Annotated in this window: 80 protein-coding genes and 7 pseudogenes (1 of these 87 only partly in view); 43 read left to right on the top strand and 44 right to left on the bottom strand. The window is 69.0% G+C overall.

Annotation, left to right across the window (positions count from 1 at the left end):
• Positions 1–591 (top strand): annotated as a pseudogene (locus ASV56_RS22935) (IS5 family transposase); the annotation flags it as partial.
• Between the two features lie 171 nt (positions 592–762).
• On the opposite strand, the gene ASV56_RS15485 reads toward ASV56_RS22935, so the two are convergent.
• Positions 763–1662, bottom strand: coding sequence for a LysR family transcriptional regulator (locus ASV56_RS15485; protein WP_062562899.1), 900 nt, complete (start codon positions 1660–1662; stop codon positions 763–765).
• Positions 1663–1785: 123 nt separating this feature from the next.
• Between ASV56_RS15485 and dctP the strand changes: the two genes are divergently transcribed.
• Genes dctP through speB form a run of 4 tightly spaced genes read left to right on the top strand, consistent with a single transcriptional unit; the run spans position 1786 to position 5743 of the window.
• Entirely contained in the window at positions 1786–2793 is a 1008-nt protein-coding gene (gene dctP / locus ASV56_RS15480; RefSeq protein ID WP_082724865.1) for a TRAP transporter substrate-binding protein DctP, read from the top strand.
• Between the two features lie 52 nt (positions 2794–2845).
• A complete protein-coding gene (locus tag ASV56_RS15475; protein WP_062562898.1) occupies positions 2846–3463 on the top strand; it encodes a TRAP transporter small permease in 618 nt (205 codons plus the stop codon).
• Entirely contained in the window at positions 3460–4740 is a 1281-nt protein-coding gene (locus ASV56_RS15470) for a TRAP transporter large permease (protein WP_062562897.1), read from the top strand. Before ASV56_RS15475 ends, ASV56_RS15470 begins: the two co-directional genes overlap by 4 nt.
• A 22-nt stretch (positions 4741–4762) precedes the next feature.
• Positions 4763–5743 carry an agmatinase gene (gene speB, locus ASV56_RS15465; protein ID WP_062562896.1) on the top strand — a complete coding sequence of 327 codons (981 nt, stop codon included), beginning with the start codon at positions 4763–4765 and terminating at the stop codon, positions 5741–5743.
• A gap of 139 nt (positions 5744–5882) precedes the next feature.
• Here speB and ASV56_RS15460 read toward each other — a convergent pair.
• Positions 5883–6553: pseudogene (locus ASV56_RS15460) on the bottom strand (IS5 family transposase); the annotation flags it as partial.
• A gap of 308 nt (positions 6554–6861) precedes the next feature.
• A pseudogene (locus ASV56_RS15455) lies at positions 6862–7863 on the bottom strand (IS110 family transposase).
• Between the two features lie 165 nt (positions 7864–8028).
• Here ASV56_RS15455 and ASV56_RS15450 point away from each other — a divergent pair.
• From ASV56_RS15450 to ASV56_RS24940, 5 genes and pseudogenes are all read left to right on the top strand, one after another.
• A complete protein-coding gene (locus tag ASV56_RS15450) occupies positions 8029–9087 on the top strand; it encodes a nucleotidyltransferase family protein (RefSeq protein ID WP_062562895.1) in 1059 nt (352 codons plus the stop codon).
• Positions 9088–9132: 45 nt separating this feature from the next.
• A pseudogene (locus ASV56_RS24820) lies at positions 9133–9252 on the top strand (IS30 family transposase); the annotation flags it as partial.
• An 11-nt stretch (positions 9253–9263) separates the two neighbouring features.
• Positions 9264–9542 (top strand): integrase core domain-containing protein, encoded by a 279-nt coding sequence (locus ASV56_RS24815; RefSeq protein WP_301336101.1) that lies wholly within the window; start codon positions 9264–9266, stop codon positions 9540–9542.
• 150 nt (positions 9543–9692) lie between these two features.
• A protein-coding gene (locus ASV56_RS22930; RefSeq protein ID WP_123130128.1) for an IS5 family transposase occupies positions 9693–10480 on the top strand; the annotation gives its coding sequence in 2 pieces (ribosomal slippage) (positions 9693–10029 and positions 10029–10480; 789 coding nt in all).
• Between the two features lie 24 nt (positions 10481–10504).
• Positions 10505–11377, top strand: a pseudogene (locus ASV56_RS24940) (tetrahydrofolate dehydrogenase/cyclohydrolase catalytic domain-containing protein); the annotation flags it as partial.
• Between the two features lie 132 nt (positions 11378–11509).
• Here ASV56_RS24940 and ASV56_RS15430 read toward each other — a convergent pair.
• The 10 genes from ASV56_RS15430 to ASV56_RS15385 all read right to left on the bottom strand — a co-directional run bounded on the left by ASV56_RS15430 (position 11510) and on the right by ASV56_RS15385 (position 22549).
• Positions 11510–12235, bottom strand: a complete 726-nt coding sequence (locus ASV56_RS15430; RefSeq protein ID WP_062562894.1) for an SDR family oxidoreductase — start codon at positions 12233–12235, stop codon at positions 11510–11512.
• 31 nt (positions 12236–12266) lie between these two features.
• Positions 12267–13889, bottom strand: a complete 1623-nt coding sequence (locus ASV56_RS15425) for an FGGY-family carbohydrate kinase (protein ID WP_062562893.1) — start codon at positions 13887–13889, stop codon at positions 12267–12269.
• 26 nt (positions 13890–13915) lie between these two features.
• A complete protein-coding gene (locus ASV56_RS15420; protein WP_062562892.1) occupies positions 13916–14647 on the bottom strand; it encodes an SDR family oxidoreductase in 732 nt (243 codons plus the stop codon).
• A 36-nt stretch (positions 14648–14683) separates the two neighbouring features.
• Complete coding sequence (locus tag ASV56_RS15415) at positions 14684–15661, bottom strand: ABC transporter permease (RefSeq protein ID WP_062562891.1); 978 nt, start codon at positions 15659–15661, stop codon at positions 14684–14686.
• Complete coding sequence (locus ASV56_RS15410) at positions 15651–17150, bottom strand: sugar ABC transporter ATP-binding protein (RefSeq protein WP_062562890.1); 1500 nt, start codon at positions 17148–17150, stop codon at positions 15651–15653. The genes ASV56_RS15415 and ASV56_RS15410 overlap by 11 nt, the downstream gene beginning before the upstream one ends.
• Positions 17151–17219: 69 nt before the next feature.
• The gene (locus ASV56_RS15405) at positions 17220–18125 is read right to left on the bottom strand and encodes an ABC transporter substrate-binding protein (protein WP_062562889.1); all 906 of its coding nucleotides are present in this window, start codon (positions 18123–18125) and stop codon (positions 17220–17222) included.
• Positions 18126–18223: 98 nt separating this feature from the next.
• Complete coding sequence (locus ASV56_RS15400) at positions 18224–19108, bottom strand: helix-turn-helix domain-containing protein (RefSeq protein ID WP_062562888.1); 885 nt, start codon at positions 19106–19108, stop codon at positions 18224–18226.
• Between the two features lie 265 nt (positions 19109–19373).
• Positions 19374–20831, bottom strand: a complete 1458-nt coding sequence (gene xylB / locus ASV56_RS15395) for a xylulokinase (RefSeq protein WP_062562887.1) — start codon at positions 20829–20831, stop codon at positions 19374–19376.
• A gap of 5 nt (positions 20832–20836) precedes the next feature.
• Positions 20837–21874, bottom strand: coding sequence for an NAD(P)-dependent alcohol dehydrogenase (locus ASV56_RS15390; RefSeq protein WP_062562886.1), 1038 nt, complete (start codon positions 21872–21874; stop codon positions 20837–20839).
• Between the two features lie 210 nt (positions 21875–22084).
• Entirely contained in the window at positions 22085–22549 is a 465-nt protein-coding gene (locus ASV56_RS15385) for a GatB/YqeY domain-containing protein (RefSeq protein WP_062563342.1), read from the bottom strand.
• A 168-nt stretch (positions 22550–22717) separates the two neighbouring features.
• On the opposite strand from ASV56_RS15385, the gene carA reads away from it, so the two are divergent.
• Positions 22718–23866 carry a glutamine-hydrolyzing carbamoyl-phosphate synthase small subunit gene (carA, locus tag ASV56_RS15380; RefSeq protein ID WP_062562885.1) on the top strand — a complete coding sequence of 383 codons (1149 nt, stop codon included), beginning with the start codon at positions 22718–22720 and terminating at the stop codon, positions 23864–23866.
• A 101-nt stretch (positions 23867–23967) separates the two neighbouring features.
• Positions 23968–26070 carry a glycosyltransferase family 2 protein gene (locus tag ASV56_RS15375; protein ID WP_062562884.1) on the top strand — a complete coding sequence of 701 codons (2103 nt, stop codon included), beginning with the start codon at positions 23968–23970 and terminating at the stop codon, positions 26068–26070.
• A gap of 256 nt (positions 26071–26326) precedes the next feature.
• Here the strand turns inward: ASV56_RS15375 and ASV56_RS15370 are convergent, their stop codons facing one another.
• On the bottom strand, positions 26327–29128 hold the full coding sequence (locus ASV56_RS15370; RefSeq protein ID WP_062562883.1) for a bifunctional [glutamine synthetase] adenylyltransferase/[glutamine synthetase]-adenylyl-L-tyrosine phosphorylase: 2802 nt from the start codon (positions 29126–29128) through the stop codon (positions 26327–26329).
• Positions 29129–29345: 217 nt separating this feature from the next.
• On the opposite strand from ASV56_RS15370, the gene ASV56_RS15365 reads away from it, so the two are divergent.
• The 3 genes from ASV56_RS15365 (at position 29346) to ilvN (ending at position 32689) form a co-directional block, all read left to right on the top strand.
• Positions 29346–30185, top strand: coding sequence for an arginyltransferase (locus tag ASV56_RS15365; protein WP_062562882.1), 840 nt, complete (start codon positions 29346–29348; stop codon positions 30183–30185).
• 166 nt (positions 30186–30351) lie between these two features.
• The gene (locus tag ASV56_RS15360; protein WP_062563341.1) at positions 30352–32106 is read left to right on the top strand and encodes an acetolactate synthase 3 large subunit; all 1755 of its coding nucleotides are present in this window, start codon (positions 30352–30354) and stop codon (positions 32104–32106) included.
• A 22-nt stretch (positions 32107–32128) separates the two neighbouring features.
• Positions 32129–32689 carry an acetolactate synthase small subunit gene (gene ilvN / locus ASV56_RS15355; RefSeq protein ID WP_062562881.1) on the top strand — a complete coding sequence of 187 codons (561 nt, stop codon included), beginning with the start codon at positions 32129–32131 and terminating at the stop codon, positions 32687–32689.
• Between the two features lie 6 nt (positions 32690–32695).
• Here ilvN and ASV56_RS15350 read toward each other — a convergent pair whose 3' ends face one another.
• On the bottom strand, positions 32696–32992 hold the full coding sequence (locus ASV56_RS15350) for a hypothetical protein (RefSeq protein ID WP_082724863.1): 297 nt from the start codon (positions 32990–32992) through the stop codon (positions 32696–32698).
• Between the two features lie 285 nt (positions 32993–33277).
• The gene (locus tag ASV56_RS15345) at positions 33278–34030 is read right to left on the bottom strand and encodes a M48 family metalloprotease (protein ID WP_062563340.1); all 753 of its coding nucleotides are present in this window, start codon (positions 34028–34030) and stop codon (positions 33278–33280) included.
• A 130-nt stretch (positions 34031–34160) separates the two neighbouring features.
• Between ASV56_RS15345 and ASV56_RS15340 the strand changes: the two genes are divergently transcribed.
• A complete protein-coding gene (locus ASV56_RS15340; RefSeq protein WP_062562879.1) occupies positions 34161–34412 on the top strand; it encodes a hypothetical protein in 252 nt (83 codons plus the stop codon).
• On the opposite strand, the gene ASV56_RS15335 is transcribed toward ASV56_RS15340, so the two are convergent.
• Positions 34409–34657 (bottom strand): DUF167 domain-containing protein, encoded by a 249-nt coding sequence (locus tag ASV56_RS15335; protein ID WP_062562878.1) that lies wholly within the window; start codon positions 34655–34657, stop codon positions 34409–34411. The two genes, ASV56_RS15340 and ASV56_RS15335, sit on opposite strands and share 4 nt — an antisense overlap.
• A 101-nt stretch (positions 34658–34758) precedes the next feature.
• On the opposite strand from ASV56_RS15335, the gene ASV56_RS15330 reads away from it, so the two are divergent.
• On the top strand, positions 34759–35325 hold the full coding sequence (locus ASV56_RS15330; protein ID WP_062562877.1) for a nitroreductase family protein: 567 nt from the start codon (positions 34759–34761) through the stop codon (positions 35323–35325).
• Complete coding sequence (locus ASV56_RS15325; RefSeq protein WP_062562876.1) at positions 35325–36026, top strand: EI24 domain-containing protein; 702 nt, start codon at positions 35325–35327, stop codon at positions 36024–36026. The genes ASV56_RS15330 and ASV56_RS15325 overlap by 1 nt, the downstream gene beginning before the upstream one ends.
• Here the strand turns inward: ASV56_RS15325 and ASV56_RS15320 are convergent.
• Both ASV56_RS15320 and mce read right to left on the bottom strand, forming a co-directional pair.
• Positions 35992–36252 (bottom strand): DUF1467 family protein, encoded by a 261-nt coding sequence (locus ASV56_RS15320; RefSeq protein ID WP_062562875.1) that lies wholly within the window; start codon positions 36250–36252, stop codon positions 35992–35994. The genes ASV56_RS15325 and ASV56_RS15320 overlap by 35 nt on opposite strands.
• Positions 36252–36656, bottom strand: coding sequence for a methylmalonyl-CoA epimerase (gene mce, locus ASV56_RS15315; protein WP_062562874.1), 405 nt, complete (start codon positions 36654–36656; stop codon positions 36252–36254). Before mce ends, ASV56_RS15320 begins: the two co-directional genes overlap by 1 nt.
• Before the next feature lie 136 nt (positions 36657–36792).
• Between mce and ASV56_RS15310 the strand changes: the two genes are divergently transcribed.
• A complete protein-coding gene (locus tag ASV56_RS15310) occupies positions 36793–37521 on the top strand; it encodes a response regulator (protein WP_172823779.1) in 729 nt (242 codons plus the stop codon).
• Between the two features lie 380 nt (positions 37522–37901).
• Here the strand turns inward: ASV56_RS15310 and ASV56_RS15305 are convergent, their stop codons facing one another.
• Complete coding sequence (locus tag ASV56_RS15305) at positions 37902–38483, bottom strand: GNAT family N-acetyltransferase (RefSeq protein WP_062562873.1); 582 nt, start codon at positions 38481–38483, stop codon at positions 37902–37904.
• Between the two features lie 165 nt (positions 38484–38648).
• On the opposite strand from ASV56_RS15305, the gene ASV56_RS15300 reads away from it, so the two are divergent.
• The gene (locus ASV56_RS15300) at positions 38649–39002 is read left to right on the top strand and encodes a cupin domain-containing protein (protein ID WP_062562872.1); all 354 of its coding nucleotides are present in this window, start codon (positions 38649–38651) and stop codon (positions 39000–39002) included.
• A 38-nt stretch (positions 39003–39040) separates the two neighbouring features.
• Entirely contained in the window at positions 39041–40708 is a 1668-nt protein-coding gene (locus tag ASV56_RS15295) for an amidohydrolase (protein ID WP_062562871.1), read from the top strand.
• A 54-nt stretch (positions 40709–40762) separates the two neighbouring features.
• On the opposite strand, the gene ASV56_RS24935 is transcribed toward ASV56_RS15295, so the two are convergent.
• The 9 genes and pseudogenes from ASV56_RS24935 to ASV56_RS15255 all read right to left on the bottom strand — a co-directional run bounded on the left by ASV56_RS24935 (position 40763) and on the right by ASV56_RS15255 (position 49856).
• A complete protein-coding gene (locus ASV56_RS24935) occupies positions 40763–41077 on the bottom strand; it encodes an ABC transporter permease (protein WP_367577134.1) in 315 nt (104 codons plus the stop codon).
• 103 nt (positions 41078–41180) lie between these two features.
• Positions 41181–41810: pseudogene (locus tag ASV56_RS24930) on the bottom strand (ABC transporter permease); the annotation flags it as partial.
• A gap of 86 nt (positions 41811–41896) precedes the next feature.
• Positions 41897–42823, bottom strand: coding sequence for an ABC transporter ATP-binding protein (locus ASV56_RS15285; RefSeq protein WP_062562870.1), 927 nt, complete (start codon positions 42821–42823; stop codon positions 41897–41899).
• Positions 42820–43776, bottom strand: coding sequence for an HlyD family secretion protein (locus tag ASV56_RS15280; RefSeq protein ID WP_062562869.1), 957 nt, complete (start codon positions 43774–43776; stop codon positions 42820–42822). The genes ASV56_RS15285 and ASV56_RS15280 overlap by 4 nt, the downstream gene beginning before the upstream one ends.
• Positions 43773–44417, bottom strand: coding sequence for a CerR family C-terminal domain-containing protein (locus ASV56_RS15275; RefSeq protein WP_062562868.1), 645 nt, complete (start codon positions 44415–44417; stop codon positions 43773–43775). The genes ASV56_RS15280 and ASV56_RS15275 overlap by 4 nt, the downstream gene beginning before the upstream one ends.
• A 155-nt stretch (positions 44418–44572) precedes the next feature.
• Positions 44573–45706 carry a carboxylate-amine ligase gene (locus tag ASV56_RS15270; protein WP_062562867.1) on the bottom strand — a complete coding sequence of 378 codons (1134 nt, stop codon included), beginning with the start codon at positions 45704–45706 and terminating at the stop codon, positions 44573–44575.
• Between the two features lie 126 nt (positions 45707–45832).
• Positions 45833–47770, bottom strand: coding sequence for an ABC transporter permease (locus tag ASV56_RS15265; RefSeq protein ID WP_062562866.1), 1938 nt, complete (start codon positions 47768–47770; stop codon positions 45833–45835).
• Positions 47767–48795, bottom strand: coding sequence for a quaternary amine ABC transporter ATP-binding protein (locus tag ASV56_RS15260; RefSeq protein WP_062563338.1), 1029 nt, complete (start codon positions 48793–48795; stop codon positions 47767–47769). Before ASV56_RS15260 ends, ASV56_RS15265 begins: the two co-directional genes overlap by 4 nt.
• Positions 48796–48911: 116 nt before the next feature.
• Positions 48912–49856 (bottom strand): ABC transporter substrate-binding protein, encoded by a 945-nt coding sequence (locus tag ASV56_RS15255; protein WP_062562865.1) that lies wholly within the window; start codon positions 49854–49856, stop codon positions 48912–48914.
• Positions 49857–50031: 175 nt separating this feature from the next.
• On the opposite strand from ASV56_RS15255, the gene ASV56_RS15250 reads away from it, so the two are divergent.
• A complete protein-coding gene (locus ASV56_RS15250; protein WP_062562864.1) occupies positions 50032–50736 on the top strand; it encodes a response regulator in 705 nt (234 codons plus the stop codon).
• Here ASV56_RS15250 and ASV56_RS15245 read toward each other — a convergent pair.
• A complete protein-coding gene (locus ASV56_RS15245; protein WP_062562863.1) occupies positions 50733–53555 on the bottom strand; it encodes an ATP-binding protein in 2823 nt (940 codons plus the stop codon). The two genes, ASV56_RS15250 and ASV56_RS15245, sit on opposite strands and share 4 nt — an antisense overlap.
• Before the next feature lie 76 nt (positions 53556–53631).
• On the opposite strand from ASV56_RS15245, the gene torT reads away from it, so the two are divergent.
• Positions 53632–54714, top strand: a complete 1083-nt coding sequence (torT, locus tag ASV56_RS15240; RefSeq protein ID WP_062562862.1) for a TMAO reductase system periplasmic protein TorT — start codon at positions 53632–53634, stop codon at positions 54712–54714.
• A gap of 51 nt (positions 54715–54765) precedes the next feature.
• On the opposite strand, the gene ASV56_RS15235 is transcribed toward torT, so the two are convergent.
• The 14 genes and pseudogenes from ASV56_RS15235 to ASV56_RS15165 all read right to left on the bottom strand — a co-directional run bounded on the left by ASV56_RS15235 (position 54766) and on the right by ASV56_RS15165 (position 70435).
• Entirely contained in the window at positions 54766–55752 is a 987-nt protein-coding gene (locus ASV56_RS15235) for a beta-ketoacyl-ACP synthase 3 (protein ID WP_253880068.1), read from the bottom strand.
• Complete coding sequence (locus ASV56_RS15230; protein ID WP_082724862.1) at positions 55739–56986, bottom strand: adenosylmethionine--8-amino-7-oxononanoate transaminase; 1248 nt, start codon at positions 56984–56986, stop codon at positions 55739–55741. The genes ASV56_RS15235 and ASV56_RS15230 overlap by 14 nt, the downstream gene beginning before the upstream one ends.
• Positions 56983–57594 carry a dethiobiotin synthase gene (bioD, locus tag ASV56_RS15225; RefSeq protein WP_062562860.1) on the bottom strand — a complete coding sequence of 204 codons (612 nt, stop codon included), beginning with the start codon at positions 57592–57594 and terminating at the stop codon, positions 56983–56985. The genes ASV56_RS15230 and bioD overlap by 4 nt, the downstream gene beginning before the upstream one ends.
• On the bottom strand, positions 57591–58715 hold the full coding sequence (locus ASV56_RS15220; RefSeq protein ID WP_062562859.1) for an 8-amino-7-oxononanoate synthase: 1125 nt from the start codon (positions 58713–58715) through the stop codon (positions 57591–57593). Before ASV56_RS15220 ends, bioD begins: the two co-directional genes overlap by 4 nt.
• Positions 58712–59689, bottom strand: a complete 978-nt coding sequence (gene bioB / locus ASV56_RS15215; RefSeq protein ID WP_216635413.1) for a biotin synthase BioB — start codon at positions 59687–59689, stop codon at positions 58712–58714. The genes ASV56_RS15220 and bioB overlap by 4 nt, the downstream gene beginning before the upstream one ends.
• Positions 59690–59808: 119 nt before the next feature.
• Positions 59809–60441 carry a GntR family transcriptional regulator gene (locus ASV56_RS15210; RefSeq protein ID WP_062562857.1) on the bottom strand — a complete coding sequence of 211 codons (633 nt, stop codon included), beginning with the start codon at positions 60439–60441 and terminating at the stop codon, positions 59809–59811.
• A gap of 473 nt (positions 60442–60914) precedes the next feature.
• A complete protein-coding gene (locus ASV56_RS15205; RefSeq protein WP_062562856.1) occupies positions 60915–62189 on the bottom strand; it encodes a glycosyltransferase family 2 protein in 1275 nt (424 codons plus the stop codon).
• Positions 62190–62199: 10 nt separating this feature from the next.
• The gene (locus ASV56_RS15200; protein WP_062562855.1) at positions 62200–63201 is read right to left on the bottom strand and encodes a glycosyltransferase family 2 protein; all 1002 of its coding nucleotides are present in this window, start codon (positions 63199–63201) and stop codon (positions 62200–62202) included.
• Between the two features lie 257 nt (positions 63202–63458).
• Positions 63459–64694, bottom strand: coding sequence for a tetratricopeptide repeat protein (locus tag ASV56_RS15195; protein WP_062562854.1), 1236 nt, complete (start codon positions 64692–64694; stop codon positions 63459–63461).
• Positions 64695–64721: 27 nt separating this feature from the next.
• Positions 64722–65867 (bottom strand): UDP-galactopyranose mutase, encoded by a 1146-nt coding sequence (gene glf, locus ASV56_RS15190; RefSeq protein WP_062562853.1) that lies wholly within the window; start codon positions 65865–65867, stop codon positions 64722–64724.
• Between the two features lie 697 nt (positions 65868–66564).
• Positions 66565–66768: pseudogene (locus ASV56_RS23670) on the bottom strand (aminopeptidase P family N-terminal domain-containing protein); the annotation flags it as partial.
• 186 nt (positions 66769–66954) lie between these two features.
• On the bottom strand, positions 66955–67266 hold the full coding sequence (locus tag ASV56_RS15180; protein ID WP_253880066.1) for a CoA transferase: 312 nt from the start codon (positions 67264–67266) through the stop codon (positions 66955–66957).
• An 816-nt stretch (positions 67267–68082) separates the two neighbouring features.
• Positions 68083–70119: an ATP-binding protein gene (locus ASV56_RS15170; RefSeq protein WP_062562850.1), complete on the bottom strand. Its 2037-nt coding sequence runs from the start codon at positions 70117–70119 to the stop codon at positions 68083–68085.
• 1 nt (position 70120) lies between these two features.
• Entirely contained in the window at positions 70121–70435 is a 315-nt protein-coding gene (locus tag ASV56_RS15165; protein WP_156429197.1) for a hypothetical protein, read from the bottom strand.
• A gap of 480 nt (positions 70436–70915) precedes the next feature.
• On the opposite strand from ASV56_RS15165, the gene ASV56_RS15160 reads away from it, so the two are divergent.
• The 20 genes in view from ASV56_RS15160 to ASV56_RS15065 are tightly spaced (at most 27 nt apart) and all read left to right on the top strand, a layout consistent with a single transcriptional unit that may run on beyond the window.
• Entirely contained in the window at positions 70916–71530 is a 615-nt protein-coding gene (locus ASV56_RS15160; protein ID WP_062562848.1) for a Pvc16 family protein, read from the top strand.
• Positions 71527–72186 (top strand): hypothetical protein, encoded by a 660-nt coding sequence (locus tag ASV56_RS15155; protein ID WP_062562847.1) that lies wholly within the window; start codon positions 71527–71529, stop codon positions 72184–72186. The genes ASV56_RS15160 and ASV56_RS15155 overlap by 4 nt, the downstream gene beginning before the upstream one ends.
• Positions 72187–72213: 27 nt before the next feature.
• Positions 72214–75024, top strand: coding sequence for a phage tail sheath subtilisin-like domain-containing protein (locus ASV56_RS15150; RefSeq protein WP_062562846.1), 2811 nt, complete (start codon positions 72214–72216; stop codon positions 75022–75024).
• 23 nt (positions 75025–75047) lie between these two features.
• Positions 75048–75500, top strand: coding sequence for a phage tail protein (locus ASV56_RS15145; RefSeq protein ID WP_018000956.1), 453 nt, complete (start codon positions 75048–75050; stop codon positions 75498–75500).
• An 11-nt stretch (positions 75501–75511) separates the two neighbouring features.
• Positions 75512–76873 (top strand): phage tail sheath subtilisin-like domain-containing protein, encoded by a 1362-nt coding sequence (locus ASV56_RS15140; RefSeq protein WP_062562845.1) that lies wholly within the window; start codon positions 75512–75514, stop codon positions 76871–76873.
• Complete coding sequence (locus ASV56_RS15135; protein WP_062562844.1) at positions 76873–77568, top strand: phage tail protein; 696 nt, start codon at positions 76873–76875, stop codon at positions 77566–77568. The genes ASV56_RS15140 and ASV56_RS15135 overlap by 1 nt, the downstream gene beginning before the upstream one ends.
• A 22-nt stretch (positions 77569–77590) precedes the next feature.
• A complete protein-coding gene (locus ASV56_RS15130) occupies positions 77591–78205 on the top strand; it encodes a CIS tube protein (protein ID WP_062562843.1) in 615 nt (204 codons plus the stop codon).
• A 10-nt stretch (positions 78206–78215) separates the two neighbouring features.
• Positions 78216–78404, top strand: a complete 189-nt coding sequence (locus ASV56_RS15125; protein ID WP_018000952.1) for a hypothetical protein — start codon at positions 78216–78218, stop codon at positions 78402–78404.
• Positions 78405–78407: 3 nt separating this feature from the next.
• Positions 78408–79679: a hypothetical protein gene (locus ASV56_RS15120; RefSeq protein WP_062562842.1), complete on the top strand. Its 1272-nt coding sequence runs from the start codon at positions 78408–78410 to the stop codon at positions 79677–79679.
• Positions 79676–80230 carry a phage baseplate assembly protein V gene (locus ASV56_RS15115; protein WP_018000950.1) on the top strand — a complete coding sequence of 185 codons (555 nt, stop codon included), beginning with the start codon at positions 79676–79678 and terminating at the stop codon, positions 80228–80230. Before ASV56_RS15120 ends, ASV56_RS15115 begins: the two co-directional genes overlap by 4 nt.
• A 12-nt stretch (positions 80231–80242) precedes the next feature.
• Positions 80243–81139, top strand: coding sequence for a DUF2169 family type VI secretion system accessory protein (locus ASV56_RS15110; protein ID WP_062562841.1), 897 nt, complete (start codon positions 80243–80245; stop codon positions 81137–81139).
• A gap of 1 nt (position 81140) precedes the next feature.
• Entirely contained in the window at positions 81141–81530 is a 390-nt protein-coding gene (locus ASV56_RS15105; protein WP_062562840.1) for a DUF4150 domain-containing protein, read from the top strand.
• Between the two features lie 2 nt (positions 81531–81532).
• Entirely contained in the window at positions 81533–81952 is a 420-nt protein-coding gene (locus tag ASV56_RS15100) for a GPW/gp25 family protein (protein WP_062562839.1), read from the top strand.
• Between the two features lie 3 nt (positions 81953–81955).
• Positions 81956–84232: a putative baseplate assembly protein gene (locus ASV56_RS15095; protein ID WP_062562838.1), complete on the top strand. Its 2277-nt coding sequence runs from the start codon at positions 81956–81958 to the stop codon at positions 84230–84232.
• The gene (locus tag ASV56_RS15090) at positions 84229–86949 is read left to right on the top strand and encodes a phage tail protein (RefSeq protein ID WP_062562837.1); all 2721 of its coding nucleotides are present in this window, start codon (positions 84229–84231) and stop codon (positions 86947–86949) included. Before ASV56_RS15095 ends, ASV56_RS15090 begins: the two co-directional genes overlap by 4 nt.
• Entirely contained in the window at positions 86933–88246 is a 1314-nt protein-coding gene (locus tag ASV56_RS15085; protein ID WP_062562836.1) for a hypothetical protein, read from the top strand. Before ASV56_RS15090 ends, ASV56_RS15085 begins: the two co-directional genes overlap by 17 nt.
• Before the next feature lie 4 nt (positions 88247–88250).
• On the top strand, positions 88251–89426 hold the full coding sequence (locus tag ASV56_RS15080; protein WP_062562835.1) for a hypothetical protein: 1176 nt from the start codon (positions 88251–88253) through the stop codon (positions 89424–89426).
• A 4-nt stretch (positions 89427–89430) separates the two neighbouring features.
• Complete coding sequence (locus tag ASV56_RS15075; RefSeq protein ID WP_062562834.1) at positions 89431–91698, top strand: hypothetical protein; 2268 nt, start codon at positions 89431–89433, stop codon at positions 91696–91698.
• A gap of 3 nt (positions 91699–91701) precedes the next feature.
• Positions 91702–93294: a hypothetical protein gene (locus tag ASV56_RS23665; RefSeq protein WP_062562833.1), complete on the top strand. Its 1593-nt coding sequence runs from the start codon at positions 91702–91704 to the stop codon at positions 93292–93294.
• A protein-coding gene (locus ASV56_RS15065; RefSeq protein WP_062562832.1) for an annexin crosses the window boundary here: on the top strand, positions 93291–98808 show its 5' portion. 1919 nt of this gene lie beyond the right edge of the window; only the first 5518 of its 7437 coding nucleotides appear in the window; its start codon is at positions 93291–93293; the stop codon falls past the right edge of the window. The genes ASV56_RS23665 and ASV56_RS15065 overlap by 4 nt, the downstream gene beginning before the upstream one ends.

Below are 98808 nucleotides of genomic sequence, written 5' to 3'. Positions count from 1 at the left end.
CTACCGCCAGTTCCGGCGCTGGACCCTGGCGGGGTTGTGGGAGCAGATCCTCGAAGCGCTGAACGAAAGTCGGATCGTGCCGGATGCGCTCCAGATGATCGACAGCACCGTGATCCGCGCCCATCATCAGGCAGCGGGCGCAAAAGGGGGACTCCAAGACAGGGTTTTGGCCGTTCAAGAGGTGGTTTCACGACCAAGGTCCACCTGCGCGTCAATGCTGCCGGGCTGCCAATGAGGTCGGACATCACGCCGGGCCAGACATCGGACTACCTGGGCTTTGATCTGGTCATGGACGACAACCTGCCGGAGCCTTGCATCCTGCTGGCCGATCGCGGCTATGACTCCGACAAGGTTCGCAAAACCATGGAGGCGCGTAGCATCCTGCCGGTGGTCCCGATGCGCAAGTCTCGCAGGCTCCGTGTCGCTGTCGATCGCAGGCTCTACCGGCTGCGGAACCTTGTCGAGCGGTGCTTCAACAAGCTCAAGAACGCTCGCCGTGTCGCCACCCGCTACGACAAGACCGCCGAAAGCTTCCTTGGCTTCATCGATATCACGTCGATCCGCCTCTGGCTCCGCCATTTGTCAACATGACCTAGGTTCGTCGCGGGAAACCCCATGACAACTCGGCTAGATTTGGGAATGAGGTCGGGCATCCCCCCGCTCGGGCATTCTCACCCCGCGCTGCTGTTTTCTGCCTTGGTGCCGCCATATGGCTTGGCAGCGGAAGCCAAGCCGCGGCATGCCGGGCTTTCGCAACGGCCATCAGGCGCGCGCGAGTTCCTCTGCCAGATCGGCAGCGAAGAGCCTTGCGATCTCGAGCGGTTCCGGCTGGATGCGCAGCGCGATATGGAATTGGGACAGCCATTCCAGCCCCAGTCCCGTAATCTGACGCATTTCGCCGCGCCGGACCCAGGTATTGGCGAAATGCAGCGGCAGAAAACCCAGGAAGCGGCCGCTTCGGATCAGGATCGCCTGCGCCTCCATGTTCGACACCGAGGCCGCGACATTCGGATCGTGCAAGGCGGCGAGTTCGGCCCGCTGCAGATAGGGACGCGCGGTGATCGGACAAAGGGAAAGCTCTGCCAGCGTCACCGCGCCTTCGGCCCGGGCATAAAGCGGGTGCAGGTGGCCGCAGTAAAGCGCGTGTTCCTCGGTATAGACCGGGGTATATTCCACATTGGGCTGCCGGTTCGGAAAGGGGCCGATGGCGACATGGACCTCGCCGGTCTGCAGCGCCTTGCTCAGCACCTGCGTGGTGCCGATCTCCAGGCTCAGCCGCACCTGATGCTCGCGCCCGAAGAAGCGGCGGATGGCGCCATGGACCGGCAGGTCGGGATTGTCTGCCTCGCTATCCACGAGGCCGATGCGCAGATGGCCGGTCCGCACCTTGCGCAGCGTGCCCAGATTGGCCTCGCATTGCTCGATCCCGCCCAACATCCGCTTGGCCTCGCGATAGACGGCCTCGCCCTTGTCGGTCAGGGCAAAGCCGCCCCGGCCGCGCTGGCAAAGCGTGAAGCCGAGGCTGAGCTCCAGATCCTTCAGATGGGTCGAGATCGCCGAAAGGCTGGCCCCCAACACGGCCTGCGCGCCGCTGGGGCCGCCATGTTCCACCATGGCGCAGAAGGTGCGCAGATTGCGCAGGGTATAGTCGCTGATCCGCATAGCTTGCTTCGCTGAACCGAAAGTAAAGATCGCATAATTTCAGTTTATCGAAAATTCCAGCGCCGCATAGTTCCCTTCAGCCGTGGCGGTCGAGATCGCGGCATCAACACAGGGAAGTCGAACATGACCAGATTTGCCGCGAAGCTGGCGCTTGCCACGGCCCTTGCCGCCATGACGGGTGGCGCCGCCCTGGCCGAGGAATGGAAATTCGCGATCGAGGAAATTCCCGGCTCGATCATGGACAGCTATGCGCAGGATTTCAAAAAGCGCATCGAAGCGGCCACCGGGGGCGAGGTCACCGTCACGATCTATCCGCTGGGTTCGCTTGGCACGCCGACCGAGGTCGCCGAGCAGACCGCCGACGGGGTGATCCAGCTTTCGAACCTTTCGGTCGGGAACCTGGGCACCATCGTGCCCGAAAGCCAGGTGTTCCTTTCGACCTACCTGCTGCCCTCCGACATGGCCGAGGTGAACCGCTTCCTGGCCGAAAGCCCTACCGTCCACGGCGCGCTGGCCGAGGCATTCGCGGCCAAGGGCCTGAAGCTCGGCGCGCTTTACAGCGAGGGCGAGCAGGTCTGGACCACGCGCAAGGAAATCCGCACTCCCGAGGACATGGCGAATTTCAAGATGCGGGTCATGGTCTCGCCCATGCTGCTCAAGGCTTACGAGGATCTTGGCGCCAGCGCGACTCCGATCCCGTTTGGCGAGGTCTATGGCGCACTGCAACTGGGCCAGGTCGATGGCCAGGTGAACCCGGTGTCCACCATCCAGGAGATGAAGTTCTACGAGGTCACCGATTACATGATCTGGGCCGGCGAGCAGCAATTGCTGACGGCGGTCATGGCCAGCGACGACTGGTTCCAGACCCTGCCGCCCGAACGCCAGCAGCTTCTGGACCAGACCTTCGCCGAGATGAACGGCTTCATCACCCCGGTGGTCCAGAAGTTCAACGCCGAGCGGCTGGAGGCGATCAAGGCGGTCAAGCCGGGGATCAGGCTGATCGAGCTTTCCGAGGATGAGCGCGCGGCCTTCCGCGAACGCGCCAAGGCCACCGATGCGGCGGTGGCCGGGATCGTCAGCGCGCAGGGGGCCGAGCTGCTGCAATCGCTCAAGTCCGAACTGGGGCAGTAGATCCCGCTGCGCCCGGCGATCCAGGCCGGGCGATGCCAACGGAGAATGACCGATGAATGCGCAACCACGCGGTCCGGGGTCCGGTCTTCTGCACCGGCTGGACAATGGAATCGCCGGGATCGAGGCGGGGATCACCGGCCTTGCGATCCTGGCCATGGCGCTGAACACCATCGCCAACGTGCTGGGCCGCTATGTGTTTTCGCAGAGCATCTATTTCTCGGAGGAGCTGAACGAGATCCTGATGGTCACGGTGACCTTTGTGGGCCTGGGCTATGTCACGCGCAAGGGCCGGCATATCCGCATGTCGGCCCTCTATGACATGGTGCCCGAGAGGCCGCGGCGCTGGCTGATGGCGGCAATCGCGCTGACCACAGCGCTGGCCATGCTTTTGCTGGCTTGGCAAGCCTGGGAATATGTCGCCAAGGTCGCGGCTCGCGGGCGGCTTACGCCCGCGATGCAGATCCCGCTGTGGTGGACCTATGTCGCCGTGGTCGTCGGGCTGGCGCTGACCGGGCTGCAATACCTGCTGGCCGTCTGGGCCAACCTGACCCGCCGCGAAGGCGTCTGGATATCGTTCTCCGAGACCGACGATTACGAGGACCCCGAGCTTGCCGCCCTGCTGGAGGCCCAGCCGTCCGCATCCCCCGCCGACGGAAGGCCCGCGCCATGACCCTGATGATGATGAGCGTGATGTGCCTGCTTCTGGTCGCGGGCTATCCGATGATGATGCCGCTGCTGGCGGCGACGGTGCTGGCCTTCGTGGTCTATTTCCCGAACCTGGGAATGCAGCAGATCGTCCAGCAGATGATCGGGGGCGTGAAGCCCTCGGCGCTGGTCGCGGTGCCGATGTTCATCCTGGCGGCCGACATCATCACGCGCGGCCATTCGGCGGACCGGCTGGTCGATTTGGTGATGCGCTTCATGGGCCATCTGCGGGGCGGGCTTGCGATCTCGGTCACCTCGGCCTGCGCGCTGTTCGGCGCGGTCTGCGGCTCGACCCAGGCGACGGTGGTGGCGGTCGGCGGCGCGATGCGGCCCCGGATGCTGCGCGCGGGCTATCGCGACGACTTCACCATCGGGCTGATCGTGAACGCGGCGGACCTCGCCTATCTGATCCCGCCCTCGATCGGCATGATCGTCTATGGCGTGCTGTCGGGCACCTCGATCTCCGAACTGTTCATCGCCGGCATCGGGCCGGGCCTGCTGGTCGTGCTGCTGTTCTCGATCTGGTGCTGGATCGTCGCCCGCCGGCAGGCCATCCCGGTCGAGCCGCGCGCGACCTGGGCCGAGCGCTTCACCGCGATGCGCCGCGCGCTGTGGCCGCTGGGCTTTCCGGTGCTGGTGGTCGGCGGCATCTATGGCGGGATATTCAGCCCGACCGAGGCCGCCTCGATCTGCGTGCTTTACGCCGCGATGCTGGAACTGGTCGTCTTCCGCTCGATCGGGCTGCGCGAGTTGTGGGACGTGGCGCTGTCGACGGGGGTGATGACCTCGGTCGTGTTCATCCTGATCGCCACCGGCAGCGCGTTCTCCTGGACCATCTCCTATGCACAGGTGCCGCAGACCCTGCTGACGGCGGTCGGGCTCGAGGGCGCGGGGGCGGTCAAGACCCTGCTGGTCATCAACATCGCCTTCTTCATCGGCTGCATGTTCGTCGACTCGCTGGTGGTCATGCTGATCCTCGTCCCCATTTTCGCGCCGCTTGCGGCGGCGGCGGGGCTGGACCCGGTGCTGGTCGGCGTGCTGATCACGCTTCAGGTCGCCATCGGCGCCGCGACCCCGCCCTTCGGCTGCAACCTGTTTACCGCCGTCGCCGTATTTCGCCGGCCCTTCATCGAGGTCGTGCGCGGCGTGCCGCCCTTTCTCGCCATCCTGCTGCTGGTCGCCGTGCTGCTTTGCGCCTTCCCCTGGATCGCGCTGGGGCTGCGCGACCTCGCTTTCCGCTGATCGTTACCAAGGAACCTGAACCATGCCTGATACTCCCTCCTCGCACGGCTATGACACCGGCCGGTTGAACCTGCCCTTCGTCGGCATCTCGACCTTCGGCAAGCGGCCCTATGTCGCGGACTGGTCGCGGATCGAGGCCGATGTCGCCGTCCTGGGCGCGCCCTTCGACTTCGGCACCCAGTTCCGCGCCGGCGCCCGCTTCGGACCGCGCGCGGTGCGCGAGGCCTCGACGCTGTTCAGCTTCGGCCATGCCGGCGCCTATGACCACGAGGACGACTGCACCTATCTGGGCGGCGATGTGCGCATCGTCGATATAGGCGACGCCGACATCGTCCACACCGACACCGCGAAAAGCCACGCCAATATCCGCACGGGCGTGCAGGCGATCCTGGACGCCGGCGCCTTTCCGGTGGTGATCGGCGGCGACCATTCGGTCAACATCCCCTGCATCGAGGCTTTCGAGGGGCGGGGCGACATCCACATCCTTCAGATCGACGCGCATCTCGACTTCGTGGACGAACGCCACGGCGTCCGCACCGGCCACGGCAGCCCGCTACGCCGGGCAGCGGAAAAGCCCTATGTGACCGGGCTGACGCAGGTCGGCATCCGCAATGTCAGCTCGACGACGAAGGACGGCTATGACGCGGCCCGCGCCATGGGTTCGGACATCCTGTCGGTGCGGCAGATGCGGGCGCTTGGGCCGCAGGGGGTGATCGACCGCATCCCCGAGGGTGCCCGGGTCTATGTGACGCTGGACATCGACGGCTTCTGCCCCTCGATCGCACCCGGGACCGGGACGCCCTCGCATGGCGGTTTCCTCTATTACGAGGTGCTGGAGATGCTACAGGCGCTGGCGAGGCGGCACGAGGTCGTGGGAATCGACCTGGTCGAGGTGGCGCCCGACTATGACCAGACCGGCACGACCGCGATCCTGGCAGCGCAGGTGCTGCTGAACTTCCTCGGCTTCGTCTTCCACGCGAGAGGGAAGACAAAGGTGGCATGATCGGACAACTCGCGGCGGTGAAATGCCCTCGGTCGATCTCGCGCCCTTCCGCACCAACGGTTTCCACTTTCCTGGACGACCTGAGAAACCCGCATATCCTTCGATACGCCAATGATTGGTAGTTTGCGCACAGGCTCAAATCTTCCTTCCATCGTCGCCCGTTCTTGCGGATGGGTATGACTGCGGTGCCGCCGCGCTCAAGGATCGCGGTGGCAGCGGCGCGTGTCGAAAGCACCGTCTCCGGTCACTGTGCCGATCTGCTCGTCGGGCGGGATCTGCGCCAAGAGGTAAGTCAGAACGGGACTGTCACCCTTGTCGCTGGAGGTGAATTCCACCGCGCAGATGTCGCCGGTGTCGGTGTTCATAGCCAAATGCTTGCGGTATTGGCGTCGGCGATGCGTGCCGTGCTTGCGCGCCAACCATTCCCCATCTCCCAGAAACTTGATCCCCGTGCTGTCCACCAACAGGTTCAGCGGCCCGGGCGCACGGCGCTTCGTAATCTGAACCTCGATGGTCTTTTGCCGGCGGCTCGGGGTGGAAAAGTCGGGAACGGGCCAATCGAGGTCCGCCATCGACAGGATACTCGCCACCATCCCTGTCGTTTGTCGAAGCGGCAGCCCGAACAGGACCTTCACCATCAGGCAAAATTAAATCGCGGCATCGCTGAACACGACCGACCTTCGGCGCGAGCCACACCATGTCCCTGTCCAGCCAGATCAGGAGAGACCCTCGTCGCCGCAACGCATCGTTATAGGATTTTCGGTTCGTCGTACGGTAGCGGGATGGATAAGGTCCGGTCAGACAGACCATTAACCCTATGGATTCACCAACTAAACCCTCCGCGCTGAGAACTTCTGCAACATGTATAAGCGCCCCTTGCGCATGAGGTTTTTTGGATCAGTTTCGCGCGCTGTCGGGTGCTGACAGGTATCCGGCCTCTGTTACAGCCATCGTCACGCCGCCGGCCCGTATGGTGGTCGCGGATCAGGTTCCAAATCAACGCCGCGTGCTCGAAGCACTTTGTTGCAGGCTGGTTCCTCTGATCCCGTCTCACGACCGTTGCGCCAAACGTCTCCTTGCCCTCTTCCGCTCCGACGTCCTCGCGACCGGTGGTCGGCTTATGCCGCGACGGTCGGAGCCTTGTAGACGCCGCCCCGGGCCATCAGAGCCCAGACGATGCGCGCCATCTTGTTCGCCAGCGCCACCCGCACCAGCATCGGCGGCTTGCGCCCAACCAGGTGCCTGGTCGGGCCGAGGCATGGACGTGTCGTTTTATCATCACGCTGTTGGCGCCGATGATCAGCAGGCGCCGCAGGGAGCGTTCCCCCATCTTCGTCGTGGCGCCAAGCCGCTGTTTGCCGCCTGTCGAATGCTGCCGGGGGATGAGCCCGAGCCAGGCGGCAAAGCCCCGGCCTTTGCGGAATATCCCTGGCGGGGGTGCCGGCGTGACGATGGCCGTGGCGATCAGGGGGCCGATGCCCGGGATTGTCATCAGGCGCCGTGCGACGTCGTCTCCCTTGGCCCGCCGGCTGATCTCGGCGTCCAGTTTCCCGATCTCCGCCTCAAGGTGCCGGAACGCCGCAACCAACAGCTGCAGCGTGGCGATGGCATCGATGGGCAGACCACTTTCCCGATCCTCGACGATGGCGATCAGCCGCGCGGCATTGGCAGCACCCCGAGGCACGATCTGACCGAACTCGCCCAGATGCCCATGCAGGGGTGTGCGCTGCCGGATCAGGAGTTCGCGGATGCGGAAGACCATCGCAGCCGCCTGGGTCTCTCCACTCTTCGCAGGCACGAAGCGCATCGCTGGACGCTGCGCCGCTTCGCAGATCGCCTCGGCATCGGTGGCGTCATTCTTTTGGCGTTTGACGAACGGCTTCACATAGGCGGGCGAGATCAGTCGCACCTCATGGCCCAACTTGCCAATCTCGCGACCCCAGAAATGCGCGCCGCCGCAGGCTTCCATGGCAACAATGCAGGCCGGCAGCCGCACGAAAAATCCAGCACCTGGTCGCGCCGCAGCTTCTTGCGCAGCACTGCGCGCCCAGATGCATCACCCCATGGGCCTGAAACACATGCTTCGCCAGATCGAGCCCGACAGTGGTAATCTTCGACATGGCCGCTCTCCCTTGTGGATCATCCCAGCCCCACCTTGGCACGTCGAGGCCGTCGGGGGGCGGTCACAGCATCAACGCCGTTCCAACGGAAAAACGATAGGACCGCTCTGGACGCTTATAGACAATTAATAAATTTATGTCTACAAAGGCTTTCAGGAGGTGCGTATGGACCGTCTACCCGTTTCCTTGCAGACACTCTACGCGGACATTGTCGATCGCAGCTGGTCCGGGTCTTACGCGGAGCTGATCGAAGCCGGCGGTGCGCCCTACCGGCAGACGATCAGAGGCCGGGAGTTCTGGTATCTGAAGATGCCCATGGTGAATGGCGTCAGGAAGAAAGACCTCTACTTGGGGCCGGACAGTCCCGAGGTTCAGGCCCGATTGCATCAGCATCACGATCTGAAAGCCGTGCGCGGCGAGCGCCTTGCCATGATCCGATCCCTGCGTGCGGCCCGGCTGCCCGGTCCGGATCCGCTCTCTGGAAAAATCATGTCGACGTTGGCAGAGGCCGGGGCCTTCCGGCTGAGGGCCGTCGTCGTGGGATCGGCGGCATTTCAGACCTATTCGCCTATGCTGGGGGTGCGTTTCGACAACGCGGCAGGCCAGACCGGGGACCTTGACATAGCGCAATTCCACTCGATTTCGCTGGCGGTCGACGATGCCATCGAGCAGGATCTCCTCACCACCCTTCAGACGGCGGATGAGCGGTTCAGGGCGATACCGTCGCCCATGGATGGGAGGCGGACCCTGCGATACGCCATCCGGGTGGGAAGCCAGGAGGAATTCGCAGTCGACCTTCTGTGCCCGCTGCGCGGGCCAGAGCGCGGAAGCATCACTGAGTTGAAAGCAATGAAGGGCGATGCCCAACTTCTGCGATACCTCGACTTCCTGATCTACGGCGAGATCAACGCGGTCGCCCTATACGGGCTGGGCGTGCCGATCAATGTGCCGGCGCCGGAGCGCTACGCGGTCCACAAGCTGATCGTTTCCCGGATGAGGATCGAGACGGCCGAGAGTCAGGCGAAGGCCCGGAAGGACATCCGCCAGGCGGAGGCCCTCCTCGAGGTGTTGCTGGAGGATCGCCCTTATGAGCTGGAGGCGGTCTGGACCGAGGCGATGGAACGGGGACCGAGCTGGAGGAGCAAGCTTCTTGAAGGGGTCATCATGCTGAAAAAACCGGTGATTAAGGCGATGCAAGAGCGGATGAAGCTCCAGCTGAGTTGAGCCGAACTTTGCTTATAGACAAAATGTAGCTGTCCATAAGACCGCGCCGTTGCCCATGCGCTGAACTCGCGCCCCCAGAAAACGCTGGGATGGCAAACACCAGCAGAGGCTTTCGACCGGCTGCTCAAACAGGATATGATCGAAAGTGTTGCGCCGACCGGTTGAATCCGCCCAATATGCCTCCCAGCTCTATTGCGACGCCTTGGACGCTGCTGGTCTGCTCCGCTCTACGAGCAGCGTCGGGAACCCCTTATCACAACGCCCAGGCCGAGAGCTTCATGAAGACCGTGAAGGTCGAGGAGGTCTATATCACAGGTTACGAAACCTTCGCCGATGTCGCCCGCCGGTTGCCGGTCTTCATCGAGCAGGTCTACAATACCAAAAGACTTCATTCAGCCGGTGGCTACCGTCCGCCCGAGGAATTCGAAACGCTAATCGCCCAGAAGGCGGCATAGTTCGATGGAACCCCGTGTCCGGCCCGAGGGGTTCACTCCAATGCCGGCTCAGTTCTGGGTGGAAATGGAACCAGGATTAAATATATCTAGGTGGTGTTGACAAAAGGGATTCACAGGGTGGCCTGATCGTGATTCAAGCTGGTACCTGCAATGGAGACCAGCTTGGCACGAGACCTGATGTCGGACGAGGAATGGGCGTTTCATGAGCGCTTCATTCTGGCCGTGCGCGCCCCGAACGGGCGCAAGCCCGCAAATCACCGCCTTGTTCTTGATGGGATTTTCTGGATCGCGCGGACCGGCTCTCCTTGGCGCGACCTCCCAGAAGAGTTCGGGAAGTGGTCCAGTGTCTACCGCCAGTTCCGGCGCTGGACCCTGGCGGGGTTGTGGGAGCAGATCCTCGAAGCGCTGAACGAAAGTCGGATCGTGCCGGATGCGCTCCAGATGATCGACAGCACCGTGATCCGCGCCCATCATCAGGCAGCGGGCGCAAAAGGGGGACTCCAAGACAGGGTTTTGGCCGTTCAAGAGGTGGTTTCACGACCAAGGTCCACCTGCGCGTCAATGCTGCCGGGCTGCCAATGAGGTCGGACATCACGCCGGGCCAGACATCGGACTACCTGGGCTTTGATCTGGTCATGGACGACAACCTGCCGGAGCCTTGCATCCTGCTGGCCGATCGCGGCTATGACTCCGACAAGGTTCGCAAAACCATGGAGGCGCGTAGCATCCTGCCGGTGGTCCCGATGCGCAAGTCTCGCAGGCTCCGTGTCGCTGTCGATCGCAGGCTCTACCGGCTGCGGAACCTTGTCGAGCGGTGCTTCAACAAGCTCAAGAACGCTCGCCGTGTCGCCACCCGCTACGACAAGACCGCCGAAAGCTTCCTTGGCTTCATCGATATCACGTCGATCCGCCTCTGGCTCCGCCATTTGTCAACATGACCTAAAGGCTGGGGGGTTGTTCCCGGTCTCGCCGTGGTTCTGGTTGGCAACGATCCAGCTTCGGAAAACGATGTGCGCAGCAAGAGCAATCAGGCACGCGAGGTCGGCATCAATTGCTATGAACAGAAGTTGTGGGCCGGGTCGAATCAAAGCGAAATTCTGACTCTGATTGATCGATTGAATGCCGATCCCGCAGTACATGGCATCGCATTGCAACAACCGTTGCCCGTTCATCTGCATGGAAGCGGTTGGCTAGGCCTGAGCGCCGGCGATGCTGGAAAAGCTGCGCGATCCCCGTCTGGCACCGCCGTTGAACATCGGCAACAGCAGCGGCAAGCTCCGCCGACGCCGCCCGAACGTCCCGGCGCTTTACGAACTGGAGGGCAGTATCGCTATGGCCGCGGCTTCAACCCGGCCGGGCTGATCCCGCCTGGGTGCTGGCGGGGGCCATCGCGGCCTGGTGGTCCGGTCTATGACTTCGTGATCGGCTTCCCGCTGGGCTTTCTGGCGCTGATGCGCGGGCTGGTGCTGCTGGAGCTTCTGTCGCCCCGATGGGACGATTATCCGGCCGCCTCGGTCGGGGATGGACCGGGTGCATCTGGGCGGCGGGTGCCTTGCCCGCGCGCTCTGCGGATCGGGCGGCACCGGCAGTCGAGAAGACCTGTCGGCGAGGGTAAAGCCGGAGACCGCAGGTTCACCGGCTTCGCCACCATTGCGGGCGGTATCCTGAACATCCTTGCTGACGAGAGACGCTCCCGCCCCCCGGGCGCCGCGCCGCCTGGCGCCGAGCGCGATGCGCCGCTGGTAAACAGCGCTGCCGGGATCGTCCGGCGGCCCCGTCCGGACGCGGCGCGGTGCGGCTGCGGTTTTGCTGGTCATCGCCGGCCAGCCTTATGAGCTCCTACCCCTTTGGACTGTGACCGAACCCGCCCTGCGACCCCTTTTCCCGGCCGGACGCGATATCCTGAATTAATATGCCATTTATATCATACTACTATATCAAGAACCTCAATCAGTTTCTACCCTGCCTCAGACCGCCAGGAACCCACCGTCCACCGGCAGCACCGCGCCCGAGATCATCCGGCTATCGTCCGACAAGAGCAGTGCGATGCCTTGCGCGACCTCGACCGCCTCGGCAAAGCGGTTCAGCGGGTGGCGCACCATCATCGGCTGGCTTTTCTGCGGGTCCGACCAGGCCTCGGCGGCCAGCTCGGTCAGGGTGATGGTCGGGGCCACGGCGTTGACGCGAATGCCGTGCGGGCCCAGTTCCTTGGCCATGACGCGGGTCGCGCCCTCCAGCCCGGCTTTCGAGGCGGCATAGCACAGGTGGTCCTGGAAGCCGCGATGGCCGGCGATCGAGGTGATGTTGACGATGGCGCCGCCGCCCCCTGCCGCGACGCGGGCGCGGGCGAATTCCTGGCAGCAGATCAGCGCGGCGCGCAGGTTGATGCCCAGCACCGCCTCATAGCCGGCCTCGGTCATGTCGAGCACGCTTTCCAGCACGTTGATGCCGGCGCTGTTGATCAGATAATCGGCCGTCCCCGCCTGCGCCATGGCGGCGCGGGTGGCGGCGGCATCGGCCAGGTCGACCCGGATGCCGCGCGCGCCGATCTCGGCCGCGAGGCTGTCGAGGTCGGATTGCGTGCGCGACAGCGCCACGACCTGCGCGCCGCGCCCAGCCATCAGCTGCGCGCAGGCGCGGCCGATGCCCTTGCCGGCGCCGGTGATGATGACGGTCTTGCCCGAGAAATTCATGATGCCTCGCATGGGGGTTCAGATGGGGGATTCAGGCGGACAGCGCGTCCGCGATCTGGTGTCGGATCTGGCGGCCCGCGTCCTGCAGGCTGCGGAAGGCGGCATAGCGCGCGTCCTGCAAGGGACGCAGCGCCGGATCGGGGGCGCAGCTGCGGGCGACGCGCGACATGGCCGGCATCGCCGTCGCGAGGTCGGGATAGACCCCGCCCGCCACCGCCCCCAGCATGGCCGAGCCCAGCAGCACCGGCTCGGGGCAGGCGGTCACCTCGACCGCCATGCCGGTGGCATCGGCCAGCAGCTGGTGGTTCAGCGGATGCGCGCCCGCGCCGCCGCTGGTGCTGATGCTGCGGACCGGCGCACCATGCGATGCTTGCGTCTCCATGATCTGGCGCAGCCCGTAGCCGAGGCCGCAGATCCCGGCGACATAAAGCGCGACGAGGCTGTCCACGTCGCTCTCCATCCCCTGCCCCATGACGATGGCCCGGGCATGGGGGTCGGCAAAGGGCGCGCGGTTGCCCAGGAATTCGGGCACCACATGCAGCTCGTCGGCCAGGCGCACGGCGCGGCTGGGCTGGCCCGCCAGTTCCAGCGCGCGGTCGGCCAGCCATTGCGGCAGCGGCTTCTCCGCCGCCTTGGCCCGCGCCGCGGCCTCGGCCGTCGCCGGATGCAGGCGGATCAATTGGTCGATGGCCGCGCCGGCGGCGGACTGGCCGCCCTCGTTCAGCCAATGCCCCGGCACCATGGCCGAGAAATAGGGGCCCCAGACGCCCGGCACGAAGGCCGGCTCGCGCGTGGTGGTCATGGTGCAGGAAGAGGTGCCGAAGACATAGCCCAGGCAGGCCGTGGCATCGCCGCCGGCCGCGACCGTGCCGATGCCGCCGGCATGGGCGTCGATCAGCCCCGCCGCGACCGCGATGCCGGGGCGCAGCCCCATGGCCGAGGCCGCATCAGCCGTCAGCCCCTGCCCCAGCGCGGTGCCGGGATCGACGACGCGCGCGCCGATGCGGGCGAAGCCCTGGTCGGCCAGGTCAGCAAGGCCGATCTGGCGGAAATAGCTTTCGTCCCAGCGCCGCTCATGCGCGAGATAGGTCCATTTGCAGGTCACCGTGCAGGCCGAACGCTCCAGCGCGCCGGTCGCCTTCCAGGTCAGGAAGTCGGTCAGGTCGAAGAAATGCGCCGCCGCCGCATAGACCTCGGGCCGGTTCTCGGCCAGCCATAGCAGCTTCGGGGTCTCCATCTCGGGCGAGATGCGGCCGCCGACATAGCGCAGGACCGGGTGGCCCTGCGCATTGATGCGCTCGGCTTGTTCCAGCGCGCGGTGGTCCATCCAGACGATGATGTCGCGTTCCGGATGCGCCGGGTCGCCGACCGGCAGCGTCGCCTCGCCCGCCCCCCGCACGACCAGCGAGCAGGTGGCATCGAAGCCGATGCCCGTGACGCCGGCCGGGTCGATCCCGGCCTGCGTCACGCATTCCCGGACCGAGGCGCAGACCGCGGCCCAGACCTGGGTGCTGGATTGCTCGGCGATGGTGCCGCCCTCGCGGTGCATGTCGATGCCGCGCTTGGCCGAGGCGAGCAGATTGCCCGCCCGGTCGAACACCCCGGCCCGGGCCGATCCCGTGCCCACATCGACGCCGATCAGATAATGCTCCATGGCACCCCTCGCGCTTGGCGGACCGCTTAGACGCGGTCGAAATTGGTCGGCAGGACCAGCATGTCGCGGATGGTCACGGTGCGCTTGCGCGTCAGCATGTAGACCACCGCGTCCGAGACTTCCGAGGCGTCGATCAGGCTGCCCGATTCCTTGGCCTTGCGCAGGTTCTCCTCGGGCCAGTCGGCCAGCAGCGCCGAGACCACCGGCCCGGGCGAGACCTGCATCACCCGCACGCCATGCGGGATCATCTGCCGGCGCATGCCCTGCACGAAGCTGGTGATCGCCCATTTCGAGCCGGAATAGACCGGCTCCCAATAGGTCGGGAAATGGCCGGCGATGGAACAGGTGACGACGATGTCGCCGGTCCCCCGCGCCGACATATGCGGCACCACGGCCCAGACGTTCTTCATCACCGCGTTGACGTTCAGGTTCAGCATGCGGTCGATGGCGTCGGGCGTCGTCTCGGTCAGGTCGCCGCCGATATAGATGCCGGCATTGCAATAGAGGATGTCGATGTGGTCGACCTTTTCCAGGATCTCGGGGACCATGGCGTTGCAGCTGTCCACGTCCAGCAGGTCGGTCACCTGGGCGATGGCCTTGTCGCCCAGCCTGGCGGTCAGCTCGGCCAGCGCCTCGGCATTGCGGTCCACCATGACCACGGTCGCGCCTTGCGCCAGCAGCGCTTCGGTCGTGGCAAGCCCGATCCCCGAGGCCGCGCCGGTGATGACCGCGACCTTGCCTTGCAGCGATTCAGACATGTTATTCTCCTGTGTTCGGAAGGGGTTGGGCGGGGCTCAGCGCCACTCGCGCCCGATGTAGATGGCCAGCAGGATAATGCCGCCCTTGATGACGTCCTGCAGATAGGGGTTGATGCCCATCAGGTTCAGGCCGTTGTTGAGGATGCCCAGCAGCACCGCGCCGATCAGCGTGCCGAGGATCAGCCCGCGCCCGCCGGCGATGGCGGTGCCGCCCAGGACCACGGCGGCGATGGCGTCCAGCTCGAAGCCCACGCCGGCGTTCGGCTGGCCGCTCATCAGCCGGCCGGTCAGGATCACCGCCGCCAGGGCCGAGGTCAGGCCCGAGATGGCATAGACCGCCAGCTTCACCCGCTGGGTCTTGACGCCGGACAGCCGCGCCGCGAGTTCGTTGCCGCCGATGGCATAGACGTGGCGGCCGAAGGCGGTGCGCTGCAAGAGCACCCAGGCGAAGGCATAGATCACCACCATGACGATCACCGGCACCGGCACGAAGCCGATGCGGCCGACGCCGAACCAGGAAATCCAGCTGGGAATGCCGCTGATCGGGTAGCCGCCGGAATAGATCAGGCCCAGGCCCCGCGCCATGCCCATGGTCGCAAGCGTCACGATGATCGCCGGCATCCGGCCCCAGGCGACCAGGAAACCGTTGGCGAGCCCGATGCCAAGGCCGATCAGCAGCCCGGCCAGCAGCGCCGGCACCGCCGGCAGGCCGGTGTTGACCATCAGCCCGGCGCTGAGCGTGCCGACCAGCGCCATGACCGCGCCGACCGACAGGTCGATGCCGCCGGTCAGGATGACGAAGGTCATGCCCACGGCCAGGATGCCAACGACGGAGACCTGGCGCAGCACGTTCATGATATTGCCGAGGCTGAAGAAATTGTCGCTCGCCAGCCCCATCAGCACCGAGACGGCGATGAGCCCGATCAGCGGCAGAGCCAGCGGCGAATGCAGCAGCCGGGCCGGCGAGAAGCCCGCGGTTTTCCCGGCCGCGCCGGTATTGGTGTCATGCGACATTGTCGATCCTCCCGGTCGTGGCATGGGTCATGATGGTTTCCGAATTGATGTCCTCGCCCGAGAGCGTGGCGACGATCCCGCCCGAGCGGAACACGCAGACCCGGTCGGACATGCCGATCACCTCGGGCAGTTCCGAGGAGATCATGATGATCGCCCCGCCGCCCGCGGTGAATGCGCGCATGAGCGCATAGATTTCCGCCTTGGCGCCGACGTCGATGCCGCGCGTCGGCTCGTCGAAGATCAGCACCTGCATGTCGTGGTTCAGCCAGCGGGCGATGACGACCTTTTGCTGGTTGCCGCCCGACAGCGTATCGACGCGCGCCAAGGGCCCCTGCGCCTTGACGCGGACCTGCGCCATGGCGGTTTCCGAACAGGCCAGTTCCTTCTTCAGGTCGATGAAGCCCGGGCCCTTGCGATACTTGCCGTAATTGTTCAGCGAGATGTTCTGCAGAATCGAGAAACTGGTGATAAGCCCCTGTTCCTTGCGACTTTCCGGCAGAAGCCCGATGCCATGGGCCAGGCCTTCGTCCGGGCCGGACAGGCGCTTTTCGATGCCGTCGATCCTGACCTTGCAGCGCGTGGCCGGGCCGGCGCCCAGCATGGCGAGCACGGTTTCGGTGCGGCCCGAGCCGACCAGCCCGGCAAAGCCCAGGATCTCGCCCTTGCGCAGGGCAAAGCGCGACACCGGACCGGATTTGCGCAGCTGCACCTCCTCGGCCTCGATCACCACCGGCGCCGTCGAGGGGGCGGGTTTCGGCGGGAAGCTCTGCTCGATGCGGCGGCCGACCATCATCTCGACCAGCCGGTCGTTGTCGACATCGGCAACCGCGCAGGAGCCGACGAATTCGCCGTCGCGCAGCACGGTGATGCGGTCGCAGATCTCGAAGATCTCCTCGAGGTGATGCGAGATGAAGATGATCGCCACGCCCTGCCGACGCAGCTCGCGCATGACCTTGAACAGGTGCTCGACCTCGGAGGGGGTCAGCGTGGCGGTGGGTTCGTCAAGGACAAGGATGCGCGCGTCCAGCGACAGAGCCTTGGCGATCTCTACGAATTGCTGCTCGGCCACCGACAGGCGGCTGATCGGCACGTCCAGCGCCACCTCGACGCCCAGCTGGCGCATGATCTCGGTGGCGCGGGCGCGCATGGCCTTGCGGTCCAGCAGGCCCAGCCGGCCGCGGATCTCGCGCGCCAGGAACATGTTCTCGACCGCATCCAGATGCGGGATCAGGCTGAATTCCTGGAAGACGATGCCGATGCCGGCGGCGATGGCCTCGTCGTAATTGGCGAAACGCTGTTCGCGGCCCTCGATGCGGATCGTGCCCTCGCTGGGCGGGATGATGCCGCAGAGGATCTTCATCAGCGTCGATTTCCCGGCGCCGTTTTCCCCCAGCAGCGCGTGAACCTCGCCGGCGCGGACGTTGAGGTCGACGCCGTGCAGCACCTCGATCTTGCCGAAGCTCTTTCGGATTGCGTTCAGTTCCAGCATCGTCCCCTCCTCGTGCCTCTCGCCCTTCCCGCCCCGGCGCAAGGCCGGAGCGGGAGCGGGGAGGAAGCGTTACCAGCTGAAGTCAGCCGCGTTTTCCTTGTCCACGACCATGACGTCGATCGGGACTTCCTTCGGCACCACGCGGGCGCCCCATTTCTGCGCCAGCGCCATGGCCAGGCCGACGCGGACCTGGTCGCGCGGGAATTGCGCCGTGGTCTCGATGAAGGGACCGCCCTCGGTGATGGCCTTGACCGCTTCCGGCGCGCCGTCGACCGAGGTCAGCTTGATGTCCTTGCCCGAGCCCTGGATCGCCGCCAGCGCGCCCATGGCGCCGCCGTCGTTAACCGAGAAGATGCCGGCGAGGTTCGGCTTGGACTGGATCATGTTCTCGACCACGCCCAGGGCGACGGAACGGTCCTGGCGGCCGTTCTGGGTGTCGACCAGCTGGATTTCGGGGAATTCTTCCAGCGCGGCCTTGCAGCCTTCGACACGCTGGAGGATCGGCACGACCGGGATGCCGTCGAGGATCGCGACCTCGCCCTTGCCGCCGATGGCCTCGCCCAGGTATTTGCAGGACATGTAGCCGGCATCGCGGTTCTTCGAGCCGACGAAGGTGTCGACCGGGCCGTTCGCGTTCGCATCGACCGCAACCACGGTGACGCCGGCGGCCTTGGCGGCATGCACGGCGGCCTCGATCCCGGCGCTGTCGGTCGGATTGAGCAGCAGGATATCGATGTTCTGCTGCAGCATGTCCTCGACGTCCGAGATCTGCTTGGCGACGTCATGGCCGGCGTCGGTGACGACGACTTCGGCGCCCAGACTGGCGGCGGCCTCGTTCAGCGCTTCCTGCATGGACACGAAATAGGGGTTGTTCAGCTCCTGGAAGGTCATGCCGATCTTGAGCTTGTCCTGCGCGAGCGCCGGGGCGGCCAGCAGCGCGAGCGCGGCCGAGGCGGTGAGAAGTTTCGATGTCATCAGGTTCCTCCCAAACAGGGTTGATGCAGGCAAGGCCCGCGCGTCTCCGGCCGGCGGTGCGCCGTCCGAATTGGTGGATTTCGGTCGTGGTCGTTTCGTCAGTCGGCGATGACCGCCGCTTTCTGGGCCGCGAAGGTGGCCCGGAACTGCGAAGGAGAGATCCCTTTCAGTTTCAGGAAATGCCGGTTGAAGTTCGACAGGTTGGAAAAGCCGACCTCATAGCAGATCTCGGCGACCTTGCTGTCGGGCTCGGCCAGCAGCATCTGGCAGGCCAGGTCGACGCGCAGCTGGTTGCGATAGCGCACCAGGGTCGTCCCGGTATGGCGCTTGAAGGCGCGGGAAAACGCGCTCTGGCTTTGCCCGACCATGGCGGCAAGCTCGGCCTCCTCGATCTGCTCGGTCAGGTGCTCGCGCAGATAGGTCAGGGCGCGGTTGATGCCACTGTCGTTGATCTTGCTGAGGTCGAGCTCGAAGCTGAGGCTGGCCAGCACCTCGTAGTCGCGGGCCTCGGCCAGGATGTCGAGGATTTCCCAGAACAGCACCAGCCGGCGGATGCCCTGCGCCTCGATCAGCCGCTCGACCAGCGGGCGGATGCGGGCGCTGGTGGCGTCGTCGAACAGGATGCCGCGGCGCGAGCGATCCAGCAGCGGGCGCAGCGCCTCCATCTCGGGCATGGCGGCGCAGGCGTCCTCGATGAAGGCCTCGGGGAACTGGATCACCAGCGAGCGCAAGGGCACGATCTCGCCCGGCTGGATGTCGCTGATCCAGTTCTGCGGCAGGTTCGGGCCGGTCATGATCAGCTGGCCGGGCGCGAAGGCGCCGACATGGTCACCGATATAGAAGGTGCCCGAGGTGGCGTTGACCAGGTGGATTTCATATTCGGGGTGGTAGTGCCAGCGCACCGTGCGGAACGGATAGCCATGCATCCACGCGGCGAAGGATTCGCCCTTGCGGATGTGGACCAGTTCCAGATCGGGTTGCATCGGTTTCCTCTCCCCACGGGTGGCGCGCCTCCTTGCCCCGGCGCGTTCCCAGCCTGCACAGAGCTTAGGCCCTTGCCCGGGTCGGGCTCCACATCATGGCGCAGAAATTGCCGATACTTTTTTGACAGGAAATGCGCCGGAATTGAACCGTTCTTCCTGCGCGGGCCGCGGGTGCGTGAGGCAAAGGCGAAACGCCCATGCCGCGATGCAGCGACACGGGCGGGAAGATGCTGCGAAACCCCGGGAAATGCCGGGAAATCCGCGGTCAGGCCGACCAGTCGGGCAGATCGCGCAGGGGGCGGTAGGCGGTGTGATGGGCCTCATACTTTTTCGCATAGGCCTCGGCCAGATTTGCATCGGGCACAACTTCCGCGCGAAGCGCCGGGCGCGAGAAGACGCGCTCGGACAGATCGCCGGTGGCGCAGGCCGCGGCAAGCTTCGCCGCACCGAAAGCGGCGCCGAAATCGCCGTCCTCGGGCTCCAGCAGCGTGAGCCCGGTGGCCGAGGCGATGATGCGCAGCCAGGCCTGCGAGCGGGCGCCGCCGCCGACCGCCCAGGCGGCCTCGATCGGCGTGCCGGCCTTGCGCAGCGCATGGACGCAATCGGCGAAGGCCATGGCGACGCCCTCCATCACCGCCTGCGCCAGGTCCGGCAGCCCGCTGGCGCGGCTGAACCCGATCAGCGCGCCGGTGGCGCCGGGGTCGTTGAGCGGCGTGCGCTCGCCCGACAGATAGGGCAGGAACAGCGCCGGCGAGGGCGCGGTGACCGCGCCCACCAGCGCCGCAAGCTCCGGCACCGACCGGCCGGTGATTTCGGAGAGCCAGGTCATGCTGTCGGTCGCCGACAGGATCACGCCCATCTGGTGCCAGGTGTCCGGCACGGCATGGCAGAAGGTATGCACTGCATCGCCGGTGTTCGGCGCGTAGGAGGCGGTCGCGGCGAAGAGCACGCCCGAGGTGCCCAGCGACAGGAAGCCGGTGCCCGGCGTCATCACCCCCATGCCGCAGGCGGTCGCGGCATTGTCGCCGCCGCCGCCCGCCACCGGCACGCGCGGGATGCCCCAGCGCGCGGCCAGATCGGCGCGCAGATGGCCGGAGACGTCGCTGCCCTCGACCAGCCGCGGCATCTGGTCGCGGCTGAGCCCGGTCGCGGCCAGAAGCGCGTCCGACCAGTCGCGCTTGCCGACGTCCAGCCACAGGGTGCCCGCGGCGTCCGACATCTCGGCCACATGCTCGCCGGTCAGCCACAGCCGCAGATAGTCCTTGGGCAGCAGCACCTTGGCGACACGCTCGAAGATCGCAGGCTCGTTCTGCGCCACCCACAGCAGTTTCGGCGCGGTGAAGCCGGCCATGACCAGATTGCCGGCGATGCCGTGGAAATCGGCGCGGCCTGTCAGTTCGGCGCATTGCGGGCCCGAGCGGCCGTCGTTCCACAGGATGCAGGGCCGCAGCACCTGGTCCGAAGCGTCGAGCAGCGTCGCGCCGTGCATGTGCCCCGACAGGCCGATGGCCTGCAGCCGCGCCATCGCGGCCGGATGTTCGCGCGCGAGCTGGCCGATGGCAGCTTCGCAGCCGGCGATCCAGTCGGCGGGCGCCTGCTCGGACCAGCCGGGATGCGGGCGGCTGACGGTCAGGGCCGCATGGGCGACGCCGATCGTGGCGAAATCCTCGTCCACCAGCATGGCCTTGATGCCCGAGGTGCCAAGGTCGATCCCCAGATACATGGCGCTTACTCCGGCAGGACGATTTGCAGCTTCACGTCGGTCTCGCGCGCGAGGGCGGCGCGGTCGAAGCCGGCGATGCTGTCCTCGAAGGGGATCGAGGCCGAGATCAGCGGCTTCAGGTCCACCTTGCCCGAGGCGATCAGCGCGATGGCGCGGTCATAGACATTGGCATAGCGGAACACGGTCTCGACCCGCAGCTCCTTGGCCTGCAGCCCGACGATGTCGACCGGCACCGGATCGACCGGCATGCCGACCAGCACGATGGTGCCGCCGGGCCGGGCAAGCTGATGCATGGACAGGATCGCCGGCGCGGCGCCCGAGCATTCGAAGACCACGTCGGCGCCCCAGCCGTCGGTGGCCTCGGCCACCGCCTCGGCCAGCGCGCGATTGCGGATGTTGACGGTCTCGATGCCGTCATAGGCGCCGATGATGTCGAGCTTGGGCTGGGCGAGGTCGGCCACGATGACGCGAGCGCAGCCGCCGGCCAGCGCCGCCAGCGCCACCATCATGCCGATGGGGCCCGCGCCGGTCACGACCGCGATGTCGCCGGGCTGGATGCGCGCCCGCAAGGCCGCCTGCATGCCGATGGCAAAGGGCTCGACCATGGCACCTTCGGCGAAGCTGACATTGTCGGGCAGCTTGCAGGTGAAGGCGGCCGGGTGGATCACCTCGGGCGTCAGGCAGCCATGCACCGGCGGCGTCGCCCAGAAGGTGACGGCCGGATCGACGTTGTAGATGCCGAGCTTTGCCGCGCGCGAGGTCGGATCGGGGATGCCCGGCTCCATGCAGACCCGGTCGCCGGGCTGCAGATGCGTGACCTCGGCCCCGGCCTCGATCACCGTGCCGGCGGCTTCGTGGCCCAGCACCATCGGCTCGCGGACCACGAAATGGCCGATCTTGCCATGGGTATAGTAATGCACGTCCGAGCCGCAGATGCCGACCGTGTCGATCTTGATGCGGACGTCGCGGGGGCCCAGCGTGCCGGGAATCTCGAATTCCCGCAGCGTGAGCTTGCCCTTCTCCTCCAGAACCAGCGCCTTCATCTTTTCCCTCGCATGCCATGCCGCGCCCCAACCGGCGCCGTCCCGGCGGTGTTTGAGGCCGCCCTGACGGCGATGTAAACAGAAACCCACCGCTTTGGCGAGCTTTTGCCCAATCAAAGAATAATTGTATCACGCATCGCGCGGAAATCGCCGGTCAGGTGCGCGGCGCGCGTCTGGCAGGGATGATGAGCGCAGCCCGATTCGCGGGCCTCACTTCATCAGCCGTTCCTTGACCATCGGCCCCACGGCGCCGAAATCCATCTGCCCGGCGTGGCGGGCGCGCAGCTCGGCCATCACCCGGCCCATGTCGCGGATCGACTCGGCGCCCAGCTCGGCGATCGCCTTGTCGATGGCGGCGCGGGTCTCGGCCTCGTCCAGCTGCCGCGGCAGATAGGACTGGATGATGCGGATCTCGGCCTGCTCGGCCTCGGCCAGCTCCAGCCTCCCGCCCTCTTCATAGGCCCGGGCGGATTCCTGGCGCTGCTTGACCATCTTCGACAGGATCGCCGTCAGGTCGGCCTCGCTGAGCCCGCTTTCGTCGCCGCCTTCGGTGCGGGCGGCGATCTCGCGATCCTTGATCGCGGCCGCGATTAGCCGCAGCGTCGACAGCCGCGCCGTCTCGCGGGCTTTCATCGCGTCCTTGGTATCGGCCAGAATGCGTTCGCGCAGTCCCATCATGTCCTCGCTGGCTTTCGGTTGCGCGGGGCGGATGCCCGGCTTGGTCACCGGCGTCAACCCTGGGCCCGCAGCCCCGGTTCCGCAAGCCCCTCCTGGCCGCGGTTCCGCCTTGACGCCCGCAGCCCCTTTCCCTAGGTTCCCGGCGATTTAGCCGGAGAGTCGACGATGCCCCAGAAACCGACCGCATGTCTTGCGCTTGCCGACGGCACCGTTTTCTACGGCCAGGGCTTCGGCGCCACCGGGGAAGTGGTGGCCGAACTGGTGTTCAACACCGCCATGACCGGCTATCAGGAGATCATGACCGATCCCTCCTATGCGAGCCAGATCGTCACCTTCACCTTCCCCCATATCGGCAATACCGGCGTCACGGCGCAGGATGACGAGGCGGCCGATCCCGTCGCCTCGGGCATCGTGGTGAAATGGGACCCGACCGAGCCCTCGAACTGGCGCGCCACGGCCGACCTGGTCGCATGGATGGAAAGGCGCGGCCGCATCGGCATCGGCGGCATCGACACCCGCCGGCTGACCCGCGCCATCCGGCAGCAGGGCTCGCCCCATGTCGTGCTGGCGCATGATCCGCAAGGGAATTTCGACATCGCCGCCATGGTGGCGCGCGCCCGCGGCTGGCAGGGGCTGGTCGGGCTCGACCTGGCGAAAGAGGTCACCACCCGGCAGAGCTATCGCTGGGACGAGGGGCTGTGGGAATGGCCGGGCCAGTTCGGCGCGATCCCCGAACAGAAGCCGTTCCGTGTGGTGGCGCTGGACTATGGCGCCAAGCGCAACATCCTGCGCTCGCTGGCGCAAAGCGGCGCCGAGGTGACGGTCCTGCCCGCCACCGCCACCGCCGAGGAGGTGCTGGCGCATGACCCCGAGGGCGTCTTCCTGTCGAACGGCCCGGGCGATCCGGCCGCGACCGGCGCCTATGCCGTGCCGATGATCCGCGACTTGCTGGACCGCGACCTGCCGATCTTCGGCATCTGTCTGGGCCATCAGATGCTGGCGCTGGCACTGGGCGCCAAGACCATCAAGATGAACCACGGCCACCACGGCGCCAACCATCCCGTCAAGGACATGGAGACCGGCAAGGTCGAGATCACCTCGATGAACCACGGCTTCGCCGTCGATGCCCAGACCCTGCCCGAGGGCGTGATCGAAACCCATGTCAGCCTGTTCGACGGCTCGAACTGCGGGCTGCGCATGGCGGAAAAGCCGGTGTTTTCCGTGCAGTATCACCCCGAGGCCAGCCCCGGCCCGCAGGACAGCGCCTATCTCTTCGACCGCTTCGCCGAGGCCATGCGCGCGCGCCGCGCTTGACCTGCGACGGATTGCGGCCTGATCCGGCTGCGCGATTAACCGCTTCTTAACCCTCGGCATGCAACAGAGGGTCAGGAAACGTCCAGACCCTGGAATCGCGCATGGCCGGCATCGCCCTTCTCCGCCCCCTTCGCCCCGTGCCGCGGCCGGAGCCGTCCGTCCCGGTGGCGGCACCGGAAACGGTCGTCGCGCCGCGCGACCTGCGCCCGCTGGGCCAGATCCTGATCGAGGATGGCGCCGTCGACCCGCGCAACCTGCTGAAAGCGGTGGTCATGCGCCGGCGCCAGCAGGCCCGGCTGGGCGAGATCCTGCTCGCGAACGGCTGGGTCCAGGAAGAGGCGCTGACCCGGGCGCTGTCGCGGCAATGGCGCAGCAGCGTGCTGGACCTGGCAACGCTGCCGCCCGATCCGCGGCTGATCGACGCGATGGGTGCGCAATTCTGCCTGGCGCAGGGGCTGGTGCCCTGGCGCCGGGTCGGCGGCGTCACCTTCGTCGCCACCGCCCGCCCCGAGGCATTCGACGCCCTGCGCGAGCGCATGCCGGCGGCCTTCGGCACCGTGCGCATGCTGCTCTGCTCCGAAACCGCCGCGCGCGAGGCCATCCTGGGCCTGCGCCGCACGGCGCTGATTCGCCAGGCCGAGACCCAGGTGCCCGCCGCCGAGAGCTGCCGTACGCGCAACGAGCGCCGCTTTGCCCGGCTGGCGGTGGCGGCGGTAACGCTGGTGTTGCTGGGGCTGCTGCTGGCACCGATCGCGGTGGTCTCGGCGCTGACGGCCTGGGCGGTGCTGACGCTGGTCGCATCGATGGGACTGAAACTGCTGTCCTTTCAGGCGATCCTGCGTCGCACCCACAAGGAAAAAGTCGCGGCGCGCGCCATGGCCGCGGGCCTGGTGGCGCGGCCGCAGATGACCGGCCCGCTGCCGGTGATCTCGGTCATGGTGCCGCTGTTCGCCGAGGCGAATATCGCCGACAAGCTGATCGGCCGGCTCTCACGGCTGGACTACCCGCGCGAGCTGATGGACATCCTGCTGGTGGTCGAGGAAACCGACCGCGTGACCTGCGAAGCGCTGGCGACCGCGCGGCTCCCGCGCTGGCTGCGCGTGGTCAAGGTGCCGGACGGGCCGATCCGCACCAAGCCCCGGGCGCTGAACTATGCGCTGAACTTCTGCCGCGGCTCGATCATCGGGGTCTGGGATGCCGAGGATCGCCCCGAACCCGACCAGTTGCACAAGGTCGCGCGCGGCTTCCATTTCGCGCCCCCCGAGGTGGTCTGCCTGCAAGGCGTGCTGGATTATTACAACCCGCGCACCAACTGGCTCGCACGCGCCTTCACCATTGAATACGCCTCGTGGTTCCGCGGCACCTTGGCGGGCGCGGCGGCGCTGGATCTGGTGGTGCCCTTGGGCGGCACGACGCTGTTCTTTCGCCGCGACAAGCTGGAAGAGGTCGGCGCCTGGGACGCCTGGAACGTGACCGAGGACGCCGACCTGGGCGTGCGCCTGACCCGGCGCGGCTATCGCACCGAGATGCTGGACACCGTCACGCATGAAGAGGCCAATTGCCGCCTGCTGCCTTGGGTCAAGCAGCGCTCGCGCTGGCTCAAGGGTTTCGCCATGACCTGGGGCGTGCATATGCGCGATCCGCTGGGGCTGTGGCGCGACCTCGGCACGCGGCGCTTCCTGGGGCTGCAGGTGCAGCTCTTCGCCTCGCTGTCGCAATATCTGCTGGCACCGGTGCTGTGGAGCTTCTGGCTGCTCAGCCTGGGCCTGCCGCATCCGATGCGCGGCGTGCTGTCCGGCATGCTGGGCGGCAATGCCATCGCCATCCTGTTCACGCTCTTCGTCTGCTCCGAACTGCTGAACATCGCCATCGGGCTCTGGGCGGTGCGCGGGCGCCAGCACCGTCACCTGCTGCCCTGGGTGCCGACGCTGCATCTGTATTTCCCGCTGGGCTGCCTGGCCGCTTGGAAGGCGATCTATGAGGTGGTGGCGAAGCCCTTCTACTGGGACAAGACCCAGCACGGCATCTTCGAGGCCGGGCCCGAGGACAGCCCTGCTGCCAGGCCAGCCGCCACGCTGGGCATGGTGCCGCTGCGCCCGGCCGCCCTGTCCGGGCCGCATTCGCCCCGGCCCGCGACGGCCCATGCCGCGCCCGCGCAAGAATTCACCGGCCTTTCCGTGCTGGGTGAGATCGGAGGATCCTGAAAGGGTCTCTTGGCGGTCGCAGAAGCGGCAGCACCAGTTAGATGACCCAGGTTCCGCCAGGATCACGATCAGGCATGATCCAGTGCGGGGTGATTCGGGGTCGGCCGCAAGCTCGGCCTGCACCCCATCCCGGCTTCAACCCCGGGAACCAGTCTCCGGGAAGGCAGCCTCCGGTTTTCCCGCCCGTTGGTTCCGGCCCCTCGCGCCACGCTCCGCCTGCGGACGTTTCTGCTGCCATTACCAGCGCGGGCAGGCATCAAACAGCGGCAGTCGCGTCCTGGTTCAGCGCCTTGTCGATGATGCTGCCGGCGGTCTCGACGGTTTCGGTCAGCCGGGCGGCCAGTTGCTCCAGCGACTCGCAGCCGGTTTCCCGCAGCAGGAAGGCCTGTCCACCCTTGCCGATGCTCTCCATGTCCAGGGCCTTTTCGGTCAGCAGCCGGCCGGCGCATTGCAGGTTCCACAGGAAACGCCGGGCCGCGCTCAGCTGTCCGGCCAGATCGGCCGCGATCAGACCGGCGCGTGGACCGGCCCGCAACTGCGCCAGCGCCGCGCGGGCCGGCGCGGCGGCGCGCAGGGCAAAGCTCTGCGCCAGCAATTCGATGTCCTGAAGCCCGCCGCGGCCGATCTTGGCTTCCCAGGCACCGTCGGGGGCCTTGGCGGCAAAGATCCGCGCCCGCATCTCGGCCAGGTCGGGCAGGACGCGGGCGTCGGTGCCGCGCGCCGCCAGAACCTCGACCCGCAGCGCCTCGACCTCGGCGGCCAGCGCCTCGGCGTCGGCGCCGCAGGTGCCGATCACCCGGGCCCGGGTCAGCGCCAGGTGCTCCCAGGTCCAGGCCTCGGTCATCTGATAGTCGCGAAAGCTCTGCACCGAGGTCGCGACCGGACCTTGGCGACCCGAGGGGCGCAACCGCATGTCCACCTCGTAGAGCCGGCCGGCCGAGGTCGGCGCCGAGATCGCGGTGATCATCGCCTGGGTCAGCCGCGCGTAATAGGCCCGCGTCGCCAGGGGCTTCGGCCCGTCGGAACTGTCCTGCCCGACCGCGTCGTAGATCACGATCAGGTCCAGGTCCGAACTGGCGTTCAGCTGCCGCGCGCCCAGCGAGCCCATGCCCAGCACCACCGCGCCGCGCCCCGGCGGCGGGCCGTGCCGGCGGGCGAATTCGGCGGCAACCACCGGGAACAGCGCCGCGACCGCGGCATCGGCGATATCGGCATATTGGCCGCCGGCCTCCTCGGCGCCGATCAGTGCGCGCAGGTGATGCACGCCGGTGCGGAACTGCCATTCATGCGCCCAACGCCGCGCCGCGTCCAGCGCGCGTTCATAGCCGCCGTCCGGCGCCGCAAGCACGCCCAGCAGCATCGCGTCGAGCTGGCGGCGCAGCTCGACCGCGCCCGGCCATTCCGAGAAGAAACTGCCGCCCAGCACCGCGTCCAGCACCTCGGGGTGGCGCGCCAGATAGGCCGCCAGCGCCGGCGCGGTGCCGCAGATGTCCACGATCAGGTCGATCAGCTGCGGATTGGCCTCGAACAGCGAAAACAGCTGCACGCCGGCGGGCAGCCCGGCCAGGAAGGCGTCGAAGCGCGCCAGGGCCTCGTCCGAATGGGTGGCGGCGACCAGCCGGTTCAGCAGCTCGGGCTCGATGCGGGCAAAGACCTCGCGACCGCGCGCCGAACGCAGGGCCGGGTAGCTGCGCCAGCGCTCGACCATGGCCTCGGCCTCGGGGGAAAGATCGGGACGCGCGCGGCTTTCCCCGGGGGCGAAGAATTCGCCGGTCAGCGCCTCGACGCGCTGCAGCCGGCCGACCAGGCGCCGGGCCCAGGCGGCGGTATCGGCCTCGCCCATCATGCGGGCGATGGTGTCGAGCCCCTCGGCCGAATTCGGCAGCGAATGGGTCTGGGCGTCGTTGACCATCTGGATGCGGTGCTCGATCTCGCGATGCTCGCGGTAGTGCTCGGTCAGTTCGGCGGCGACATCGGCGGGAACCCAGCCCTTGTCCGCCAGCCGCGCCAAGCCTTCGACCGTGCCGCGCACGCGCAGCGCGGGGTCGCGGCCGCCGGCGATCAGCTGCCGGGTCTGGGTAAAGAACTCGATCTCGCGGATGCCGCCCTGGCCCAGCTTCATGTTGTGGCCGGCGGCCTCGATTCGGCCTGACAGGCCCTTGTGCTCGCGGATGCGCAGCCGCATGTCATGCGCGTCCTGGATGGTGGCGAAATCCAGGTGCCGGCGCCAGACGAAGGGATCGAGTTCGCGCAGGAAGCGGGCGCCGGCGGCCAGATCCCCCGCGCAAGGCCGCGCCTTGATATAGGCGCTGCGTTCCCAGGTCCGACCCTCGGCCTCGTAATAGGCCAGCGCCGCCGAGATCGAGATGCAGACCGGCGTCACCGAGGCGTCGGGCCGCAGCCGCAGGTCGGTGCGGAAGACATAGCCCTGGTCGGTATTGTCCGAAATCGTCGCCGCCGCCTTGCGGGTGGCGCGGATCAGCGCCGCGCGGGCCTCATGCTGGTCGTCGCGGGCATAGGCGCTGTCGTCGTAAAGCACGATCAGGTCGATGTCCGAGGAATAGTTCAGCTCGGCGGCGCCCATCTTGCCCATGGCGAGCGCGACGATGCCGCCGGCATCGGCCTGGGTCGGGGGCAGCTTGCCGCGCGCGCGTTCGGCCGCGACATGCACGCGCAAGGCCAGGTCCGCGGCCCGGTCGGCCAGTTCGGTCAGAGCGCCGGTGACCTGTTCCAGCCGCCAGACCCCGCCCAGGTCGGCCAGCGCCGTCCACAGCGCAACCCGGCGCTTGGCGCGGCGCAGCGCCGGGCCGAGCGCGTCGGCCGGCAGGCTCTCGAACCCCGCCGTTTCGCGCGCGACGATATCCTCATGCGCGAGCGCCTCGGCCAGCCAGTCGGCCTCGCGGCCGATCAGCCCGGCGAGATAGGGGCTGGATCCGGCGGCGCCGCGGATCAACGCGCCCAGGCGCGGATCAAGGATGCCCGTCGCCTGCCAGGCGGACTGGCCGCGGGCGGGATCGACGGGAAGCGGCAGGCGGGTGATGCGGGCGGCGAAATCCATGGCCGCAGCCTAGCCGCAGGCCCCGCCGGGTCAATGCGGGAAAACCGCAAGCGGCGCGGCAAATCTTATGGTTTTCCACGCTTGGCGCGCGGGGGATCTGTTGCTAGGCTCTGGGCTCAGTGCAACCATCGATAGACGATCCGCAGCCCATGCGCGCCGAAACCACAGCGAACCGAAAGCGGGATTCCGGCCGCCCCGACCGCCGGGGGCGGGGCTGATGCGGCACAGCCTGCCCCATGCGCCGCAGTTCTACGTGACGGCACCGCAGCCCTGCCCCTATCTGCACGGCCGGGCCGAGCGCAAGCTGTTCACCGCGCTGGCGGGCGATTCGGCCAATGAGCTGAACAATGCGCTGTCGCGCCAGGGCTTTCGCCGCTCGCAGAACGTGCTTTACCGGCCCAGCTGCGAAAGCTGCGTCGCCTGCATGTCGGCCCGCATCCGGGTGTCCGAGTTCCAGCCCTCGCGCACGCAGCGCCGGGTGGCGCGCCGCAACGCGCATCTGCGCCGGCTGGCCACCAGCGCCTGGGCGACCGAAGAGCAATACGAGCTGTTCCGCGCCTATCTGGACCAGCGCCACGCCGACGGCGGCATGGCCGACATGGACATTTTCGAATTCGCCGCGATGATCGAGGAAACCCCGGTCCGCACCCGCGTCATCGAATATCGCGCGCATGAAGGCGGGCAGATGCCGCCGGCGCCGGGTTCGGACCGGCTGGTCGCGGTCTGCCTGACCGATGTGCTGGATGACGGGCTAAGCCTGGTCTACAGCTTCTACGACCCGGCTTTGGAGGAGCAGAGCCTGGGCACCCACATCATCCTGGACCATATCGAGCTGGCGCGCAGCGCCGGGCTGCCCTTCGTCTATCTGGGCTATTGGGTGCCGGGCAGCCGCAAGATGGACTACAAGGCCCGGTTTTCGGCGCTGGAGATCTACAAGGGCGGCGTCTGGCAGCCAATCGGCGACCCGGCACAGCACAGTTCGGACATCCATCCGCTGTCGATCGACCCCATCGTCGAGCAGGTGGCACGCATCACCCTGCCCCAGACCGGCGGATGATTACCGAGAAGCGGCAGTTTCGGTAATTATATTTCAATATTCTGCGGGCTGGGGTCATTTTCTTGGACAATCGGCATTGACCCTGCCGCGCGGCCCCCATAGTTTTCCGCGACGCGGCAAACCCCTTCGGGCCGGCCGCGCCGTGTCTTACAGATGGAGAATGGGCATGTCCCGACAAATGACCGGTGCAAGGATGGTTATCGAGGCTCTGCGCGATCAGGGCGTCGACACCGTATTCGGCTATCCGGGCGGGGCGGTGCTACCCATCTATGACGAGATCTTCCAGCAGAACGACATCAAGCACATCCTGGTCCGCCACGAACAGGGCGCCGTCCACATGGCCGAAGGCTATGCGCGTTCCACCGGCAAGCCGGGGGTGGTTCTGGTCACCTCGGGGCCGGGCGCGACCAATGCCGTCACCGGACTGACCGATGCGCTGATGGATTCGATCCCGCTGGTCGTGCTGACCGGCCAGGTCCCGACCTTCCTGATCGGCACCGACGGTTTCCAGGAGGCCGATACCATCGGCATCACCCGCCCCTGCACCAAGCACAACTGGCTGGTGAAAGAGACCGATCAGCTGGCGGCGACCATCCACAAGGCGTTTCACATCGCCACCTCGGGCCGGCCGGGGCCGGTGCTGATCGACATTCCCAAGGACGTGCAATTCGCCACCGGCGACTATGTCGGCCCGAAACAGATCGAGACGCCCAGCTACCAGCCGGCGAAGAAGGGCGACCTGGCCACCATCACCCGGCTGGTCGAGCTGATGGAGACGGCCGAGCGGCCGATCCTCTATACCGGCGGCGGCGTCATCAACTCGGGCACCGGCGCCAGCCAGCTCTTGCGCGAACTGGCCGAGGCGACCGGCTTTCCGGTGACCTCGACGCTGATGGGGCTTGGCGCCTATCCGGCCTCGGGCGGGAAATGGATCGGCATGCTGGGCATGCACGGACTTTACGAGGCCAACATGGCCATGCACGACTGCGACCTGATGATCGCGGTCGGGGCCCGCTTCGACGACCGCATCACCGGCCGGGTGGCGGATTTCAGCCCCGGCTCGGTCAAGGCGCAGATCGACATCGACCCGAGCTCGATCAACAAGGTGATCCGGGTGGACCTGCCCATCGTCGGCGACGTCGGCCATGTGCTCGAGGACATGCTGAAGATCTGGAAGGCGCGCGGCCGCAAGACCAATGCCGAGGGCGTGCGGAAATGGTGGGTGCAGATCGAGCAGTGGAAGGCGAAGAACTGCCTTGGCTATCGCGGCTCGGACAAGGTGATCAAGCCGCAATACGCCCTGCAGCGGCTGCAGGCGCTGACCGCGGCCAGGAAGCCCTATATCACCACCGAGGTCGGCCAGCACCAGATGTGGGCGGCGCAGTTCCTGCATTTCGACGACCCGAACCACTGGATGACCTCCGGGGGCTTGGGGACGATGGGCTATGGCCTGCCGGCCTCGATCGGGGCGCAGGTCGCGCATCCCGAGGCGCTGGTGATCAACGTGGCGGGCGAGGCCAGCTGGCTGATGAACATGCAGGAGATGGGGACGGCGGTGCAGTTCCGCGCCCCGGTCAAGCAATTCATCCTGAACAATGAACGGCTTGGCATGGTCCGGCAATGGCAGCAGCTGTTGCATGGCGAGCGCTACAGCCAGAGCTGGTCGGAAAGCCTGCCCGACTTCGTGAAACTGGCCGAGGCCTTTGGCTGCAAGGGGCGCACCGTCTCGGATCCGGCCGATCTGGACGCCGCCATCCAGGAGATGATCGACTATGACGGGCCCTTCATCCTGGACGTGCTGGTCGAGAAGCACGAGAACTGCTTCCCGATGATCCCCTCGGGCAAGCCGCATAACGAGATGCTCCTGGGCGAGGCCGCGACCGAGGGCGCCATCACCGGCGCCGGCGCGGCCCTGGTCTGAGTTTTAGGAAAGCGAGAAGAACATGGCGGCACTGAATATCCAGAAGGGCGCATCCAGCCATTCGGCCTATGACCTGCGCGACCCCAACGCCGAGATCATCGAATCGCACACGCTGGCGGTCCTGGTGGAAAACGAGCCAGGCGTGCTGGCGCGGGTCATCGGCCTGTTCTCGGGCCGGGGCTACAACATCGACAGCCTGACCGTGGCCGAGGTCGATCACCTGGGCCACCGCTCGCGCATCACCATCGTGACGCGCGGCACGCCGGCGGTGATCGAGCAGATCAAGGCGCAGCTTGGCCGCATCGTGCCGGTGCATGACGTGCACGACCTGACCGTCGAGGGCCGCAGCGTCGAGCGGGAACTGGGTCTGTTCAAGGTGGCGGGCAAGGGCGAGAAGCGCGTCGAGGCGCTGCGCATTGCCGAGATCTTTCGCGCCAGCGTGGTCGATTCGACGCTGGAAAGCTTTGTCTTCGAGATCACCGGCACGTCCGAGAAACTGGACGCCTTCGCCGAGCTGATGCGGCCGCTGGGCCTGTCCGACCAGGCCCGCACCGGGGTCGCCGCGCTGGCGCGCGGCGCCTGATTCGCCTTAGCGGGCGGCCGCGATTTTCAGCGGCCGCTCGTGCAATCCCGAATCGGGGTTCGAGATCACCCGCAGCACCGGGCGCGGCATTTCGGGCTTTTCGCCGATCCCCCGCAGCAGGCTTGGCAATTCCGAACGCTTGTTGCCCGAGACGAGGCTCACGCTGCGCGCGTGGCGCAGATCCTTGATCGTCTCGATCTCAAGTTCGACCAGATCGCCCGCTTCGGGCCAATCGCCGGGAAAAACCAGGCTTTCTTGTCCCTGAAGATAAGCCAAGGCGCCATGATCCTCGCACCAGATCACCGCTTTTTCCTTGGCGGGACTGCTCCACAGAATAACCCCGATCATAAAAGCTCCTAAAAACCCGAACCGCTCGTGACCATGAACGGCGCACAACCCAGAACGGAAACTATCGGCAGTTTCTCGCCTATGAAAGCGAATTTTTGCTCGGAACGCGACGTCCCTAGGCAAAATTACCGATCAGACTCCGGGAGCAGCGGCACAACCGCAAGAATGTTGCAGGTTTCGTTAACCTGTCGTTTTCGGCAATCACGGTCCGGTGATGCGGGAATGTCACAAGCGACGGAATTATCGCACCCGCCCGGCGCGATAGTCGCCCACCGCCCGCGCAACCTGCGCCATGCGCGAGACGTTCGAGGGATGCGTGCCCATGATCTTGTCGCCCGGGTCGGGAATGCGGGCGAAGAACTGCGCCCCGTGCTGCGGATCGAAGCCGGCATTCAGCGTGATGATGGCGCCCAGGTAGTCGGCCTCGAGCTCCCAGTCCTTGGAATAGTAGCGGGCGCCGAACTGGGCGCCGAAATCCTGCGCCGACTTCACCGCATCGGCATTGCCGCCATAGGCGCTGGCCAGCCCTCCCAGGATCACCGCGCCCATGGTGGCGGCGCTGCTCTTGCGGTTGATGTGGCCCAGGATGTGGTGGCTGGCCTCATGCCCGACGACGAAGGCCAGCTCGTCGGCATTGCGCGCTTCGCCGATCAGGGCCAGGGTAAAGCCGATCACCGGGCGTCCGGTCGCGTCCACGGTCTGGAATGCGTTCGGCTCCAGCCCCGGGCGGTCGTCGACGACGAATTGGAAATCACAGCTGATCGGCTGCTTGCGGCGCGCCACGCATTCGCGTTCCACCGCCGGCTCCATCCGGTTGATGACCGCGATGAAGGCCCGGGCCGAGGCGCGGGCCCCGGCCGGCGTGTCCGGCGCCGGCGCGGCCAGTTCGGGCAGCGGCCGTGTCGCGCCCGCCCCCGGCTGCGGCACGGGCGCCGCGACGCAGCCCGCCAGGACCAGCAGAATCGCCGCCGCCGCTTGCCAGGTTCTGCCCATCTGCCGCCTCATGCCGTGCTTGTCCTTTTTTGCCACTCTAGCCGCCCGCCCGTGACGGCGCCAAGCCCCGCTCTTGCCCCTGCAGCGTTATCACGCAATTGTTGAGGAAAGCTGAACCGGAAAGGCCCGCATGTTCACCATCGAGCACGATTTCGACGCCACCGTCATCACCCTGATCGACGAATTGCCCGAGGGCGAGGCCGGCGCACGGCCGCTGAACGAGGATGTGGTGATCCAGAGCTTCGACGACCGGGTGGTGATCGAGCAATACGACCCCGACACCGGCGAGCTTTCGCAGATCCTGCTGACCATCGAGCAGCTCGAGGAATTGCGCGCCGCGCTGAACCTGCCCGAGGGCAACTATCGGCTGGAGCGGCGCTAATCCAGCCGGAAGAGCTTGTCGCGCGAGCTGGCGCCGCGCAGCAGCGCCAGCCGCGTCTTGGCGACGCCCAGGGCCTTCGCCAGCAGCTTGACCACGGCGGCATTGGCCTTGCCGTCCTCGGGCACGACGGTCACCAGAACACGGATCGTCTCGCCGTCCAGCAGCACCGCATTGCGCGAGGCGCGCGGCGTGACCCGCACGGCGATTTCGGCCCCGGGCCGGGCAAGATGGCGCAGATCGGTCATGAGCCTTATCAAGCGCCGCGCGGCGAAAAAGGCAATCCCGACTGGCGCCGGCCGGCCTGCGTGGCTATCTGAAGGACAAAAGCGCGCACCGGAGACCCGCCATGCAGCACACCGACCCCGCCACCCTGGCCTTTCTGCGCCAGCGCCGCTCGCACCCGCCGAAGCTGCTGACCGGCCCCGCGCCGGACCGCCACGAGTTGATGACCCTGCTGGAGCTTGCCGCGCGCGTCCCCGACCACGGCAAGCTGGAGCCCTGGCGCTTCGTGGTGCTGGAACGCGCCACGCTGGACCGGCTGGCGCCGCTGCTGGCCCAGCAGGTCGCGACCCAGGGGGGTGACGCGGCGGCGGCGGAAAAGGCGCGCTCGGCCTTTGCGTCGCCGGTGATCGTCGCGGTGGTCTCGGCGCCGGTCGACAGCCCCAAGGTGCCGGAATGGGAGCAGTTCCTTTCGGCCGGGGCGGTCTGCCTGGAGCTGCTGAACGCGGCGCTGGCCGCGGGCTATGGCGCGGCCTGGCTGACCGGACCGGCGGCCGAGCCCGACTTCGCCCGCGCGCATCTGGGGCTCGGCGCGCATGAGCGCATCGTCGGCCTGATCCACATCGGCCAGCGCGGCGCCACGCCCCCCGACCGGCCGCGCCCCGACGTGGCGGCCAAGACGACGTTCCTGTGATGGTGCTCAAGGCGCTGTTCCTGGCCTGGGGCGATCTCGCGCGCCCGCGCATCTTCGGCGTGGTGGCGCTTGGCGTCGGGCTGACGCTGCTCTTGTTCGTGGCGCTGCAGGCGCTGATCTTCTGGGCCGCCGGCCATTTCGCGCCCGAGAGCCTGACCCTGCCCTGGATCGGCGCCGTGCCGCTGGCGCCCGCGCTGTCCTGGAGCTCGCTGCTGCTGTTCCCGCTGCTGAGCATCTTCCTGATGGCGCCGGTCGCGGCCGGCTTCTCGGGGCTGTTCGCCGAGCGGGTCTCGGAGGCGGTCGAAGAGATCCATTATCCCGCCAGCAAGGGCCTGCCGGTGGATTTCTGGGACGGGCTCTGGGAATCGCTGGCGGTGATGGGGGCGGTGATCCTGGTCACGCTGGTCACGCTGCTGCTGACGCCCTTCCTGGGGCCGCTTGCCTCGCTGCTGTTCTATGGCGGCAACGGCTGGCTTCTGGGGCGCGAGTTCTTCCAGATGGCCGCCCGGCGCCACCTGCACGAGCCGCAGGCGACCGAACTGCGCCGCAGCCTGTCGGTGCAGGCCACGGCGCTGGGGGTGCTGATCGCGCTTCTGCTGACGGTGCCGGTGCTGAACGTGGTGGTGCCGGTGCTGGCGGCGGCGGGCTTCACCCACCTTTACCACATCAGCGCGTCCAGGCCTCGAGATCGGCGCGGGTGATGATGCCGCCGATGATGACATAGGCGATCACGCCCCAGATCAGCGCCGCGATCAGCGTGGCCCAGATCAGCTTTTTCTTCAGCTTGGGCTCATGCGGCGCGCCGGCCGGCGTGCCGGGCGTCACCTGCCCCACGTCGGCCTGGCTTTTCTGGCCGATCGGCAGCAGCACGAACAGCACCAGGAACCACAGCACCGAATAAAGGACGATGCCGCCGGTCAGGCTCATCAGACCTGCTCCAGTTCGATCAGGCAGCCGTTGAAATCCTTGGGATGCAGGAACAGCACCGGCTTGCCATGGGCGCCGATCTTGGGCTCGCCATTGCCCAGCACGCGGGCGCCTTCGGATTTCAGCTTGTCGCGCGCGGCCAGGATGTCCTCGACCTCGAAGCACATGTGATGGATGCCACCCGAGGGGTTCTTGTCCAGGAAGCCCTTGATCGGGCTGTCCTCGCCCAAGGGATAGAGCAGTTCGATCTTGGTGTTCGGCAGTTCGATGAAGACCACGGTCACGCCATGGTCGGGCTCGTCCTGCGGCGCGCCGACCCTGGCGCCCAGGCTGTTTTCGTATTGCGCGGCCGCGGCGGCAAGGTCCGGCACGGCAATGGCGACATGGTTCAGGCGTCCGATCATCTGGTCCTCCGTCGTTTCCCGCCCTTCTAGGCCGGACCGGCGACAGGGGAAAGGAAAACACGCGGGCGTTAACGCCTTCTTAGGAGAATCGCGCAATCCTGAAGCTGGAAGATGATTCTCGGTAAGGATTTTAGCGATGACGGAACAGGACAGAATCGGTGAGGAAGAATTCCCCACCTGGCGGGTCACCCTGCCCAACCGCCCGCTGACCGGCCTGACGGTGCTGGTGGTCGAGGATTCGCGTATCGCCTCCGAGGCGGTGCGTCTGCTGTGCCTGCGCTCCGGCGCACGCATCCGTCGGGCCGACAGCATCCGCGCGGCCCTGCGGCATCTCCAGACCTACCGGCCCGGCGCGGTCATCATCGACATGGGCCTGCCCGACGGCAACGGCGCCGACATGATCCGCGCCATCGCCGGCGCGCTGCCGCGCGTCCCGGTGATCCTGGGCATCTCGGGCGATCCCGACAATCGCGAGGCCGCGATGCAGGCCGGGGCCGACGGCTTCCTGGTCAAGCCGATCGAAAGCCTGGCGGTGTTCCAGCAGGCGATCCTGTCGGCCCTGCCGCTCGAGGCGCGGCCGCAGGGGCTGCGGCTTCTGCCCGACGACGTGATCGCCGCCGATCCGGTGGCGTTGCGCGCCGATCTCAGCCATGCCGCCGACGCCCTGTCGCAGGCCGACGATACCGAGGCGATCGAGTATATCGCCCGTTTCCTGGCCGGCGTGGCGCGCTCGGCCCATGACCGCATGCTCGAGGACGCGGCAACGGCACTGGCGCGCGACCATGCCGAGGGCCGGGCGCTGGCGATGGACCTGGCGCGGATCAGCGGGCTGGTGCAGGACCGGCTGGCGGCGGTCCGCATCTGAAGGGCCGGGCGGCCCGTCGTCCGACGCGGCCTTCGCCTGCCGAAGCCGGCAGCTGTCGGCCAAGGCGCGGATCGGAAGGAGCCAGGACCCCAACCGGGCGCATGGATATGTCGCAGTCGGCTACTGACGGTTTGGCGCCAGCTGGAGGCCCTTCGCTTCTGCGGTATCGCCATAGCTCTTGCGCCCTGAACCGGGCGCATCCCGTCAACAGCAGGTCTTGACCGCATGGCGGCCCCGTCCGCGCGGTCGGCGGGAACTGCCCTTGGTGCCGCCGAAGGGGACATGGTAGCGACGCCCGCGGTCGTCAGGTCCGCCATCGCCCCACCCGCGCCTGCGCGCGCAACCCGCACCTGGCGCAGCGATGCGGCTCCGCTGCCGGATCAGCCGGCCGCGACGGGCTTCGTGAACAGGATCCATTCGCTTGCATCCACCTCCCAGTCGTCCTTGACGACCGGACGGCGGGCGATCTCGCGGTAGCCCTTCGCCGTATAAAGACGCAGCGCATCCCGGTGCGTGTCCTCGGCGATCAGGCTGATGCTGGCGTGACCGGCCGCGGCGGCGACGGTTTCGGCATGCACCAGCAAGGCGCTGCCCAATCCCCTGCCGCGAAAACCCTCGTAGGTGGCCAGGACGTTCAGATACCACGACCCCGGCGCCAAGGCCTCGAGTTCCAGCAGCGGCACGAAGAGCGGCGGCGTGTCCGGGTCGATCGGCCCGGGCGTCGCCTCGGCGGCATAGCCCAGCAGGCAGGCGGCCACGGCGCCGTCGATCTCGGCCAGCCAGGCGTTGCGATAGGAAAAGTTCCCCGTCTCGCGCGCCGCGCGCTCTTGCCCCAGCGCCCAGGCGTCGCCCTCGGGGCCGACCGTCTTGCGCCAGAAATGCAGCGGCAGGTCGTCCGCCGCCATGTTGATGAAGCGCACCAGATCGGCGGCATCCGATGCCCTTGCCTTGCGGATCTCCATGCCCCTGTCCTGTCCCTTGCCCGCGCCCTGGGCGCCCGCCCTTCTTTGCCGGTTCGGCGCCCGTTCGCCAAGCCCCTTCGGCCCCATCCGATCATCCCGCTTGCGCGCCGGGCGGGGGCCGCCTACCAAAGGCTTTGACCCAAGGCGCGCCTCAGGAGGAGAGACATGAGCGACACGGTTTTCCGCTTCCCCGAACCCGGCCCCGAGCCCATCACCACCGACCTGGAGGGCTGGACCAAGGTCGAAGGCAACCCGAGCATGCGCTATTGGGTGCAGCACACGGCGGCCGATGGCAGCGTGATCTCGGGCACCTGGGAATCGACGACCGGCACCTGGCACGCAAGCTACCAGTCCTACGAATTCGTCCACCTGATCGAGGGCCGCATCACCATCACCCCCGAAGGCGGCGAGCCCGTCACGCTGACGCCCGGCGACGCCTTCGTGGTCGAGCCGACCTTCAAGGGCACCTGGGTCGTCGAGGAGCCGGTGCGCAAGCATTTCGCGATCAAGCTGAAATAGGCTGCGCCGCCGCGACGGGCCTTTCGGGATAGCCCCAGATGACCACCGCCGACCTGATCCTGACCCATGCCCGCGTCCTGACCATGGACCCGGACCGCCCCCGCGCCGAGGCCGTGGCCCTGGCCGGCGAGCACATCCTCGCGGTGGGCAACGCGGCCGAGATCGCGGCCCTGGCCGGGCCGGGGACGCGGATCATCGACGCCGGCGGGCGGACGCTGCTGCCGGGTTTCTTCGAGGGGCATGTGCATGTCGGGCTTGGCGGTGCCGACCTGACGCATCTGCACATCGGCCATCTGCACGGGGCCGAGGCGGTCGGCGCCGCCTTCCGCGACTTCGCCGCCGCGAACCCCGACGCGGCCCTGCTGATGGCGCAAGAGGCGCATTACGGCATCCTGGGCCAGCCCGCCACGCGTCACGATCTCGACGCGATGATCGCCGACCGGCCTATCGCGATGATGTCGCCCGACCTGCACACGGTCTGGGCCAACACCGCCGCGCTGCAGGCCGCCGGGCTGCTGCATGGCGCCCCGATGCCGCATGGCCACGAGGTCGTCCTGGGCGCGGACGGGCTTGCCACCGGCGAGCTGCGCGAGTTCGAGGCCTTCGGTCCGCTGATCGCCCATGCCGGCGAGGGGCGCATCAACCTGGGCATCGCCACGGGCGAGGAACCCGATCCCGCGCCCACGGCGGCCGAGCGCGCCGCCGACAAGGCGCTGCTGCTCAAGGGAATGCAGCATTGCGCCGCGCATGGCGTGACCAGCCTGGTGAACATGGACGGCAACCGCTACACGCTGGAGTTGCTGGCCGAGATGCGGGCCGAAGGCCGCCTGCCTCTACGGGTGAAGGTGCCGTTCCATTTCAAGCCGCATATGGGGATCGAGGCGCTGGACCGCGCATCGCGCATGGCGGCGGATTTCGACGGTGACTGGATCAGCTCGGGCTTCGTCAAGATGTTCATGGACGGGGTGATCGACAGCCGCACCGCCTATCTGCTGCAGGACTACCCCGACCAGCCCGGCCACCGCTCCGCGCCGCTGTTCTCGCCCGAGCGTTTCGACCGGGTCGCGACCGAGATCGACCGGCGCGGCTTGCAGATCGCCGTTCATGCCATTGGCGACGGCGCGGTGCGGGTGGTGATCGACGGCTATCAGGCGGCCCGCGCCGCCAACGGCCCGCGCGACAGCCGCCACCGCATCGAGCATATCGAGCTGATCGACCCGGCGGACGTGCCCCGGCTGGGGGCCCTTGGCATCACGGCCAGCCTGCAGCCGCCGCATGCGCCCGGCGCGATGGATTTCCCGCAGGAGCCGACGCTGTCGCGGATCGGCGCGGCGCGTTGGGCGGATGCCTATCTGTGCCGCAGCCTGGCCGAGGCGGGTGCCGCCATCGCCTTTTCCAGCGACTGGCCGGTGGCCGACGTCTCGGTGCTGCGCGGCATTGCCGCGGCCCTGACGCGCAGGCCCTATGACGGCGCCCGCGACGAGCGGCTGTCCCTGATGCAGGTGCTGCACGCCTATACGGCGGGCGGCGCCTGGGCCGCGCACCGCGACCACGTCACGGGAACGCTGCGCCCCGGGCTGGCCGCCGACCTGGTGATGCTGGGCGGCGATATCGAGGCCACGGACCCGGCCGCGATCCCCGGTCTGGGCGTCGCCCTGACGATCTGCGGCGGCCGCATCATCCATGATGCCGGCATAGCGGGCTGAAGGCACGCAGAGACCCGGCGCGGTTGCCGACCGGGGCGATGCATCGCCCCTCGCTCAGTCCAGCGTCTGCCGGAACCTCAGCAGCGCGACCAGCATCAGCGTGATCGCGAAGAGTGCAAGCGCGGCGAGGGGCTGCGCCACGGCCTCGTAGCCCGCGCCCTTCAGCATGACCGCCCGGATGAAGCGCAGGAAATGCGTGAGCGGAAAGATCTCGCCCAAGGCCCGCGCCCAGCCGGGCATGCCGCGAAAGGGGAACATGAAGCCCGACAGCATGATGGAGGGCAGGAAAAAGAAGAAGGTCAGCTGCATCGCCTGCATCTGCGTCCGCGCCGCGGTCGAAATGAGATAGCCCAGGACCAGAAGCGCCATCACGAAGATCAGGATGCCGCCCAGAAGCAAGGCCCAGCGAGCCGACGAAAGGCACATGGAACAGCGCCCGCGCCGCGACCAGGACCACCAGCACCTGCACCGCGCTGACGCCAAGATAGGGCAGCATCTTGCCCAGCATGATCTCGAGCGGCGTCGCCGGCATCGACAGCAGGTTCTCCATCGTGCCGCGCTCGATCTCGCGGGTCAGGGCCATGGCCGTCATCATCACCATGGTCAGTTGCAGGATGACGCCCAGCAGGCCCGGCACGATGTTATAGGCGGTGATGCCTTCGGGGTTGTAGCGCCGATGCACCAGAACCTGCAGCTGCGTGTCGCGGGCAGCGCCCGCCTGCGCCTCGGTGCCAAGCTCGCGTTGCAGGGCCTCGGCCGCGACGGTGCCAAGCGTCGAGACGGCGCCCGAGGCGACGGCGGGGTCCGTCGCATCGGCTTCGATCAGCATGACGGGGTGGTCGCCGCGCAGCACCCGCCGCCCGAAATCCGACGGCAGGGTCACGACGAAGGACACCGCGCCCCGGGCCAGCAGCCGCTCGGCCTCGGCCGCCGAGACGCCGGGCGAGGTGAAGCGGTAATAGTCGGTCAGTTCCAGCGCGGTGACGATGGCGCGGCTGAAGCGGTCCTGCACCGGCGCAACCAGCGCCGCGGGAAGCTGCTTCGGGTCCGAATTGATCGCAAAGCCGAAAAGCAGAAGCTGCATCAGCGGCACGCCCAGCATCATCGCGAAGGTGATCCGGTCGCGCCGCAGCTGGATCACCTCCTTCCTCAGCAGCGCGAAGAGCCGCGTCAGCGAAAAGAACCGGCTCATCGCAGGCTGTCCTCGGAAGCCGCCATGAGCTGGATGAACACGTCCTCCAGCATGGTTTCGGCGGGGTGCATCGTGGTGCCGGTCTCGCGCGCCACCGCCTCGGCCGATTGCCGCAGCGCGGCCGCGTCCCGGCCGACGACATGCAGCGTGGTGCCGAAGGAGGCGACCTGCTCGACCCCCGGCCTGCCCTTCAGGCGGCGCGCGGCCTCGGCGGTGTTCGGACCTTCCAGAACCACGGTGGTCAGGCCCGCCCCCGCCACGACATCGGCCACCCTGCCCGCCGCGATCAGCCGGCCATTGGCGATATAGTTGATGCGGTGGCAGCGCTCGGCCTCGTCCATATAATGGGTCGAGACCAGCACCGTCAGCCCCTCGGCCGAGCGGGCGTGGATTTCGTCCCAGAACATCCGCCGGGCCAGGGGATCGACGCCGGCGGTGGGCTCGTCCAGCATCAGAAGCCGCGGCCGGTGCATGATGCAGGCCGCCAGCGCCAGCCGCTGCTTCCAGCCGCCCGAAAGCGAACCGGCCAGCTGGTGGCGGCGGCCGGACAGCCCCAGATCCTCGAGCGTATCGCGCACGATCCGCCGCGCCGGGGTCAGGCCGTAAAGACCGGCGACGAAGGACAGGTTCTCCTCGATGGTCAGATCCTCGTAGAAGGAAAAGCGCTGCGTCATGTAGCCGACCTCGCGCTTGATCCGCCGTCCCTGGCGCCGGATGTCGAAGCCCAGCACGCGACCCTCGCCCGCGTCGGGGGTCAGAAGGCCGCACATCATGCGGATGGTCGTCGTCTTGCCCGAGCCGTTCGGCCCCAGGAAGCCCGCGATCTCGCCGCGCTCGACCCGCAGCGATACGCCATCGACGACGCGGCGGTTGCCGAAGATCTTCACCAGGCCGGTGACGGCGATGGCGGGCTCTTCGGTCATTCCGCCGCCCCGGGCAGCAGGACATCGACGATCTGTCCCGGCTTGAGACCGGGGCTCGCGCCCGTCGGGCGGGCCTCGACAAGGTAGACGAGCTTTTGCCGGTTCTCGAGCGAATAGATCACCGGCGGCGTGAATTCCGGGGCATCGGCGACATAGGTGACCGTCGCCGCCAGCCCGTCCGGGCAGCCGTCGCAGCGGACGGAAAGGGCCGAGCCGACCGCGATCGCCGCCGCATTCCGGGCGGGCATGTAGAGCCGCAGCTTCACCGCACCGTCCGGCAGGAAGGACAGCACCGGCTGCGCCGGTCCCGCGATCTCGCCCGCCGTGCGGATGATGTCGTAGACGGTCCCGGTGGCGGGGGCCGCCAGGCTGCGCTTCGACAGCGCCCAGACGGCCCGGTCGCGTTCCGCCCTTGCGGCGGCACGGCGCGCTTCGGCGGCGGCTATGGCATGCGGGCGGGCCGGCAGCCTTGCCACCGCCAGATCCGCCTCGATCTCGGCCACCCGCGCCGCGGCGATCTCGGCGGCGGTCGCGGCATCCTCGCGCTGCGTCTGGGTGGCGCTGCCCTTCTCCGCCAGGCTGGACAGCCGGATGGCCGTCCGCCTGGCTTCCGCGGCTTGCGCGCGCGCCGAGACCAGAGCGGCTTCGATCACCGCGATCTCCTCGGGGCGCTTGCCAAGGCGCAGGTCGGCAAGCTCCGCCTCGGCGCGGGCCAGGTTCGCCTCGGCCTCGGCAAGGGCGATCTTCGCGGCCGCCCGGTCCAGTTCCACCAGCGGGGCGCCCGCCTCGAGATGGTCCCCCCGAGCGACGAGCAGCGTGGCGATCTCGACCGTCTCGACCGGGGCGACCAGGACGTATTCCCCCTCGACATAGCCGGTGGCAAAGGGCAGCGGCGGCGCACAGGTGGCAAACAGCGCCGACAACAGCGGGACCGAGCAGACCGTCAGGCTCATCGCGGTTCCCCCTGTGTCAGAAGCCGCAGGTTTTCGGCAATCACATCGCCGATCCGGCCTGCCTCGCTCGGGCCGATGGTCGGCCAGCCCATCCTGCGCATGACGATCTCGCGGCCGAGCCGGAAATACAGCACCTGGCCGATCATGGCGAAGACCGAGAGCTTCACCGCCTCGCTGTCGGGGTCCGCGCCGCTGGCGATCGCCCAGAGCTCGGAAAGCTCTGCGTGTTTCGGGCCGATGAAGCAGTCATGGATCAGCTCGGTGGCAGCCCCGCCGCGGCTGAGTTCCGTCAGCGCGAAATTCACCATCGGCCCGGCCTCGGGGGCGCTGCCGATGAAGGCCGCAACGCCGCGCAGGATGGTCTGCAGGCGCCGAAGCGCCGCTGCCGGGGTCAGCCCCGCCGAGGATCGCGGCGCCCCCGCGACCGCCATCAACCGCCGCGCCACTTCGCCCACGACGGCGCGGCGCAGGCCGTCCTTGCCGCCGAAATGATAGGCGATCAGTGCCAGGTTCACCCCGGCCTTCGCGGCCAGCTCGCGCGTGGAGGTCGCATCGAATCCCTTCTGGCCGAAAAGCAGCAAGCCTGCCTCGATCAGCGCCTTCTGCGCCCCTTCGGGCGGCTTGTCCGGAATCTCGATCATGGGTAATTATAATCAATCGTTTGATTAAATTCAATCGAGTCGGCTGCCGGATGCGCGGCGCTCATGCCGGGCGCAGTTCTGCGCCGTTCCCACCCATGGGCGCTGGATCACCAGCGGATACCCATCGACGATGTGCGGCCGGGCCGATGCCGCCCTCAGTCCAGCCCCTCGCGGAACTCCGCGATCAGCGCCTTCACCACCGTGACAAGGGCTTCCTCTCGCGTCGCGCCGGCGTTCATGGCCGCGGCATGCACCGCGCGTTGGCGTTCCGCGGAATTGCCCTCTGCCACCAGGGCGCGCAGCCGCGCCGCGGCGGGCTGGCTGTCGAGCGCATCCGCATCCTCGCCGATCAGTTCGAGCCAGTCCTCGGCCATCTCGGCGGCGGGCTTCAGGCGGTTCTCGCCAAAGTCGATCAGCCCTTCGGTCAGCCCGTAGCGGGCGGCCCGCCAGCGGTTCTCGGCCAAGAGGAAATTGTCGTATTGCCGCCAGCGCATGTTTCGCCGCGACAGCCGCCACAGCATGCGCAGGGTCGCCTGGATCAGCGCGGTCAGCGTCAGCGTGTCGTCAAGGCGCGGGCAGGCATCGCAGACCCGGGTTTCCAGCGTCGGGAAGCGCGACGAGGGCCGCAGATCCCACCAGATCTTGCTGCTGTCCTCGATCAGGCCCAGCGAGGTCAGCGCCTCGACCGAGCGTTCGTATTCCCCCCAGCTCGCCAGCCGCGGCGGCAGCCCGGTGCGGGGATAGCCACCGAAGACGGTGGTGCGATAGGAGGCGAGCCGCGTATCCTCGCCCTGCCAGAACGGGCTGGAGGCGGACAGCGCCAGAAGCTGGGGCAGGAAATACGAGAACTGGTTCATCAGGTCGATGCGCATGCTGTCCTGCGGGATTCCGACATGCACATGCATGCCGCCGATCAGCATGCGCCGCGCCACGCCGCCCATCTCTTGCGACAGCTGATTATAGCGGCTCTTGTCCGTGTGATCCTGGTCGCGCCAGTCGGCGAAGGGATGGCAGGCGACCGAAATCGGCGCCAGACCGAACCCGGACGCCTGATCCGCCACGGTCCGGCGCAGCCGCGTCAGCTGCCGCCGCGCATCCGCGATATCCGTGGCGACCGGCGTCGCGACTTCGATCTGGCAGCGCAGGAATTCCGGGCTGACGTGGTCGCCAAGTTCGCGCCGGCAGGCCTGCATCAGGGCGTCGGGCGCCTCGGCCAGAGCGCCGGTCTCGGCATCGACCAGCAAATATTCCTCCTCGATGCCGAGAGTGAAGTCCATGTCGCAGCCCATGCGGCCCTCCCGGCGGGTCCATTGCAGTTCGCCGGATCAACGCTGCCGGCCGGGCGATGTTCCACGGAACGACCGTCCAACCGGCGTCGAGCCTTGCGAACGGCCCGTCACCGCAGCGGCGGGCGATCAGCCCTGCAGGACCGCGCGACGCGCCGCCGACCAGCGCATCAGCAGGTGATCGACCATCAGTCCCATGAAGGCGACGGCCAGCCCCAGCACCAGCCCCTTGCCGACATCGGTGGCCGAGAGCGCCCGCTGCATCTCCTGGCCCAGGTCCTGCGTGCCGATGAAGGCGGCGATGATGACCATGAACAGCGCGAACATTACCGACTGGTTCAGCCCGACCATCAGCGTCGGCAGGGCCAGGGGCAGGCGCACCGACCAGAGCAGCTGGCGCCGGGTGGCGCCGCTCATCTCGGCGGCCTCGACGGTCTCGGGCGGGACGTTGCGCAGGCCCTCGACGGTATAGCGCACCAGCGGCACGGCGGCAAAGACCACCACCGCCGCGACCACCGCCACGTCGTTGACGCCGAACAGCATCACCACCGGGATCAGGTAGATGAAGCTGGGAAAGGTCTGGAACGTGTCGCAGGCCAGCAGCACCGCCTTGGCCCGGGTCTCGCGCCCGGCGGCCCAGATGCCCAGCGGCAGGCCGATCAGCAGCGCCAGCGCCACCGCCGTGCCGACGGTATAGACGGTGATCATCGCCCGGTCCCACCAGCCCGACAGCGCGATGGGCAGGATGAAGCCCAGGCAGACCAGCGCCGAGCGGGCGCCGCCGATGCGCCAGCCCAGGGCCGCCAGCGCCAGCAGCACGCCGACGAAGGGCAGCCACAGGATCGCGTCGCGCAAGGGGATCAGCACCCGGGTGATCAGGAACCACCGCAGCCCGTCGGTCAGCGGCCGCACCACGCCCAGCAGCATGTCCATCACCGCGTCGATGGGGCCGGCGATGCTGAGCGCCTGGCTGCGCTCGACGACATGGAAATAGGGCACGGCGCGCGCCAGCAGGAACCCGGCCAGCACCAGGCCAAGCCAGACCAGCAGCAGCCGGTGCCGCGCGATCCGACCGGCGCCGGCCTCGGCATGGGCGGGCTGGTGCAGCGCCCAGGCCTTGGACAGCCGGTCCAGCGCCACCGCCAGCAGCACGATGGTGATGCCGATCTCGAAGGACAGGCCGATCTTCAGCGCCTGCAGCAGTTGCAGCAGCTTCTGCCCCAGCCCCGGCATGCCGATGAACGAGGCCAGCACGACCATGGCCAGCGACTGCATGATGACCTGGTTGACGCCGATCAGGATCTCGGTCCGCGCGGCGGGCAGGCGCACCCGCGTCATCACCTGCCAGCGGTTGGCGCCGGCCATCTGCCCGGCCTCGATGATCTCGGGCGCGACGCGGCGCAGGCCCAGCATGGTCATGCGGATCATCGGCGGCACCGAGAAGATGATGGTGACGATGGCGCCCGACTTCGGCCCGACGCCGACAAAGACCACGACCGGGATCATATAGGCGAAATGCGGCAGCGACTGCGCCAGGTTCAGCACCGGGTTCAGCAGCCGCTCGAACCGGGGCCAGCGCCAGCCCATGATGCCAAGGGCCAGCCCCAGCGCCACCGCGACAGGGGTGGCGACGGCGATCACCGACAGCGTCTCCATCGCCCATTTCCACTGGCCCATGACGGCGATCCAGACGAAGGTGCCGCCGGTCAGGGCCGCCAGCCGCCAGCCGCGCAGGGCATAGCCCGCCATGGCCATGGTGGCGGCGACGACGACCCAGGGGATCGGGCCCAGATGCGGCCAGCGCGAGCGGCCGTAAAGCAGGTTCGCCGTGGTATCCAGCGCCGCCTCGACCGCACCGGCAAAGGCGCGGGTGACGTGGATCAGCCCCAGGTCGTCGCGCAGGAAATCGAAGACCGCATTGATCCAGCCGGCAAAGGGCAGGACCAGCCAGTCCGGCGGCCGGACCAGCCCGGCCGGCAGCAGCGGCTTGGCCAGCACCAGGACCAGCGCCAGGCCGGCCAGGATCCAGGCCGCATGCGCCGGGCGCGCCGCCCTTGCCCCGCTCATGGCCGGTCCCCCAGGATCAGGTCGGTCGCCGCCTGCCGGTCGAGCAGCCCGAGCAGGCTGCCGTCCGCCGCCGCGACCGGGATCTGCGGCCGGGGATCGGCCAGGATGGCGCGGGCCATGTCATGCAGCACCGCCTCCCCCGGCAGCGCCGCGCCGTGAACGCCGCCCGCCGCCGGGACCGCCAGCGCCGCCAGCCGCACCACGCGGGCGCGGTCGATCTGAGCGGTGAACTTGGCGACATAGGGCGTCGCCGGCGCCATGACGATGCGATCCGGCGTGTCGCATTGCTCGACGGCGCCGTCCTTCATGATGGCGATGCGGTCGGCCAGCCGCAGCGCCTCGTCGAAGTCATGGGTGATGAAGACGATGGTCTTGTCCAGCGTGCCCTTCAGCCGCAGGAATTCGTCCTGCATCTCGCGCCGGATCAGCGGGTCCAGCGCCGAGAAGGGCTCGTCCAGGAACCAGATCGCCGGCTCGATCGCCAGGCTGCGGGCGATGCCGACGCGCTGCTGCTGGCCGCCCGACAGCTCGCGCGGGAAATGCGCCTCGCGGCCGGTCAGGCCGACCAGCTCCAGCATCTCGCGGGCGCGGGCGATGCGGGCGGCGCGGGGCTGGCCGCGCATCTCCAGCGGAAAGGCCACGTTCTCCAGCACGTTGCGATGCGGCAGCAGGCCGAAGCTCTGGAACACCATGCCCATGCGGCGGCGGCGCAGCTCGATCAGCTGGGTCTCGGTCAGCGTGCCGATATCCTGGCCCTCGACCGCCACCTGGCCGGCCGAGATGTCCAGCAGCCGCGACATGCAGCGCACCAGCGTGGACTTGCCCGAGCCGGACAGGCCCATCACCACCAGCATCTCGCCGCGGGGAATGGTCAGGCTGACGTCGCGCACCGCGGCGACGCAGCCCGCCGCGCGCAACTCTTCGGCCGAGGGATTGCGCGCCAGCAGCGCCGGCATCTGGTCGGGGCGCGGGCCGAACACCTTCCAGACGTTTCGGCAGTCGATCACGGCATCGCGCTGGGTCATGGGGCCTCCGGCGGTGACGGTTCCATCCGGGGCCGTGCCGTGCTGGCCAGGCCGGGGTGACGGCGGGGCGAAGGGCGGGCCCTTGTGGGCCAGCCGGTCGGGCGAAAGCAGCTGGTTCATTGCAGCCACGGCTTCCAGACCGTCTCGTTGCTCTCCATCCAGGCCTCGGCGGCGTCCTCGGGCTCCATGCCGTCGACATCGACCAGCTTGGCCATCTCGGCGATCTGGGCGTTGGTGAAGGTGACCTTGGCCAGCGCGGCATAGGCGGCGGGCCATTTCTCCTTCATCCCGTCCCAGGCCGCGATCTTGAGATAGCCGTTGGCCGGGTTGCCGCAGTCATAGACCTTGTCCGGGATCGGGCCGACGGCAGGGTCCTTGTCGCAGCCCTCTTCCCATTTCGGGAATTCGACGAATTCGCCGGGCCAGACCGCCTCGGCGAAATTCGGCGTCCAGTTGAACAGCACGATGGGGGTCTTGCTTTTCTCGGCCGCAGCCAGCTCGGCCCAGAGCGCGGCGGCCGAACCGGCATTGACCACGGTGAAGTTCATGCCGAGCGCGTCGACCTTTTCCGCGTCGTGTTTCAGCCAGTCGACCGGCCCGCCCAGGAAGCGGCCCTTGTCGCCGGTCTCGGCGGTGGCGAATGTCGCCGCGCAATCGTTCAGGGCCTTCCAGTCGGGCAGGCCCGGACAGGCCTCCTTGGTCCACAGCGGATACCACCAGTCCTCGCGCGTCACCGCCTCGTGGGTGGCGGCGTCGTGCAGCCCGCCCTTGGCCAGCGCGGCGTTGAAGGCGGCGCCGAACGCGCCCTCCCAGACCTCGACCTCCAGCGCCACGTCGCCCAGCCGGATGGATTCATAGACCGTCTGGCTGTCGGACGAGACATATTCGACCGAATCGCCCAGTTCCTCGAACATGCGCCCGACGATATGGCTCATCACGATCTGGCTGGACCAGTTATGCGTCGGGATTACGATCGGATCCGGGGAATCGGCGGCCTGCGCCAGCGAGGCCGTGACGGAAAGGGCCGCTGCCGAAGCAAGCAGCAGAGCTGTGTGTTTCATGGTCTTTCCCTGTTGAAGCGCCCTGTTTCGCGGGCAGCGGGCGGTTGCATGACCGCCCTTCGTCCTTCGACGCTAGGATCCCGATGTGAACATGTCAGGCCCATGTGATGAACAGGCTATGGAATGATGTGAGAAAATGTTAACAGAATGCAGGGAGCAGCCAGGGAAACCGCCGATGACCGGCCGAGCCAGCCATATCGTGATCATCGAGGACGAGCCCGTCACCCGCGGGGCGCTGACCGCCTATCTGCAATCCTTCGGCCACCGAATCACGGAATGCGCCAGCGCCGAGGCGGCGGACCGCGTGCTGGGCAGCGATCCGGCCGACCTGCTGATCGTGGACATCAACCTGACCGGCAAGGACGGGCTGGAGATCACGCGCGAGCAGCGCGCGCGGTCGGAAATCGGCATCATCCTGCTGTCGGGCCGCACCGACGAAGTCGACCGCATCGTCGGGCTGGAACTGGGCGCCGACGATTACGTCTGCAAGCCCTTCAACCGGCGCGAACTGGCGGCGCGGGTCAAGAACCTCTTGCGGCGCACGGCGGCCATGCGGCAGATGGCGCGGCGCACGGTGGAATTCGCCGGCTTCCGCTTTGACATCGCCGGGCGCCAGCTTTACGACACCTCCGGCGCGCTGGTGCCGCTGACCCGCGCCGAATTCGAGCTGCTGCGCGCCTTCGTCGGCAATCCCGGCGTGGTGATGGACCGCGACCGGCTGCTGGCCAATATCACCCACCGCGTCGACGACAGCAGCCAGCGCACGGTAGACGTGCTGATCCGCCGGCTGCGGCGCAAGCTTTGTGACGACCCCAAGGCGCCGCGCATCCTGGGCACCGCGCATGGCGAGGGCTATGTCTTTACCGCCGCGCTGAGCTAGGCCGGCAGCAGGGCAAGCTCGCGCCGCATCGCCTCGGCGCCCGCCCGGGCCAAGGCTGCCAGATCGTTCCACAGCGCCCCCGCCGCGCCGGTGCCATCGGCCAGGGCGCATTCAAAGCGTTCCAGCGCCGCCGCCAGGTCCGAAAGGCCGAAATTGCCGCTGGCCCCGCGCCAGCGATGCGCTGCCCGCGCTGCCGCCATGGCATCGCCCTGCGTCAGCGCCGCCTGGATCGCGGCCATGTCGCCGGCCATCCCGTCCAGATAGAGCCGCGCCAGCACGGCCACCTGCGCCGGCGGCAGATCGGCCAGCGCCGGGGCCAGGACGGCCGCCGGCGCCGGTCCGGCACCGGGCCGGACCATCGCCAGCGCGCGCTGCAGATCGGCCGGGGCCAGCGGTTTCGACAGCACCTCGACCATGCCGGCGGCATGGCAGGCGGCGATTTCCTCGGGCTGGACATGGGCCGAGATGCCGATCACCGGCAGGCCCTCAATGCGGCGGTGGATCGCCCGCGCCGCCTCGATCCCCGACATGCCGGGCAGGTTCACATCCATCAGCACCGCGTCGAAACGGTCCTGGTCCAGCCGGGCCAGCGCCTCCTCGGCGCAATCCGCCATCGCGAAAGCGTGACCGAGCCGAGACAGATAGCCGTCCAGCACCATGCGGTTGACCGGGTGATCCTCGACCACCAGCAGGCGCAGCGGGCGGGCGGGGGCGGCCGGCGCGGAAGCGGCCGGGGCCTCGGCGGGCGGGAAGCCGGCGCGGAAGCGGAACAGCGCGCCCTGCCCCGGCGCGCTTTCCACCGACAGCGTGCCGCCCATCGCCTCGGCCAGCCGGCGGCTGATTGCCAACCCGAGGCCGGTGCCGCCATAGCGCCGGGCGGTCTCGGGATCCTCCTGCTCGAACAGGCCGAAGATCCGCTTCTGCGCTTCGGGCGCGATGCCCTTGCCGGTATCGGCGACCTCCAGCACCAGCGCGACCCCGGCCGGTCCCGGTTCCGTCCGCAGCCGCAGATCGACGCCGCCCGCGGCGGTGAAGCGGATCGCGTTGGCAAGCAGGTTGAACAGCACCTGCCGCAGCCGCGCCGCGTCCCCCATCAGCCAGCCGCACTCCGGCGCGTCGACGCGCAGCCACAGCCCCTTGTCCTGCGCCGAGGCCGCCATCAGCATCGCCGTTTCCCGCACCAGCGCCGCCGGGTCGAAGGGCGCCGGCCGCAGCGCGATGTCGCCGTCCAGCGACTTGGCGTCATCCAGAAGCGTGTTCAGCAGCGACATCAGCCCCTCGCCCGAGGCCAGCGCCGCCACCACCCGGTCGCGGGTGCGCCCGGCCAGGTCGTCCTGCATCAGCCCGTGCAGCAGGCCCAGAACGCCGTTCATCGGCGTGCGGATCTCGTGGCTCATCATGGCCAGGAACTGCGACTTGGCGCGGTCGGCGGCCTCGGCATGGGCGCGGGCCTCGGCATGGGCGGCAACCTCGCCGCGCAGCCGCTCGGTCTGCTCGTCGACCAACTGGCGCAGCTCCTCGCGGTGCCGGCGCAGCTCCTCGAGGTTGCGGTCGCGTTCGGCCGCCAGGGCGCGGTTCTCGAGCGCCTGCAGGCGAAAGACCTCGACCGCCTGCTCCATGCGCGCGATCTCGTCCTCGCCACGCGGCACCACCTCCTCGTGCAGGTCGCCCGCCCGCAGCCCGCCCATGCGCGCGGCCAGCGCGTCCAGCCGCCGGGTGATCTTGCCGCGGACATAGAACCAGACCACCCCGGCCGAGACCATCAGCGCCAGGAACGAGCCGATGGCCGAGACGATCAGCGTGCGGCGGATGGCGGCCTGCGCCGCCTCGCCGGCGCGCGTGGCCCGGCCGACGATGCTGTCGGCCAGCGCCGCCGCCTGGGTGTCGAGCCGCAGCGCCGCGTCGCGCAGCTCGGCCTGCGCCGCCGCGGTCTGCCCGTCCAGCGCGATCAGCCGCGCGGTCAGGCCGGGGAAATCCTCGGTCCCGGGCGGCGAGGCCGCGGCCGGGGTGATCCCGCGCAACAGCGCCAGCGCCCGCTCGGCCCGGCTGCGGTCGGGCACCGTCTCCAGCCGGCGCGTCACCACGCCCAGCCGTCCCGCCAGCTGCGCACGCAGCTGTTCCAGGTCGTGCTGGTTGCGGGTCTCGCCGATGCGGTTCAGCAGCAGGGCGATTTCCGCGACATGGCCGCGCAGTTCGAACATCTGGCCCAGCTGGAACAGGTCGACCTCGATCAGCCTGTCCAGCATCCCGGCCAGCGCCTCGTGCCGGTTCCACAGGTCATAGAGGCTGGCCACCCCGGCCGAGACCGCCACCTCGACATTGGCGGCCAGCGTGTCGGTGATCTCCAGAAGCTCGGTGGTGGCCGTCAGCCCCTCGTCCAGCCGGCGGCGCTGGTCGGCCTCGGCGGCCAGCCGGCGCTGCACCAGCTGGTCCAGCCGGGCGATGCCCTGCCGCACCTCGGATTCCGAACGCGACAGCGGCACCGGGATCGGCTGGCCGGTGCCTTCATAGCGCCGGATGCGGTCGCGCAGCGCATCGACCTGGTCGAACAGAAAGGCCGCGCGCTCGCGCCGGACATGGTCGTCGGTCACCGCCGCCAAGTCCGGGGCGATGGCGACGACGCGGCTGCTTTCCTCGGCAAAGCCGCGCACCTCGGCGATGGCGGGGATGGTCTGGGCGATCAGCCGGCTTTGCCGGTCCGCCAGGTCGCGCAGCTCCAGCCAGCCCAGCACGCCCATCAGGCCCGGCGCGCCGGCGATGACCACAAAGGCCAGCAAAAGCTGCCAACCCAATCGCGACTTGCGCGTGAACAGCCCCAAGCACTACCCTCCGCCCTGCCGGATGCCCGCAGCGGGCGGGCCAAGGCTAATCGGAACCGGAGCCGAAGTCACCGCCATGTCGACCGCCATCTTCCCAGCCCGATGCCTGCGTGCCCTTGCAGCCGTCGCCGCCCTGCTGCTCGCGGGCCCGGCCCGGGCCGAGACCTGGCCCCTGCAGGTGTTTTCGCGCCCCTTCCACGACGACAGCCCCGCGGCGCGGCTGGACTATGCGCCCTTGGAACAGGCCGCGCGGCCCTGGAACCTCTGCGTGCTCTATCCGCATCTGAAGGATGCCTATTGGCTGGGCGTCAATTACGGCATGGTCGAGGAATCGCGCCGGCTGGGCGTCGGCTTCGACCTGTTCGAGGCCGGCGGCTATCCCAACCCGGCGCGGCAGATCGCGCAGCTGCGCGCCTGCGCCAATCCGCGCTATGACGCGGTGGTGGTGGGCACGGTCTCCTATGACGGGCTGACGCCGGTGCTGAGCGAGCTGGCGCGGCAGAAGCCGATCATCGCCGTGGTGAACGACATCGAGCCGGGGCCGATCACCGCCAAGGCCAGCGTGCCCTGGCGCGAGATGGGCCGCGCCGCCGGGCTGGAACTGGCCCGCCGCCACCCCAGGGGCAGCCCGCCGGTCAGCGTGGCCTGGTTCCCCGGCCCCCGGGGCGCGGGCTGGGTGGGCTTCGTCGAGGACGGGTTCCGCGCCGCCATCGCCGACAGTTCCGCCCGCGTGACCAGCGTGCTTTACGGCGACACCGGCCGCGAGGCCCAGGCCCAGCTGGTCGAGCAGCTGCTGGCCGAGGGCCCGGCGCCCGACTACCTGGTCGGCAGCGGCCCGATGGCCGAGGTGGCGATCTCGATCCTGCGGGCGCGGGGCGAGCTGGGCCGGGTCGGCATCATCTCGACCTATATCAGCCCCGGCGTGTTTCGCGGCATCAGGCGCGGCCGCATCCTGGCGGCGCCGACGGATTTCCCGGTGATGCAGGGCCGGCTGGGCATCGAGATGGCGGTGCGCGCGCTGGAGCACAGCCTGACCTTCCGCCACGCCGGCCCCGCCATCGTCACCGTCACGCCCGGCACGACGGCGGATTTCGACCATGACGCCAGCCTGGCCCCGGCCAGTTTCTCGGCGCGGTTTTCCTATCACGGCGAGGATTAGATCGGCCATGCGCCGGAGGCGTGCATCGGCGCGCCGCTTGCCGGAGCGGCCTCAAGGTTGCCAGACGACCGATCCCCACAAGAGGCCCGCACCGAAGGCGGTCATCAGCATCGGGCCGGGAAGCAGCGGCCCCTCGGCGGCGCGACACGACAGGGCCAGGGGCATGGTGGCGGCCGAGGAATTGCCATGGCGGGCCAGCGTGCCCAGGCATTCGGCCCGGTCCAGCCCCAGCCGGGCGCCGACCTGCGCCAGGATGCGGCCATTGGCCTGGTGCGCCAGCCAGGTGCTGATCCCGGCAGCGGTCAGGCCCGCCTCGCGCAGCGCCGCCTGGCTGGATGTCGTCATCCCTTCGACCGCGCGGGCAAAGACGGCGCGGCCATCGGGCATGTCCATCGCCAGCCCCGCGTCGCCCGGGCGGAACGGCTGGCGAGAGCCGCCTTTGGCGATGCGGATCAGGTCATAGCCCGCCCCGTCCGAGCGCAGGACCGAGGCCCGCAGCCCCTTGGCCGGATCGGGCGAGGCGGCCAGCACGACGGCGCCCGCGGCATCGGCGAACAGAGCGCGGGTCGCGATGTCGCCCGGCGCGATGCGGCGCGACAGGATGTTGGCGGCGATGACCAGCACCGCCTGCCCGGTCGCCCGGACATGGCCCGCCCCCAGCACCAGCGCCTGCAGGAAGCCGGCGCAGGCCCCGGCCAGGTCCATCGCCCCCGCGCCAAGGCCCAGGCGATGCGCCACCAGCGGCGCGGTCGGCGGCAGCAGGTGGTCGGGGGTCGAGGTCGCCAGCAGCAGCAGGCCGACGCTGCCCGCCGCCAGCCCCGCCTGCTCCAGCGCCATCCGCCCGGCCGGCACGGCAAGATCGCTGACCGCCTGTTCGGGCGCGGCATAATGCCGGCTGTGGATGCCGGTGCGCGCGGCGATCCAGCCGGGCGGCAGGTTCAGATCGGCCTCGATCTCGGCACTATCGACCCGCCGCTCGGGCAGGTAGTGGCCAAAGCCCGCCATGACCACGCCGCGCGCTGCATCACCCAAGGACATCGGCGGCCTCCAGCATGGCGTCGTGGCAGGCGCTGAGCTCGGCCCGGGTGCTGCAATAGGGCGGCAGCAGGTAGACCGTGTTGCCCATGGGGCGGATCAGCAGGTTGCGCTCGGCAAAGAAGCGCAGCAGCGCCGGGCCGGACTCAGTCATGTAGTGGCCGGGGCCGCCGATCTCCGCTGCAAGGATCGTGCCCGATTGCCGCGCACCCGAGAGCTTGGGATGCGCCGCCAGCCTTGCCAGCCCCTCGGCCTGCGCGGCGGCGACGGCGTCGATCCGGGCCTGGACCGGCTCGGTTTCCCACAGCTCCAGATTGGCAAGGGCGGCGGCGCAGGCGATGGGATTGGCGGTATAGCTCGAGGAATGGAAGAAGGTGCGCCGCCGGTCGGTCGAGAAATGCGACTGGTAGATCTCGTCGCGGCACAGCGTGGCGGCCAGCGGCAGGTGGCCGCCGGTGATGCCCTTGGACAGGCACAGGATGTCGGGAACCACGCTGGCATGGTCGCAGGCCAGGAAGCGCCCGGTGCGGCCCCAGCCGGTCATCACCTCGTCGGCGATCAGCAGCACGCCATGGCGGGCGCAGATCGCCGCCATCTGCGCCAGGACGCCGGGGGAATAGAACAGCATCCCGCCCGCGCCAAGCACCAGCGGCTCCAGCAGCAGGGCGGCGGTCTCGGGGTTGCGGGCAAAGCGCTCCAGCGCGTCGAGCGTCGCTTGCTCCTGCCCCGGCGCGGGAAAGGGAATGCGGTCCACGGCATAGAGGAGCCGGTCATAGGGCTGGGTGAAGGCGCCGCGCTCGCCCGCCGACATGGTGCCGACGGTGTCGCCGTGATAGCCGTTTGCCATCACGACGATGCGGTGGCGCCCTTCGCCCCGGTGCCGGAAATGGCCGAGCGCCATCTTGATCGCCACCTCGACCGCCGTCGAGCCGCTGTCGGAAAAGAACAGCCGCGTCAGGGCGTCGGGCAGGCGCGCCAGCAGCTTTTCGGCAAAGCGCTCGGCCGGGGCGTGGGTGTGGCCGGCAAAGATCACCTGGTCCAGCCGCCCGGCCTGGTCGCGGATCGCCTGCACGATATGCGGGTGGCAATGGCCATGCGTCACCACCCACCACGACGAGATGGCGTCGAACACGCGCTGGCCTTCGGCGTCGGTCAGCCAAGCGCCTTGCGCGCTGGCGATCGGGCGCATGACCGGAAACAGCGCGTGCTGGGTGAAAGGGTGCCAGATCGGGCTCATGCGAAGCAGTCCGCGGGGAAGCTGGCGTCGAAGGCGGCGCGCAGGTTGCCGGGGGTCAGGTCTTGCAGCAGGGGCAGCCGGCCAAGGCGGCGGGCCTCGCCCATGCGGCAGATGGTCGTTTCCACCTCGGGCGCCGCGGGGCCGATGAAGGCCAGGCCGTGCAGCGGCACCCCGGCGGCGCGCAGCGCGGCGATGGAAAGCAGGCTGTGGTTGATCGTTCCCAGCGCGGTCCGTGCGCAGAGGATCACCGGCAGCTGCCAGCGGGCAAAGACGTCAATAAAGCTGGCGCGGTCGTTCAGCGGCACCATCAGCCCGCCCGCGCCCTCGATCACCAGCGGCCGGACGGGCGGCGGGGTCAGGGCGGCCTCTTCGATGGCGACACCCTCGGCCGCGGCGGCGAGATGCGGAGAGGCGGGCAGCGCCAGCCGCCAAGCCTCGGGCAGGACCGGGCGGCCGGACAGGCGGGCGACGGTTTCGCTGTCGGTCTCGCCCTCCAGCCCGGACTGCACCGGCTTCCAGTAGCTGGCCTGCAGGCGGGCGGCCAGGGCGGCGGCAAACACCGTCTTGCCGATGCCGGTATCGGTCCCGGTCACGACGAAAGCAGTCATTGGATCACCTCATGCAGCGCGGCAAAGACGGCGGCCAGCGCCGGCTCGTCCGGGTTCAGGGTCAGCGACAGGCGCAGCCGCTCGGCCCCCTTGGGGACGGTGGGCGCGCGGATGGCGCGGATGTCGAAGCCCTGCGCCTGCAACCGGGCGGCGGCCGCCAGGCAGCGGGCATCGCCGGGCAGGAGGATCGGCTGGATCTGGCTGCCCGAGGGCGCGAGGCCGATGCCGCGCGCCAGGTCGCCCGCCCGCGCCACCCGCGCCAGCAGGGCATCGCGGCGGGTGGAATCGGCGGCCAGATGGGCGATGACGCCGCGCAGGACCTCGGCCAGCAGCGGCGCGGGCGCGGTCGAATAGATGAAGCTGCGGGCGCGGTTGACCAGCGTGGCAATCAGCACCGGATCGGCGCAGACCAGCGCGCCCTGCACGCCCAGAGCCTTGCCGCAGGTGTGCAGCGTGATGACGTTTTCCCGCGCCGCCCAGGGCGCGGCAAGGCCCCGGCCGCCCGGGCCCCAGATGCCCGTCGCATGGGCCTCGTCCACGATCAGGAAGGCACCCTCCTCGGCGGCCAGATCGGCCAGCGCCTGAACCGGGGCAAAATCGCCGTCCATCGAGTAAAGGCTTTCGACCGCCAGCCAGGCTTGCCCGCCCCGGCCCTCGGCCCGCCAGCGCCGCAGAATGTCGCGCGCCGCGCCCGGGTCGTTATGGGGAAAGCTGCGGGTTTCGGCTGCCCCCAGCCGCATCCCGTCCAGCGCACTGGCATGGATCAGGGCATCGTGCAGCACCAGATCGCGCGCGGCAGGCAGGGCGGAAAAGATCGCCAGATTGGCGCCGTAGCCGGACCCGAAATACAGCGCGCCGCCGCTGCCGAAATGCTGCGCCGCCGCCGCTTCAAGCGCCGTGAATGCCGCATGGTTGCCGCGCAGCAGCCGCGCCGCGCCGGCGCCGGGGGCATGGCCTCGGTCCAGCGCATCGCGTGCCAGCTCGCGCAGCAGGTCGGACCCCGCCAGCCCCAGATAGTCGTTCGAGGCGAAATCCGCGCCCGAGACCGGCTGCAACGCCCGCGCCCGCCGGCGTTGCGCCAAGGCTTCCAGCAGCCCGCGCTGGCCGTCGAGCGGGCTCATGCTTCGGTGCCGTCGCCGGCCGGGGCCTCGGGGCGCAGGCCCAGCCTGTCGAACAGCCGGCGGTCGCGGTCCTCGGCGGGGTTGGCGGCGGTCAGCAGCGTATCGCCCATGAACAGCGAATTCGCGCCGGCCAGGAAGCACAGCGCCTGCATCTCGTCGCTCATGCCCGTGCGGCCGGCCGACAGGCGCATGTGACTGGCCGGCATCAGGATGCGGCCCAGGGCCACCACGCGCACGAAGTCGAAGGGATCGACGGGATCCGCCTTGGCCAGCGGCGTATCGGCCATCGGGATCAGCATGTTGATCGGCACGCTTTGCGGGTGTTCGGGCAGCGTGGCCAGCGCCAGCAGCATGTCGATGCGGTCGCCCGCGGTTTCCCCCATGCCCAGGATGCCGCCGGAGCAGACCTTGATCCCGGCCTCGCGCACGCGCGCCAGCGTGTCGAGCCGGTCGGCAAAGCTGCGGGTGGTGATGACCTGGGGATAGAACGCCTCGGAAGTGTCGATATTGTGGTTGTAGTAATCCAGGCCCGCCTCCTTCAGCCGCAAGACCTGGGCGTCGGACAGCATGCCCAGCGTCATGCAGGTTTCCATTCCCAGCGCGCGCACCCCGCGCACCATGGCCTCGATCGCCGCCATGTCGCGGTCCTTCGGCTCGCGCCAGGCGGCGCCCATGCAATAGCGCGTGGCGCCCGCCGCCTTGGCCTTGCGTGCCTCGGACAGCACCCGCTCGACCGGCATCAGCTTCGAGGCCGGCAGGGTCGAGCCATTGCGCGCCGACTGGCTGCAATAGCTGCAATCCTCGGCACAGCCGCCGGTCTTGACCGACAGAAGGCGGCTCATCTGCACCCGGTTGGGATCGAAATGGGCGCGATGCACGCTCTGCGCCTGAAACAGCAGGTCCATGAAGGGCTGGTGATAGATCGCCTCGGCCTCGGCGCGGGTCCAGTCGGTCCGCAGGGCGGTGCGCGGCAGGTCTTTCGGCATGGCTCTCCCTCTCGATGCGGGAGATTATCTATAAAAATTCTGATTCCCGCGCCAATTTGTGCCGAGAAATCTACCGCGTGTCCATTCCTGCGTGCAGATCGGATAAATTATCTATAATTTAGCCGCAACCCGCGCCGGATGTGGCGGGACAGGATCTGCGCGGCCAAGTCGATGTCGCGCCCTTGCAGGGCCGAGAGCATGGCGCGGTGGTCGCGGTTCTCGCGCGGCAGGCCCAGAGGATGCGCGGCGCCCAGCTGGCGGGCCATGCGGCTGGCGGAAAGCTGCAGCCGCTCGATGGTCTGCATCAGTCGCGGCATCGGGCAGCCCTGCAGCAGGAGGCTGTGAAAGCTCTGGTTCGCCGCCTCCCATTCGGCCGCGGTGACAGCCCGCGCGCAGGCGTGATCGGCCGCGGCCAGCGCCGCCAGGTGGCCGGGCGGATAGGCCTCGGCGGCGTGGCGTAGCGCCAGCGCCTCCAGCGCCGCGCGCATCTCGATGGCTTCGGCCAGGGCGGCACGGTCGGCCATGGCCACCCGCACGCCCCGGCGCGGCAGCGATTCCACCAGCCCCTCGGCTTCGAGCCGCCGGAACGCCTCGCGCACGGGAACGTGGCTGGCGCCGAATGCGGCGGCAATCTCGTCCTGGCGCAGCCGTTGGCCGGGGGCGAGTTCGCCCGCCTCGATCTGGCGGGACAGGGCGGCAAAGACGCGGTCGGCAAGGGTGGGGTCGGGCGAGCGGGTCATCCGGTCCTGCGCATGAGGGCAATCCGGTCAGACCTAGCTTGAGACGCAAGGCCGCTCAAGCCCGGCGCGCGGGCTTGCCCGAAGCCGATGGGACAGTCGTGCCCGCAGCGCAGCCGGATGACCCGGACGGACGATCCTGACCGGTGCGAACGGGCTGTCGCCCAAGGCATTGCAGCACGCGGCACGGCGGGCGGTCCCGGGCCTTGTCAAGGATCGCGGACATGCCTCTCCCTCCGGGCGGCGGCCATGGGCGCCATCGCCATAGCCGCAGCCTTTTCGCCATGTCGGTCATGGCGCAGGGCGCGCCCTTGCGCATCATGCAACCGTCCGGGCCGGATCCTGATCCCGAGCAGCCAAGACGCTGATCGCCGAGGCCCAGGCCGAGGGCGTCCCTGTCGCAGGAAGGCGCCGCCAGCGTGCCGCATCCCCGCGGGCGACGCCACGCAGCGGACGAACTGACCCCGGTGAGGGGCTCAAATCTTCATTCTGCGCATGGCTGGATAGCTGACCGGGACCTCGCGGCGCAGCGCGGCCAGTTCGGCACGGATCTCATGAAGCTCGCGCTGCAGCAGCACCATCGCCAGCATCAGATCCTCGTTGGACAGGTCGGTTCGCAGGGCTGCCTGTCGACGCAGTCCCAGCCGGTTCACGATCACCCTTTTCGTCATCGCGGCGGTCTGGCGCAGGCCGCTGTGGCGCAGGTGATAAAGCCCATGGCGCAGCAGCGAGGGACGTCGCCCGGGCGCTTTCGCATCCCAGCCGGCGGCCTTCCCGAACCCGGCGAAATCCCGGGCCTTCAGCGCGCGCAGCATTTGCGTGCTGCGCCCCTGCCCGTTGACGGCGGCGAAATCGGCCAGGTGTTCGTCGCCATATTGCGCGATGACCGGCACCAGGACGTCGAACAGCGCCCGGCGGATCCCGCCCTGGGCGCGCATGCTGACCCAGGACAGCTGACCCGCCACCCATTGCAGCAGGTCGGCACGGTATTCGTCCAGGTAACCGGCACCGTCGAGCCAGTCGCGGATGATGTCATGGTGCCGGAAGATGCGCAGCAGCCGTTCGTCCACGGTGGCCATGGTCTGGCCGGCGCGGGCGACGCGGTGCTCGCACAACCGCTCGGGCACGAGCGCGATCCTCTCGGCTTCGATCACCGCCATCCAGTGGAACGGGTTGTCCTCGAAGAAGAAATCCCCGACAGGGAAGCGAAGCCCGGCGCGTTCGACCAGGTCGCGGCGGTAAAGCTTGCGCCAGGGCACCGAGATGAAACGCAGGATCTCGCGCCGGGTGGCCGGGGTCAGGTCGAGTGTGGTGGCCCGGGGATAAGGCGACCAGCGCTCGGTTTCGGCCGGCTCCTTCAGGCTGCCGTCGGCCTCGTCGAGCAGCATGTAGCGGCTCATCGCCAGATCGGCATCGGCCTCGGTCGCGGCGCGCCACAGCGTCTCGAACATCTCCGGGGCATAGCGGTCGTCGCCATCGGCAAAGCCGATGAAGTCGCCGGTCGCCACCTCCATGCCGGCATTGGCCGCCGTGGCGACGCCGCCGATGCTGTTGGTCGGCAGCAGGATCGGGCGGATGCGGGCATCGCGGGCGGCAAAGTCGCGGATGATCTGCGGGGTCGAGTCGCCGGATCCGTCGTCGACGACGATGATCTCGATATCCTCGAGCGTCTGGCGGGTGATGCAGCCCAGACATTCGGCGATGTAGCGCTCGATGTCATAGGCCGTGACGATGATGGAAACCTTGGGCACGTCCGTTCCCTTATCCGACGAGTTCCTTGACGAAGCGATCCGCGATCTGCGGCGCCTGGACCAGGCGCATGCGCGCGAAATCCTCGATCTCCATGCGGCTGATCAGATCGCGATAGCGGCTTTCGAATTCCAGCCGATGCCCGGCATCGACGCGGCGGCGGCCCCATTGTGCCAGCGTGGCGCAGAGCCCCCAGAAATGGTGGACGAAGCGGCGGCGCAGCGCCGGGTGCGCCAGCAGCAGATCATAGGTCTCATCCAGCGCGTCGAACATCTGCAGCCGGTCGGCGCTGAAGCGGTTGGTCAGGTTCTGGCCGCCCCGATAGACGATATGCGTGCAGATCACCTGGCTGCCCAGCAGCACCCGGCGCGCGAAGAGCAGCGAATACCAGTGCCCGAGGATGTCGTTGTTCACCTTGGTCGCGCCGAAGCGCAGTCCCGTCTCGCGGAAATGCGCGGTGCGCAGGATCTTGTTCCAGGGATAGTTGGTGAATTTCAGCAGCGCCGCCATCTCGTCCAGCGGGGCCACCACCTGGGGCGCGCCCCTGAGATAGCTTTCGGCGATCTTTTGGTCGGCATAGAGCATCTCGGTAAAGCCGCCGATCGCATCGCGCTGATAGCGATAGGCCAGCATGGCGGTGTCGATGTCGGGCTCGGCGTCCATCCGCGCCAGCGTCGGCGCGATCGCCTCGCCATGCAGCCGGTCGTCGGCGTCGAAGAACAGCGTGTAGCGGCCGCGCGCATGCGGCCAGGCCAGGTTGCGCGCATGACCCGCGCCCAGGTTGGCGGGATTGTGCAGGGCCGTCACCTGCGGAATGGCGGCGGCAAGCCGCTCGATCTCCTCGGCGCTGCCGTCCGACGAGCCGTCATCGGCCAGCAGGATCTCGCAATGAAGCCTGTCGAGGCCAAGGAAGGTCTCGACCAGCGGCCGAAGATGGTGCCGGGCGTTGTAGACCGGAACGATGATCGACAGGTCGATGGGCCGGGAAGATGCAAGCGGAACGGCAAATGACATGACAGCCTCCTTGTCGGCCCATCTGCGCGCGTCTTTCCGGCGAGACCTGGGGCCCGGCAGAACATTGCGCGATCCGGCGTTAACGATTGCACCAGATGTAACCCCGCATCCGCCCTGCCTCCATTCCAAAGCCGGACCGTTTCGTGGAAATGCATGCTGCATTTCCGGGTCGCGAGAGAAGAAAACGGTTGCGACGGAGCCGGCCGCGCCAAGATGCCGAGGGACGCTTCCGATTGCGACGCGACCGGAGGGCGGGCTCAACCCTTGCCGCGGGCCTCGATCAGGTGCAACCGCTGCGCCGCCCTGTGGAAGCCCTTGTCTTCAGCCAGGGCGCGGCGATAGCTCGACTCGGCCATATAGGGCAGGTCCAGCGCCTCGAAGATCAGCCCGCGTTCGAAAAAGCCCTGGGCCGAGAAGGGCCCGCCCTGCATGAAGGCGTCATGCGCGCGGAACGCCTCGTCAAAGCGCCGGCTGTGGCGCAGGAAGCGGGCATAGAGCAGCTGCGCCTCGCGCGGACGCGGCGCGGCCGTTGCATAGGGCGCGATCAGGTCGGCCACGGCGTCGGGGCTGCCGCCGGTTTCGGCATAGTGCGCCAGCGCCCGGATCACCGGCACGCTGATGGCCGCGCCGGGGTTCCGGGCGACCACTGCGCGGATCAGCTCGGCCGCTTCCGCATGCTGGCCCTCTTCGGCCAGCGCACCGGCATAGTCCAGCCGGGCCGTCGCATCCTCGGGAAACCGGCGCAGGGCATATTGCAGCAGAAGCCTTTTCAGCAGCCGGTGCCGGGACAGCGAGCGGGCCAGTTCGCTGATGTAATAGCTGTTGTGCTTTTTCGAGGCGCTCACCCGGGCCTGCAGCCGGGCGATATCGACGACGGGATCGAACAGCGCCTTGGCAGTGCTGCCCAGGATGCCACCATTGTTCAGGAAACGCAGCACCATATGCCCGGCGCGCGGGGTCAGGATCTCTTGCACCGGCCAGCGTCGTTTCAGATCCGCGACATGGCCGCGGTCCGGTCCCTTGGGATCGTAGACGCAGATCAGCTCGGTCCCGTCGCGAATGCGCGGCGCCAGGCTGTCCGGGCTGCGGTCGCGGATATGCGCCTGATAATCGCCGATCCAGCGCCGGTCCCTGTCCGGGTGGATATTGGCGACGGGCGCCATCAGCACCAGCCGATCCGCGGCGAGCGCCCGGGCCGAGATCAGCGCGCCATAGCTGCCCATGGAAAAGCCGTAAAGGACAACCCGCCGATAGGCGCGCAACTCGCCCGCCACCGCCATCAGGCAGGCGTCGAACTGCGGCGCGACATACCAGTCGTTCGTCAGCGACCGGATGCAGCAATAGGCGTGCTCGGTGCCGGCCAGCATGGTCTCGCCCGCGAAATCGGCGGGGGCCGGCTCCTTGCGCTCGGCAAAGCTCACCACCACGGTTTCGGCGGCACGGTGGACGACGAAAGCCTGGTAGAGGGGGCTGGAAAAGATCGGCCGTTTCATCGCGAAGGGTCCTGCGCGGCGCCGGGGTCAGATCGGCGGACGGGAAAAGCGGGCCGGTTCCCGGCCAGCGGCAAGGCGCCCCAGGAAATCGGCGGCCGTGTCCAGCGCCTCGCGGATGGTGATGTCCATGTCGAGGTAGCGATAGGTGCCCAGCCGGCCGACGAAGGTCACGCCCGGCGTTGCCTCGGCCAGCCGGACATAGCTCTCCAGCAGCGTCATCTCGTCCACCAGCCGGATCGGGTAATAGGGAATGTCGTCCGGGCCGGCCGCGCGGCTGAACTCGCGATAGCAGACGCTTTTGCGGTGCTCTTCCCAAGGGGCGAAATGCTTGTGCTCGGTGATGCGGGTATAGGGCACCTCGCGGTCGCCATAGTTCATCACGGCGCAGCCCTGGTAATCGCCGTCATGCTCGAAACGCTGGAAATCCAGCGTGCGATAGCCGAGCCGCCCGAGGCTGTAGCCGAAGAACCCGTCCAGCGGGCCGGACCAGAAGACATGGTCGTAATCGGCAGCCATCACCGGCCGATAGGGGGTGCGCAGCGAGACCGAGACGCCGGGCCGGTCCAGGATCGCCTCGACCAGCGCGGTATAGCCGTGGCGCGGCATGCCCTGGAAGCGGTGGAAGAAATAGTTGTCGTCATAGTTGAAGCGCACCGGCAGCCGCTTGAGGATGCTGGCCGGCAGGTCCCGGGGCGAACAGCCCCATTGCTTTTCGGTATAGCCCTTGAAGAACGCTTCGTAGAGTTCACGCCCGACGAAGCGCAGCGCCTGTTCCTCGAAGTTGCGGGGGGTCTCGATGGCGGTATCGGCCTTTTCCAGCAGGAACTCTCGCGCTTCGTCCGGGCGGAGGGTCTTGCCGAAGAACTGGTTGATGGTCAGCAGGTTGATCGGCAGGGAATGGACCGCCCCTTGCGACGTGGTCTTGACCCGGTTCTGGAAGGGCACGAATTCGGTGAAGCCGGTCACATAGTCCCAGACCTGCTGATCGTCGGTATGGAAGATGTGCGGGCCATAGACATGGATCATCACGCCGCTGTCGGCATCGCGTTCCGTGTAGCAATTGCCGCCGATATGGGCGCGGCTGTCGACGATATGGCACTGGTGGCCCGCCAGCGCCAGTTCCCGCCCGATGACCGCGCCAGAGAGCCCTGCCCCGACCAGAAGTATCTTCATCCCAGCTCCTTTCGCCGCCGTCCCGCGCTTGGTCATGACACGGCCGGCAAGGCAGATAGCCTGCCGATCGCGGCCCAGGTGGCGCGACACCGCCGGGCGTAAACTAGCCTGATTATCTACCATTGCAATCGTGTATACTTCCGGCTGGGGATCCGGACATGCCACCAGAGCGTCGAACGGCACCAAGATGGCGGCACGAGGATTTCAGAGACCCGATGCCGGCAGGCGCAGCGTGACCAATATCGGGAAAAAGGGGCATGATTGCGATCTGGGCAACCGCATCTGCCATGTATCCGGACCGCCCATTTCAGGCGGTTCCTGCACAACCCGTTCGCGATGGTGACGAGCGTTCTGGCGTCGGCGATGACGACGGCCTTGCGCGGTTTTCCCTCCCTTCGGAGGCGATCTGCGAAGGATCACGGGCTGGGGTCGTGATCTGCCCCGACCAAAGCCGCCCGGTATGGAACAGGCCATAAGACGCGGCATGGACATAGCGGACAGGAGCGCCGGCAAGGGGCCGGGACACCGCGCGTCCCGGCCTATTCCGGCACCAGATGCCCATCGTCGGGCGCCCAGGACAGGTGAACGCGCGGCCCACGGCCAGCGAAAGATCTGCCAGTTCCTCATGCGATTTCTGTATCCTGATCTCCTGCCCATCACCGGTCTCGAAATAGATGGTCGCGGTGGCGCCGACGAATTCCTCGCCGATCATGCGCGCCTCGGCCGACTTGATCGCGCGCATCCACATCGAGGGCTTGCCGATATCGACGAACTCGACTCCCGCCAGCGCCGCTTCCAGCTGGCGGCGGAAGTCCAGGTTGACGTGGTCGAACTCGATGCCCAGCCGCTTGACGCCGGGGGTCAGCTGCCGCATGGCGCGATAGAAGTTGTCGCGGCGCCAACATGCAGCATGTCGTCGGTCATGAGATCCGTCCTCCGTCGGGTTAATGCGGCAAGGCTAGCCACCGGGCGGCACCGACAGAAATTCGTTTTGGCAATCCCAAGATTTGCGCGGATGCGGAGACCACGCCAAGAGTTTACGGACAGCTTTTGAACGGAGCAGTTTCCGAAAGCGATGATCCGGGGTTCACATTCCCGACCCGGCACCGGTGTGCAGTTTCCCCCCCGGGGCGCTGGCCACGATGACCGGCTGGCTCAGCGCCTCCTTGCCGGCCGGGGTGCGGTAGTCCAGCACCACGGATTTCTTGCGGCGGTTGAACAGCGGGAAGAACGCGCTGCCCATGCCTGTCAATTGCCGCGTCTTGTCGCCGCCGGGCGGTTCGACCTTGACCACCTCGGCACCCAAGAAAGCCAGGAACATGCCGCAGCTCGGCCCCGTCACCATATGACTCATCTCAACGACACGGATCCCCGCGAGGGGCTTGAACTCGGCAGTCACAAGCCTCCCATTTCACGGCCGAAGGATAGGATTGCCGGATTATCCTTCCAGATATGTTCTAAAAATTAGCATGCACGCGAGGCGCCCTTGGACCTGAAGCAATTGCGGTATTTCTGCAGCATCTACGACAACAAGAGCCTGTCGGGGGCGGCCGATGCCGAAAGAGGCCACGGCGGCGGGCAAGCGGCTTTACCTGCACGCCCGGTCCATCCCCAAGACGGTCGAGGTGGCGAAAAGGGACCTCTCCACCTTTCGCGACAATGTCTCGGGCGAGGTGTCGCTGGCCCTGGCCTATTCCGCGATCCAGGCCATCGGTGTCCAGCTTGGCAAGGGCCGTGGTCGAGGACCACCCCGAGTTGCAGCTGAACATGATCGAGAGCCTGTCCAGCACCACCCTGCTGCACCTGTCCTCGGCCGATGCCGACCTGGGGCTGGCCTAGAACCCGCCGCTGACCAGCACCTTCAAGGCCCCGCCGATCTAATTATTCGAATGGCTGTGTTCCATTATCTCACTGCTGGCAGGCCATTTCTTCACAACCCGAACCCCATGATCGGGCTGTGGGCTGATCGGGTGGCTCTCCCTCGCCATCCTCGTTCGAGGATTGCGCCAGATCGGCTGACAGCGTCAGCGCGTCCCCGAGCAGGAAGGCGCCGTCACAGGCCGAGGCCGGCGCTGGGCGGCGGCTGGATCAATCGCGTGAAGCTCGGGCGTCGAAACGACGCCCTCATGTTGCGGCGCCTTGGTCCGTCCGATCAACCGGGTTTCGTCCGGCTCGTGCCGAACACTCCACCGCCGGTCGCAGTCGCGACTGCGGCCTAGCGTCCCGCGAAGCGCGTCTTGCCGGCCTCCTCCGCCACCAGATGCTGCCAGGGGCCGAGCCGGGTGCGGTCCGGCAGGCGGCCGATCTTGGCAAGCTCGCGCCACAGCCCCTTCACGCAATGCCGCATGGCCAGGATCCCGTCTTCGCCGGCGGCCAGCAGATGCGCGGTGTAGAGCGCATTGCGGATCTCACCGCCGACCAGTTCGAAACCGTCCGACAGGATGGCAAGGTCGATGTCCTCCGACCGCATCCCGGGCGCGGGCAGCAGCCGCTGCCAGATCCGCAGGCGCTCGGCGGGGCCGGGCGGGCCGAATTCGGCCCGGACCCGGATGCGCCGCAGAAAGGCGTCGTCCATGTTGCCGGCCAGGTTGGTCGCCAGGATCGCCAGCCCCTCGAAGCTTTCGAGCCGCTGCAACAGGAAGTCGATGGTGATATTGGCATAGCGGTCGTGGCTGTCGCGCAGCTCGGTGCGCTTGCCGAAACAGGCGTCGGCCTCGTCGAAGAACAGCGCCACGCGCGACCGCTCGGCCTCGTCGAACAGCGCGGCCAGGCGTTTCTCGCTTTCGCCGATGAACTTGTCGATCACCCGGCTGAGGTCGATGCGGTAAAGCGCGAAATCGACCTCGCGCGCGACGATCTGCGCCGCCATGGTCTTGCCGGTGCCGGGCGGGCCGCTGAACAGGCAGGCCAGCCCCTGCCCGGCCTTCAGCCCCGCCCCCGGCCCGTCCGGCGCGAAAAGCCGGCTTCCGTGCCGTGCCCAGGCGATGGCCAGGTCCAGCTCGGCCTCGGTCTCGCGGCGCAGCACGATGTCGTCGCGGCAGAAGGGGCAGCCCAGCCGCTGCGCCGAGCCGTCGAACTCGACGGTCCGGAGCTGGTCGCAGGCCGCGAGCAGGTCGCAGGCGTTCGGGACCTTGCGGCCCTCGATCCGCGCCGAGGCCAGCGCCAGACGCAGCGCCCGGCCGATCCCGGCGCGGCCAAAGGCGAAACGCTCGGCGATGCGGGTGTGGTCCTCGGGCACGACCGAGGGGATCGCCTGCCGCCACAGCTCGGCACGCTCGGCCACGCTGCTGCGCGGCACGTCGAGCGAGAGGACCGGCCGGTCGGAGCAGGCGGCGACGGCCGCGAAGGCGCCGGGCGGGGCGATGACGATCACCGGGCCGTCGAGGCCGCGCAAGGTCGGACCCAGCATCGCCGGCTGGGGATCGCCAAGAATGGCGACGGCATCGTGCATCCGCGCCGTCCGGCGCAGGGCGACCTGGCGGTCCGGCTCGGCCAGATCGGACAGCACCGCCTCGACGGCGGAAGGCCGCAGCGCCGCGGCCACGGCGCGGGCGATGTCGCGGCGCCCGCTGTCCTCGGCCCCGGTGACGACGACCAGCGGCGCGCCCGGGATCTCGCGCCGCGCCAGCATGCGGATCAGCGCGGCGGTGCGATCCGCGACGCCCGGCGGCAGCGGGCGGTTGCGGTCCTCGTCGCCCAGCGGGCGCAGGGGCAGCGCGCAGGCGCCGCGCAGGCCCAGAATGGCCGCCGTCACGTCCGGCGGCATGGCCAGTTCGCGCGTGACCAGGGGGCCTTCGCCCCTTAGCGCCACCAGCCCGCAATCCACGATCGGCGCATCCGGCCGCAGCCGGGCGATGAAATCCGCAGGCTCAAGCCCCAGCGCGGCCAGCTGGCCCAGCACCAGCCGCCGCGCGCCGCCCGGCTCGATCAGGGCGACCAGCCGGGCCGCCCCGGCGCTCGCCTCGACCAGCGCGGCGGCCAGCAGCATGTCGCGTTCGGGATCGTCCAGGCCGAAGGCGGCGGCAACCCGGTCGAGACCCGGCAGATGCGGCCTGCCCGTGGCACGAAACCGGGCCGCGCCGGCGGCACGCTGCAGCGCGGCGGCGCGCTCGGGCGGCAAAGCCTGGCCCGACTCCAGGACCCGCGCGGCAAGCCAGGCGTCAAGCTCGGACAATGCCGCCGGCGGCGCCGCACCCGGATCGGGCGGCGGGACCGGACGGCCTGCGCCGAACACGCGCCGCGCGCGAAGCATCTCAGGACACCTCGGACGGACCCTGGCGCAAGCAGGCCCGGATCGTCGCGGTTGATACGTCCTCCATCGTCCTTTGCACCTTTCCGGTGGTCAAGATCCACAGCCTGTCGCCCCGGCGCGGGACGACGACGAAGCGGTCCGCCTGCACGGCCGGCAGGGCCTGCGGGTCGGGGGTCTCCATGCAGACCAGAACCGCGTCGAACGGCCCGTCCGAGGGCAGGCGCACCACCTCGGCGTCGGACATCTCGGCGACGGCGCTTTCGATGATCGACCGGAGCATGGTCGGCGCGGCGGCGAGGTCCATCCCGAGTCGCACTGGCAGCCCTTTCCGCAAGCCTACGGGGCCGATCCTGGGCGCTGGGGCCGCGTCAGGGAACGTCCGCGGGGGTTCATTCGGGGGGAAAGAATGCCCGGACCGCCCCCGCCGCGCGGCGTCCGGGGCCGCGACCGACCGCATCCTTCCGATGCCGCAAGCCGGGCGGAGGATGCAGATCCCGCCGAAGCCCTGGTTTCCCCGGCCGCCGCACGGGCCCGACGGCGCCGATCCGGGGCGGAGGTCCGGATTTCATGCCCCCGCCGGTCTGGATCGCATCCTGCCCCGGGATCCGGACCGTCAGGTCCGTCCTCCTCGTCCGCCGACCGCAGGCGACCGGCCGGGCAAGGCCCGGCCCAGCCTGGACCGTTTTTGAACCGCCGTCGGCTTTGCCCCGACCCCGGCGCCTCGGGCAGCATGATCCTGAGCCGGCATCATTCGGGCTCGGAGGAATCGTCGTGTTGACAGACCGGGACATCCAGCATGGCTGACTGGCGGGTCATCGAGAATACCGGGCAGACGCTGGTCGGGCTGATCGAGCGCCATGTCGCCCAGCTGGGCATTCCGAATGTCGGCGTGGGCGTCGTCACGCCGATGGCCTTCGCCTCGCTGGCGGATACGACCGACCCTTTCGTCTCGCTGTTTCTCTACCAGATCGCCGGCAATGCCGAGATGCGCGGCAATCCGCGCCGGGTGCTGGCGAACGGCACGCTGGGCCGCCAGCCGCTGCCGCTGGAGCTGTGCTATCTGGTCACCGCCTGGGGCGTGCGCGCCACCGACGACGTCATCGGCGACCTGCCCGCGACGCAGGACGAGGCGCGGCTTCTGGGTGCGGTGCTGCAAGCCTTCTACGACAATGCCGAGCTGGATCGCAGCAGCCTGTTCGAGGTTCCCGGCCTGCCGGTCTGGTCGCCCGAGGACGGGCTGCAGATCGTCATGGAAACGCTGCCCGTCGATGGGCATTACCGCATCTGGGACGCGACCAAGCTCGGCTATCGGCTGTCGCTGGTCTATCGCGTCCGCGTCGCCGCGCTGGAACCGACCGACGTTCCGCATGCCCCGCCCACCAGGGAAGCGATGCTGGAGACGGTGCCATGACCGTGACGCATGTCCTGTCGCTCGCCGTGCGCTTCCTCGACCATTTCAGCGGCCGGCCGGTGCCGCAGGAACTGCCGGTGCGGCTGTCGGGAAGCTACGCCCGCCCGGTGCGGCGCCCCGACGGCCTTGGCGCCCGCCAGGCCGACGGCAGCTATCGCTTCCTGGGCGCGGAGCCGGGCACAAGGCGGATCCTGTGGCGCGATCCCTTCCAGCGCAGCCAGTCCGGCTGGATCCGCTGGGAGGCCGCCGACCCCGAGGTGACGCTGCCGCTGGTTACCCCGGCGCAGATGATCGAGCACGAGCTCTGGCCGACCGCCGGCGCCGAGGTGGCGCCCGGCACGACCGGGGTGCGCGGCCAGCTGCGTGGCGCGGACGCCGCCGGCCTGGAGATTCGCGTCGCGCGCCAGGGCCGGCCCTTCGACCGCATGACCCGCAGCGACGCGGCCGGGGAATTCCTGTTCCTGCCGCCCGGCGCGCTGCCGCTGGACGCATCCGGCCGGGTGCCCCTGACCATCGAGGCGCGCATCCCCGGCGGCGCCATCCGCCCGATCCTGTCGGGACGCTTCCTGCCCGCCACCGCGGGCGCGGATTTCGCCGGACCGAACTTCACCATCCTCCCGCAGACGGTGGCGCGGGTGATTTTCGCGCTGGCCTAGCAAAGCCATAGCCAAGGAGACGAGACGATGCCCGAATATCTCCGCCCCGGCGTCTTCATCCAGGAGACCTCGTTCCGCGGCAAGCCCATCCAGGGGGTCAGCACCTCGACCGCCGGATTCGTCGGCGCCACCCGCAGCGGCCCGGAAGGCAAGCCGACCTTCGTCGGCAGCTATGGCCAGTTCCGCCGGCTGTTCGGCGACCCGATCACCGCGCCCGCCGGGCTGGGCGACTACCTTGGCCATGCGGTGAAGGCGTTCTTCGAGAACGGCGGCAGCCGCTGCTATGTCGTCCGCGCCCTCGGCCCCGGCGCCGCGGCGGCCGAGCGGACCATGGACCAGGGCACGGTCCTTCGGCTGGCGCGCGGCGTCACCGTCCGCGGCCCGACCGACACGCTGCGGCTGAACACGCTGCGCCAGGTCGCACCGGGCAGCGTGCTGCGGGTCTTTACCCGGCCCAACGCGACCGGCGCCTTCACCGAGCGGCTGGCCTCGCCCGTCGTCTCGATCAGCCCGCTCGACAATGCGGTGGTGCTGGCCAATCCCGTCGCCGCCGGCATCGTCTTCGAGCCCGAGAACACCCGGATCGAGATCCTGGGCGCCGCCCCGGTCGCCGATGCCGGCCCGGTGATCCGCGCCCGCCATCGCGGCAATGACGGCAACCGGCTGTCGGTCGAGTTCCGGCCCCGCGACAAGGCGCCGGTGGCGCTGACCGCCTCGGGCGGGCGCCGCGTCGACGCGGCGATCCCGCTGGCCGCCGATGCCAATGCCGGTGACACCACGCTGAGCTTCACCCCGGCCGCGATGCAGAACCTGCGGACCGGCGACCAGATCACCGTCGGGGCCGAGGCGCTGACGGTGACGGCCATCGCCGACGGCGATGTCGCATTCGCGACCAGCGGCGGCGCGGCCGGGCTGGATCATTCCGCCGGCGGCGCCACGGTCGAGCTGATCGCGCGCGGCGGCAACGCGCTCGGGACGGCGCTGCCCCTGGGCGCGGCCCCCGCGGCCTTCGCCATCGACATGACGGGCGGCGCCGGCCCCTATGGCCCGACGGCGATCCCGCACGACCTGGCCATGATGCTGCAGGCCGGGGATGAGATCCGCGTCACCTCGGGCGGCAATGCGACCGACGTGACGCTGGCGCAGGTCAGGACCGCGCAGGACATCGCGCCGGGCGCCCATGTCACCGTGGGCACCGCGCTGGCCGCCGCGGCCCCGGCCGCCACGCCGACGCGCCTGGTCGCCACTGCGCCGGGCGCGGGCCTGTTCAGCCGCATCTATGTCAACGACGTCTCGGGCCTGGCCGCGCCGAACCGCGCCGGCGGCTTCGAGACCATCGCCGTGCAGAATGCCGGCGGCTTCGCCAATGCCGAGGTCGTGCTGGTCGATCCCACGCATAGCGCGCTCTGGCTCAGCGAAGCGGCGGGGAATTTCCCGGCTGGCGGCGTCGATGCGACGAACTGGGCGACATTCGAGGCGCTGCAGGCCGCCGCGAACGGCGATGACACGCTGTCCGTCGCCTCGACCGCCAGCTTCTATACCGGCGCCAAGGTCGAACTGGACACCGGCGCGGCCAAGATCGAGGCGACGGTCGCCGCGATCGACAGCGGCGCGCGCACCGTGACGCTGGCGGCGCCGCTGAACCTGCCCGCGCCCCTGGACCTGAACCCGGATCCGGCGCAGCGCAACCTGTTCCTGCGCGTGCATGAGATCGACGTCATCGTCTGGCAGGCCGATGCCGAATCCGGCACCCCGGTGCTGGCCGAGACCTTCGAGGGGCTGACCTGGAACGACGACACCGCGACCGATGCCGGGCTGAAGTATTTCGCCGACCGGCTGAACGACCCCGAGGTAGGCTCGAAGCTGATCGAGGTCGCAACCCCGGTCGCCGGCGCCGGCACCGATTTCGCGGACGCGCCCGCCACCGCCGACGGCTTCCCGAAGCCGCTGCAAAACGGCGACAACGGCGCCGCGATCACCGACCTGTCGCTGATCGGCGAGGATCTGGGCCCCGCCCGCCGCACCGGCATCGAGGCGCTGGCGGAACGCGACGACATCTCGATGGTCGCCGTCCCCGGCGTCACGGTCGAGACCGTGCAGGCCGCGCTGATCAGCCATTGCGAGCGGCTGAAATACCGGGTCGCAGTGCTGGACGCGCCGGTCGACGCGGCGGACGTGGTCTCGATCCAGGCGCATCGCAACAATTACGACAGCAAATATGCGGCCTATTATGCGCCCTGGCTGCGCGCGCTGAACACCGCGAACGGCCGGATCGAAAGCTTCCCGCCCTCGGGCTATGCGATGGGCATCTATGCCCGCACCGACAATGCGGTCGGCGTGCACAAGGCCCCCGCAAACGAGGTCGTGCGCAACATCGTGGATGTCGCGCTGCCGCTGACCGCGGCCGAGCAGGAGGTGCTGAACCCGGTCGGTGTCAACCTGGTGCGCGACCTGACGCCGCGCGGGATCCGCATGTGGGGCGCCCGCACCATCAGCTCGGACCAGGAATGGAAATACCTGAACATCCGCAGGCTGTTCATCTATGTCGAGCATTCCATTGACCTCGGCACGCAATGGGTGGTGTTCGAACCGAATTCCGAGGCGCTGTGGGAACGGGTGACGCAATCCATCACCTCGTTCCTGATCGGCGTCTGGAAATCCGGCGCGCTGATGGGAACGACGCCCGAGGAAGGGTTCTTCGTGACCTGCGACCGATCCACCATGTCGCAGGACGACATAGATAACGGGCGGCTGGTCTGCGAGATCGGCCTGGCCCCCGTCGCCCCGGCCGAGTTCGTCATCTTCAAGATCGGCCAGTTCACCGCATCGACCAGCTAGGCCCAGCAACCGGAGATTGAACCATGGCAACGCCCAGGCCGAATCCCTATTCGAACTTCAACTTCATCGTCGAGATCGACAACGAGGAAGTCGTCGGCTTCTCGGAAATCAGCGGCCTCGACAGCGAGACGGTGCCGATCGAATACCGCGAGGGCTCGGACCCGACCTCGGCGATGCGCCAGCTGGCGGGCACCGAGAAATATTCGCCGGTGATCTTCAAGCGCGGCATCACCGGCAGCCTCTATCTGTGGAACTGGCGCAAGGAGGCCCGCGACGGCGGCACCACCTTCCCGCCGACCAAGACGGTGGTGGTGAAGCTCTTGAACGAAAAGCACGACCGGAACGCGCCGGCGATGACCTGGACGCTGACCAATGCCTGGCCGACCAAGATCACCGGCCCGACGCTCAGCGCCAAAGGCAACGAATTCGCCGTCGAGCAGATCGACATCGTTCACGACCGTCTGGACATCTCGTGAGGGCATGGGCGATGGCGCAGTCCTACCAGATCCCCGGTGTCTACAGCCGCCCCCGCGCGCGGGCCGAAGGGTTCCCGCGGGTGCGCACCGACATCGCCGGCTTCGTCGGCATCGCCGGGCCGCGCCATGTCGGCAAGGCGGTGGCCGTGGACGACTGGCAGGGCTATGTCGCGCAGTTCCGCACCGACGAACGCGGCGGCCCCCTGCCGCCCCCGGCCGGCGCGACGCTGGACAAGGCGGTGCGCGACTACTTCGCCAATGGCGGCCGGCGGCTGTGGATCGTGAACGTCGCGCCCGCGGTCGATGCGCTGGAGCCGCAGCAGCTTCTGAACCGGATGCTGGGGATCGACACGCTGGCGGCCTGGCACGGGCTGGAGCTGCTGCTGCGCCAGCCCGAGGTCGCGCTGGTCGCGCTGCCCGACCTCGATGCCGAGATCCTGGTCGAGGATGACCGCTACGAGCCGCCAGGCAGCCAGGGCGATCCCTGTTTTCGCCGCTGCGACTGCCGCGCGCCATCGGGCGTGCCCGCGACGCATCGCGCCGTAACCGCCACCGGCTATGGCCGCGCCATCTCCGAGGAAGACATGCTCTGGGCGCAGCAATATGTCCTGGCGCGGCTGGAACGCGAGCGCTGGCGCTGGTTCGCGCTTTTCGCACCGCCCGCCGGCCTGACGCTCGCTCGCGCCGTCGACTGGCGCGAACGGCTGACCCGCGCCAGCGGCGGCTCGGACCTCGGCGCGCTTTACTGGCCGTGGCTGCGGGTGCAGGACAGCCCGTGGGCGCCCGAGGAATTGCGCTCTCCCGTCGGCGCCGTTGCCGGGGTCTTTGCCGCGACCGACGTGGCCGAGGGCGCGCATGTCGCGCCGGCGAACCGGGTGCTGACCGGCGTCGTCGGGCTGGAAACCCGCATCGGCGACCGCGAGAACGCACGCGCCTATGATGCGGGCATCAACCTGCTGCGCGGCTTCGCGGGACAGGGCACGCTGGTCTGGGGCGCGCGAACGCTGCTGTGGCAGGGGCCGCAGGACGCCGCCGATCCGCTGTCCTTCGTCAATGCCCGCCGTTGCCTGTCGGCCATCGCGCGCAGCTGCGAGGTCATCGGCCAGCCCATGGTGTTCGAGCCGAACACCCCGCTCTTGCGGATCCGCATGCACCAGCTGATGGTCGATTACCTGCTGCGGGTCTTCGCCTCGGGCGCGCTGAAGGGCGCCCTGCCCGAGGAAGGCTTCTTCGTTCAGGTCAACTCGGTCGAGGAAAGCCCCGAGGGCCATGTCGAATGCACCATCGGCGTCGCCCTGGCCCAGCCGGCCGAGTTCATCGAATTCCGCATCGGCCGCGACGGCGGCGTCATCGAACGCGCGGAGGCCGCCTGATGGTCGATTTCCCGCTTTTCCAGCCGGTCCTGAAGATCAACTTCATGGTGACCATTTGGGACACGCCGGATTCCAATAGTGGCGGGGTCGGCGGCGTGCTCAGCAGCGTGGGTTCCGCGGTGCTGTCGGCGGCGACGCAATTCGTGGCCGGCGGCTTCAAGTCGATCGAGGGGCTGGAGGCCGTCAACACGGTCGCCTCCTATAACCAGGGCGGCCAGAACGACACCGAGCTGCGCTTCTTCGACCGCGCGACCTATTCCAGGATCGTGATGAAGCGCGGCGTGACCTTCAACACCGATCTGTGGGACTGGCACCACCAGGTCATCACCGGCAAGCGCAAGACCCGCAAGAGCGGCACCATCATCCTGATGGACACCCGCAAGCTGTTCGAGATTCCGGGCGTCGGCGGCAGCGTGCCCGGCATGTTCTTCCCGGTCGCGGGCTGGACCTTCCACAATGCGCTGCCGGCCAAGCTCAGCGGCCCGGCGCTGGACGCGACGGACGGGCGCGGACCGGGCGCGGTCGCCATCGAGACGGCAGAATTGCACGCCGAAAAGATCGAGCGGCTGTCGCTGTCGCTGATCCCCGGCGTCGCCGACCTGAATTCGGTGCTGTCCGGGCTGGTGGGCCTCGCCGGCGGGGCGGTGCTGGCGGGCGGGGCGGCAGGTGCCGCAGCCGCCGTCGGCGGGCTGTAGGGGGGCGGCGATGGGACTGGTCATGGCAACCATCGTCAACGCCTCGATCGCCGGGGACAAGGGCGTGCCCGTCCTGTTCAACCCCAGCGAGCTGACCGTCACGACGAACATCCTCTATCCCGAGATCTCGGTCCCCGGCCTGCAGATCCCGCTGCTGCAATTCGTGCGCGGCGAGTCGAGGACACTGGAAACCGAGCTGTTCCTCGACCGCACCAACTCGGGCGAGTCGCTGAAGGACGATCTCGACAAGCTGCGCAAATACGTCGCCATCGACAGCGACCTGCATGCGCCGCCGGTCTGCACCTTCGCCTGGGGCAAGGAAACCGCGTTCACCGGGGTGATGGTCGAGTTCAAGGAAAAGTTCAGCATCTTCGACAGCGAGGGCCGGATCCTGCGCGCCCGGGTGACGATCAAGCTCAAGGCCTATGAGGATGCGAATGCGCAATACAAGCGGATCAACAAGCAGTCGCCGGACCGCAGCAAGACCCGGGTCACGCGGCAGGGCGACCGCTACGACCTGATCGCGGCCGAGGAATACGGCGACGCCGCGCTGTGGCAACTGATCGCCAGCGCCAACGGCGACGACCGGCCGCGGCTCCTGGCCCCCGGCACCACGCTGGCGATTCCGGCGCTTTAGGGAGGATGCGATGGCCCAGACGACCGTCGAGAACATGGTGACCGAGATCACCTTCGAGCCGATGGTGATCACCGCGACGCCGCCCGGCCAGCATGGCGGCGCCGACGACATCGCCCGGCTGCGCGAGATCCTGCGGCCGCTCATCACCGATCTGCTGGTCGAGGAATACGACACTCTGCGTCGGATCATGGGGGGCTGAGCCATGGACGGCGATTTCCCCCGCATCCTGGACGGCAAGCTGCCCGGAACCGCGCTGCACGCGCCGCAGGTGCGCATCGTCACCGACAAGGGCGAGCCCCTGACCGTGGACGGCAACCCGATCTCGCCCGACATCGTCAGTTCGGTGGTGACGCTGCCCGCATCGGGCACGGCGGTCGCCGACATCGTGCTGAACAACCAGCGCAACGACAAGGCCAACCCGAACCGCCCGGCCGCCCCGTCCTGGCGCTACAATGCGCTGAAAGAGGTTTCTTTCGGCAAGGTCTTCCGGGTCGATTACCGCTATGGGCAGGAGCCCTGGACGCCGATGATCCTGGCCCGCATCACCGGCGTCGATTTCAACTTCCCCTCGGCCGCCGGCGCCCAGGTCACGCTGAAAGGCGAGGATTTCTCGAGCCTTCTGAAGGTCAAGCCGCAGGAGCCGATGATCTACATGGAGGATCACGAGACCTTCATCGTGCAAAGCGAGGTCGGCGACGGCGCCCCCGACCTGAAGATGGCGCCCCTACCGGAATCCCCCTTCTCGGAAACCATCTCGCTGACCCGGCCGACCGACAAGACCCGGCTGCAGTTCATCGCTGAACTGGCCGAGCGGATGGATTTCGAAGCCTTCGTCGCCTTCAACGACGACACGCCGATCAAGCAGACCGGCGCGGTCGAGCGCCCGGTCGCATTCCATTTCGCGCCCGCCCGCTCGGCCACGCTGGGCACCGTGGTGACGCTGCTCTGGGGCCGCGACCTGATCGACTTCAAGCCCGCCTTCAGCGTCTGGGACATCCCGACCCAGGCGACGGCCTCGGGCAATGTGCCGCGCGACCGCGGCGCCATCGACGAAACCGTCTCCTATGACGCCGACCGCGCGCTGGTCGTGAACGACCTGCACGGCGCGCCCGACGGCGGCGCCCCCATGGACGCGGTCAAGGCGCGCAACGATTTCTTCAACGCCCGGCCCGCGGTCAATCCGATCAGCGTCAAGGTCGAGAACCTCGACACCGAGCGCGCGCGGCTGGCGGCGGCGGCGGCCATGCGCAAGGGTATCCGCGGCTTCCTGACGGCCGAGCTTTCGACCCTGGGCCTGACCACGATCCGGCCCGGCATCCACGTCGATCTGAAAGGGCTTTACGCGCCCTTCGACGGCATCTGGTACGTCACCCAGACCGTCCACACGCTGAATGCCGCGGGCTACATCACCAAGACATCGCTGCGCCGGCCCGGGATGCTGGATCCGGCCGGCTATCCGGGAGCTTCGCAATGACCATCGGCGGACGACACAGCATCTTTTCGGCCGTGCACGACCACGCCTCCATGCGGACCGGCCAGATCCGCGGCATCCGCCTGGCCGAGGTCGAGGACATCACCGACAAGGGCTATATCCTGAAATGGCTCAGCGGCAACGTCCGCTCGAAAAGCGCGCCGGCCCGCGCCGCCAGCTTCATGGCCGGGAAAGAGCGCGGCGCCTATTTCCCCTTCGAGAAGGGCGACGAGGTCGTCGTCGGCTTCGTCGACAATGACGAGGATTATCCGGTCATCCTGGGCGCGCTCTGGTCCTCGCAGGATCCGCCGCCGCCGGATGCCGACACCGCATCGTCGAACAACACCCGCACCATCGTCTCGCGCGGCGGTCACGAGCTGACCTTCGACGACACCGAGAACGCGGGCAAGGTGCTGCTGAAGACCAAGGGCGGCATCCAGATCCTGATGGATGACGCCGCGAAAAGCCTGACCATCAAGCTGGACGACGCGAACAGCATCGTTATCGACACCTCCGGCGTGACCGTGAAGGGCGCGGTCATCAACCTCAACTGAAGGAAGCGACGCATGATCATAGAGGCCGCCGAAACTGCGCTTCCGCACCTGTTCCTGCGCGGCTTCCGCGCGCCGGTCGGGCAGAAGGTGGCGCATGTCCCGGGCGATCCGGCCGATCCGGCGGATGATGCGACCACCTTTCAGGAGGTCGGCGCCTTCGTCGCGCGCGCCAGGCTGTCCTTTGCCGGCGCCGCGCTGGACCCGGGCGAGGTGGCGACCGAGGACCAGCCCTATGACGGCGCGCCGGCCGCCGGACCCTTCCGCCATGAGGCCGACATTCCGGTCTGGAAGCCCGATCCCGACGTGGTGGTGGTCGACGCGATCACCGCGATTGCCGCGGTGGTGAACGACCCCGCCCTCGCGCCGCTGCCGCCGCCGCCCTGGGGCGACGCGCTGGCGGCCGAGATCGACGCCGTGCTGGTCGCCGCCCCCTTCGGCACGGTCGAGATCGACCGCGGCGCGGGGTTCGGCCCGGCCGCGGCGCTGAATTTCGGCTGGCTGCCCCGCGGCACGCCGCCGCGCCTGGCGCTGGCGGGCGATGCGGCCACGAACGACCCGTGGCAGCTGAACAAGTTCAAGGCGGACCAGTTCAAGCTGCCCGCCGGCTATGACAACGCCTTCCTGAACGGTCGCCCGCTTGCCGGCCAGCAGGCGTTTGCGCCCGGCGACCGGCTGCGCTTCACCGACACCACCCCGGCCGGACCCGATGTCGTGACCATCGTCACGATCCCCGCCGCGCCGGTGCTGGCCGTCACGCAGGATGGCGCGGCCCTCGACCCGCCGCTGCTGCTGTCGCCGCGTGCCGATACCGTGGTCATGGACCGCGGCGCGCAGGAATTCCTGATCCTCTGGCGCGCGACCTTCCCCTGGGACGCGCGCTACGAGACCGCGACGCTGGAGGTCAGTTGACATGGGCCGGCCGATCACCACCACCAAGGGCGGCATCTGCTTCGCCTTTCCGAATGTCTGCCAGACGCAGGTCGGCCCGGCGACGGTGCCGATCCCCTATCCCTCGATCGGCCAGCTCGGCGATGCCGGCGGGACCGCGAAGGTCAAGGCCGGCGGCAGCAATGTCGTGCGCAAGGCCGACACGATCACGTCGACCACCGGCGATGCCGCCGGTCAGGCCGGGGTCACCTCCGGGACGGTCGGGGGCAAGGTCGAATTCGTCTCCTATTCGGCCACGGTGAAGGCCGGGGGGTCCGAGGTCGTGCGCATGTTCGACCAGACCAGGCAGAACGACGGCAATGCCGTGGGGGTCGTGCTCGGCGGCCTGGCCACGGTCCTGGTGGGGGGCTGAGCATGGCACTGGCTGACCCCCGGCTGATCGGACCCCGCCCGCATCTGGGCGTCGGCTGGGCCTTTCCCGTCCGCCCGGATGGCGGCCGCCTTGGCTATGCCCGCTATGAGGAGGACGTCGAACAGGCCATCGAGATCATCCTGCGCACCAACCCGGGCGAGCGGGTCATGCTGCCCGGCTTCGGCGCCGGCTTGCGCCGGTTCCTGTTCGCCCCGAACAGCGCCGTCACCCACGGCCGGGTCGAAGAGGCGGTGCGCAGCGCGCTGATCGACCAGGAACCGCGCATCACCGTCGAGCGCGTCACGGCGCTCGCCGCCGAGGACGAGCCGAACCTGATGCGGATCGAGATCGACTATGTCGTGCGGCGCTCGAACGCCTTCTTCAACCTCGTCTATCCCTTCTACCTGACCGAGGCGGATTGAGCCATGCCGCTGACCCCTCCCATCGTCGCAGACCTGACCTTCGCCAGTGTCGAGCCGATGCTGCGCGAGCGCATCCCCATCGTCGCGCCGGAATGGACCGACCACAACGCCTCGGACCCCGGCATCGCCATGATCCAGCTGTTCGCGCATCTCGCCGAACAGCTGGGCTATCGCCTGAACCGGGTGCCGGAAAAGACCTATGTCGAGTTCCTGAAGCTGGTCGGCGTGACGCTGGCACCGGCGCGCGCCGCCCGGACCCGCATCGCCTTCACGCTCGCCAAGCCCGGCGAGGCGCAGGGCGTGCTGGTCCCGGCCGGCAGCCGGATCAACGGCAAGGGCCCGGGCGGCGCGGCCCCGGTCTTCGAGACCGACCGCGACCTTGATGTCCTGCCGGCGCAGCTGGCCGCGCTGGTGACGGTGCGGGACGAGCTTCTGGACATCAACGGCCCCGGCGACGACGGCCCCAGCGCCCAGAACGCCGACCCGGTGGCCTATGTCGACGAGCGTTTCTCGCTGGCCTGGGACGGCAAGAAGCCCAAGCCGAAGGACATGCCGCTGCAACCGGTGGGCCTGTTCCTCAGGCCCGAGGAAGAGACGCATCGCGCGCTTTGCCTGGGCCTCGCCTTCAACCAGATCCGCTCCGCCGGTTTCCTGGGCGCGCGGGCCAGCCTGCATCTGCAACTCGACGGCGACGAAGAGGCCGACCCGGATTCGCAGGTCAAGGCGGGCGGCACCCCCCTGACCATCGCCAATGCGTTTTCCGCAGGGCCGCCGCTGGCGCGCTATGACTATTACCGCCCGCCGGCGATCGGCGAGACGGCGGGAAGCTGGCAGCCGCTGACCATCCTCTCGGACGATACCGACGGCTGGACCCGCTCGGGCACGATCCGCTTCGACGTGCCGGAACGGATCGGCCCGGTCCCGGCCGATGCCTGGGCCGATGTCGAAGCCGACATGCCGCACCCGCTGGTCGACCAGATCAAGACCCCGGTCGCCGGCACGCCGGCCGAGGTGCCGGTCAGCGGCTGGATCCGCGTCACCTTCGCGCTGCCGCCCAAGGTCCGCATCCGCGCGCTGGGCTTCAACACCATGACGGCGACGAACCTGCAGACCGTCATCGGCGAGCGGCTGGGCCGCGGCACCGGGCTTTCGGCGCAGGTGATGACGCTGGCGAACCAGAACCTCGACGCGGACAGCCTGCGGCTGGTCAGCCGCGACCCGAACCGCTCGCCGGAATACCTGCCCTGGCGGCGGGTGTCCGATTTCGACGCGGCCGGGCCGAACGACCCGGTCTATGTGCTGGATGCCGAGGCCGGGCTGGTGCTTTACGGCGACGGCCAGGCCGGGCGGCCGCCCTTCGCGACCGAGGTGATGGCGGCGGAGCGCTATCGCTACGGCGGCGGGCCGGAGGGCAATGTCGACACCGGCGCGGTGGCGCGTCCCGACGCCCTGCCACCCGCGCTTGACGGCGCCTTCAACGTCACGCCCGCGCGCGGCGGCCATGCCGCCGAGACCGTCGAGGAGGCCAAGCGCCGCGCCCCCGCCGCCTTCCGCCGCCGCGGCCGCGCCGTCACCGCCGCCGACTTCCGCGAGGCGGCGCTGGAATCGCCCGGCGTCGATGTCGCCCGGGCCGAGGTCGTCGCGCGCCACCTGCCCTATCCGCTTGGCCATCTGATCGACGGGCTGGCCGCCTCGGGCATCGACTTCGAGACCGAGACGCCCGGCGCCCTGACCGTGATCGCCGTCCCCGACCGGCCCGGCCCCTATCCGATGCCGACCGAGGGCGAGCTTGCCGCCATCGCCGCCCATCTCGACGGGCTGCGCCTGATCACCACCGAGCTGCATGTGAGCGGGCCGCAATATGTCCGGCTTTTCGACATGGCGATCACCGTGCTGGCCCTGCCGGGCTATTCCGAAACGGTGCTGCGCGAAGCCGTGATGGACCGGCTGCGCAGGCGTTTTCACGTCCTGACCGGCGGGCCGGACGGCAGCGGCTTTCCCTTCGGGGCGCGGCTGCATCACGCCGACCTGGTGGCCGAGGTGATGGCGGTGCCGGGCATCGCCCGGGTCGAGGGGCTGGACGGCTATGCCGACGGCAACACGCCCACGGGCGCGGCGCGGGCCCTGTCCTGGCGGGCCGAGCGGCGCCAGAAGGTGCGGATCACCAATTGCCCGCGCCCCGAGGTCGAGACCGACACCGACCGCATCATGCTGATGCCCGACGAATGCGTCTTCGTCGATCCCGACGGGCTGCTTGTCACCGTGGTGGGGGCGCCATGACCGGATCCCCCCTTGCCCGCCGGCTGCGCCCCGGCCTTGACCCGAACGGCAGCTTCTGGGCCATGCTGCGCTATCCGCAGGACTGGGCCGCGGCCGCGGGCCAGGGCGCGGCCTGGGATCCTGCCCGCGGCGGTCTGGCACTGGCGCCGCTGGCGCGGCCGGAACTCGCCGCCGACTGGTTGCCGCTTGCGCCGGTCGCGGGACCGGACGGGTTCCTCTACCGCTCGGACCCGGCGAGCGGGCGGGTTCTGCGCAAGGGACCCTGCGACGATGACTTCAGCCTGCCCCCCGGGTTTGGCGGCGAGGGCACCGCATCCGGCCGTTTCCGCACCCCGGCCGGCCTTGCCTTCGACGCGCGCGGGCGGCTCTATGTCGCCGACCCCGGCAATGCGCGGGTGCAGGTCATCGACCCGGCATCGGGCGCGGTCATCGCGATCCTCGACGCGGGGCTGCGGCTGCCGACCCTTGCCGCCATCGCAGCGGACGGCAGCATTTATGTCTCGGACGCCGGCACAAGGATGATCCACGTGTTTTCCCGGCGCTTCCAGCCCTGCGGAGCGCTGGCGCTCGCGACGCTGGGCCCGACCACGAACACGCCCTGGCCGGCCGAGCCGCCGCCGCGGCCGCTGGCGGTCACGGTGCTGGCCGACGGCACGCTGGCCGTCTTCGATCCGCTGCGCCCGATGCTCTGGCACATGCGCCGCGACGGCGCGCCGCTGCAGGCGCTCGGCTGGTTCGACGAGGCTGCCTTGCCCGCCGGCTGGTCCCCCACGCCGCGCCGGAACATGGCCGAGGCGGAGCTGATCCTGGGGCCGATCGACGGCGGCATCTACGACCTTGCCTGGCACCGGATCGAGATCGACGCCGACACGCCCCCCGGCACGACGATCGAGGTCCAGACCTTCGCCGCGAACGAACCCGAGGCGCCCCTGCGCGCCTGGGCGCCCGAACGGCCGATCCCGATGCCGCGCGCGCTGGCCGATGCGCGCGGCAAGGCGCTGGACCGGCTGGTGCTCTCGGACCGGGCGCTGTGGTCGCTCTGGCGGCTGGGGCGCATGGTCCGCGACCTGCCGGTGATCGCCAGCCTTGCGGGCAGCGGGCCGGTGAATGCCGCCACGCTGACCCTGCCGCGCGCCGCGGCGGCCCGGCTGCGCGCCGGCGACAGGCTGCGCCTGACGACCCCGGCCGGCGGCGAGGCCACGGCCGAGATCGCCGCCGTCGCCGCCGCCACCTGGACGGCGGCCGCGTGGGGCGACGCCGCCCTGCTCGCCGCGCCGCCGTCGCTGGCGCTGATCGAGCAGGACGGCCTTGCCCTGCCCTACGGCCCGCTCGACCTGTCCTTCCTCGGCGCAGCGCCCGCCCTGCTGCCGTCGCGCACCGACGGCAAGCCCGGCACGCTGGCGCTGCCGCCCGAACTGGCCGCCATCCTCGGCGCCGGCGATGTCATCGAGGCACGGGACGGCAAGGCCCGGGCCCGGATCGAACTGGTCGAACCGCTGGACGAGGCTGTGCAGGTCACCCTGACCGCACCCGTTGCCGGCGATTTTTCGACGGCGACCGTCAGCCTCGCGGCCACGCCTGGCCGGCTGATCCTGCGCGAAGCCCTGCCCCTCGACGGGCCGGTGCCGCCGGGCGCGACGGTCTCGGTCATCTCGGACGAGGGCGCGACGACCGTGGCCGCCGCCTGGGCCGATGCCGCGACCGGCACGCTGTTCCTGTCCGGGCCGCTGGAGGGCAACGTGACCGCGGCGAACTGGACCAACGCGCTTTTCCCCGAACCGGCGGCGACGGACCGCGGCCGCTACCTGTGGCTGCGCCTGCGGATGACCGGCCGCGGATTGCCGCCACCGGGCCGCGTCGGTCCGCCGACCGTGGCGACCGCCACGCCGGTGATCCGCGCGCTGCGCATCAGCGCGCCGCGCTACAGCCTGCTGGCCTGGCTGCCGCCACTTTTCGCCCAACGCGACGCGCAGGCCGAACCGCCCGGCGGCAATTTCCTGGAGCGGTTCCTGTCGCTCTTCGAGGACCAGTTCACCGAGGCCGAGGCCGGTTTCGAAAGCCTCTCGCGCCTGCTGAACCCGCGCGCCGCCGATGCCGACTGGCTGGCCTTTGTCGCGGGCTGGCTCGACCTGGCCTTCGACCCCTCCTGGCCCATCGAACGCCGCCGCCGGCTGGTCATCGAGGGCGCGAGCCTTCAGGCTGGACGCGGCACGCCGGCCGCGCTGCGCCGCTATCTCGAGATCTATACCGGCAACGCCGTCGGCATCGTCGAGGCGTTCCGCAACCGCCCGCCCGAGCCGATCCAGCTGGGCGCACGCGGCGCGCTGGGGGTGGCGCCCCTGGGCGTGGTCGCAGCCGCGCCGCTGGCGCATCGCTTTTCGGTCAGCGTCACGCTGCCCGGACGCGCGGACCGCCGGACCGAGCTGTCGGCGGTGCGCAAGATCATCGACGAGATGAAGCCCGCGCATACCGAATACACCCTGAAGACCGGCGGCGACCGCGCCGCGTGCATCGGCATGGGCGCGACCGTCGGCGCCATCGTCATTCCCGGCCCCGGCCGGACCAGACCCTGCACCTGCGACCCCGACGCGCCGCCCGGCGACCGTCCGCAGCCCGGCAAACTTGCCGGCGGCGGCTTCCGGCTGGGCGGCAGGCTGGGCGGCGGGCGCGTGACCGAATACCGACCGCAAGGAGGCGCAGATGTCCAAGTGGCGTGACCTGAACCGGACGCAGGACTGCGGCGAGGGGCATTGCGACCTTCCCGCCGGCTTCTTCCGGGTGAACTATTTCCACGGCAAGGAGATGCGGCTCGCCGATTATGTCGACGAGCAGCGATATCACGCCGGCAAGATGCGCTTTCACAATGCCAGGCTGCACGGGGCCGGCATCCTCTGCGGGCTCCGGCTGTCGGTGCTGGCGCCCGAGGGCACGATCCTGCGCATCGGCCGGGGCGCGGCCATCGACGCCTGCGGGCGCGAGATCCTGGTCGGCTTCGACCAATGCGTCGATGTCGCGGCCTGGTTCCGGCAGCAGGCCTACACGTTCCGCGACCAGGACGGCAATCCCTGCAAGCCGGACGAGACGAACCGGGTCGGGCTGTGCGTCGTCATGCGCCATGCCGAATGTGGCGGCGCCCCGGAACCGGTGCCGCCCGACCCCTGCGGCAGCCATGACGATTGCGGCTGCGGCTGCGGTGGCTCGGGGTCTTGCGGCAGCGCCGATCCCTGCGGACAGCAAGCCGAATTCGGCCGCATCACCGAGGAATTCGAGCTGCGGCTGATCTTCGCCGACGAGGCGAAGACGCTGGCCCGGCACCGGCTTTTCCCCACAGCCGAGGTGATCGACGCGGCCGTCGGCACGACCGGCGGCGCGACCGGCCTGCTGGCCGCGCTGGCCCCGCCGATCCGCGAGCGCTGTCCCGGCGGCGACGCGGAATGGCTGAACCTCGGCTGCTTCCACGTCACCGTCAAGGCCGACCAGCCCGAGGAGGTCGTCGCCATCGACGATATCGACTATGGCTGCGCCTCGCAGGTGCTGCTGTCGACCGAGGTGATCCAGTATCTTCTGGCCGGCCTCATCGCCGAGGTCGATCCCGACATGGGCGGGCCCGAGATCACCGCGATCAGCTTTCGCAAGCTCGACGCGCAGCGCCATCAATTCGCCCTGCATCTCAGCGGCCGGATCGACACCAAGACCCTGGACGACGAGGCCAGCTTCGGCCTGCGCCAGCTGACCGGGGACGGCTGGCTGCATCCGGCGGGCGAGGCAGTCAAGGCGAGCTATTCCGAGAAGATCCTGGGCGAGGCGCATCTCGACGGTCCGGCGATCTACATCGCCGTTGCCAGCAGTTTCCTGGCCGCGGGCGGCCGCTACCAGCTTTTTGCGCATGAGGACGCCGATCCGGTGGCCGATGCGCTGTTGCGGCGGCTGCGCCCGCGCCACCTGTCCTGGCGCTTCTGCCTTCGGCAGGAAAACCCGGGCGACGCGCTGACCATGCATCCGTTGGGAGGGTGACGCCATGGCCGAGACAGGACATATCCGCAACCAGGGCGGCGCACCCGATCCCGCCGCCGCGGCCGAGCGGCAGAAGGCCGAGGCCCGGATGGATGCCGGCCTGGACATGCTGAAGACCCTGGGCAGGGTGGCACTGGCCGGCGCATCGCTGGGCGGCAGGGCCGCGCTGGTCGGGTTGCGGGGCAGCATACCGCTGCTGGAGCTCTATTCCGGCACCACGCGCAAGGCGGAACAGGACCGCGATAGCGACGGCCAGGGGCTCGAGAAGCTGGGGTTTTCCCGCGGCGAGGCCGGCGTCCTGCGTCAGGCCTTCACCAAGGGCGTTCTTGAATCGCTCGAGATCAGTTCGATCACCCATCCGGTCTATGACGGCGCGCCGGCCTATCGCGCCTATAACGCCGACGGCGTCATGCAGCCGCCGCATATGGTGCATTTCCTGGCGCTGGCCGCGGCGGCCGCGGCGGTCTGGCGGCGGTGGGAGGCCTCGCAGGAGCCGCCGCCGCCCGAACCCGTTCCCGTCGTGACCATCCCCGCCAGCCAGACCGTCGCCTTCGTGGCCAAGGCCCCGGGCGAATACGAATATATCGCGGCCCCGCAGACCGCCTCGGACATCAGGAGATACGCCATGCGTCAGCGCAGTCTGAACCCGCCCCGGCTGGCGATGCTGGCCTCGTCCCGCGACCCGGGCTCGATCGTGCCGGCCGAAACGCGCATGCTTTCGGCGACATATCCGCTGTCGGCAAACCGGGCCTTGTCCAAGACCAGCGCCGCCCCGCAGTCCCGCACTGTGCCTGCATCGCAGCGCCAAACTTGCGGCTGCGGCTGCGGCGGCACGTCGCCCTGCGGCTGCGGCGGCCATGATGCCCGCGTCTTCCCGCCCGCGCGCTATGACGACGACGGGCGCTGCGTCGGCATCCTGACGATCTCATGCGAGACGCGCTGGCGCATCCGCGATTGCCTCAAGGGCTCGTTCTGCGACTTCCTGCGCTGCGTGGGCGACGAGCTTTGCAACCGCGAGGAAGGCCAGGACATCGACCTGCGCGAATGCCTCGAGGATTTCCTCTGTTCGTTCCTCGCCTGCCTGCCGGACGCGATCTGCCCGCCGCCCGAGCCCTGCGAGCCCTGCTGCCCGCCCCGGCCCGTCGAGTCCTGCCACTGCAACTTTGCCGTAGGGGAATGAGATCATGACCGGAACCAAGCATATCTTCACCCCCTGCGTTCCCGGTGCGCTTCCGGGCGGGCTGAGGCGGACCGAATTCTATGACGGCATGGTGCTGTCCGAACGCGACATGAAGCGCGAACAGTCCTATTGGCAGATGAAACGCCGGCTGACCAACCGCGCCCTGGGCAGCGGCGTGGTCTGGGGCCTGTCGGTGCATTGGGACGCCAATGCCCGGGCCTTCACCCTCTGCCCGGGCTACGGGCTCAGCTGCTGCGGCGACGATCTGGTCGTCGAATGCCCGGCAACCGTCAGCGAGCGCGAGCTTGTCGATATTTGCAGCGAGGAGTTCCGCGCGATCCTCAAGGCCGGCACCGGCCCCTGCGAGGACCCTTGCGAGCGCCCCGACGGGCCGATCGAGGCCTGCCTGATGCTGGAATATGTCGAATGCCCCGAGGATTCCCGCCGGGTGTTCGAGGACCCCTGCGCGACGCTGCCCGGCGGCTGCCGCCATGGCGCCATGCGCGAGACGGTGCGGCTGCGCCTGGTACCGCCGCCCTGCCCGTCCGAGCCCGGCGCCATCGAGCGCTTCTGCGCCCGGATCGGCAAGCTGCGCCAGATGCTCGCCGCCGCCGGACAGGCGGCGCCCGCGGAAGCGGAGCTCGCGGGCTGGGGACCGCCCTCGGTGATGATGGAGGTCCGGTTGCGCGACGCCGGCGGCAATGCGCTGGAAAACCGGCGCGAAAGGGTCGCGAGCATCGCCGAACGCTCGACCGACATCACCTTCCAGAACGCCGCCGCGCGCAGCATCGACATCACGCTGACCCCGCCCCTGGGCTATGGTTTCTTCAAGGTCCGCGACGAGGCCGGCGTGGAAACGCGGATCGAGACGCTGATGGAGCTGACGCTCTCCGAAAGCGACCTGGCGCAGAACGGCCGCATGGACCGCCGCCTGACCGTCGATCTGGCGCCGCTCGCCGGGGGTGCATCCTACACGCTCGACTACCATATCGCGGCGACCGGCGGGACCGCGATCGCCGTCTCGGCGCGGGTCGAGGCCGTCCGCGGGCCGGTGCGGGTCGCCGATTGCGGCACGCTGATGCGGGACTGGGCCTTCGGGCTTGATCCGGCTTGCGCGACGCGCACGCTGCTTCTGGCCGCGGTCTGGGGCTGGTTCCGCGGGTTGACCGGGACCGCGCCCTGCAACGACCCGCCCGACGAGCCGGACCGCACCCGCGCCGCCATCCCCGCGCTGGTGTCCTGGCTTGCCTGGCGCATCCTGTGGCGGATCGACGTTACCGATCCCAAGGCCGCGCAGGCCGAACGCTGTCTGCGCCAGCTCTTCGAGGAATGGTGCCGCGCGTTCAGCTATCGCGGCCCGCGCTGCTGCGACGATCACCACGGCATCCATCTTGGCCGCGTCACCCTTTCGCGCAAGGGCCGCATCCTGTGCTTCGACGAATGGAGCTGCCGCCGCCATGTCCTGACCGGGCCGCTGCTGACGCATTGGACCGGGCTTTTCGGCATCGCGCCGCTGGACGTCATGGCGACGCGGCTGGCCGGCTGGATCTGCTGCGTGGCGCGGACCCCGGACAGCCCGCTTGATCCGGTCCAGATGAAGGCGATCCAGGCGGCGCTCTGGACCGGCAACGAACTGCGCATCGGCGGTGGAGAGGTGCTTTCCCTGAAATCCCTGCTGGCGCCCGGCGGCGTCATGGACAGGTTCCAGCCCCCGGACGCCGCCCCGGCGCCCCCCGCGCCCGCGCCAGCCTTCTCGGCGCAGATCACCCGCCATCTCGAGGCGCGGCTGGATGCGACGCGGATCATGGCCCGGGCGCCGGCCATCGACATGATGCGCGAGATCCGGACCAGGTTGCCGCTGGCCGAGCTGAAGCCGCTGGGCGATGCCGCGCTGTTCGATGCCACGCTCGCCGCGCTTGGCCGGGCCCAGGTCGCCACGGTGGACGACCTTCTCGGCCGCGATCCCGAGGCGCTGGCCGAGCGGGTCCGGGCCGAATTCATCGAGGACGAAAGCCCCGAGGACGCGGCCGCCGCCGACAAGGCCGTGGGCCTGGTCTATACGGTCGCGCTGCGCACGCTCGAGGCGGTGGGCGATGCCGTGACGGCCGTTGCGGGCGAGCGTGCCGACGACGAACCCTTCACCCGCGCCGACCTGCGCGAAGCCGCGACCACCTCGGCCGTCCGCAGGGCGTTGAACGAACACCTGCGCGGGCGCGGCGTCAGCACCGCGGCGATCAGGGAGATCGCCGGCAGGGTCGCCGACCGGCGCTAGGCCATGGGCGCGCTGACCGTCGGCTCGCTTGCGCTTTCGTTGCACCTTCCCGACGGCGCGCAGCCCCGCGCCGGCGCGGTCCGGAAGGTCGTCGAGCGGCAGTTCCTGCCCGCCGTGCTGGATGCGCTGGCGGGCGAGCTCGACGCCGCCTATGGCGCGGCGGCCGTCATCCGCATCCGCAACCTGAGGCTGCGCCTGCGCATCGGCCCCGAGATCCGCGACGCCGCGGGACTCGCGCGGCAGATCGGCCAGGATCTCGCCGCCCATATCCGCGACATCGCCGTCGTCGCGCAGCCGCGCGCGGACCCGCTGCCCGCCGAGGCCGAGGTGCGGATCTGGCCGACGCCGGGCGCCTGGCACGGTGCCGCGCTGATCGCCGCGCTGCGGCACGCGCCGGGCCCCGAGGGCCGCATCGACACCCTGCCCGCCCTGGCCGGGAAACTGCTGGACGAGCCGGCCGAGGTGGCGGCCGAAACACTGGTCCACTGTGCCGAGGCGGGCGTCCTGGACGCGGTGATTTCGGGCCTGCCGCCGCCCGTGCTGCATAGGCTCGCCGCCCGCTGCGCGGCGGCTTTGCCGGCAGCCATCCGCGCCAAGATCCTGGCTGTCGTGGAACGGACAGGCACGCCGCATCCGGGACATCAAGCCGACGCCGACCCCGCGCAGGATCCGCCCGCGTATCAGCAGCCGACCGAACATGCTGAGCCCACGCGGCCTTTGCGCGACGGAATGCCGCCGCAGCAGCACTCCGAAGATCATGCGCCGATCCTTGCGCGCCCGCCCGGCAGCGCACCGCATCCCGACGCGAGCCCCGGGCCATCCATGGCGACCAATCCCTCAGCCGCGCGGGCCGCAGAGATTCCTGTCCCGCACCGGCCCGCAGACCCTCCCGCCCCGCACTCCGAGGAATCGGTCCCGACCCGCCGGACCATCCCGGACCGAGACACCACGCCGCTGCCCGAGCGGACCCACACCGAAGCGGAAGCGCCCTCTGCCGCCCTGCCGACCTGCTGGGGCGGCCTCGCCTATCTCGTGACCTTGGCGATGCGCCTGGGCATGCCCGAGGCGCTGTGGCGCATCGGCGTGGCCGAGGGCGCGGCGCTGTCGGCCATGCTCGCCACCATCAGCGGGGCGCCGGACGATCCCACCTCGGCTGCGCTGGCGCCCGAGTTTCCGCGCCGCCCCGCGCCGCTTGGCCCGGTCCCGGACTGGGCGCGGCACGAATTCTGCGCGACCGTCACCGCCGCCGCCCGCGCATTGGCCGGAGCCGATGTGCCCCCCCGGATCGAGACCTGCCGCGCCGCCCTGGCCGAGGACGGCGCCTGGCACCTGCCCGAATGGGGCGCGGCGGTGCTGATCGCCACGCTGGAGAGCCTGATCGGCCGGCCGCTCGATGCGCCGGCGTTGACGGAACTGCTGGGCATCGCCGGCGAGATTGAGATCGGACCCCGCCTGATCCGGGTCCGGCTGCCGCCCGAGGCGGTCGACTTCGACATCCGCCGCGCCGGGCTGGACGCCGACCCCGGCCTTCTGCCCTGGCTCGACAAGCGGCTGGTCGTCGCATTCGGCTCGGCCGAGGAGGACTGGGCAGGATGACCCGCAGCTTCGCCCCGCCCGCCGCAAAAACCGCGCCGCCCGCCCCGGCACCGCGCCGCCAGACGCCTGCGCGCCGCGGCACGTCCACTCTCGTGCCGGACGAGGATCGCTGGACCGAACTGTCGATCATCCTGCTGGACATGCTCGAAGCCACCAGCCGCGGCTCGGCCGCGGGCCAGCGCGACCCGCCCGCAAAGCCGCCGCCGGAGGTGCCGCCGCCGACCGGCGACGCTGCCGACACAGCGACCGATCCGCTGGGCACGCCCCGCCCGCCCGCCGCCCCGCCCGGCGGCTCGGACGCGGCGCTGCTGAAGGGCGAGGACAAGCCGCGCGCGACCGGGCCGGTGCCGATGCCCGCATTCCCCCAGGGCGGCACGCCCCTGCCCGAGGCCGCGCCGCCGACCGCCCCGCCCGAGGCCGCGCCGAAACCCGCAGGCGCGCCGCCCGCCCCCGCATCGGGCGAAGCCGAGGGGCCGTCGCCCGGCGCCATCGTCCGGCGTTGGCAGGGGCAGGTCCGCGCTACTGGCGCCGCGATCCCGCCGCCCGACGTCAAGGTGCCGCAGGAGGGCGCGGCCCGGCTGGCAAAACTCGGGGCCGGCGCGCAAAAGCGCAATGCGGCGGCGCGCGACGGGATGACCAGAGACGCCATCGAGACCGTGCCGAAGCCGCCCGAGATCGACACCACCCCGCCCGCCCCGCCGCCACCGAACCCGGTTCCCGAGCACACGCAGAAGGTGCTCGCCGCCTCGGGCAAGCATCTGCCGGACCAGCAGTCGATTGCGCTGAACGCCTCGCCCGAGCGCGAGATCGAGGGGCAGAAGATCGGCGGCACCATGCCACCGCTGGGCGTCCGCCCGGTCGATCCCGACCTGTTCCAGGTTCTCATCACCCCCGCGGCCAAGACGCTGGCCCAGCTTCCGCCGGGCGCCTCGGCCGAGGACGTCAAGAACCAGAAGGAGACGCCGGAACAGCGGCGCGTGCGGATGGCGCTGGAAACGCTGACCCGGACCGGCGACGCGCCCGACCGCAAGGGGCGCGGCCCCCAGGTCATCGCCCCCGACATCGGCCCGTTCAAGGCCGAGGGCACCACGCCCGAGAACCGCGCCAGGATCGGCGAACTGGTGGCGCGGCTGATGGCGAACACCCGTGCCAGCGCCACCGACATCCTGGTCCGCCTGCGCAAGAACGCCTTTGCGCGCGAGGCGCTGTTCAAGAACTTTCCCGATATCGGCGCCGAGATGCTGGACGGGCTCGAGACCGCCCTGACCGGCGATCTGAGGGATATCGCCGATGCCGCCGGGATCAGCGGCGCCGAGCTTGACGAGATGGTCGCCAAGCGCCGCAAGGAACTGGACGAGGCCAAGACCAAGGCCGCCGCCACCGTCGGCAAGCAGGCCGAGGAGACCAGGAAGACTGTCGCCGAGGAGGGGCAGAAGACCTCGGACGCCATCGCCGGCGCAGCCGAGGCGGCCGAGGAGGAGACGCTGCGCCGCCAGACCGCCGTCGCGGGCGAGAACGACCCCGGCGTCGTCCATGCCCGCCGCGACCGGATCGTCGCCTGGTTCCGCGAGCATGTCACCACGCAGATCACCCATTACCAGCGCGCCGGCGACAAGCGGCAGGCCGAGCTGACCACGGCGCGGGGCGAGCAGCAGGATGCCTATCGCACGCTGGCGCAACGCGAAATCTACCAGGTGATGACGCCGGCTCCGCCGCGCGCCGAGCGCAACCAGGCCGACAGACCGCGCGAACAGGCCCTGGCCGATATGTCGGTGCAGATCCGGCTGTGGTCGGACCAGCAGATCAAGGCGGCGACCGAGCATTTCCGCAAGGCGCTGGCCTTGGCCGCCGCCACCACGGACAGCAATCGCAAGGCGATCGAGGGCGCGGGCTCGGCCGGGATCGAGGCCGCGCGGCACTGGGCCGAGGAGAAGATCCTGGCCGGCAAGAGCTGGTGGGAGCGTTTCGTCGCCCGCATCCGGCGCTGGCTGAGCCAGGCCAAGGACGTCAACGAGCAATGGCGCGTGCGGCGCGGCCGCGAGAACGCCAAGGCCATTGCCGACGACCTGCTGGGCGCCGAGCTGGCCGCCAAGGCGCTGGCCAAGGAGGTCGACCAGAACACCGCGCAGCAGATCAACCAGATGACCGACGCCCAGAAGGCGGCGTTCGGCACCTTCTACAACAAGGCCAAGGGCAAGCATCCGCTGGACTTCGCCGCCGACCGGCTGAGCGACAACCTGACCCGCGACCATCAGGCCGGGGCGAATGAGAAGTTCGAGGCCGCGCTGATCGCGATGCCGGTCTCGGGCGGGGACCATGCCACGGCCAACAAGCTGAACGATGTCGCGCGCACGCAGGGCGCCGGCTTCGATGCGGCGCGGATCGCGCAGAACGTCCACGCGGCGATGGACCAATGGGGCACGGACGAGCAGCGCATCTATGACAGCCTGCGCTCGATGACCGCGCTGCAGGGCGCGGTGGTGCGCAAGATGTACCGGGCCATCTTCGACAGCGATCTCGACAGCGACCTCGAAAGCGAGATGGGCGGCGAGGAACTGGACCAGGCCATGGCCGAGCTGGAAGGCAAGCAGGCCAAGGCCGACGCCATCGCGCTGCACGACGCCATGGCCGGGCTCGGCACCGATGAGGCCACGATCATGCGCACGCTGCGCAACAAGTCCGAGGCCGAGCGCGAGGCGATCCGCGCCGAATACCTGCGCATGTATGGCGTCTCGCTGGACGCGGACCTGAAGGACGACCTGTCGGACGGCAACGAGATCGCCCAGGCCAACGCGCTGCTGGCGGGCGACAACGAACTGGCCGATGCCATCGAGTTCGACGAGGCGATGCGCGGCGGCATCATCAGCACCGGCACCGACGAGAAGCGCATCGAAGAGGTGCAGAACCGGGTGCGGACCGAGGTTCTGGCCATGGCGAAGGGCCAGAACTGGGCCTCGGAGGAGATGGAGGCCGAGGTCCGCCGGCGCCTGGCGCTGATCGAGAAGAAGTTCGGCGAGCGCTATGCCGATGTCGAGCAATACAATGCCCCCGGCCTGGAAGGCACGACCGTGCTGCGCCGCGCCTTCAAGTCCGAGCTGAGCGGGGCCGAGCTGGACCTTGCCAATGCGCTGCAGGACAACGACCTGATCAAGGCCGATGCCGCCCGGATCGAGATCGAGCGCACCGGCTTCTATGCCTCGGACGACCGCATCAACGCGGTGCTGCGCTCGCAATACGAACGCGCGCTGGAAGCGCGGCGGCTGGACGAGGGGCCGGCGCGCAACATGCGGGTCCGGCGGCTGGTGGACGAGCTGCGCCACAAGCCCGGCGTCAGCGAGGAAGAGATCTCGCGCCAGCGCATGGCGCTGGAGCGCCGGATGGAGAAGGAAATCCAGGACGGCGCCCAGCAGGACAGCCGCCTGTCGATGGACAGCCTGAAGCAGGTCTATCAGGACAAGTATTTCTGGCCGCTGGAATATGTCGTCGAAGTCAACATGTCGGGCGAGGACCGCAACAAGGCCCGCAACATGCTGGAACAGGGCGGCCGCCTGGACCCCCTGCAAGAGATCGAATACGCCACCCGCACCGCCGGCACCGACGAGGAGGTGGTGCGCCGCGTGGTCGGCAGCATGACCAAGGCCGAGCTGGACGTGCTGGCCGCGCAATGGGAAAAGCGCCACCCCGGCAAGAAATTCCGCGACATGCTGGTCGACGAGCTGGACGGCCGCGACCTGTCGGACGTGCTCGACATGTACGACCATGGCAAGCCGACCAGCGCGCTGGAGGCGATCGCCCAGGAAGAACGCCGGGTCGACCGCGAGGCGAACCAGCTGACCGGCGTCCTGGGCGGCGCCGCGGCGGGGCACGAGGCGGCGTGGATGCAGTCCGAGCTGGGCCGCCTGCAAGAGTTGAAGGCGGGCCTGCTGCGAACCAACTGGCCCGACACCGACGAGGCCCGCGAGGAGCGCGCGCAGCTGGGCGAGGAACTCGACTTCCGCGTCGAGCGGGTGCAGGCGGCGGTCGAGGATCACCGCCGCCGCATCGACAGCGTCACCGACATGGCCTCCCAGATCGTCGGGATCGTCGTCGGGCTGGTGGTGGCGGCGCTGATCACCGTGGCCACGGCCGGCACCGCGGGGCCGATCATGGTGGCGGTGCTCGCCTCGCTCTATGCCACCGTTGCGACGATGGCGACGAAACTGCTGATCAAGGGCGGCGCCTATGGCACGCAGGACTTCGCCATCGACGCGGCGGTCGGCGTGGTCGATGCGGCGATGTCGGCCGCGACCGCCGGCATGGGCACCAAGATCCTGGGACCGATCAAGAGCCTGGTGCGCGGCACCAGGCTGCCCGCGCTTGCCGGCCGGATCGGCAGGACGGGCCTGGCGCAGCGGCTGGCCGGTCTGGAAGGCAGCGGCCTGGTCGCCCGCGCCGGTCGCGCCATCGCGCCCACCCGCGAGGGGGTCGAGCGCGCGGTCGCCCGCTTCGCCGCCGAGGGGATCGAGGATGCGGCCTCCTCGCTGCCCTCGACCGTGATCCAGACCATGGCCGACGACAATATGTGGAAGGGCGATCCGCTGGCGAATTTCCTGACCGGCACCGGCATGGGGCTTTTGCAATCGGTGGCGATGAGCCGCACGCTGGATCTTTCCATGACGGCGGGTGGCGGGCTGTTCCGCATGGGCCATTCCGCGCTGTTCGAGCCGGGCAATATCGGGCGCGTGCGCGAGCTGAACCGGATCATCGGCGACCATTTCGAGGCGTTCCGGCACGAGAATCCCGACGCCTCGATGGCCGATTTCCTGGCCTCGCCGCAGGGCCGCAAGGCCAGGGCCGAGATCGAGCAGAGCGGCCTGATGCAGGAAATCCGCGCCTCGGTCGAGGCGGCCGAGGCAGCCGCGCGCCGGCCCGCCGCTGCCGGGCCAGAGATGGCGCGACCCGCGGGCGGCCCGGAGGCGGAAGCCCGCCCGGACACGGACGCGCCGCGCGTCGAGGCGATGCGGGCGGTGCTGCCCGAGGTGATCCGCCAGGGCACATTCGTCACCCCCGACCCCGACCTGCCGGGGCGGTCCGTCCATGTCGAGCCGCTGCGCATCGGCAACCGCATCGTCGGCGTGGATGTCCGGGTCGGGCCGGGGGCGACGGCGCTGGACGTGGCGCTGCACGCCGGGACGATCCATGCGATGCAGAAATACATGGGGGTGCTAGGCAATGTCCGCCGGGTCCTGCACGACCTGATCCACGGCGCCAATGCCACCGGCCTGACCGTCGGCTCGCGCGGCTGGGAGGCGCAGCTTGAGCTGGCCAAGCTGCCGGCGATCATCCACGAGCGCATGGACGCGCTGGCCAGGGCCGGCTCGTCCGCGGACGCGGCCCTGCGGGCGCAGGCCGAGGTGCGCTGGCTGGACGCCCAGCTTCTGCGCCACCGGCTGATCCTTGCGGACCCCCGCCTGGCGGCGCAGCAGGGGCGCGGTTTCGTCGCGGCCGAAGATGCGGGCGATGCCGAAGCAGAGG

This window comes from Paracoccus aminovorans (assembly GCF_001546115.1).
GTDB lineage: Bacteria > Pseudomonadota > Alphaproteobacteria > Rhodobacterales > Rhodobacteraceae > Paracoccus > Paracoccus aminovorans_B.
The sequence above is the reverse complement of the archived record's forward strand: the minus strand, read 5'-3'. Positions and strand labels throughout refer to the sequence as shown.

Bases quoted from the DNA above. Each gene is read 5' to 3' on its own strand.
- ASV56_RS15485 (WP_062562899.1), bottom strand. From the start codon at position 1,662: ATGCGGATCAGCGACTATACCCTGCGCAATCTGCGCACCTTCTGCGCC.
- dctP (WP_082724865.1), top strand. From the start codon at position 1,786: ATGACCAGATTTGCCGCGAAGCTGGCGCTTGCCACGGCCCTTGCCGCC.
- ASV56_RS15475 (WP_062562898.1), top strand. From the start codon at position 2,846: ATGAATGCGCAACCACGCGGTCCGGGGTCCGGTCTTCTGCACCGGCTG.
- ASV56_RS15470 (WP_062562897.1), top strand. From the start codon at position 3,460: ATGACCCTGATGATGATGAGCGTGATGTGCCTGCTTCTGGTCGCGGGC.
- speB (WP_062562896.1), top strand. From the start codon at position 4,763: ATGCCTGATACTCCCTCCTCGCACGGCTATGACACCGGCCGGTTGAAC.
- ASV56_RS15450 (WP_062562895.1), top strand. From the start codon at position 8,029: ATGGACCGTCTACCCGTTTCCTTGCAGACACTCTACGCGGACATTGTC.
- ASV56_RS24815 (WP_301336101.1), top strand. From the start codon at position 9,264: ATGCCTCCCAGCTCTATTGCGACGCCTTGGACGCTGCTGGTCTGCTCC.
- ASV56_RS15430 (WP_062562894.1), bottom strand. From the start codon at position 12,235: ATGAATTTCTCGGGCAAGACCGTCATCATCACCGGCGCCGGCAAGGGC.
- ASV56_RS15425 (WP_062562893.1), bottom strand. From the start codon at position 13,889: ATGGAGCATTATCTGATCGGCGTCGATGTGGGCACGGGATCGGCCCGG.
- ASV56_RS15420 (WP_062562892.1), bottom strand. From the start codon at position 14,647: ATGTCTGAATCGCTGCAAGGCAAGGTCGCGGTCATCACCGGCGCGGCC.
- ASV56_RS15415 (WP_062562891.1), bottom strand. From the start codon at position 15,661: ATGTCGCATGACACCAATACCGGCGCGGCCGGGAAAACCGCGGGCTTC.
- ASV56_RS15410 (WP_062562890.1), bottom strand. From the start codon at position 17,150: ATGCTGGAACTGAACGCAATCCGAAAGAGCTTCGGCAAGATCGAGGTG.
- ASV56_RS15405 (WP_062562889.1), bottom strand. From the start codon at position 18,125: ATGACATCGAAACTTCTCACCGCCTCGGCCGCGCTCGCGCTGCTGGCC.
- ASV56_RS15400 (WP_062562888.1), bottom strand. From the start codon at position 19,108: ATGCAACCCGATCTGGAACTGGTCCACATCCGCAAGGGCGAATCCTTC.
- xylB (WP_062562887.1), bottom strand. From the start codon at position 20,831: ATGTATCTGGGGATCGACCTTGGCACCTCGGGCATCAAGGCCATGCTG.
- ASV56_RS15390 (WP_062562886.1), bottom strand. From the start codon at position 21,874: ATGAAGGCGCTGGTTCTGGAGGAGAAGGGCAAGCTCACGCTGCGGGAA.
- ASV56_RS15385 (WP_062563342.1), bottom strand. From the start codon at position 22,549: ATGGGACTGCGCGAACGCATTCTGGCCGATACCAAGGACGCGATGAAA.
- carA (WP_062562885.1), top strand. From the start codon at position 22,718: ATGCCCCAGAAACCGACCGCATGTCTTGCGCTTGCCGACGGCACCGTT.
- ASV56_RS15375 (WP_062562884.1), top strand. From the start codon at position 23,968: ATGGCCGGCATCGCCCTTCTCCGCCCCCTTCGCCCCGTGCCGCGGCCG.
- ASV56_RS15370 (WP_062562883.1), bottom strand. From the start codon at position 29,128: ATGGATTTCGCCGCCCGCATCACCCGCCTGCCGCTTCCCGTCGATCCC.
- ASV56_RS15365 (WP_062562882.1), top strand. From the start codon at position 29,346: ATGCGGCACAGCCTGCCCCATGCGCCGCAGTTCTACGTGACGGCACCG.
- ASV56_RS15360 (WP_062563341.1), top strand. From the start codon at position 30,352: ATGTCCCGACAAATGACCGGTGCAAGGATGGTTATCGAGGCTCTGCGC.
- ilvN (WP_062562881.1), top strand. From the start codon at position 32,129: ATGGCGGCACTGAATATCCAGAAGGGCGCATCCAGCCATTCGGCCTAT.
- ASV56_RS15345 (WP_062563340.1), bottom strand. From the start codon at position 34,030: ATGGGCAGAACCTGGCAAGCGGCGGCGGCGATTCTGCTGGTCCTGGCG.
- ASV56_RS15340 (WP_062562879.1), top strand. From the start codon at position 34,161: ATGTTCACCATCGAGCACGATTTCGACGCCACCGTCATCACCCTGATC.
- ASV56_RS15335 (WP_062562878.1), bottom strand. From the start codon at position 34,657: ATGACCGATCTGCGCCATCTTGCCCGGCCCGGGGCCGAAATCGCCGTG.
- ASV56_RS15330 (WP_062562877.1), top strand. From the start codon at position 34,759: ATGCAGCACACCGACCCCGCCACCCTGGCCTTTCTGCGCCAGCGCCGC.
- ASV56_RS15325 (WP_062562876.1), top strand. From the start codon at position 35,325: ATGGTGCTCAAGGCGCTGTTCCTGGCCTGGGGCGATCTCGCGCGCCCG.
- ASV56_RS15320 (WP_062562875.1), bottom strand. From the start codon at position 36,252: ATGAGCCTGACCGGCGGCATCGTCCTTTATTCGGTGCTGTGGTTCCTG.
- mce (WP_062562874.1), bottom strand. From the start codon at position 36,656: ATGATCGGACGCCTGAACCATGTCGCCATTGCCGTGCCGGACCTTGCC.
- ASV56_RS15310 (WP_172823779.1), top strand. From the start codon at position 36,793: ATGACGGAACAGGACAGAATCGGTGAGGAAGAATTCCCCACCTGGCGG.
- ASV56_RS15305 (WP_062562873.1), bottom strand. From the start codon at position 38,483: ATGGAGATCCGCAAGGCAAGGGCATCGGATGCCGCCGATCTGGTGCGC.
- ASV56_RS15300 (WP_062562872.1), top strand. From the start codon at position 38,649: ATGAGCGACACGGTTTTCCGCTTCCCCGAACCCGGCCCCGAGCCCATC.
- ASV56_RS15295 (WP_062562871.1), top strand. From the start codon at position 39,041: ATGACCACCGCCGACCTGATCCTGACCCATGCCCGCGTCCTGACCATG.
- ASV56_RS24935 (WP_367577134.1), bottom strand. From the start codon at position 41,077: ATGGCGCTTCTGGTCCTGGGCTATCTCATTTCGACCGCGGCGCGGACG.
- ASV56_RS15285 (WP_062562870.1), bottom strand. From the start codon at position 42,823: ATGACCGAAGAGCCCGCCATCGCCGTCACCGGCCTGGTGAAGATCTTC.
- ASV56_RS15280 (WP_062562869.1), bottom strand. From the start codon at position 43,776: ATGAGCCTGACGGTCTGCTCGGTCCCGCTGTTGTCGGCGCTGTTTGCC.
- ASV56_RS15275 (WP_062562868.1), bottom strand. From the start codon at position 44,417: ATGATCGAGATTCCGGACAAGCCGCCCGAAGGGGCGCAGAAGGCGCTG.
- ASV56_RS15270 (WP_062562867.1), bottom strand. From the start codon at position 45,706: ATGGGCTGCGACATGGACTTCACTCTCGGCATCGAGGAGGAATATTTG.
- ASV56_RS15265 (WP_062562866.1), bottom strand. From the start codon at position 47,770: ATGAGCGGGGCAAGGGCGGCGCGCCCGGCGCATGCGGCCTGGATCCTG.
- ASV56_RS15260 (WP_062563338.1), bottom strand. From the start codon at position 48,795: ATGACCCAGCGCGATGCCGTGATCGACTGCCGAAACGTCTGGAAGGTG.
- ASV56_RS15255 (WP_062562865.1), bottom strand. From the start codon at position 49,856: ATGAAACACACAGCTCTGCTGCTTGCTTCGGCAGCGGCCCTTTCCGTC.
- ASV56_RS15250 (WP_062562864.1), top strand. From the start codon at position 50,032: ATGACCGGCCGAGCCAGCCATATCGTGATCATCGAGGACGAGCCCGTC.
- torT (WP_062562862.1), top strand. From the start codon at position 53,632: ATGTCGACCGCCATCTTCCCAGCCCGATGCCTGCGTGCCCTTGCAGCC.
- ASV56_RS15235 (WP_253880068.1), bottom strand. From the start codon at position 55,752: ATGTCCTTGGGTGATGCAGCGCGCGGCGTGGTCATGGCGGGCTTTGGC.
- ASV56_RS15230 (WP_082724862.1), bottom strand. From the start codon at position 56,986: ATGAGCCCGATCTGGCACCCTTTCACCCAGCACGCGCTGTTTCCGGTC.
- bioD (WP_062562860.1), bottom strand. From the start codon at position 57,594: ATGACTGCTTTCGTCGTGACCGGGACCGATACCGGCATCGGCAAGACG.
- ASV56_RS15220 (WP_062562859.1), bottom strand. From the start codon at position 58,715: ATGAGCCCGCTCGACGGCCAGCGCGGGCTGCTGGAAGCCTTGGCGCAA.
- ASV56_RS15210 (WP_062562857.1), bottom strand. From the start codon at position 60,441: ATGACCCGCTCGCCCGACCCCACCCTTGCCGACCGCGTCTTTGCCGCC.
- ASV56_RS15200 (WP_062562855.1), bottom strand. From the start codon at position 63,201: ATGTCATTTGCCGTTCCGCTTGCATCTTCCCGGCCCATCGACCTGTCG.
- ASV56_RS15195 (WP_062562854.1), bottom strand. From the start codon at position 64,694: ATGAAACGGCCGATCTTTTCCAGCCCCCTCTACCAGGCTTTCGTCGTC.
- glf (WP_062562853.1), bottom strand. From the start codon at position 65,867: ATGAAGATACTTCTGGTCGGGGCAGGGCTCTCTGGCGCGGTCATCGGG.
- ASV56_RS15170 (WP_062562850.1), bottom strand. From the start codon at position 70,119: ATGCTTCGCGCGCGGCGCGTGTTCGGCGCAGGCCGTCCGGTCCCGCCG.
- ASV56_RS15160 (WP_062562848.1), top strand. From the start codon at position 70,916: ATGGCTGACTGGCGGGTCATCGAGAATACCGGGCAGACGCTGGTCGGG.
- ASV56_RS15155 (WP_062562847.1), top strand. From the start codon at position 71,527: ATGACCGTGACGCATGTCCTGTCGCTCGCCGTGCGCTTCCTCGACCAT.
- ASV56_RS15150 (WP_062562846.1), top strand. From the start codon at position 72,214: ATGCCCGAATATCTCCGCCCCGGCGTCTTCATCCAGGAGACCTCGTTC.
- ASV56_RS15145 (WP_018000956.1), top strand. From the start codon at position 75,048: ATGGCAACGCCCAGGCCGAATCCCTATTCGAACTTCAACTTCATCGTC.
- ASV56_RS15140 (WP_062562845.1), top strand. From the start codon at position 75,512: ATGGCGCAGTCCTACCAGATCCCCGGTGTCTACAGCCGCCCCCGCGCG.
- ASV56_RS15135 (WP_062562844.1), top strand. From the start codon at position 76,873: ATGGTCGATTTCCCGCTTTTCCAGCCGGTCCTGAAGATCAACTTCATG.
- ASV56_RS15130 (WP_062562843.1), top strand. From the start codon at position 77,591: ATGGCAACCATCGTCAACGCCTCGATCGCCGGGGACAAGGGCGTGCCC.
- ASV56_RS15125 (WP_018000952.1), top strand. From the start codon at position 78,216: ATGGCCCAGACGACCGTCGAGAACATGGTGACCGAGATCACCTTCGAG.
- ASV56_RS15120 (WP_062562842.1), top strand. From the start codon at position 78,408: ATGGACGGCGATTTCCCCCGCATCCTGGACGGCAAGCTGCCCGGAACC.
- ASV56_RS15115 (WP_018000950.1), top strand. From the start codon at position 79,676: ATGACCATCGGCGGACGACACAGCATCTTTTCGGCCGTGCACGACCAC.
- ASV56_RS15110 (WP_062562841.1), top strand. From the start codon at position 80,243: ATGATCATAGAGGCCGCCGAAACTGCGCTTCCGCACCTGTTCCTGCGC.
- ASV56_RS15105 (WP_062562840.1), top strand. From the start codon at position 81,141: ATGGGCCGGCCGATCACCACCACCAAGGGCGGCATCTGCTTCGCCTTT.
- ASV56_RS15100 (WP_062562839.1), top strand. From the start codon at position 81,533: ATGGCACTGGCTGACCCCCGGCTGATCGGACCCCGCCCGCATCTGGGC.
- ASV56_RS15095 (WP_062562838.1), top strand. From the start codon at position 81,956: ATGCCGCTGACCCCTCCCATCGTCGCAGACCTGACCTTCGCCAGTGTC.
- ASV56_RS15090 (WP_062562837.1), top strand. From the start codon at position 84,229: ATGACCGGATCCCCCCTTGCCCGCCGGCTGCGCCCCGGCCTTGACCCG.
- ASV56_RS15085 (WP_062562836.1), top strand. From the start codon at position 86,933: ATGTCCAAGTGGCGTGACCTGAACCGGACGCAGGACTGCGGCGAGGGG.
- ASV56_RS15080 (WP_062562835.1), top strand. From the start codon at position 88,251: ATGGCCGAGACAGGACATATCCGCAACCAGGGCGGCGCACCCGATCCC.
- ASV56_RS15075 (WP_062562834.1), top strand. From the start codon at position 89,431: ATGACCGGAACCAAGCATATCTTCACCCCCTGCGTTCCCGGTGCGCTT.
- ASV56_RS23665 (WP_062562833.1), top strand. From the start codon at position 91,702: ATGGGCGCGCTGACCGTCGGCTCGCTTGCGCTTTCGTTGCACCTTCCC.